The organism is Arcanobacterium sp. (ex Cirak et al. 2026) (assembly GCF_053585065.1).
The window spans coordinates 1-115,343 of record NZ_JBQJCE010000003.1 but is presented as its reverse complement, the minus strand read 5'-3'; the positions used below and the strand labels follow the sequence as shown (position 1 = coordinate 115,343).

Below are 115,343 nucleotides of genomic sequence, written 5' to 3'. Positions count from 1 at the left end.
TCCAGCAAGGTCGACAAATGTCCATTTCTCCTGACGACGAAGTGAGTGAAGAATCTTCTCGACAATTGGGCTACTGATTTCACGCCATCGCTGGGCAGAGTTCACTCCAGCGATGATCCGAGTGCCGCACGCATCAGTTTCAGTCAGTAACTGTCCGGCTGCCACGAGATCGCGGCCCTTTTCCACATTTCGTGAAAAAGCAACAAGTGCGGAAGACTCTTCTACTCCACAAATCTGCGCCAACGACGGCGCGACAAGATCGAGATCAATTGCCACCCCCTTACTGATTCTGGCAAGTTCACGCGTGAGCGTTGATCGTCCGTGAGAACCGGGCGGACCCCATACGGCGACGATACATCCGTTCCCCATGTCAAGAGGAGATCTCTCTTCACGCTTTTTCTGTCCCATTGATTCGATCCAGCCAACCGCTTCTGACGGCGAAATGAGATGCTCAGAGAGATTACGTAGCTCATGTGCTGGTGCTTTTCCGCCTATCAGGGATACTGTCAAGCCCAAGGACTCAAGATCACGAATTGCTGTGAGTGTCAGTGATTCAAGATCTCCTTCGATTAGAGCAGCTGAACCAATGCCAGCCTGAGCGGCTGCCAGCATTTCAGTCATGTCACCACAGCGTCTGACCACATAATGATCTGTACGTCGTTCTGCGAGCGCGTACAAAATGTTCTCTTCGAATGTTGGTGAGCACAGTAAGACCCCCATCACTGTCCTCCTGGAAGTGTAAGCATAAGAGATTCACCACGACCAAGAGCATCCATCACTGTTGCTTCCTCGCCTGCAAAGAACCGCAGCTGCACACTCTGATTTTCATGCAAGGTTCGTTCACTAGAGAGGTTAACGATTTGGGCTTTTCCTATTCGTCGTGACTTCACTTCGGTGCCTGACGCCGTCTTCGATGGAAGAGCCCAAATGTACGCTTGCGTTCCTGGACGTGCCGACTGAGCCGGAGTATGGATAAGAGGAACTTCAATGTCAACGTATGGTTCACCATTTCCCGAGGTCACATCCGTAGTTGAGAGAATTTCGCCCACAGCGAGCGAATGAGTTGCAATGAGATCGCTCGACATCTTCGATGCAGGCAAGCGCCCTTGAGCCTCAGATAGTGGCAACTCCACGACTGTGAACGAATCAGAGATAGGCGACCCTTGCGCAACAGGCTTGTTTATTTCTAGAACAGGTTGTAGATTTTCATCGCTCAGCAAAAATGCGCCTAGCATTCCACCGATGAGGATGAGTACAATTCCAATGAAAAGACGGGGATCGCCGAGAATAAGTCTCATTTGTTTTGATGTCATATCAAAAGCCTCCCAAAGATCCCCTTTTTTACAGTCAAGTTATCCACAGGTTGTGAGTGCGGGTAGCAAAGCAAAAATAAACTGAAGGTGAGAACAGATGGCAAAGTTTCTAACGATTTCAGACGTTGCAGATTATCTCAATGTCTCGGCTGGTCAGGTACGCACCCTGATCAAGAACGGAGAAATCCCGGCAATTCAAGTCGGTGGCCGTGGCCAATGGCGTATCGAAGAAGCGAAACTTGAAGAGTACATCAAGCGCGGTTACGAAGCGACAGCTAAGAAGATTGGCACAGACTTCGAGGTCTGACCGAAATACTCACAGTGAGGGGAACACAGCGTGCTGTGTTCCCCTCACTGTCTTGTCACACCTGAGGGATTTCGACATACAACAATGCCCGCATTGCCACCACGTACCTCCGTCGATCCTCATTTTCCCAGCTCACAGAGTCTCGCAATACACTCACCCAGTCCGCGCCGACGTCGGCGAGCTCACCACCAATATCCACACCGTCACCCACCACACGAACTCTTACGCCACACGAACGCCTCAGTTTCGCAGGAAGATGCATCTCCAAACGCGGACGAATACCTCCTGCACGCAACCCTCGATCGAACGACCGAATCGACCACACTGGGACAAGATATCGAGCCATTTCACCACACAATTCAACCCAATCCACACCAACATCCACCGGCATTCCTTTAATGAGAGTGTCACCTACTCTCAGCTCGATCTCATCACGCGCTCCAATAATGAGATCGAGAAGCGAAACACTACCTACTTCCGCTTCTCGCATCTCCTCACGTTCACGCATCTCACCCTCAAGACGCTCAGAATCAATTCGACTCCTAATATCACCTAATAATCTCTCAAGATCCATATTTTCCATACTATCGACCCATTTACTGATTTTGAGACTACTTATTGATATCGATATTTTTTCATACAAATATTCATATGCGGGGTATATGCCGCCCCAAAGAAGGTATTACCCATTTTAAATACATATAACTCATCAAACAACACTAAACATAAACTAAGGGGTTGCCAGATGTATGAGATGGCCCTATGTAAATTGTCGAGAGCACTATCTCCCTTGGGAGAGCCACTACCATCCTCTACTACTTTGAACTATTGGTTGATATCGCTCTCGGTTGCGCTTCTTTTCGTCTATACCCTCTGGCACCTTACTGCCTGGACGCTGTATTTTGTCGCCCATCGGAGTCGCAATACTTCTCTCATGCTTCGCCTTTTGACAATTGCCCCACGACGTATTGCCCGCAAAGCGGCCATTGCTCTCGCTTTGCCAGCATTCGCCCTCTCATCACCAGCAACTGCTGCCAGCATCGATCTTTCCTGGGGTGGCGAAATCCCCTCGACGAGTACGTCACAGCTCGCCGACGGCGCTCACACAGACCAATCCGTCGTCGCCACTGAGACCCCGCCTCATCTGCCATATATGCAGCCCCCGCCAGAAACACCACGCAACGTCGCACCACAACCAGACATGCCACCCCTTGCGAACGCCGACGACACAGCAAAAACTCCACTCACACGCATGTGGAACTCACCAAACATCCAGGCAATGCCACAGGGACGAGCTATTGCGCGAACGACGCGGGTGAGGGTACGACACGGAGACTCTCTTTGGTCGATCGCACATGCAATATCTCCTACACATACTGGAGAACTCGTTGAGCGTATATGGAACGAAAATAAACCCATCATCGGCCACGATCCAAATCTCATTTACCCAGGCCAAATTCTACAGATCCCGGAGGTCTACGATGTCCGCACAAGCTAATGTCACGCCCCAACCTCGTCGCGAACATCCTGCGATCCACACAAAGCGCCACGTCGACCACCTCCGTTTCGCTTCTATTCCCGAACGCAACCCTTATGACTCACTCGCTGAGTGGCGCGATCACCAGGTTGAGTTAACAAAACCGTTACCCGAAAACTTTCCGGCTCCCAAAATCGCTGTTGCACAAATGATCGGTCAGTGCGTGGAAGTATTGCTTGGGCATCGTCCCATTCGACAAGTCCAAAATTGGATGACACCAGAAGTGTTCCACTCGCTTTCTCGCCATGCCGGACTCATGAAGAGAGCCGGGGCGACACCGACACGTTGCCTTCCACCACGTGTGCGCAGAATTGTCCTCACACAGCCTCAACCACGAACTGCAGAATGCTCCGTGGCGCTCTTCGACGGAATGCGCATTCGCGCAGCAAGTGCTCGGATCGAAGTCCGGCGAGGCCACTGGCATCTCGTTGACCTCGAAATCTACTAAATAAGAAGAAGGAAGAGGGGCGGTCACTGTATCGACAGTGACCGCCCCTGCTGCTTCTCATCTTTCTACGCTGAATATTTCATGGAGACTCAGCGGCTAAGATCAATGCTTACGACGTGCCCGACGTTCTTGTCGGTTCAGTCCATCGTTACTCGCCAAATGTTGGCCAGACTCATTCCTGCGCTGAACATTTCCTGATTCATCGCTCGAGGAATACGTCATCTGAGCTTGAGTTGTTGGACGCTTAATCCCGAGAACTTTTTCGGTGTCGATATTGTGTTGCGGCTGTTCTTGCGCTACAGGCTCTGCTCCCGTTGCAAGAGCTTCACGTGCAGCACGCTCGCTTGGGAGCTCAAAGTTAAACAAGTAGCCAACCGTTTCAGAGCGGATCGCATCGTTCATCTGCTGGAAGAGCTGGTATCCCTCTTCCTTGTATTCAACGAGCGGATCACGCTGAGCCATCGCGCGAAGCCCAATACCTTCCTTCAAGTAATCCATTTCGTAGAGGTGCTCACGCCACTTACGATCGAGCACAGTGAGAAGAACTTGGCGTTCAATATTGCGCATATTATCGCCACCGAGCTCTTCTTCGCGTTCTTCGTAGATCGCGTGAACATCATCGGACACTTCGCTGAGAATCGCCTCTCGGGTGAGCAAGCGTGCACCACCGACCTCCTCAACGAGTTCCTCGGGTGAGAATGACGGCTTGTAGACGCTACGAAGATCGGTCCACAGTGCATCAAGATCCCAGTCTTCAGCTGAACCGAGAGTACCAGCAGTCACCACATCACTGACCGTGAAATCAATGAAAGACTGGATCTGATCTTCGACATCCTCGCCGTTCAAAATCGCACGGCGCTCTTCGTAGACAACTGCGCGCTGCTCACTCATCACATCGTCATACTTGAGAACGTTCTTACGAATCTCTGCATTTCGTGATTCGAGTTGTGACTGCGCACGCTCAATAGCGTTGGAGAGAATCTTAAATTCGAGGGCTTCATCCTCCGGCCCCTTTTGGAACATCGCCGTTGCTCGGTTATTACCAAACAGGCGCAACAGATCATCCTCAAGAGAAAGGTAGAATCGCGATTCACCCGGATCACCTTGACGCCCTGCACGTCCACGGAGCTGATTATCGATACGACGGGATTCATGGCGTTCAGAGCCAAGCACGTACAAGCCACCGAGCTTCTTCACTTCCTCATGCTCCGCCTTGACTGCTTCCTTAGCCTTCGCAAGCATATCTGGCCAGGCAGCCTCGTACGCTTCGGCATCCTCGTCAGTCGAAAGCCCCGCTTGTGCCATCATCGCCTGCGCAATATGCTCAGCGTTTCCACCGAGCATAATGTCGGTTCCACGACCAGCCATATTCGTCGCAACAGTAACCGCACCTTTGCGCCCGGCCATCGCCACAACTTCCGCTTCAGACTCGTGATGCTTGGCGTTGAGCACGGTGTGAGGAATACGAGCCTTCTTCAGAAGCGACGAGAGCTGTTCGGAGTGTTCCACTGATGCCGTACCGACAAGCACAGGCTGCCCGATAGCGTAGCGTTCCTTGATGTCCTCTACAATCGCCTTATACTTGCCTGCCACCGTCGGGTACACAAGATCCGTCTTGTCCTGGCGAATCATGGGACGATTAGTTGGAATCGGGACGACGCCGATGTTGTAGGTGCTCGCAAACTCCTCCGCTTCGGTTTCCGCAGTTCCCGTCATTCCCGCGAGCTTGTCATAGAGTCGGAAGTAGTTCTGAAGGGTAATCGTCGCCAGAGTCTGATTCTCTGCCTTAATTTCGACATTTTCCTTCGCCTCAATAGCCTGGTGCATACCTTCGTTGTAACGACGACCTGGTAGTACTCGGCCGGTGTGCTCATCAACAATCATTACCTCGCCGTTTGTGACGATGTAATCCTTGTCCTTGTGGAACAGCTCCTTGGCCTTAATCGCATTATTCAGATAACCGATCAGCGGAGTATTCACTGACTCGTAAAGATTGTCGATGCCAAGCATGTCCTCGACTTTGTCGATCCCCGGCTCAAGAACGCCCACCGTACGCTTCTTCTCATCGACTTCGTAATCAGTGTCCTTGCGCATCTGTAAAACAGCGCGAGAGAAGGTCTGGTACCACTTATTCGCGTCGCCTTCAGCTGGGCCAGAAATAATGAGCGGGGTACGCGCCTCGTCAATAAGGATCGAGTCCACTTCATCGACGATGGCAAAAAAGTGACCTCGCTGAACCAAGTTGTCGACGTCGAGCGCCATGTTGTCACGAAGGTAATCGAAACCGAATTCGTTATTGGTCCCGTACGTGATATCCGCCGCGTACTGAGTGCGACGTTGATCCGGCGTTAGCCCCGAAGTGATGGTGCCTGTCGTAAGACCCAAGAAGCGGTAAACGCGTCCCATGAGTTCAGCCTGATATGACGCAAGATAATCGTTCACGGTCACCACGTGCACACCCTTCCCGGGAAGGGCATTGAGATAAGCAGCCAAGGTAGCAACGAGCGTCTTACCTTCACCTGTCTTCATCTCCGAGATGTTACCCATGTGAAGGTTGGCTGCACCCATCACCTGCACGTCATAGTGGCGCTGACCAAGAGTGCGCTTGGACGCCTCACGCACAACGGCAAATGCTTCAGGAAGCAGGTCATCAAGAGTTTCGCCCGCTTCCAGACGCTCCCTGAAATGAGCGGTTTGCTCTTTCAGCTCAGCGTCGGTCATGTCCTCAAAAGAGCTCTCAAGCTCATTGACCTGCTTTGCAATACTCTGAAGCTTCTTGAGCGTGCGACCTTCGCCTGCGCGGAGGATCTTATTGATCAACTTACGCACTATCTCTCCTGACAATTTGTGAGAATATACCGCAAATTATTTTAGCGTTTTGACACGCGCGTGGGACAGGGTTGGACGCATGTCACGTTCGCTGAGCGCCGATATTCCCTCCCGACGCTGTTACCCATCGTTGCGTTGCGGCACCAACTTTTCGTTGTGGCGAACAGACATACAGGCGCAAGTAGCTATGCTACTTGCGCCTGTTTATTGAGTTCAAAATGAGGACATTTTTTATGCCATTCGATCAACCATTGCGTAGGCAAAAGCCACCAAGGCATCTTTGACGTCACCCTCGGGAACACTCTTCAGTTCGGCGAGTGCATCTGAAGTCCACTGATGTGCCAGCTGGCGCGTTTGCTCAACGACATCATGGCGACGCAACAGTGCAACGACATTCTCCAGCCGATCACCCTCATCAAGATGACCTTCGGCCAACATTGCCAGAATTTCCTCGCCCTCACGGTCAATAGTCCCCTCAGTAGCCATACGTTCGAGAAGCAAGGTCGGCATAGTCGGCACGCCTTCAAGCAAATCAGTTCCTGGAGTCTTACCTGTCACATCAGAATCAGACATGAGGTCAATGACGTCATCAGCGATCTGGAATGCCACACCCACACGCTCACCGTATTGAGCCACTGCTTCAGCAAGTTCCTCACTTCCACCTGCAGAAAGCACGCCATACCGCGCAGATGCCGCGATCAAAGAGCCCGTTTTTCCAGCGAGAACCTGAATGTGATGAGCCTGAGGATCCTCACCCTCCTGAGGTCCTACGGTCTCATGGAGTTGGCCAATGCACAGACGCTCGAAAGTACGAGCATGGAGCAACACCGCTTTCGGGCCCAGCCCAGCAACAATCGCAGATGCGCGAGCAAAGAGCATGTCTCCTGCCATAATCGCGGAGGAGTTTCCATAGACATACTGTGCCGATGGAACCCCCCGACGGAGAGGAGCATCATCCATAACGTCGTCGTGATAAAGCGACGCCAGATGAGTCAATTCCACGACCACTGCAGAGTCGATGACAGCCTGCGCTTGCGGATTCGGCCCCAACTGTGCAGTGAGCACGGTCAGTGCCGGACGAAGGCGCTTGCCACCAGCAGATGCCAAATGCGATGTGGCCGAGTCAGCCACAAGATCACCGACACGCACGGCGTCGCGCAACGCATCTTCAACCTCTTCCATACGAGCGCCAAGGCGCGCCGCCAGAGGATGATCCGAGGAGAACAGGCTGTCAATCAAGCTCATAGGATAAAGGATCCTTGCATGAAGTCGAGGAATGGAGCGGGCAGGACACCCAGCGCAATCGTAGCAATAAGTGCAACAACAATTGCAACCATCGACGTACCCTCAGAGGTGACCACTACTGTCGAATCACCGTCTGGTTCTTCGAAGAACATCAACGCAACGAGTCGGAAGTAGAAGAAAGCAGTCGCCGCAGAAGCAAGAACTGCAATGACCACGAGAATCACTCCACCTGCATGGATACCTGCACGGAACGCTTCAAACTTTCCGATGAATCCGCCGGTGAACGGAATACCGGCGAAGGACAGAAGGAAGACCAACATCGACGCGGCCAAGAATGGGCTGCGCTTGCCCAAGCCTCGCCATGAGTCCATATGCGTCGCTTCACCGACGATATTCCCTGCAGAATCCTTCGAGCGCACCAAAGTGACGACACCAAAGGCGCCGATCGTGGCGAACCCGTATGTCAACAGATAGTAGAAGATCGCAGCAATCGCCGTCGCAGTCGGACGGAATGCTTCGATATCTGACGATATCGTCGGAAGGGCAGCCACCCCCAGCAGTGCGATCAGGATGAAACCTGCGTGCGCAATCGATGAGTAAGCGAGCAGACGCTTAATATCTTTCTGAACCAGACCCATGACTGTGCCAACAACGATCGTGGCAATGATGACAATCCACATGAACGGAGTCAACGCGTCACGCGCCGGAGCCGAAAGAAACATCATCACACGCATCAACGCCGCGAAAGCCGCAGCCTTGGTTCCTGCAGCCATGAATGCAGTGATCGGAGTCGGCGCGCCCTGGTAGACGTCAGGCACCCACTGGTGGAACGGAGCAGCGCCGATCTTGAACAAGAGTCCCAAAATCACCATGACCACGCCGATCACCGTAAAGCTCGTACTTCCCAAAACCATTGGGTTTGCACTATTACCTGCTACTGCAGCTACTTCAAAAAATGACACACGTCCCGTACCGCCGTAAATGAACGCTGCACCCATGAGGAAAACGGCCGACGAGAAGGCACCCAAAAGGAAGTACTTCATCGCCGCTTCTTGAGAGAGAAGTCGACGACGACGCGCTGTTGCCGATAGCACATAGAGCGGCAAGGACAGCAACTCAAGTGCAATAAATAATGTCAGCAAATCAAATGATGCAGTAAATGCCATCATGCCACCGGTGGCAAAGAGGGCAAGCGGGAAAATTTCAGTCTGTACCCGGCCAGCTGCCGTCGATTCGCGTTCCTCTCGTGAGCCCGGGCGGGTTGCTGACGATGCAGCAAAAGAGCCGTCCCCGACGTGGGTGCGATCAGCGATCACTAAAAACGCAATCAGCGCCACTACGAGCAAAACGATAAATGAGACGAGCGAGACACCATCTTCAACTAGACCAATTCCGGTGTTTGGCACGCCGGTGGCCTGTTCGGAGATTGTTTGGGTTCCTGGCGCGCCAGACAAGACTGAGTAAGGAGTGATCTTGCGACCTTGGGCAATGAACTCAGTCCATCGCCATGCACTTGCTAGTAGAGCGCCGGCAAGGGCCAAAATCGCAATTGTCAGTTGAATCGGACGTCTATAGTCACGTGGGCAGAAAGCCTCGATGAGAGTGGAGAGCACTGCCGCGCCCAGCACAATCAGCAACGGCGTCATCGACGCCCAGAGGATCGTTGCGTTCACTTGTTACTCCCTTCGAGAACGACATTCTCAGTGGTTGACACCTGAGCCATGACCGACACAGCATCAGCTGCTGGGGTGGAGACGAGGTCGATAACCGGCGCTGGGTAGAATCCAAGCCACAGCATCGCAGCGAGAATGAGACCCATCGCAGTCTTTTCGGTTGCTCTCATGTCCTCAACGTCCACTTGCGGCTTCGGACCAGTAAATACTCGCTGATACGGCCACAAAATATAGACAGAGGCAATCACGACGGCCGGAACAGCAGCAAGTGCAGCCCACTTGACGGTTTGGAACGTGCCCATCAACGTCATGTATTCCGGAATGAACCCCGAGAGGCCAGGAAGCGCAATCGTTGCCAAACCGCTGATGAGGAATGTTCCAGCAATCAACGGCGTGACACGTTGCCACCCGCCATAACTGGAGATCAGGTAGGAATCCCCACGGCGTGCGAGGAAACCCACCACCACAAACATCCCAGCTGTCGAAATTCCGTGAGCGACCATGTAGACCATCGCACCAGTCATTGCCAGGGTTGATCCAGAGAAAATTGCCATCACCATGAAACCAAAGTGCGACACTGAGGTGTAGGCAACCAGGCGCAAAAGGTTATCAGCCTTTACCGCCATCAGCGCACCCCAGAAAATCGAAATCAGCGCGAGCACAATGATCGTCACCGCAAGGCCAAGAGCGGCACGCGGAAAGAGAGGCACGCAGATCACGATCATGCCATAGGTTCCCAGCTTGTCGAGCACCGAGACCAAGAGCGTCGAGGTTCCCGGCGTCGCTTCAGCAGCCGTATCAGGAAGCCACGTGTGGAATGGCCACATCGGCGCCTTGATTGCGAATGCGATGAAGAACGAGCCGAACAGCCACATTTGAGCTGTTTCAGAAGCGTTGAGCCCCTGCGCCAGAGTTGAGTAGAGGTAGGCCTGGCTGCCACCTGGCCCGTACGCGTACACCCCGATGACTCCGGCGAGCATAATCAAGCCCCCAACCAGGGAATACACGAGGAACTTCATCGCCGCATGATTGCGATTCTCGCCGCCGTATCGCCCGATGAGGAAGTACATCGGGATGACGAGTGCTTCGAAAAGCACGTAGAAAACGAAGAGATCCTGGACTGCAAAAAGTCCAATCATGACCGCTTCAAGGGCAAGCACCCACGCGAAGAAACCGTAAGACTCCTCCGCATCAGCCGTGTCATATTCCGCAAGGATGACGACGGGGACGAGGAAGGTCGCGAGGAAAATCATGACTGCCTGAAGGCCGTTAATCCCTACCGTCCAGGTGACACCAATTTGAGGAATCCAGCGGTAGGACTCGTACAAGGAAATGTGATCCGTGTGGTAGCCAGTGGCGAAGGCAACGGCGAAGAGCACGAAAACAAGCACAGAGACTGCCAGGGCATAGTGGCGCGCCACCTGGCGAAGCGGGCGCACGAGCCACAGCATTACAGCGGCGACTGCCACTAACGCAATCAAAAATGTCAGCCAAGGGAAGGCTGCGTTGGAAATCATGTTCTTTCCTCCTACTTTCCTAGGCCAACGCTGACAACTACGATGAGCGCGAGAAGCACACCTGCAGTCATCAGACTTGCGTAGCTCCGAGCGAAACCGTTTTGGAGCTTACCGACGATATGGCCTGCACCGAACGATCCCTTTGCAATACCACGCACGACGCCGTCGACGAACTCGTGGTCAGCGACAGCAGTACCGGTTGCCACGACCATTGACGGTTTCATGACAAGATTTTCGTTGATCGCATCTTGGTAGAGATCAGCGCGCGCAGCGCGAACCAGCGCATTGGCTTCCGGCGCAATAGCGGGAACCTCAGATGCAATGTACATCTTCCACGCAATGCCCACTCCGACGGCAACGACAACGAGGGTCATGACAGTAATCACGATCGGCGCAATCACAGGTTCATGATGAGGAGTTTCCCCGATTGACGGAGAAAGCCACGAAATAAAGCCAACAGCGTTGAGGACACCTCCGAGGGCGAGCGAGCCAAGGGCAAGAATGACCATCGGAACCCACATCAATGGACCTGGATCGTGCGGATGCTGTGCCTGCTCCCCATGTTCACTCCATCGTGCCTGCCCAAAGAAAATCATGAAGACCAAACGCGACATGTAGAAAGCAGTCAGGCCAGCGATAGCAACGGTCATAAACCCGAAAATCCACGGGCGCACGCCCTCGCCGACAAAGGCTGCTTCGATGATCTTATCTTTGGAGAAGAATCCGGACAAGAACGGGAAACCGATAATTGCCAGATAACCACACATGAATGTCACGGCTGTGATCTTCATACGCGAATACAAGCCTCCGAATCCACGCATGTTGACGTCATCGTTCATCGCATGCATCACAGCACCAGCCCCGAGGAACATATTGGCCTTGAAGGCACCATGGGTCACAAGGTGGAAGATCGCGAAGGCCGCGCCGACCGGCCCGAGTCCAGCAGCAAGCATCATGTAGCCGATCTGGCTCATCGTCGATGCCGCAAGAACTTTCTTCATATCGTCCTTTGCAGCACCAACCACAGCGCCGAAGACAAGGGTGATCAGACCGATAATCGCCACTGCAAGGGAAGCAGTCGGAGCAGCGAGATAGATCGCACCCGAGCGAACCATGAGATAAACACCCGCCGTCACCATTGTCGCTGCGTGGATCAGTGCTGACACCGGCGTCGGACCTGCCATTGCGTCACCCAACCAAGCCTGCAACGGGAACTGCGCCGACTTACCACACGCTGCGAGCAACAGGAACAGTCCGATGAAAGTCATCCACCCCGTCGCCGCCTTCGAGGCGCCCGCCTCAACTGCAGAGAAGTTGACTGAGCCGAACACAGACACCATCGCCATCATTGCGATAAGCATTCCGAGATCGCCTACACGATTCATCACAAATGCCTTCTTACCGGCTGTCGCATATTCGGGAACGACGTTCCAGAAGGAGATGAGCAGGTATGATGCCAGGCCAACGCCTTCCCATCCGAGGAACAGCGTGAGATACGAATTCCCCAGGACGAGCATGAGCATCGATGCCACAAACAAATTGAGGTAGGCGAAGAAACGACGACGATCGACGTCGTGCGCCATATACTCCACCGAGTAGATGTGAATGAGGGTGCCGACGAAGGTCACCAACATCACGAAAGTGGCAGAGAGCGGATCGAAGCGCGTGGCCAAATCGACGTGGAGTTCGGTGCCGGACAACCATGAGTAGAGCACAGATTCGGTCACTCTGGACGAAGCGTCCACGCTAAGGAGACCGATCGTCGCAATTAGACCGATCACGAAGGATGCGGTCGAGGCGGCGATTGCGAGCCAATGCCCCCATCGGTCCGCTTTACGCCCGAGGACAAGAAGCAGGAGCGCTACAGCAAGCGGAATGGCAACCGCGAGCCACACATTCGCCGCCATTCCAGTAGCTGGCACTGGAGCGACGGGCATCATGTACAAATTCATCTATTCACACCTGCTTTCAGTGTTTCAGGAGGTTCACGCCATCAAGCGAGGCGGACCTACGGGTTCGGAAGATGGACACCACGATCGCTAACCCGACCACGACTTCTGCAGCAGCAACGACCATCACGAAGAAGGAAAAAACCTGCCCCTGGAGATCGCCCCACATGCGTGAGAAAGTGACAAGCGCGAGATTCGCAGAATTCAGCATGATTTCTACCCCGAGGAGCGCGATCACACCATTGCGACGGGTGAGAACAGTTGCTGCGCCGAGTGTAAAGAGCACTACAGCCAGCGCCACGTACCATAGAAGGTCCATTACTTTACCTCTCCCTTGTCGGTGTGCGTTTCAGTGACCTGATGTTCTTCGACGACGTCGGAGGCCTCAGGCGCTTGCGCTTCTTGTGTCTTTCCCGGCGTGAGTTCGTGTCGCTTTGCTGCCGTCTCATAATCAGGGGCAGCAATACCAGGCATACCCGGAACAGAGGCACGTGTGATAGCACCGTATGTGGAAGGCCCGTGCAGACCAGGACCGTGAGAGATGATATCGACCGCACCCGGCGATACCTCGGGCAACGACCGCCCTTGTCCACGAATAGCCAAGACACGGTTGATCGAACCTTCAGCAGGCTTCCCACCGTATGTCAGCGATGGATTCGTTGACGAGTTTGACTCTGCGAAGACACCGGCATTTGGAAGATGCCCCGGGTGGACACCTTTTTCGGTGAAGTCGAGCATCTTTTGCGTCGCAAGTTCACTTTGAGTCAGACGCGAATGAACCTTGTCGCGATGGGTCAGCGTCATCGCACCCAGCGCTGCGACAATCAGAAGACAGCCGGTGATTTCGAGCGTGAGAACAAAATTATTGAAGATCACGTGTGATACACCGACGGGGTTTCCGTTCGCATTTGCCGCTTCAAGACCGATGGGGAAGATATCTTGTTTCACACCAGCTGGCGCTTTATCGAAACCGGTGCCAATAAATCCGAAGACCACTGCGATCAAGATCGCTGCGATCCCCAGACCACCAAGAAGCGCGACCGGCTTTTGAGCCTTGAGCGTTTCATGCCCAGAGTCTGCTGAGTCAACTCCGACCAGCATCAGAACGAACAAGAACATCATCAAAATTGCGCCAGTGTAGACAACCACTTGAGCGACCCCCATGAAAGGGGCCTCCAGCATGGTGTACAACACTGCAAGACATACCATCACGAAAATCACCGAAATCGTGGTGTAGACCGCTTTGCGAGCAATCAACAGGCCGTACGCCGCGGCAACAATCATCAGCGCCGCAATGATAAAGAATCCCACAGCCTCCGCCGTCGAGAGTGAAATTGCAGCTTGTATCATCGTTTGTTCACCTCCACAACCTGTGCCGTCTCAAGGGACGGATCATCTGGGCGATGCTCGCGCACCCAATCCACCTGGTTCTGAGTTGGCCCGGTGATATTGCCCTTGTAGTAATCAGCGTCAGTTGTGCCCTCGACCATCGGATGCGGCGGTTGCAACATCCCTTGTGCCAGCGGAACGAGGAGGTTTTCCTTCTCGTAGATCATCGACTCGCGTGTCTGACCAGCGATCTCAAATTCATTCGACATCGTCAAAGCGCGCGTTGGACATGCCTGGATGCAGTATGCACAGAAGATGCATCGCAGGTAGTTGACTTGGTAGACACGTCCATAACGTTCTCCCGGTGAATATTGAGCATCTGGAGTGTTCGCGTCAGCCTCAACCAGGATCGCATCGGCCGGACACGCCCATGCGCACAGCTCACAGCCGATGCACTTCTCCAATCCGTCAGCATAACGGTTGAGCTTATGCAAACCGTGGTAGCGAGGACGGATATGAGCCTCGTTCTTTTTCTTCCCCGTATTGGGCAAGTACTGCTCGGTCACAACTGGACGGAACAACGTCGAAAACGTTACGCCAAATCCGGCCACGGGCGACAGCATACGGCCGACCGGACCCTTCTTGTGAGGACTGTATTGCTCAGGATCGGGCTGATTGAAACGCTGCGGATTTTCGTTGGTATTTTCAGACATTTTCGGCCTCCTCAAGTGTGCGAGTAACGCGTGCTGGCTGACGTCCTGCGCGCGGGGACGGCGGCAGTTGTTGTCCTGGCAACGGCGGAACCGGATAGCCATTTTCAAAACCAGTGAACTCTTCCTCAGCACGCGCAGCTTCGATTTCATCTTGAGTCGGTGCCACACGATCATCGCCGAAAGCCACGATCAACATGATCAGGGAATAACCGATCGCCAAAATCACCATGACAGCACGCAGATTGATCGGGTAGGCCATGTTGATTCCCACCGCGATCATCACCAGCGCCAGCCATCCGAGTGCAAATGGGATCAGACCCTTCCAGCCAAGCTTCATGAATTGGTCATAACGGAAACGGAGCAATGTGCCACGTACCCAAATGAAGATACACATGAAAGTCCATGTTTTGAGTAGGAATGTCACTACCGGGAACCATCCAACGTTCGGATCTCCGCCCCACAAGCTGAAGACTGCTTTGGTCACCGGATCAGCGTGCCAGCCACCAAAGAACAATGTGGTGGCGAGCATCGACAGGTTGAACATGTTGATGTACTCGGACAAGTAGTACCATCCGAACTTCATCGACGAGTATTCAGTATGTGGACCAGCAACAATCTCACCTTCAGCTTCGGGAAGATCGAATGGGAGTCGGTTAGCTTCACCAAACATCGTCACTAAGAAAATCAAGAATGCCGGCATCAATAAGATGACGTTCCACAACGATCCCTGCGCGTTGACAATTCCGGAAGTGGACATCGTATTCGCTGTGAGGAATACCGTGACAAGTGACAGTCCCTGAGCAAGCTCATAAGAAATCATTTGCGTTGCGCTACGCACCGAGCCATAGAGCGGAAGAGTGGACTTTGCTGACCAACCACCGAAAACTAATCCATATTCACCAAGCGCCGCAACCGCCAGCACAAACAACATTGCCACAGGCGAATCAGCAAGCTGAACCGGAGTGTGATGGCCGAAGAGTGAAACTTCTGGGCCGAAGGGGATCACAGCAATCACTGTGAAAGCGGCCAGAGCTGAAATCGCTGGTGCAACGAAGTACACTGCACGGTCAGCTCCACGCAGATTGAAATCTTCCTTCACCAGAAGCTTAAGGGCGTCGGGAAACGACTGAAAAAGTCCAAATGGACCGACAACGTTTGGCCCGACTCGATTCTGCATACGAGCGAGGAGCCTGCGCTCGACCCACAACGCGAAGATCACTGTCAGAATCAAAAAGACCACGGCTACAACAGCCTTGATCACCCAGATCCACCAGGTATCTTGCGAGAAGTCAGCGGCAACCCCACCCACTGTCAAGAAGTGGTTCACTTTGTGGCCTCCTTGGAAATGGTGACGACGTCGCCCGCCTGAGCGCCGATGAGCGCAATCTGCGAGAGAGAAGAATTCTGCGGAACCCACACGACGCCGTCGGGCATGGCAACCACCTGAAGATCCAGAGTGATTGAACCAGCAGGTCCCGTAATGGTCAGTGACTTCTCAGCGCCAGCGCCACGGGCAGTAGCGGGCGACACCAAAGCCACAGACTTTCGAGCTGTTGCTGCCAGGTGCGGCTCGTTGCTCTGAAGAGCTCCGAGATCGAGCATCTGTTTCCACGAGGCAAGCACTGCCTGTCCAGGAGCGATAATCGGCGCAGGAGCAGCCGACGTCGACGGTACCTGAGCACGCGCGCCGTCCCATGTCCGCAGCTGGGCGTATTCATTCACTGCAGCTTCAAGGGTGTCCAACCCAAGCTCAGCGCCCATTTGGCTAGCCAAATCATTGAGAACAGCACGGTCTGGCAGATGCACCGAGGTCAGCGCCTGTCCGAAAGGTCGCAAACGCCCTTCCCAGTTCACGAAGGTTCCACCCTTTTCTGCGGGAGGAGCCACTGGCAAAGCCACATCAGCGAGAGCAAGAGTGTCTGTATCACGCACTTCGAGCTGGACAGTGAAGACATGATCGAGCGCCTCTTGAGCGCCCGCAGGCAAGTCTGCAAGTTCAACGCCTCCCAGAACCACAGCACCAAGTTCACCACGGCGTGCGGCATCGAGGATTTCACCAGTCGAGCGACCGATGTTTTCCGGAAGCGAGTCCACACCCCACACTGATGCGACGTCCACACGCGCTGCTGGGTCTGAGACAAGCCGGCCTCCCGGCAGGAGATTCGGCATCGCGCCAGCGTCAAGAGCACCTCGGTCACCTGCACGACGTGGGATCCACGCGAGACGTGCACCGGTGCGCTGAGCCAGTGCCACTACTGCTGAAAGCGCACCGCGAGTCGCACAGGTTCGCTCGCCAACCAAAATAACAGAACCCGGCTGAGAGAGATCAGCAAATGTTTCACCGAAAATTCCCTCACCGGCGTCGGCAATTGCACTAAGAACTTCGGCTTCAGTGCCCGGAACAGCAGGAATGAAACGCGCGTTCATCTTTGACGTTCCGAGTGACTTGTATGCCGAAATCACAGAAACGGAGGTCGTCTTGGCAAGCACTCCCTTACGTAGACGCAAGAAAACCGAGCCGATTTCATCTTCCGCTTCGAGACCGACAGTCAGGACATGAGAGGCGTGCTCAATATCCGAATAGGTCACACCAAGGCCGGTGCCTGCAACGATAGAAGCGAGAAACTCGTTCTCTTCCATTGAACCCGCACGAGTGCGGAAATCAATGTCATTCGTGCCGAGGACGACGCGTGCAAACTTTGCATACGCATATGCGTCTTCCAAGGTGACACGGCCACCGACAATAACACCAACACCCTTATCCTGAGCGGACGTCAACCCCTTAGCGGCCTCGTCGATCGCTTCAAACCAGGAAACTGGTTCAGAAACACCCTTTAAGCGAGGGTAGGCAAGACGGTCAGAGGCCTGCTGCCATCGGAAAGCAAAACGATCTTTGTCAGTGATCCATTCCTCGTTGACCTCCATGTCTTCGCCAGCCATACGGCGAACAACCTCACCACGTCGGTAATCCACGCGGATTGCGGAGCCAGAAGCATCATGTTCGGTGACACCGGGGACGGACACCAAGTCGAAAGGACGCGCGCGGAAACGGTATGCGGCTGATGTCAGTGCGCCGACTGGGCAAATTTGAATCACGTTACCCGAGAAGTAGGACGCGAATGAACGACCATCCGCAGCAGTTTGCATTGGCACCATCGGACCAGCGGCAAAGCCTTCAGCAAGGCCACTTTCACCACCCGGTCCGGAGAAGTCATTGTTGACTACCGGTGCATGAGTCCCATCAACATCGTCGAAACCGAGCACGGCTCCATCAAAGCCACCTACCTGAGAGCCAGGAAGTGAGTGCACAGCGTATCCTGGGGTACCCCCACCACGGCCTTGAAGGGTGATGAAGGCATCGCCGGTAATCTGGTTCGAGAAACGTGTACAGCGTTGGCACAAAATGCATCGGTCACGATCAAGCAAGATTTGCGCGGACACTGAAATCGGCTTCGGATATGTGCGCTTAATATCCACAAATCGCGATGTTGTGCGTCCGTCAGTCATCGCCTGATTCTGAAGCGGACACTCGCCACCTTTGTCACACACCGGACAATCCATCGGGTGGTTAATGAGTAGAAACTCCATCACACCCTTCTGTGCTTTCTTCGCAACCTCAGAGGTTGCGCCCGTAAAGATCTCCATCCCCGGAGAAACAGTCACAGCACACGATGGTTGTGGCTTTGGCATCTTCCGGACGTTTCCTTCACGATCTGGAGCCGCAACTTCAACGAGGCACTGACGACACGCAGCAGCCGGAGACAGAAGCGGGTGATCGCAGAAACGCGGAATATGGACGCCAACTTTTTCCGCTGCGCGAATGATCAGCGTGCCCTTCGGAACCGATACTTCCTTGCCGTCAACATGGACGGTCACAAGCTCGACCGGAGTATTTTTTTCACTCATTTGACACCTACTTCGCCAAATACAACAGACTTCTCAGGCGGGTACAGCTGCGAGGCAGCTTTCTTCGTTCCAAGGACAAATTCGTCACGGAACAGGCTGATGGCACTCTTGATAGGAGTTGCCGCAGCATCGCCGAGCGCACAGAATGAACGCCCCGCAATATTCGAAGCAATTTCATCGATCAGATCGATATCAGATTCCTTTGCAGTCCCTGCCTCGAAACGATGCATGATCTGGCGCATCCAGAATGTGCCCTCTCGGCACGGGGTGCATTTGCCACATGATTCGTGCTGGTAAAAATCAGCCCAACGCGACACAACTCGAACCACTGACACCGTTTCGTCAAAAACCTGGATCGCGCGAGTTGCAAGCATCGAACCGCCCTCGGCAACTTCCTCATACCCCAACGGAATATCGAGATGATCAGGAGTAAAGAGAGGTGCCGATGAGCCACCAATGGCGTAGAACTTCAGTTCGTGCCCTTCGCGAATTCCTCCGGCAAGTTCGAGAAGTTGGCGCATAGTGATACCGAAAGGAGCCTCATATTGGCCTGGACGCTTCACGTGACCCGACAGAGAGAAAATCCCATGCCCACGAGAGTTCTTCGTATTGGCGCCCATCGCCTGGAACCACTCAGTACCATTGACCAAAATTCCTGGAACCGACGAAATTGATTCCACGTTGTTGATCACCGTTGGACGAGCGTAAAGACCCTCAGCAGCAGGGAACGGCGGCTTGAGACGAGGCTGACCGCGGTAACCTTCAAGCGAATCGAGAAGTGCCGTTTCTTCTCCGCAGATGTAAGCGCCGGCACCAGCATGAACCGTGATGTCGAGGTCGTAATCTCCGTTTGGCCCGCGCCCGGTTCCCAAGATTCCTGCTTCACGTGCCTCACGCACTGCTGCCATCAGACGACGGTAAACGTGAACGACTTCGCCACGCAAGTAGATAAATCCACGATTGCCACCGATGGCGAGCAAACAAATCGCCATTCCCTCAATGAGGAGGTGGGGGTTGGCCATCAGGTGAGGGATATCTTTGCAGGTACCCGGCTCAGATTCGTCTGCATTGACCACGAGGTAACGCGGACCGCCGTCGGCAGGTGGGAGGAACGACCACTTCAGGCCGGTCGGGAAGCCTGCACCACCACGGCCACGCAAGCCAGATTCTTTAATGAGATTGGTGATGGCACCGGGTTCGGATGCCATCTGCCACGCCTTTTCCAGACCTTTGTACCCGCCGTTTGCACGGTACGTGTCCAAAGTCCATGAGCGCTCCTTGTCCCACATATCTGTCAGGACCGGCGAGAGCGTACCTGGTGCACTGTAGTGAGTCACTGTGCTTCTCCTTCCGGTTGTGGTGCGCTCCATCCGCGTTCGCGAGCGATTTCGAGACCAGCGAGCGACGCCGCCCCAGCCGACGGGCCTTCATCGACATGGCCGTCTTCGAAACCTGCGAGCACATGCTCGATTTCCTTGAAGGTGTGGACTTTTTCAGGCCCACGGGTGGGGTGAATATCGCGACCAGCACGGATGTCGTCAACGATTTCTTTCGCCGACGTCGGTGTCTGGTTATCGAAAAACTCCCAGTTGACCATAATCACTGGCGCATAGTCACATCCGGCATTGCATTCGAGCTGTTCGAGAGTGATCTTTCCGTCCGCTGTAGTCTCGTCATGTCCGACGCCAACGTAATTGGTCAGCTCTTCCCAGATTGCGTCACCGCCCATGACAGCACACAACGCATTGGTACAAACACCAACGTTGTACTCGCCGTTGGGGTGGCGGCGGTATTGTGAGTAGAAGGTGGCGACAGCGGAAACTTCTGCCTTTGTGAGCCCAAGAAGTTCCGCAACAAATGCGATACCTCGTGGAGAGCAAAAACCATCCTCAGACTGAACTAGGTGTAGCAGCGGCATGATGGCGCTACGTGACTGCGGGTAACGCGCAATCACTTCTGCGCCTTCACGGCGCAAGCGCTCCTCTACTTCAGGGGTGTACGGGATAGCCATCAGCGATCAACTCCTCCCATCACAGGGTCGATAGCCGCGAGAGCCATGATGGTGTCCGCAAGGAACGATCCCTCAGACATCAAGGCGAGCGACTGTAGGTTGTTGTAACTTGGGTCACGGAAGTGGGCACGATAGGGGCGAGTTCCACCGTCGGAAACGACGTGGACGCCAAGGATTCCCTTTGCGTGTTCCACCAGCTGGTAAGCCTGGCCTGCGGGAACACGGAAACCTTCGGTCACGAGTTTGAAATGGTGGATCAAGGACTCCATCGATTGGGTCATGATCTCCTCAACATGCTCAGCAGAGGAACCTTGACCGTCCGATCCAATGGATAAACGTGCTGGCCAAGCAATCTTCTTGTCAGCAATCATCACGGGTTCACCTTCGGTGCGATCAAGCTCATCGAGGACCTGATAGCAGATGCGAATAGATTGAAGTGCTTCTTCAAAACGAATCTGTGCACGTGTGTAGGCATCGGCCTTGTCGCGAACAGGAACATCGAACTCGTACTTTTCGTAACCGCAGTATGGTTGCGTTTTACGAAGATCCGCTGGCAAACCGGCAGCGCGAAGTGAGGGGCCTGTCATCGACAGCGCCATCATGGATGACAACGGCGAGACAGCAACGTCTTCATGACGGATCTTAAAGATCGGGTTGTCGAGAGTGAGATCCATCATCTCTGAAATCGTCAGACGAACCTTGGGCAGAAGCTCACGAATGTAATCGGTTCCACCTGCTGGCAGATCCTCGAGAACTCCGCCTGGGCGAATGAATTCATTGTTCATGCGCAGACCGGTGATGTCCTCCATGATGCGCAGAATATCTTCACGCGCACGGAAGGCAAGGGTCAGCATCGTCGTCGCACCAAGTTCGTTTCCTGCTGAGCCGACGGCCACAATATGGGAAGAAATGCGCGTCAATTCCATCAAAAGCACGCGAATTGCGCTGGCACGCTGAGGAATCTGGTCAGTGATACCGAGCAACTTCTCCACTGCCAGACAGTAGGCAACTTCCTGGAAGGTTGGCGCCACATAATCCATTCGGGTGCAGTAGGCAACGCCCTGAGTCCAGGTGCGGTACTCCATGTTCTTCTCGATACCGGTATGAAGGAATCCAGTAGAGGCCTTCACTTCGCGAACGTATTCGCCGTCGAGTTCGAATTGCAGACGCAACACGCCGTGGGTCGCTGGATGGACGGGGCCGAGATTGACAACAATGTGTTCCTCACCAATTTCCTCGGCTTCACGAGCAATGTCTGCCCAATCACCGCCCACAGATTCGTACGAACCATATCCGGCGACTTCTACTTCATCAATTGCGCCCATTGCGCGAGGCTGATCTGCCATCAGTTGTACTCCCTCCTAGTATCCGGCGGCGGAACGACTGCGCCCTTGTATTCAACGGGAATACCCCCGAGCGGGTAGTCCTTACGCTGGGGGTGACCGATCCAATCGTCAGGCATCGCTGAACGGACGAGCGCTGGATGTCCGTCGAACACAATTCCCATGAGATCGAATGCCTCACGCTCAGACCAATCGTCACCCGGATAAACCGACACGAGCGAGGGCATATGCGGATCATCGTCGGGAGCGGTCACTTCTAAGGCAATCATGCGGTTATGCGTGAACGACAAGAGCGGGAAGTATCCGTGGAGCTCGCGCCCCTTATCTTGTGGGTAGTGAACTGCAGAAACACCGAGCGTCATCTCAAAACGTAAATCTTGATCGTCGCGGCAATAACGAGCGACAGTCAGCAGATTGTCACGCGGCACGAAAATCACGAGTTGACCGTTTTGTGTCGACACCTTTTCGATGAGTTGTTCAGGAGTGAAACCGTCAGCCGCACCGAGCTCGAGGATAATGTCGACGACATCGTCAAACCACCCTCCGTACGGACGTGTCGCTGGGGGTGCGACGACGGCGATTTCACGTTGCGTGGAAAATCCCGTCGTATCGCCGCTGTCTTTCACACCCCACATGCCGGATCGCCGGGCGATCACTTCGGGGCCGACTGCACTTGTCGGCGCAATTTCGTTATTGCTCACCTCAAAAGTCCCTTCTTATCCTCAAGGGGCATTGCCTTCAGGGCAGCTTCTTCAGCTGCACGGGCCACACGCTTACGATGTTCGCCAATCGGTGCGCCTTCGATCACCCCGTTGCGCAATTCAAAAATCGCATTGATGAGCATCTCCGGGCGTGGAGGGCAACCCGGCAAATAGACATCAACTGGAACGATATGGTCAATTCCTTGAACCACGGAGTAGTTGTTGAACATGCCACCCGTCGATGCACAGACGCCCATGGAAATCACCCATTTCGGTTCCATGAGTTGGTCATAGGTATTACGCACAACAGGAGCCATCTTTTGGGAGACTCGACCGGAGACAATCATCAGGTCTGCCTGGCGAGGCGATGCTCGGAATACTTCCATTCCAATTCGTGAAGCGTCAAAACGGACTGCTCCGAATGCCATCATTTCGATTGCGCAACACGCCAGTCCCATTGTGACTGGCCAAATGGAGCGAGCCTTTGCCCACCCCAGCACGCTTTCAACGGCTCCGAGTGCCTTGCCTGGATCCGTGTCCATGTTTACTTCACTCATCATTACTCCCATTCAAGTCCGCCGCGACGCCACTCATACAAGAACGGCACGGTGATCAGGGCGACGAAAACGCCGATTGCGATGAGGCCGCCAAGTCCAAGAGCTTCATGGTTGACAGCCCACGGGTAGAGGAACACAACCTCGATATCGAACACAATGAATGTCATCGCCGTCAGAAAATACTTCACCGGGAAGCGTCCAGCACTACCCGCATTCGGGGTAGCTTCCAAACCACATTCGTAGTTCGATACCTTCACACGGTTGTAGCGCTTCGGGCCGAGAATTGCACTCATCACCAGACCACCGGCGGCAATTGCGAGCGCCGCCGCGATCATAATGAGGATCGGAATGTTTCCAGACATTGGACCTCCACCTTTTCTTTAAACGTTCCGAGCCCTGAGTGTTGCGCTCAGAGCTATCACTGACACTGTATAACTTGTTGGCGACATTTTTCGACTAAAATGTCTCACGCTCGTGGCACCACCTTCGTTGCCGCAGTGATCACGCGATCCATCCAGTCACCACCACGCCGGTCATAGGCGTCCGATAAGAGCTTCATCACCAGCTTCATCAAAGTTTTTCTTGGCAGGCCATATTTCACACACGCACGCATAATCGCCGGCTTCTCAATGAGCCACGCAAACATGCGTCCAAGCGTGTAGTAGCCACCGAGCTCGTTTCGCATTGTCTCGACGTAGCCCGCCATCACAGCGTCGCGCTCACGGTTATTGGTGCGCACAAGCGCCTGCGTGAGATAATCCGCCACAACACGACCCGCAGCAAGCGCATACGCGATACCTTCACCGTTGAAAGGGGACACCATCCCACCGGCATCGCCAACGAGAGCAAGGCCGTCGGCATACAAAGGCTGACGATTAAACGCCATCGGAAGGGCGGCACTCTTGATCTTGCCGACCCGATTATCTTCGGTAAGTTCCCATTCGACAGGAGTGTTTTCGAGCCAGGTTTTGAAGACTTTGCGGTAATCGATACCTGTCGGCGCTGCTGTTGATGACAAAGACCCCAGTCCGACGTTGACTAGCCCCTCACCGACCGGAAAAATCCACGCGTACCCCGGAAGCTGCTCAGATTGGCCTGGCTTACCTGCCCATAACTCCAGCTGCGATTCCATGAATGTGGTAGTAGCGAGAGGGGAGCGGAAGTAGGCGCGCACAGCGACACCCATTGGACGCTTCGGATCTTTTTCACGTCCGACGGAGGTCGCTAAGCGAGCTGAGACACCACCAGCATCGACAACAAAATCTGCGCGAATTTCACATTCTTCCTTCGCACCGGCACTCTCGCGAGCAGTCACCCCAACGACGCGCCCCTGACCATCACGAATTGCACCAGTGACGGTGACCCCTTCAAGGAGGCGCGCACCAGATGCTTGAGCATGGCGAATTAGTTCTTCATCGAGCACCTCACGGCGTCGACCCGAACCGTAATTCGGTTGAGATGCAAGTGTCGGCCAGGGGACTTCCACAAAGTTTCCGGCGCCAGCACCCCGAATTCCGTAGTTTCTCACCCAACCATCGTCTTCACGCATCGAGATCCCCATGCGCACAAGCTCAACAACAGTTCGCGGGGTAAGCCCGTCACCACAGGTCTTATCGCGCGGGAACGTTGCCTTTTCAACGACGAGAACATCGATTCCGTTTTTGGCGAGATAGTGCGCGGTTGATGCACCGCCTGGGCCGCCACCAACAACGACAACTCTGGCTTGCTCAATCCGCACAGATCACCCCTCCCCGACCACCGTTGGCCTTTTCATTAATTATTCCAAACTAGTCTATCCACGTTATTCAAGGGAAAAGTAATTAATACCGACCGAATTACGAAAGAGTTTTGTTCCATATATATCGGCTCACAGAACAGTACTCGCACGCTCCGAAACGAAAAGTGTGGGCGAAGGTCATGTCCTTCGCCCACACTTTTCGTTCTTACTTCCAGGCCCGATGCAATGCCACGATTCCGCCAGAAAGATTCTTAAATTCAACATCATGCCAGCCTGCACGCTGGATCCACTTCGCAAAGCCACGCTGAGCAGGCCACTGACGAATGGACTCAACAAGATAGTCGTACGCAGGCGGATCAGAGGAGAACCTCGCCGCCAACGGCATCACCGAGGAGAGGAAGAAACTGTAGAGCTGACGAAATACAGCATTCGACGGCGACGAAAACTCCGCTACAACCAACCGACCGCCAGGCTTGACCACGCGATACATTTCTTCCAATGCCCGATGCGGATCGTTGACATTGCGAATACCATACGAAATTGTCACCGCATCGAAGGTGTTGTCATCGAAAGGCAGATTCATCGCATCACCTTGGACAAACTCTAGATGCGGATAGCGACGCTTTCCTTCCTCAATCATCCCGGCAGAGAAGTCGAGCGCCACAACATCGGCACCCTCCTTGGCATACTGCGCTGCGGACGTGCCCGTACCAGCGGCAAGATCGAGAATCTTTTCACCCGGCTTCGGCGCAATCGCTGCTGTTGTGGTGCGTCGCCAGCTAAAAACCTGGCCACCAGTCAACACGGTATTCATGAGGTCATACTTCGCAGCGACGTCGTCGAACATGCTCGATACGTCACCCGGCTTCTTATCCAATGTGGCTCGCTTCATACAAAGCATTTAACCACCTGCGCGAGTAGGATTCTTGTCCATGTTGACGATGCCACAGCTACGAGCACAGACCACCCGTCTCCCCCACTTGCCCGATTTGGAGACTCTCATCCCCGACGTCGGGGCACATGTTTGGTTGCAAGGCGACGACGGACTTGTGGGAGCCGGAATCGCAGCTCGACTCGACCTAGAGCCGCGAGGAGGTGAACATCTAGATAACTCGCGCCGATTTGCTCAAGCCTCACAATGGTGGAAACTGTTGAGTGACAAGGCCGAGATTCGCGATGACGTGGCTGCACCAGGCACTGGGTTGGTCTCATTCGGATCGTTTTCTTTTGACGCTTCTTCACCTGCGGGATCAGTGTTGCTCGTTCCCCAGGTTCTCGTGGGCCGACGCGGAGATGACGCGTGGGTAACGATCACCGGCGTCGTCGGGGTTGATGTTTTCGACACGCTTGACGATTCAGCAAAAGCTCTCCTCGATCACGCATTGAAGGGGACATCTCTCCCACTCAAGGCGATGCCACCTATCACCATCGACGACACGTCCGGTGGTCAATTTGTCGACAACGTTCGCCACACGCTGTCCGCTATCGCACACGGACAGGCAGAAAAAGTTGTGATTGCACGGTCCCTCGACATCACTGCAGAAGAAGATCTTCCACAGCGCACGCTGGCCACTCACCTCCACCAGTCCTACCCGCAGTGCTGGACATTCAATGTTGACGGATTAATCGGCGCAACCCCGGAGATGCTGGCACAAACAAGCGCACAGGGAATCACCGTGCGCGTGCTAGCAGGAACAGGATCTCCCGACGCACACGATCTTATGACTGAGAAAAATCGTGGTGAACACGCTCTCGCAGCCGCGAGCGCGCGCAGCACCCTCGAAAAGCTCGGTTCCGTGACCGCCAGCGAACCCTTTGCACTCAAACTCGCGAATGTTTCACATATCGCTACCGACTTGATTGCTACCCCATCTTTTGATGCCACAGCATTGCATATCGCTGGAGCGCTCCACCCCACCGCAGCACTGGGTGGCACGCCGCGTGGCGCAGCGATGGACATGATCGCTGAACTCGAACCCAGCCCGCGTGATCGTTACGGCGCACCGGTCGGCTGGATGGACTCCACCGGTGAAGGGCAATGGGCCGTGGCTATTCGTTGCTTGCGTATGCTCACCCCAGCACGTGCACGAGCTTGGGCGGGAGCCGGGATCGTCGAAGGATCAGATCCCGACAGCGAATATGCAGAAACCCGCGCTAAGTTCGCCCCGATTCTCTCGGCGTTACATGCTGGTTCTCACAACGAGTAACAGTTAAGACAAAAGTGGCTGTTCCTTCAGGGGGGACAGCCACTTTGCGGTTTACTTTGTGTCTGGACGTGTCACCAAGGTGGCGTCCACGTCAAGCAGTTTGCCGTCACGGTCGAATGTCACGGTGACGACGTCGCCACTCTTATACTGACGGACATATCCTGTCAGCGAGGTACCGCCAGAAACGTTATGCCCATCAATCTTGGTGATGACGTCACCCGGGCGGATGCCTGCCTTCGCTGCAGGGGTCCCCGGGGTGACTGACTGAACCTGAGCTCCGATTCGCGCCTGCCCATTGAACTGGGCAACGCCGTCGGAAATTGTCACACCGAAAAAGGCATGTTCTGCCACACCGTTCTTAATGAGCTGATCGGCAACGTTTTTTGCCAGATTCACAGGAATTGCAAATCCCAAGCCGATCGATCCTGCTTGCTGTCCGCGCGATTGTCCGATCGAGGCAATCGAAGAGGCAATGCCCACAACGCGTCCTTCAGAGTCAAAAACCGGGCCACCGGAATTACCAGGGTTCACCGCAGCATCAATCTGGATCGCGTTGGTCACCACCGGAGACACCTGACGCTGCGAGAACGGATCAGCATTTTCACCTTGAGTTGTCACCGGACGATCGAGAGCCGAAACGATACCGGTGGTCATGGTCGCTTCTAGACCGAGAGGATTACCAATCGCGGCCACAGGTTCTCCCACGACAACCTTCGATGAGTCCCCCATCTGGGCGAAAGCTAAATCCTTTGGCGCATCGACAAGCTGAATCACTGCCAGATCCGTTGCCGGGTCAGTTCCCACGAGCTTTGCCTTGAAAACGCGGCCATCAGCAAGTGAAACGACAAGTTCCTTCGCTCCTGAAATCACATGGTTATTGGTGATGATGTGAGCATCGCTGTCGATAATGACACCCGAGCCAGACGAAGACCCTTCTTGGGAAGAATTCGTAATCGCCACAACTGACGGGCTCACAGCCTGATGAACAGCTTGCCAATTAGGAGCATGTTGAGCGGCTTGCTTAACGACAGGGGTGCCACCAGAAGCCGAATGTGATGACATCGCAGCCGGACGCGCATTGCCAATCTGCGCGTAGATCGCACCGTAGCCGATTCCTCCACCAACGAGTGCGGCAATTGTTGAGACGGCAATGAGCGCACCCCAACCCGGGCGCGACTTCTTGGATTTCTGCGTGGGAGCAGGTACGAAACTACTGGGGGCAGCGGCATGTTCGGCAGTGCCAGCACTCGGCACCGACGTCGAGGCACCCTGCGGTTCGTTGAGCATCGGCTGGTCAGCCTGGGTCGGACGTTCACTTTGCATCGGCTGGTCATCGTGTACGGGGTACACATTGTCAACCGCCTGATCGCGGGGAACGGACTGGTCATTATTGACAGCCGGGGCATTCTGTCCATTCTGGGCATTTTGAGAGGAGATGGGCTCAGTCGGATGAACCAACTCAGGCAATGGTTGCGTAGGCTGAGGGTGTGTCAGCTCGTTCTCCCGGATAATATTTGGCCTCTGTACCTGGGGCTCGTCCCCTTGTGGAGCGCTTCCTTGCTCAAATTCGTTATTCATGTGCACCTCATTCTTTTCACATTACTCTGTGCAACCAACGCCCAACTGCGAGGATTTATTGCACCAACACACTAAAGATTTCACTGTGAACTCGTCTCAAAATGGGATTTAGCTGGAGGTTTTCTGGATAGATTACGCCCAGCGTGAACGCTCACTTATTGGCGAACCACCCCGATAGCTGCCTCAATGTCACGTTGAAGAGCACGGCGACTCGCTTTAATCTCAGCACCAGGCATAACACCTAAATCAACATAGACAATCCGCACTCCACGGGGATTCCCCTCAAGCACCTCATGCAGCTGTGCCATGCTCTCAACGTTCACATACTTCACCCCCACCGCCTGTGCGTAAGCATGAACATCAAGCTCTTTTTCTGTCGCAAAAACACGCGAGTACAGCGATTGCGCAGCTTGCCCATGTTCAAGCGTCGCAAAAATTGACCCGCCATGGTCATCGATCACCACCACATCAAGATTCACTGATTCTTGCCCCGCAGTGTGAACTAGTGCCCCCAGATCGTGAATGAAGGTCAGATCCCCCACCACCACACGCATACAGCCTCGAACCATCGCCATTCCAATCGCAGTGGAGATCGTTCCGTCAATTCCTGCCAAGCCACGGCTTGCCATAAAGGAATGGCCGCCTCCCACAGGCGCAAAGAGATTCACTTCGCGAATAATCGACGATGCACCCAACAGCGTCGGCACGCGCGGATCAAGTGAGCGCGCAATATTGGCAAAAGATAATTCCTCGCCCGCATGAGCATTCACAATATTCTGAGCCGTACGAGCCATCGCCTTCCACTTCGCAAGCCAACGCATATCCCACGTCGCCGCGCCAAGAGCCTCAGCAAGCGAAACAACGCGAGCCACACCAGCGACGTCGGTATAGATCGGCACATCGTCGGCTACCACAATATCGATGTCATCCCTGGCCAGGAGGGATGACACTTCTCGTGTCAATGTCGGGTGACCGATGACGACGACGCGCTCAATCTCCTTAGCCAACTCGCTTCGCAAAAGTATCGGATGGCACGCTATCGCTGACCCACAGCCCCACAGCGGGCTAGACGGCTCAGCGAACACAGGAACGCCGGCAAGGTCGCTCGCATCCACACGCACATGTGTAGGCGCTGCAATTACCACGGTTTTCGCATCCCCGAGCAGGGGCATCTCAGGCCGACAATCCTGCGCCACCGTCTGCCACGAATCTGAGGGAACGAGCGGTGGTTCAAATCCGACGTTGAGCTGAACAGGACCAGGACCGGCAGCTTCGAGCGCCACGCCGCTGGCAATTCTCACCGCACGTGTCACGATTCCACGCACCGAGTTATCTTTCATTCCAGATGGAAGATCAAACTGTGCGCGCACCGAGCCACGCAGCACTGCGAGTTGATCCGTCGTTTGCGAGGCACCAACCCCGCGCATCGAATGTGGCCGATCCGCCGTTAACGCGATCAGCGCAGCTCCAGCCCTGTGGGCTTCTTCCAGTGCCGGGTGGAGATTCGCGACGGCAGTACCCGACGTCGTCACAACAGCTGCCGGTTTGCCTGTAAGAGCATTACCGAGAGCGACGAAAGCACCCACACGCTCATCGGTTTCCACATGTAACGAAATCACACCGGCACGCTCGGCGTCGTACAACGCATAGGCAAGGGGCGCCGAACGCGAACCGGGACATAAAACGAACATCGATACACCCGCGCGCACCAAAGCGGAAATCACAGTGCGAGCCGCACGCTCAGATGTCATCTTTTCTTCTTTCTCCACGTCTGCCTATCTTATCGATCTAGATCATCACTGAGCGAGTAGCGAAGGTAACGACACTAGCTCGTAAGTATCGTCGGGGGAAATTTCGTCCGTCGCTTGAAGATGTGCCCAGATGAGTGTCAAGCGTATTGCCCAGCGCGCGGTGAGAGCCGCGTCAGCGCCGACGTCGGAGCGCAAGGTCACCGTTCGCGGAACGTTGAGGAAACCGTCACTCGCCACGAGAGAATCTGTTACCGTGTCGGCATTGAAGAGCGAGAGCGTTCCCAAACCGCAGGCGTAGTCAAGCTGTGGGAGGGACGCAGCGAAGCTCAGTCCCGCCGCAAGTCCCACCGACGTCTCGAGTGCGCTGCTCACCACTGTGGGAATACCGAGTTGCTGGGCTATTTCCAGCGCACGCCATACACCACCCAAGGGCTGGTTCTTGATAACGGCGATATCTGCAGCGCCTTCACGGACAACGTTGAGAGGATCCGCCGCAAGCCGGATGGATTCATCTGCCGCGATTGGAATATTCACTCTGCGCCGAAGCTCGGCAAGCTCGGACGTGGTGGCGCAGGGTTGTTCAGCGTACTGCACACCTCCTGCGGCCCGATCCAAATCAGGCAGACGCTGCGCGGCTTCATCCACACTCCATTTGCCGTTGACATCCACGCGGATCGCCGCGTCGGGGAGAGCAGCATGAACTGCTTCGATCCGTGCCACATCGTCGGCGTGAGTTTGTCCCGCCTGGGCAATTTTTACTTTCGCGGTATGCGCCCCACTTCGCCCGGCGATACGAGCTGCCTCTTCCGGGTGGACTGCGGGGATGGTGACGTTGATCGGGATACGTGTACGCACAGGTTCGGGATAGCCGCGTTTGAGCGCTTCAAGACCAGCGAGTACCCACCGAGACGACGTTTCAACACTGTAATCCCAAAACGGACTCACTTCAGCTACGTCTACTCGCTCGCCGTCGACCGAGAGTGGTCCGGTCGGATCGACGTCGTCCCTCAGCGCGATCAACCCCGAACGCTGGGTGATGTTGCGAAATTGATGGGTCAGAGGAATCGAATATGGGTAAAAACGCACGTGCATGTTCTCCATCGTACGACGCCCGGCCGCGGGGCCACGAAGGAAAGACGTTTGCGCTGGATAAGGAGGCACCCCAATGAGCCCAGCTCCAACTATGACAAAACATTGAAGCAAGAAAGGTAGACCCTAAAGTGAGATGAACCTCAAAAGTCACAACAAAGGAGTTGTGATGTTATCGAAACTTGTGTCAGCAGAATGCTCCACTTTCCGCATTTCCCCTTACCTCGCTTGCACACAACTAAACGAGCAAATCGATAGCCCAGCCAAGGTCTAAAGAAGAGAACTGGGATAATGAATCCAACATTGCCATATTCCCCAGATATTTTGTTTTCAGTTACGGCACTGGTGCTTCTTGCCGCGCTTATTGCACTGGTTGTGACAGTCATTGTTATCTGTTGGAAAATACTTCGTAAACTCTCAGAACCTCACGATGTCAAGGGGGAGACTTCCAGCTACTAGATCGCTGACAACATTTTAATCCCATGGGCTCATTGCACTTCCCACCGTCTCTGCAAACGAAGGAAACTGATTCAATGAGCCGATAGGCACCCCTGATAGACAAAGACATCCGGCACCCCGAACCCACACGTACGACACCATCTCAATAAAGATTTCCCATCCCACACAGTTCATTCGTCACGCACTGACGTCGCGCCAGTCTGATCGACGTCGCCCCCCCCTCAACGCGGGGAATTTGTGCGTGCTTCACAACAGAAAACAATTACGTAAGGAATGCTTTGCATAAATGCGATTTCTTAGGGTAACCTAACTCACGGATCTTTTGTTTGAAAAGACCGTAACGAAAGGAACGAGATGCCGAAAAAAACCGCGGCACTACTGGCCACACTGGCTCTGTCTATTGGCTCGCTAGCGGCTACATCAACAGTCGCATCAGCAGATGTTTTACCCCATACTACCGCTAGTCTAAGCAAGCTTCCTGCAACGGAATCAGCACCACGAACCGCAGCGCATCTTGACGGGACAGTCGCTTCAAGGATGACTGGGTGCACCCCGGAAAAACCAGAAGACACCCGAACATCCAATGTCAAACTAACAGTGACAAAGCCTGATGTAATCGACGTCACAAAGCCCGCGACATTCACGGTTCACGGCACTGGCTACCGACCAGAGACTGAAGGACCGGCTGGATCTGGAGTCTATATTCTCGTTGATTCCACTAATGTTTGGCGCATCAATAAGTGCCTGACACTCAAGGGTCAGGGAGGCCTTTTTGCACAGTGGATCCCTGCCTACAATATTCATGATGGCGAATTTACTTACACTTTTACCGTGCCAGCGGATACCTTCAAAAAAGGCCACTCCTACTCAATCGGAGCAATCGCAGCCCACGCAGCCGCACTGAGCACCCGTTATTTTGACCGTGGAATTGAAATCACTATTCCAGGCAACCCCGACGAAGACGTCAGGCCAGTGCAATCAGTGAGCACAAGCATCACAGGCAAAGATGCCACGGTATCCTGGAAATTCGATGGCGACTATTCAGGTTATGAATGGCGAGCAATGGTCACATGCGTTGACAAGTGCGCATCGGTTCGCACAACTCGGGCAATTGACATGGCGAGATCAACAGATCGGAGCTACCGCTTCGACGACATGGACAATGGCATCTACGAGCCTTCTGTGTTCGCACGTAAAGAGGTCAAAGGAAAGTATGTTGAATCTGAGCCCGTCCTGGGCAAACGTTTTGCAATCGGAGTAGAATTACCTGCCGATCCCGTTGACACTCCTCCAGCGAAGCCCGCTCAACACCACCTATCTTGGCCAGTCACAAGCACATATGCTAAGTATCTTGCTATGCCATTCGTGGGGGCAAAAGTAATATCGTCCGATGGCGCATTATCGACCTTTACCACCAAAGACAAGGAAAAAGGGGCATTCGTTTTCCCTTATGATGCGAAAAACACGATCGACACTGCAAAGATGCACAAGCTCTCTTTCAACGGCTCGAATCGAGTAACAGGTCACAAGGGCGTCCTGGATACCGCAATTTCCAATCCCTCTTTAGTCAAGAGCGCTGACGGCACTTGGGCATTCAAAGCTGATATCACCGCTAAGTCACGTGACGGTAAGCTTGTGAACGTTAAGAATGGAACCATCCTTACCGGCGGAACCCCCAAGGTGACGGTCAAGGACGACATTGCAACTATCGTTTTCTCGGGCTTCACTTTCGCTAAGGATGGTGCCGAAGCATTTGGATACAACCACGGAAAGGAAGCTTCCGATATCACAGTCACTGTCCCAGCATCGATCAAGAAGTTCGTGGCTCCATCCGGTAAACAGCCAAAAGCCCAAGGGAAGAAGACACCTCTACCCACTCCACATCCAACACATACAAGTGCTCCACAGAAATCTCAGCCAAAAAGCCAATCTGCTGAAAAGTGCCACGTTGATCCGACCAAGACTCGAATTACCCGTGGAACTCTGAGCTGGGGTTTGCGTAGCAGCTTCACAAACTATGTTCAGGGTTCGATTGCCAAGGGATCGATTTCCCCCAAGAACGCCACCTTCGCAAATCGTCAGTTCATGTTCTCAGCTTCGGGCGGTTCTTTCGACACAACCAAGCAGTCTGGAACCATCCACTACACCGGCTCGGTTCACTTCGGTGGACACGACGGCAAGCTCAACATGACGATCTCGAACCCATCTCTGGTGATCTCGGGTAAGTCGGCAACCCTCTACATGAATGTCTCCAGCTCATCGATGGATGGCAAGGTCACGAATTATGGCCGCGTCGCTTTTGCAAACGTGAAGCTGTCCACACTTTCTGTTTCAAACGGTTCGCTGAACTTTGGCAGCTCATCCGTATCGTTGACCGCATCCGGTGCGAAAGCATTCGCTGGCTTCTACAGCGCTGGCGAGCACCTCGATAACATGTCCGGCGGAGCAAAGCTCGTTGCAAATTCTCAGTGCACAGCAAACGGCAAGCTCAAGATCTATGATGAGTTTGGTAACGTTTCGAGCATCCAAAATGCAGGTGACAATGGGCGTCTCTCGCACACCGGCGCTTCGGTGCTCCCCCAAACGGCATTTGCCTTGATGACGGTTCTTGTGGGTTGTGCCCTCATGGTCCGCCGTCAGCGCGCAGCCTAATGATGATGCAGGTGTGAGGTGTACACCTCACACCTGCATCATTTCGTTTTTCCAATAATAATCCAGTGAATTGAGCACTATGCACCGTTTGCGTTTCTCTTCCCTTGCTTTGACTGCCCTGCTTTTCGCTGGCTGCTCAGCGGGCGCTCCCCCAACTCACGAATCGGCCTCGCCGACGTCGTCAACAAAAGTCACCTCAAGTACGCAGTTACCTGACCCACGTTCACTCAGTGGGGTGAGTGAGGTTGTCGACATTCCGCAGCCTCGACCAATCGACGGAAATTTCTCGCAAAAACTTCCCGTCACTGTCAAGGATCACGAAGGGAATTCAGTGACGGTTTCTGACACCTCACGAATTTTGGCGCTTGATATTAACGGCACACTCTCGCGAACGATCATTTCCTTAGGGCTTGGAAAATCGATTGTTGGACGCTCAATCTCCTCCACAGAGTCCTCCCTCGCTCAGCTTCCTGTAGTCACCGAGAATGGCCACCAGCTCAACGCTGAAGCCATCCTCGCTCTGCGTCCGAGCGTTGTACTCGCGGATCGTAGTGTCGGCCCGCCAGAAGTACTTGATCAGATTCGTGCCGCCGGTATTCCGCTTGTACTTGTCTCGTCGGATCGCGAAATCAAAACGACACCAGAGTTCATTTCTCACGTTGCCCATGCACTCGGTGTCGACGACGCCGGACAAGCTCTGGCAAAACGAACCCTTAAAGAGATCGATTCAGCACGCCAACAGATTGCGCAGTGGGCACCGCGTGATCCACTCAAAGTCGCTTTCTTATACGTGCGCGGAAATGCAGGAGTTTTCTTCCTCCTGGGAAGCGAAGACGGAGCCACAGAGCTCATTGAAGGCGTTGGCGCACACGATGTCACCAAAGCTGCTGGCATGAAGTCCGTAACTCCCGCGAGTGCCGAGGCTCTGATTTCGGTCAATCCCGAAGTTATTTTTGTGATGCACGACGGACTTGAGTCCACTGGCGGACTCAAAGGACTCATGGCACGTGCAGGAGTTGCACAAACACAGGCCGGGCAGAAACAACGTGTCATTTCTATTCCGGATGGGATCTCATTGTCATTCGGCCCCCAAACCGGCGATATTCTTCTCGCTGTTGCCCGAGCACTATACGGAGTGCCCACTCCATGACTCATTCCCACCGACGTCGTCGAGTGACGTTCACATACGCTACGCTCATCACTTTTCTTACCTGCGCCGTCATTATTTCTGCGTCAACGGGTCAATTCGCAATCGCGCCCATGGACGTTCTGCGATCCCTCGGTGTCACACTCTCCCTCAGTGAGCCACCTTCCGATCCACTCGCGCTGACCACACTATGGACGATCCGTTTCCCCCGAATCGCACTCGGCGTCCTTGTGGGAGCAGCGTTGGCTGTTGCGGGAACAATCATGCAAGCAGTGTTTTCTAATCCACTGGCAGAACCATCCGTAATCGGAGTCTCCTCGGGTGCCGCTGTCGGCGCATCCGCCGCCATTGTGTTTTTCCCGTCAGCCCTAGCCGGTTTCGCAGTTCCGCTCAGTGCTTTTGCATGTGGTCTGATCGCCTCATTCGTGGTGTACACACTTGCCCGCTCGAACGGACGAGCAAACGTCCTCAACCTCGTGTTGACCGGGATCGCGGTGACGGCAGTGTGTACTGCACTGACCTCGATTGCCACCTACATCGCTCCCACAACAGCGCGCGATCAGATCGTTTTTTGGCAGATGGGATCCTTATCTGGCGCCACTTGGAAGCAGGTATGCGTCGTCGGGATCATCGTCGTCATTGGAGCGGTGGTCAGCTTCTTCATCGCAGGACAACTCGATACCCTCGCTTTAGGCGAGAGCGCCGCCGGACACCTCGGAATCCACGTTCAGCGACTGCGGATCATCGCGATCGTCGTTGCAGCACTTTTGACTGCTGCCGCCGTTTCGTACGCGGGTGTGATCGCTTTCGTCGGATTAGTTGTCCCCCATATTTTGCGCCTTGTCCTCGGCCCACTGAATCGCTATCTTGTACCAGCTGTGTTCCTCGGTGGTGCTGTGCTGATCACGGTGTCGGATTTGGTTGCCCGTAACCTTATTCCCTTCGCCGATCTTCCTATCGGTATCTTTACGTCACTTTTGGGTGGACCGACGTTCTTTGTCCTGTTGCGTTCGCGTATGCGCCGAGGAGGCATGGCATGAAAGCTGTGAGTGCGCGCAACGTCACTTTTTCGTACGGTGAGCATTCTGTACTCAACGGTGTCAATCTTGATGTGAACGACGGCGAAGTCGTTGGTCTTTTAGGCCCAAACGGGAGCGGAAAATCAACTCTCGTCGGAGTGTTAGCTGGAGACCTTGAGGCCGAGGGAACCGTCCTCATCCATGAACGTCCCATACGACACTACTCCCGGCGCAAACTCGCTCAGACACGTTCCGTGATGGAGCAGTCCGGATCTTTCCCCTTCGATTATCTGTGCTCAGATATCGTAGCGATGGGGAGAATTTGTTGGGCCACTGAGCCAGAACACGATGAACGCATTATCAAACGCTCGATGAATCAAGCGCAGGTCGGCCAATTCGCTGACCGTGTGATCACGCATCTATCTGGCGGGCAGCGTTCTCGGGTGACGTTCGCACGCGTTCTCGCTCAAGATTCACATGTTGTTTTCCTTGATGAACCGACAGCAGCTCTCGACATCGCCCACCAGGAACGCACCTTGCATATGTGCAACGAACTTGCACAAAAGGGGCACGCTGTCGTCGCCGTCATGCACGATATTCAAGTCGCCGCCTCACATTGCGACCGCATCGCATTGATGAGCAACGGAAAGATCGTCGCCTATGGAACTCCGCATGAAGTCCTCACACCGTCGTTGCTTTCTGAGGTCTATGGCTGGCCCATCGAGGTGTTTAATATCAATGGCCGGATCGTGGTCATCCCAGCAGACAAGAGGTAACGTGAACAACACCAGGTTTGACACAGCTCGAGTTTTTTCTCCACAAGGGCGGCGCGACACACTCCTCGTCGGATTTTTCCGCCTTGTCAGTGGCGCTGCTACTGGCGCATTCCTCGTCGAGGTTGCCCGTCACTTCGACGATCCGCAGGGGAGCTGGCTCGGCGCAGGGATCTGTGCAACGATCGCCGTCGTCACAGTGGCGTGTGAAATCTTTTACGGAGGGTACGCAGCACGGCGTGAAGAAAAACGTCTTCGACACCGTGTTTTACACCAACTGTATTCAACGCTCGCGACCTCACATACCCAACCAGCAGCGGTAGTACAACTCCTGACAGATAATATCGAGCGCGCCACGGAGTATCGCCTCACCTACCTCGGATCGACGATTGCTGCGCTGACCTTACCTTTCGTTGTGCTCGGGTATGTCGCCATTTCCTACGATTGGCTCATTGGCATCGCGATCATGGCGCTTGTTCCCCTTATCCCGATTCTGGTAATGGGATTCATGCGCCTGTTGAGGAAAACATCAGCAAACTCTCGCCGCGAACGCGCCCGCCTTTCAGGAGCGTATCTCGATGCGATTCGCAATCTCGTCCTCATTCGCTTACTCGGTGCTGGCCCTCGTATCGAAGAACAGTTACGTGTGCAGGGCGAAGCCAATCGACGCGCAATCATGAAAATACTCGCCGGGAATCAGATCGTCATCATTGTGCTCGACGGGCTGTTTTCCCTGTTCCTCGTGTGTTTCACGACAACTCTCGCTGTTGTTCGGTTCGACGCCGGCGCACTCACAATGAGCCAAGCAATCGCCGTGGTGATGCTTGCGACGCTGCTGGTCGAACCTCTCGTCCAAGTTGCGGGATTTTTCTACGTCGGGATGGGCGGCATTGCTTCGACGCGCGCGTTGAAGAAATATTTGAGCGATTCCGGTTCCTGTGCACATACTCCCGACGAAGCCCCTCTCGCCCCTGTCGAGAGCGTCAGTGACATTTCTCTGAGAAACGTCAGTTTTCACTATGACCGTGGCCCGGTTTTAGAGTCGGTCAATCTTCATATTCCTGCGGGACAACGGGTGGCAATTGTCGGCCCTTCGGGTGCTGGGAAGTCCACACTGTTGAAGTTATTGCGTGGAGCACTGATGCCACAGTCAGGCAGTATCCACATCGGAGGACTCGACACCGGGCGGTCACCCGCGCAACACGTCCGCAACATCAGTGCCGTCGTCACCCAGCAAACGTGGCTTTTCACGGGGACTATCGCCGATAACTTACGAATCGCCCAGCCCGATGCCACACTTGAGGACATGTGGGAAGCACTGGAACGTGCTCACGTGCGAAGCGAAATCGAGGCGATGCCACGCGGTCTAGACAGTGAGGTTGGTGAACGAGGAACTCTGATTTCAGGCGGCCAGGCTCAACGCATTTCTCTGGCACGAGCGCTACTGAGCAAGCGCGCAATTCTCCTCCTTGACGAACCGACATCACAGGTGGACTTGCAGTCAGAAGCAGAGATCACCATGGCACTGCGCGAATTAGAACGGGATCTCACCATCGTGGCCGTTACTCACCGACGAGCGCTCGTTGACCTCGCGGATGTGGTCTACGACGTCCGCGATGCCACACTACGCCAGATCACTGCGAAGGATTTTGACCAGGAGGCTAACCGATGAGCACAAGTGATTTCCAGCGCGCACCGTCTGACGCAACAGCTAGGGCTGACCAAATTCCGCAACCATCCATCAGGCAACTTGTCTCCTGGCTGACCTCCATTACTCGTCCAGTTCACGCGCCGCTGTATATGGCAACTGCGTTACGCATTATCAACCTCAGTCTTGATATCGCACTCTTCGCACTCGCCTCCGGTGGATTAGTCAGCGTTCTGCAATCCCATACAGATATCACAACACTTATTTTCTGGCTCATTCTCATCTCAGTGTGTAAGGCGAGCGCCTATTATGGCGAGCAATTTCTGGGACATTTCGTGGCTTTCCGTGCGCTTGAGCTACTGCGTACAATGGCGTTTTCACGACTGTGGCCACTTGCTCCTGGCGTTGTGTTTCGATCACGCAGTGGAGATCTCCTGACCTCGATAACCAGAGATGTCGACCGTATTGAAGTGGTCTACGCGCACACATTTGCTCCCGTCGTATCAGCGCTCATTGTGCCAATGGGGGCAGTGATTTTCACGGCGACATTCTGGGGAGCAACAATAGCCGCAGTTCCCGCATTCTGCGTTATTCTCGCACTTTGTGTCGTGCCGTTCTTGGGCCTGAGTTCAGCTTTTGAAGCGACGCGCCAGACTCTCTCCCTACGTCGCGACCTGACCTCTCACATTACTGATTCTGTTTTTGGCGCTGAAGAAGTCGTCGGATACGGCCGACAGCGAGATCGGTTCACGCAACAAGCAGCTATCGAAGACGCAATTACCTCCTCCTCAGCCCGCGCTCGCCGTGGAAATGCTATGCGCCGAGCAGGCAATCTTGTCCTGACGCTCATCAGTGTCATCGCTGTAGTGAGCGTTGGATTGTCACAATCTTTACCACTTCCCGTTGTCGCTGGGCTCGCTGGCGGTGCATTGCGTCTCTTTGAAGGTCCGCGCGGAGTCGAAGATGCTGCTGGATATCTCGATCATTCTCTGGCAGCTGCTCGGCGCTTGTGGGACATTTGCCACCAAGCACCGCTTGTCGACGACGGTGTGCAGGTATTACCCGACGGCGCGCTCGACGTCGATTTCGATTCCGTTTCTTATCGTTATCCCGAAGCCTACAGTGACGTTCTCCATAACGTGTCCTTGCATGTTCGCGCAGGGGAACATGTGGTTGTGATGGGAAAGTCTGGCTCAGGCAAGACAACTCTTACCAATCTGCTGATGCGTTTCGACGATCCCACATCCGGGCAGATCACGGTTGGTGGTATTGCCCTCCCAGATCTTCAATGCGATTCACTGAGAAGCACGGTCGTCGCTGTGAGCCAACGCAATGATCTCCTCGATGCCTCAATTCTCGACAATCTTCTGCTCGGAGCTCCACACGCTTCGGAGAATGAGATATGGCAAGCGCTTGAGTTTGCTGCGATCGCTGAGGAAATTCGCGCGATGCCTGACCAGCTTCATACGGCTGTGGGTCCAGCCGGGGCATTTCTCTCAGGAGGACAAGCACAGCGGATCTGCCTTGCGCGTGCAGTATTAATGCAGCCGCGTGTACTCATCCTTGACGAGTTCACCGCCCAATTGAATCCTGCCCTCGAACAGACCATTCGACGCCGACTCGCTGATCTCGATGCCACTATTATCGAAATTTCTCATCGCCAAGGGGCTATCGACAATGCCGATCGTGTCATCGTGTGTGACCGAGGTGTCATCCGTCAAGGCGGCCTCCATTAAGCCCAGAACCGTGTGATGTCATGGACTCATTGCATCACCTGTCGCTCTGTGTACAGAAGAAAATGGCACAATGAACCCATGAGTGAACTTCCCGCAAAAGTATCTGACCTCTTTGACCCGCGCGTGTGGCGAAGCGTTGATGGCTTCCCTGATGCGGATATCACCTACCATCGCGGCGTCGAGCGCGAGTTTGGCAACGACGGCGAAATTCTCTCCGAACGCGATCTGCCGGTGGTGCGTATCGCGTTCAACCGCCCTGAGGTTCGCAACGCTTTCCGCCCCGAAACAGTTGATCAGCTTTACCGTGCAATCGATCATGCGCGTCTGACCGGTCAAGTTGGCGCAGTCATCCTTACCGGCAACGGCCCGTCCCCAAAAGACGGCGGCTGGGCCTTCTGCTCCGGTGGCGACCAACGTATTCGCGGACGTGACGGCTACCGCTACAACGACGGAGGCGACGACGTCGTCGCAAATAAAGCAACGCGGGACTCGATCGATCCTGCTCGCGCTGGGCGCCTGCACATCCTCGAAGTCCAGCGCCTGATGCGCAATTCCGGCATGGTGATTATTGGGGCGATCTCAGGTTGGGCTGCCGGCGGTGGCCACTCACTGAATGTCTTGTGTGATCTGTCAATCGCCTCGATCGAGCACGCCCGCTTTATGCAGGTTGACGCGAACGTGGGTTCCTTTGATGCTGGTTACGGTTCAGCGCTTCTCGCGCGCCAGATCGGTGACAAGCGAGCTCGCGAAATTTTCTTCCTCGCACGCGAATACTCTGCCGCAGACGCGCAGCGTTGGGGCGTGGTCAACGAAGCAGTGCCCCATGAGCACCTGGAAGAAAAGGCTCTCGAGTACGCCGCCATTATCCGCACCAAGTCACCGCAAGCCATTCGAATGCTCAAGTTTGCTTTTAACCTTGCCGACGACGGCCTGGCAGGTCAACAGGTATTTGCTGGTGAAACAACGCGTTTAGCCTATATGACTGACGAGGCACAAGAAGGCCGCGATGCTTTCTTGGAACATCGCGCACCCAACTGGTCTGACTTCCCCTACTACGCCTGATGAGCGCCGTAATGGGCACCGAACTCCATGAGATTATTCATGCACAACCACAGGTGATCCACGGTGGGCGAGGGCCGAGCGCCCTCGCCCACCTGATGGCCACATTTCAGCCAGAATTTCATTCATGGCAAAAAGGCAAACCTGTGCGGCCATTGTTTCTTGTCGAACCTGGTACAGATCTGCATCAAGCAGCTGACGAAGCTGCCACTTTAGGAATTCCTGACGGCACGGCATTGCTCATGCGCACATCGGGATCAACCACCGGCACAGGGAAAATTGTGGCGATTCGTTTCGAGCAGTTGTACGCGAGCGCGACAGCCACCCACCAGGCACTTCGAGGCGAGGGCGTGTGGTTAGCTGATCTGCCATATCACCACATTGCAGGTTTCCAGACAGCATTCCGCTCACTCCTTGCAGGCGACGTTCCCCAGGCAGTGCCACTGCACGATGCCATAGCCACAACGAAAATCGTCGCTGACGCAGCTGAACGTGGTCCAGTCTATCTTTCCGTTGTTCCTACCCAGCTTCGGTCAATCCTGGCATCACCTGAACTCATTGACACGCTCTCTGCGGTACTTTTGCTCACAGGTGGAGCAGCCACCGCTCCTTCTCTCCTAGATCAGGCTCGCGCTGCAGGGCTGACGATTGCCACGTCATACGGTATGACCGAGACATGCGGAGGGTGCGTCTACGACGGCTACCCGATTGGCGACACCAAAATTTCTTATGACCCTACGGGGCGCATTTCTCTTTCTGGTTCGATGGTGACCAGCGGATATCTCGGTAACGTGGATCCCGAGGCTTTTTCAACCGATGCTACTGGCCGCCGGACTCATCACACGAAAGATGTTGGTCGCATTGGCTCTGCTGGTCAATGCGAAATTATCGGACGCATCGACGATGCCATCACCACAGGCGGCTTAACAGTGATGCCACAGCTGATTGAAGAGGCGATCGCCGCTGAATACGGAGCCGATTCAGTCGTTGTCGGCATTCCGAGCGAGCGTTGGGGCCGCAGTGTAGTCGCTGTCGTCGATTCCCCTTTCCCCCTTGAGCAGCACACGGTGCGTTCGCGCCTGAAAGAGCGCCTTGGTGTGGGGTGGGCTCCTGCGCGCGTCTACGACATCACATCTTTTGGCGGCACATGGCCACTCACAGCGTCGGGTAAAATTGACCGACGTGAGCTCACACGTCGACTCACAGAATGGGAGAATACACATGGCATCCACGAATGACTGGCTCGAGGGAGCACGTGTACGCACTCTGCCCGCCTCGATCGCTCCGGTAATCCTCGCCACCGGCATTACTCTCGGTGAAGGCTCGTTTTCGTGGGTGCGCACACTCCTTGCGGCCTTTGTCGCTCTTTTCCTCCAAATCGGGGTGAATTTCGCCAATGACTATTCCGATGGCATCCGTGGCACTGACGCGCAACGCACTGGCCCCACACGTCTGACTGGTTCTGGATTAGTCACACCGACAACCGTGAAATTGACGGCTTTCGGTTTCTTCGCGTTGGCGGCTGTGTCTGGTCTTGCACTCGTGGCAATCAGCGGACATTGGTGGCTGCTTGCCATCGGCGTTGCAGCAATCGTTGCCGCGTGGTTCTACACTGGCGGCACACACCCCTACGGCTATGCCGGATTGGGCGAAGTCTTCGTCATGGTGTTCTTTGGATGGGTCGCCACTGTCGGAACTGTCTACACGCAATCTCATGTGGCCTACTGGTATACGTGGGTTGCCGGTACAGGAATTGGTTTTATCGCGTGTGCTCTTTTGATGGTCAATAATCTTCGTGATATCCCAACCGACGCAGTATCGGGGAAGAAAACTCTCGCTGTGCGTCTCGGTGAGAACGCTGCACGCTGGGCCTTCATTTTTCTCTTGCTCGGAGCACTCCTTGCAGCAGCTGCCCTGGTCTCGGTGGGAGGGGTCTACTTGCTGGCCTGCCTTATTGTGTTACTGATCGGATACATCATTGTGATTAAGCCCGTACAGCTGGGCGCTCAGGGAGCCTCCTTGATCCCTGTATTGCGAAACACTGGCCTGTTTGAGCTTGTCTACGCTGTTCTTATTGCTGTATCGATTGCCCTGGCACAGCGATAAAACTCCTTCTCACTCAAGTCTACGGCACCGGGAACCCCGGTGCCGTAGACTATTTTTATGCTTGGCCTGGTACCGACTGCGGCGTCGTGTGTGGCTGCGCTTCCCCACCGACACCGATTGTCCACTCGATAATAGGTTCCGACGTCGGGGCGGAAGAACCCCCTGCAGGTTCAATGGTGACAAAGACTTTCGCTCCTGGCTCCGGCATCAATTTCACGAATGAAAATGAGCCATCTTTACCGGGGGCATACATACCTCCGCTAGTGATTTTTCCGTCCATCTCCACCCACACCTGCAGACTTTGACCACGTGGAGCGCGTAGTTCCGCGGGGAATGTCACCGCTGCCATATCCATGCTTTGTGACCACGTCAACGTCACTTTATGACCATCATCCATCGTGGTCATGACACGTTCAACGTCTTGAGCTTCGTTGAGTGCAGCATAGTGGCTCACGCTCTGCATCGAATCCATCACGCTCCACCGTCCCGCACCGACGCCGACGACAACGAGCGCCAGCGCCGCCGCAGCGTTCATCGCAACTCGGCTCCACCGACGTCGGCGCAGAATATCAACGACATCAGCTTCATGACGGTCATCATCCGGTGTCGACTGGGCATTGTCCGCACCGATGAGAGCCATCAGATTCTCACGCACATGAGCTGGCGGCTCAATGGGAGCCAAAGATGCTCCGAGTGCTCCAAGAACCTCCGCTTCGGGGGTACCAAATTCGGGGTTATCATGAGCGCTATCAAAACGATCGTCGTTCATCGCTCGCCCTCCAAAATTCTCTTCATTTTTGCCAGACCATCACGGATCCGAGTTTTGACCGTTCCGAGAGGAACCTGTTGCAAACCAGCAATCTGCGCGTGAGTGAGACCAGTCAGAAACGCCAGCTCAACTGTTGATTTATGTGGCTCACCGATCTGTATCAGTGCCTGACGCACGTCATGAGCGACGATACGTGCTTCAACCTCTGCCACTGTTTCGTCGAATTCACGTTCGATCGGCACCGTATTGTCGCGCTCGCGTGCCGCCTGGGCTGAACGTACTCGATCAATTGCGCGACGTCGAGCCAATGTCACGAGGAACGCGCGGGCGCTCCCTTTGGTTGCGTCAAATGTGTGGGCACGTTGCCATACTTCCAAGAACACTTCCTGGAGGACTTCTTCGCTTTGCGCACGATCAACCACAATCGACACAATGAGCGTCAACAGCCTGCCTGACCACGTGTCATAGACACGTGCGAATGCATCGCGATCGCCTTGGGCCACCCGAGCAAGCGCCACGGAATCAATATCGGTTATCACCGGGTAATCGTAACCTGCATCGCGCCGCATCACCATATGCCCATCGTTGTCACTTTGGTGCCTGCCTCCCGACGCCGGTAGTACCGGCGTCGGGAGAAAAGCCAGTGATGTTCTCACTCGGCTCACCCAAAGGTGAAAGAGTACAGTGCCACACCAGGATCGACACTGAGGGTGAGGACACCTTCAGTACCATCTGTCTCTTCGATCAGGGTGATCATATTCGGGACGTCAGGAACATTGACTTCCCCTTTTTTGTTGCCCATCTGCCACCGGATCTTTCCTGATCCCGACGCGACAAGGTTCGCTTGCTTGCCAAACCAGTTGAGTTTGAGCTGTGCGCCTGGCCCGCTTGGGGTAATCGACTGATCGTCGACCTTCCACCCGCCACCGATAGCGAATCGGTTCAGCGGAATATCCGCGGGCAGAGTCGCACGGTGCTCCCCGAGAGTAATCGGCTCGCCCACTGCATATTGGGCACGCTGTGCACCCAGATATGTTTCAGGGCTACGTGGACTCGACGTGGCCTGGTCATCAGAGGAAAAAACTGCAGCTGGCAGCTCCACTTTCGGGTTTGCTTCCTTTAAGAGCTGACGAACAAGTTTCTCAGTGTTTGCTTCTCCGCCTTCGCCATACTTAATCGCACGCACTTGTCCTGTCGAATCAGCCAAGTAATGTGCAGGCCAGTAATGGTTGTCGAAATTAGTCCAGGTGGTGAGGTTCGAATCGACAGCTACCGGGTAGGTGATGCCCAAATCCTTTACGGCTGCGCGGACATTGCGCACTTCTTTCTCGAAGGCATACTCGGGTGAGTGGACGCCGATGACTTCAAGGCCAGCATTTTTGTATGTTTCATAGAGCTTTTCCACACCAGGGATCGAACGCTGACAGTTAATGCACGAATACGCCCAGAAGTCGATGAGGCTGACCTTACCTTTGACTGATACAGGTTTCTCTTGAGCAGTATTGAGCCATGCCACAGGCGAAATCTGTGCGAGCGGGCCACAGTTGCCCAATTCAGTTGCACCATCAGCACACGCGCCCTCGTTTGAGCCGTGGAGGAGTGATTCAGTTTTCTCTTGCGCCGAGGCAGTCCAATCGGGCAGAGCGCGTTGCAGATAGGCAGGGAGATTAAAGACCATTCCGATCGAGAGCGCGATAAGCGCGATGCCAGCGCCGATACGAATTCCACGCTGTCGAGACCGGAAAGCACTGATTCGTTCAGCCAGATGTCGACCGGCAAGAGCAAAGAACAGAAGAGGAATCGCTGTGCCGATGGAGAACGACAATGCTAGGAGTGCAGTGTCAGCACCGATCATGCCGGTTGAGCCAGCAACAGCGATTGCCGCCAAGACCGGGCCGGCACACGGCACATATGCAGCGCCCAACACCAGGCCCAAGACAAAACCGTTCGACGATTTCGTTTCACGGCGACCAAAACGTTCAAATGGCTTCTCAAGTAACTCCATAAAGCGCGGGAAAAGCATCGCGACACCCAGCGTCGCCAGCATAATGATTCCCGCCCAGCGGATTGTGTCTTGTGGAAGACGTAAGAGGTTGAGCAGAGTCGATCCGAGCAAAGTGAAGAAGGTGAAGCTCAGAACGAGTCCGCCAACGACAAAGTAGGGACGCCAGCGCGACACCTTCGCCACCGACGTCGGGCTGCTGTTCGGCGCACTGTTGGCACGTGCGCCTGCCGAGCTGCTTCCAGGGGTGCCGATGAGGTTGCCCGATGTGCTGTTACCGATAAGGTTGCCACCACCGACTCCAATGAGGTTCGATGTTGAAGCGCCAGATTCGCCGCGTGCAGACTGCGCGCCTCCGGAGAGGAAGATGACGGGCAAGACAGGGAGGATACACGGCGAAATACCGGTAATGAAGCCTCCTAATAAGCCAATGAGGATGGTGACCATAGTGAGATCCTTTCAAGATGTTTCAAAAGACATTCGGATCTGTTGACATGTTGGATTGGATTTACCCAACCATTCTTCAGTGGCGTGGTTCACACCATCACACCCAATCCATTCGACGTCGGGTGCCGAATACTTACTGAATGCTCGCGCACCAGGCGCAGCACAGTAGACAAAGGAACACACATGAATATCCGTAAGATCTCCGCTCTGACCATGATCGCTCTTGCTTCCGTCGCCGGTCTTTCCGCGTGCAATTCCGGTTCGGAAAAGATGACTGATGACAAAATGACCCATGCACCCTCGACCGACAAGATGATGGATGACAAGGACAAGATGTCCGACGGGAAGATGACCGACGGCAAAGACAAAATGACCGACGGCAAGGACAAGATGTCCGACGGGAAGATGACCGACGACAAAATGACCGACGGCAAAGACAAAATGACCGACGGCAAGTGAGCAAAACCGGGTTCGATCCCTCCCAGAGGGTATCGAACCCGGTTTTCAGTTAGGCTAAGTGAGTGGCTCGAATCATTCTTATTCTGGTGATCATTGCGCTTCACATCTACACTCTCATCGACGTGATTCGCTCTTCCGATATGCCTGCACGCCGCATTTCCCGGCCCGTGTGGATACTTCTCGTTCTGGTGCCCATCCTCGGTCCACTTGTGTGGCTCGGTCTAAAGTACCAGCACGTTGTGACAAGGGATTCCTTCCAACGTTCAGGAGGATCTACTTTCGGCCCACAGATCAAAAAGAACCGCGACGTCTCCGCACCGCTTGCGCCCGACGACGATCCCGAGTTTCTCGCACGCCTCGATGCGCAAAACCGCCGCAAGGCCTGGGAAGAGCGTCAGCGTCAAGAAAAAGACGATAAAGGCAATAAAGAAAAGCACCACCCTTTCGACGATGAGAACCCCGGTGGACTGTACGGCCACAAGTAAGAACCCCTACAACGTCGGGCGGGAAACTATCGCCCGTGAATTGCTGCCTCACTCGAACCGGGAGTCATATCAGAAGCTTGGCGCATTAAATCAGCGACAGGCTCAGCATAGGTCACCGATACCAGCTGATGATCAATAAAGTTCAGTGACGTCACTGAGGCAAGCGAACACTGACGCTTACGCGGATCGTGGAGCATTGGGTACCCTTCCACAAAGGAACGCATGGTCCAGATCGGCAACTGGTGACTGACAAGTACCGCTTCGCCCCCTCGCGCCACCTCCAGCGCATGAGCAACGGCACGTGACATTCTCTCGATTACCTCGGTATACGGTTCTCCCCATGACGGTTTTGCCGGGTTGACATACCAGGGCCAGTACTTGGGAGAAAGAAGAACAAGGCGATTTTTATTGATCGCAAGCCCTTCAAACTTGTTATCAGCTTCAATGAGTCGAGGGTCGCATTCAATATCCAGACCGAAGACTTCAGCTGTGGGGGTTCCAGTTTCAATCGCCCGTTCAAGAGGTGAGGTCATCACCGTGCGAACATCGCGCGCCTCAAACCAGCGGCCAAGCCCCTGCGCCATCTGATGGCCGAGGTCAGTGAGATGAAAACCACCACGACGTCCGTAGAGAATCCCCGTGGGATTATCCACTTCGCCGTGGCGGACAAGATGCACGGTAGTCATGTCCATGCAAACAGACTACTAGAGCTGAGAGAAATCAGCCTCATCAAGAAGCTTTGCAGAGCGATCTCCATGCGCGAGGAATTCCTCACGCGTGAGCTTACTGAGCAGATGCTTGCGTACTGAATTGACATGTTTTGGAGCCGACTCTTCCAACTTAGCAAAGCCGTTATCCGTTAAAGTACACATGATTCCGCGGCGGTCATCCACACAGGGTTCGCGCAGGACGTAGCCAGCCTGCTCAAGACGCGAGACAGTGTGTGTTAGACGCGAACGCGAGTGTACAAGATTCTTCGCCAGTTGCGACATACGAGCTTTGTGATTAGGAGATTCTGAGAGGCGCACAAGCACCTCATACTCGTTAAATGTGATGCCGTTTTCCTCAAACATATCTCGGTTGATTCGCTCGATTGCATAAGCCGTACCGCGCAGGAAGTGACGCCAAGCAATTTGTTCTTGTTCATCAAGCCATTCAACTTCATGCTTGTTTTGTGCCATTGGCCCTCCTTGAAAATCTTCTCGGGGCGAAGACTGTGTGCAACCACTTCACCCTTAATTGTTGAATATTATACAACATAATCAAGGGAAAGTAAATCCCATCAAACCACTAATATTGCACGAAGTACCTTACCAGCGCCACCACTGAAGACAGAAAAAGCAGGAGCCTTTCGGCTCCTGCTTGAGATGTCACTTCTTGTTACGACGCTGATGGCGAGTCTTACGGAGAAGCTTGCGGTGCTTCTTCTTCGACATACGCTTGCGACGCTTCTTAATAACGGAACCCACCGGTTACCTCCGAACGTACTAGCTGATGCTGAACTTAATGAATACTACCCTACAATATCAAGCGCCGGAAACTTCACGGCGTTCAACAGGCGATGCTACGCCAATCAAGCGTTCAAGCGCGGACCGCGGCACGCGATACGAGTTCCCTACGCGGACAGCAGGAAGCTCTCCCGAATGCACCATGCGGTACACGGTCATCCGAGAGACTCGTGTCAACTCAGCAACCTCAGCAACCGTAAAAAACTGCGGCGCCGACGATGGAAGTTGTGCCATGAAACCATTTCCTTTTGCGTACGACCGTATGGCCTGACGTTGTGTGAGAAGCATTGACGCGCCGATACACTATCTGACGCGCTACATCATCCTCAAGAATACCCGATAACCTCACTAGTCGCACACATCTCACGAAATTGTCCCGCGCGATACGATAGGCACGCACACACACCCACAGAAGGGAAAATGGATGAGGGTCAGCGCTCCTGGAACTACCGAGCCAACGATCCGTGATCGCATTGATGCCTTTGCGCAACGTTCGCCTGCACGACTAGCAATGATTGTCTTCGCCCTCATCATTGTGTTTTTCGCGTCCCTTCTTCTCTTACCTTTTGCGTCCGAAATATCAGGAAGCGCTGGTGTGATGGAAGCACTGTGGACAGCAACCTCTGCAGTATGCGTGACAGGACTGACCGTCGTCGATACGGCAACGTATTGGTCGGGATTTGGCCGTGTGGTTATTGCGATCGCGATGCAAGTTGGCGGTTTAGGTGTGATGACATTGGCATCGATCCTAGGCTTGGCTGTTTCGCGTCACATCGGTCTCACCCAGCGTATGCTCACCGCAACAGAGACTAAATCTCGCCTCGGTGAAGTTGGCTCACTCCTTCACGCAGTACTCGTTACTTCTCTCCTTGGTGAGGGAATTTTGTTCCTCGTCTTTATCCCCTCTCTCATCAGCCGTGGTCTATCGGCGCTCGAAGCCATCGGCCACGCCCTCTTCTTATCTGTCTCAGTCTTCAACAATGGTGGATTCGTCATTTGGCCACAAGGGATGGAGGCATTCGCCGGCGACTGGTTCGTGTGCTTGCCATGTATTTTGGGAACATTCGTTGGCGCGATTGGTTTCCCCGTGATGCTCAATATCGCTTCGCGTCGCACCAGCATTCGATCTTGGTCACTACACACCAAGATCACGGTGGTGACATATTTTCTCATCTGGATTATTGGTGTCCTCCTGTTTGCTCTGCTCGAATGGGCAAATACAAAAACTATCGGCGATCTTCCCACACATTCCAAAGTGTTGACATCGATGTTCGAGGCTACGATGCCTCGCTCAACTGGCCTCTCCGTCATCGACACCTCACAGATGAACGAGTCGACATGGTTCATGTTCGACATCATGATGTTTATTGGCGGTGGCTCAGCATCAACATCTGGCGGTATCAAAGTCTCGACTTTCGCCGTCTTGCTTCTGGCGATTCTCGCCGAAGCCCGAGGCGACCGTGACACGGAAGCCTTCGGCAAACGCATCCCTCCCGACGTCGTCCGACTGGGTATTTCTGCAACCTTCCTCGGTGCCTTTATGGTTGGCACGGTGACCTTGCTTCTGCTTCATCTGACTGATATTCCACTCGATAAAGTTCTTTTTGAAGTGATCTCAGCATTTGCCACGTGTGGGCTCTCTACTGGCGTCACAGCAGATCTTCCGACCTCAGCAAAAACTATTTTGATCGTCATGATGTACTTGGGACGTGTGGGAACAATGACTTTTGCGGCTGCGCTCGCACTACGCAACCGACGTCGTGTTCTGCGGCTCCCAGTGGAACGCCCAATCATCGGCTAACCCGTTATGATCGAAGCAACGAAAGGGAAACTATGGCCAAGAAAAACGAAGCTGCGCTCGTCATCGGTTTGGGACGATTTGGTACCGCTATCGCGATCACACTCGATAAGCTCGGCAAGGAAGTGCTCGCTGTCGAAGCAAACGACGAGCTGGCACAAAAATGGTCACATCGCTTCGGCGTGGTTGAGGCTGATGCTCGCAATGCTGAAGCACTTCGCCAAATCGGTGCCGACGACTTCGACGTCGCCGTCGTCGGCGTAGGAACGTCACTCGAAGCATCCGTGCTGATCACAGCGAATCTCGTGGATATCGGCGTGAAAGAAATCTGGGCAAAGGCAACCTCGCGTGAACACGGCACAATTTTGCGCCGTATTGGAGCGCACCATGTCGTCTACCCTGAGTACGACGCTGGACAACGAGTGGCACATATGTTGTCAGGGAAGATGCTCGACTACATCGAAATGGAAGACCAGTTCACAATTGTCAAGATGTATCCACCCAAGGAGTTGGTTGGGTTTACCGTGGCACAAAGCCGTGTTCGCGAGCGCTACGGAGTAACGATCATCGGTGTGAAATCACCTGGCCAGCCATTCGAGTACACCACACCCGAAACGAAAATTGGTGTCGGTGACACACTCATTGTCTCCGGGGAGCCAGGACTTTTGGAAGAGTTCGCTGGTCGCTGAGCGCTACATCGTATGGTACGCCGACGTCGGCGGGGTTTTTACGTGAGCTCGCGCCGTGGACGGTGGGGAATTTTTTCTGTCAACCACGCAGTGATCGTCAATTTTTGTCATAGGTGAGTTTTAAGGTGGGGGCATGGCAAAAACAAAAGTTTCATTCGTCTGTAGCGAGTGTGGATGGGAGACCAACAAGTGGGTTGGTCGGTGTGCTAACTGTGGTGCGTGGGGCACAATTGAAGAATTCACCCACGCACCAGTCCTAGGAAAAGCACGCTCACTGACCCCTCATACCCCCGCGCAGCCCATCACAGAAGTCTCGGCACAGGCGTCGGTCAAAGTGCCCACTGGCATCGGAGAACTTGATCGTGTCCTCGGCGGAGGAATTGTGCCCGGAGTGGTAATTTTGATGGCCGGCGAACCAGGGGTCGGAAAATCTACCCTGCTTCTTGATGTTGCAGCTCGCGCAGCTGATGAAGCCGCTAAACGCCATGACGCACCTGTTCTTTATATCACCGGCGAGGAATCTGCCTCTCAAGTTCGTTCACGTGCCGAGCGTATCGGTGCGCTCACATCCCATCTCCTTCTCACAGCCCAAGCGGATCTTTCTCGTGTGCTTGGCCATATCAACGATTCCACCCCTTCACTTCTCATTGTGGATTCTGTACAGACAATTGCAGATCCAGATGTGGAGGGCGCTGCCGGTGGGGTCGCGCAAGTTCGTGCTGTGACATCCGCCCTTGTCGGAGTTGCAAAGTCCATGGGGATCCCGATGATGCTCGTTGGCCACGTAACAAAAGAGGGCTCAATTGCAGGTCCACGTGTCCTTGAACATCTTGTCGACGTCGTGTGCCAGTTCGAAGGCGATCGTCATTCTCGGTTACGCATGATTCGCGCAGTGAAGAATCGCTACGGGCCAACTGATGAAGTGGGCTGTTTCGAGCTGATTGATTCTGGCATCCGCGAACTTCCAGATCCTTCTGGTCTTTTCCTTTCGGCGCGTAACCTCACGGTTCCGGGAACCTGCGTCACGATGACTCTTGAAGGGCGCCGTCCAATGCCAGTAGAAGTTCAAGCACTCTGCGTCCCCGCTGCTGGTCCGCCTCGGCGTACCACGTCAGGTGTCGAATATTCTCGGGTGTCCATGATGCTTGCTGTTCTGCAGTCTCGGCTAGGTATCGCATTCGAAAAACAGGATATTTTCGTCTCAACTGTTGGTGGTGCTCAAGCAAGCGAGCCCAGTGTGGATATAGCTATTGCACTCGCTTTAGCCTCAGCTGCATCTGATCTTCCGCTTGCGCCCGGCGTGGTTGCGATTGGAGAGGTATCACTGACAGGAGAATTGCGGCCTGTCATCGGCTTGCAACAGCGTCTGAATGAAGCTGCCCGGCTTGGTTTTCGCATTGCACTCGTTCCACATACCGCGGATCTCGTCATTCCACCAGAAGGAATGGAGATCCGTACAATCTCTGACGTTCGCCAAGGAATGCAATCGGTTCTCCCTCTCGGAGGGAATCTCTCATAGAGAGTGCGGCCGACTAACCGTCCGTTGACTTTTGCCCTGCAGGTGGAGCGGATCCCTCTGTGGGCTGAGTTATCTGATCGCCAGATGAAGCACCAGTCGACTTGTGTCCAGACGATGTTTGTCCGCCTGTGTCCCCACTGCGCGAATAACCAGAGATGAGAGCGAAAGTCTGCCCTTTCTCAGAAATCGGTTTGTCCCCGATGAATGCCTGGGCAACATACGTGCCTGGTTGAGCCACAGCCGTCCCCGCACAATCACTTCCACTGGCCACACCATTCCAGGTGATCGAAACTTTGGTGCTCATCCCGGCGTCGAGTAGAAGTCGCTTCTTGTCGACACCAACTTTGCACGCACGTGAATCAAAGACAGTGTGGCCACCGGATGTGACCACGACATGCACGTTATCTCGTCCTGCTTCCATAACACACGGACGTTTTTTATCTGGATTTTTCAACCCAAGCGAAAATTTCACTTGTCCACCGGCGATCGTCCCCGACTGCGAAAAAGATGTCGTTAACGTGTCAGTTGAACACGCTACCGGCGTGAATGCTGCAGCTGGATCTGTAACTTGGGTCTGTGAAGAAATTTTATTCGTCATGACTTTCACGCCGAATACCACCACAACGATCAACACAATGACACTGGCAATCGCGAGCACCAAGCGAGGGTTTATTTCTCGGCCAACGCTTCCTCGTTGTACTGCTACACGTGACGAGCGCTTTCCTGCGACACGACGAGAGACGCCGGCGCGATTCGTCGAAACATTTCTGGGGCGTCCGCGATCCAGACGCGCTGTGCGGCGTCCGCGATCGATCCCGCTGGTTGAGCGGAGCTCACGCTCACGGCGTTCAGCAGACCGGCCTGTTCCTCTCAGCGGTTGTGATTCACCTGCACGTAGACGAGAGGAACGCGACGACGGGGTAGATCGCCGACGCTCATTGCGCCCAGTACCGCCATTGACACGACCGTTTTGTCCGCGGTCATTCGCTCCGCCCCGAGGGCGCCTGTTATTGTCTGCCACAAAAATACCGTAACGGCTGAACGGGACAAAACCCACCTCCCACGCCGATATATAGCAGGAGACGGCCACCCATTTGTGTTGCTGCTTTCACCGTCAGACACTTCTCTCCCCTCGCACAAGACACAGCACACTGGCACAATGGGCGCGTGAATAAGCGCTACCCCATTCTCATGACATGGTTCGAGGCTCACAGACGTGATCTGCCGTGGCGACGAACGCGTGACCCATGGGCGATTCTTGTCTGTGAAGTGATGAGCCACCAGACCCCACTGTCACGTGTCGAACCGATATGGAATGCATGGATGCATCGCTGGCCCACTCCTGAAGCGTTGGCAGAAGCATCTTCTGCTGAGATCCTCGTGGCATGGGATCGACTAGGCTACCCCTCACGCGCACTTCGGCTCGCTCAATGCGCAAAAGTCGTGACAGAGAAATTTGGCGGACAGATCCCCCGCTCCCGCGCTGCGCTTCTTTCTCTCCCGGGCGTCGGCCCCTACACCGCCGACGCAGTTATTGCCTTTGCCTTTCATGAACGTTCCGTAGTGCTCGACACGAATATCCGCCGAGTGCTTGCACGCTGGGATGGTGCCGCTCTGCCACCACCTACCCAGACAAAGGCCGAAATTTCACGAGCTGACGCCGCTGTTCCCGACGATCCTGACCACGCCTGGCAATGGAATATGGCGATTATGGAATTCGGCGAACTCCTGTGCACAGCCCGCAAACCAGCATGTCAACAGTGCCCCTTGTCCGCAACCTGCGCATGGTTCGTCGCTGGCAGGCCTGCGGATGAACACGCACACAAACGCAAAACTCAAGCATGGAAAGGAACAAATCGTCAAGCGCGCGGAGCAATCATGGCGATTTTGCGCCAATCTCCCAACGGCGTCGACGCCGCCGAACTTGAACACGCCAGCGGAATCGAACCGACGCGCTACACAGTGGCACTCAAAGGCCTCATCAGTGACTCTCTTGTGGAACGTCATGGATCGAATGTGCGTCTGCCCCAGTGACTGAGCATCGAGCAAGAAAACGCGCCGCACAGTCTGGGGAACAAATTCACGATAAGCTCAGGTGATGGACACCAATGCACGCAGACTGAGCTATCTCACATACGCTGGGATTGCTCTGGCATCTTTCTCTGTTATTCCACTGACAATCGGCCTTTTGTTCCTCACAACTTCCGTGCATCACACTCCGGTGGTGGTCATGGACGCCGCGGGCATGATCCCTATACTCGCGGTTGCAACACAGGCAATCGTTCGCTCACTACGCGGCACTGAGTGGCACAGTGAATGGCAGAGTTTCGCATTAAACACCAAGCGCGCTGCTGCCGGTTCAGCGATTATTGTCCTGTGTACCTACCTCTTTTACAGTGCAACGGTAGGCTTCCTCCCCCTCATCATGCCTACTCTCGTTGCACTCGAAGGCCCCATCGTGCTCGTGATCGCCTGGCGCGCAGCGTCGCGATTCTGCCGATCGGTGAACTGACAAAACAACGTCACGGATACACACCACATCGCTTTTCACACCTTCCTGCAGGGGAATCAGCTTCACCTCCTCGATCACCTTCGTTTCACAGATAGGTAAACTGCAACCATGAAGTTCGATCAAATCACTCCACCTGTCGCGTACCACGGTGAAGGCCCAGCGTGGGATCGTAGCTGGGGAGGTTTGCGTTGGGTCGATATGCTCGCCGGCGACATCCTCACCCTTCTTCCTAGCGGAGAGGTACATCGGCTGAAAACTGGCTCCAAAATTGCCGCTTTTGTTCGTCCGCGCGTCAGTGGTGGTTTCGTTGTCGGCCTTGAACGAGGTCTAGGCATCGCCGATGACCCCTTCGGAGAGATTCGCCCCATGCCAGGAGCCGAGGAAGTGTGGACAGATCCAGATATCCGCATGAACGAGGGCAACACCGACCCGTGGGGGAATCTCTACTTCGGCACAATGTCATATTCACGTCGCCCTGGCGTCGGCAATGTCTACAAAATCGGCTCCGAGGGCCGGGCGCACGTTGCCATTGCCGGCACGACAACGTCGAACGGGTTAGCTTTCGTCGGTAAGACCCGCGCCTACTTCAACGATACTTCCTTGCGCCAAACCGATATCTTCGACGTCGTTGAGGGACGGCTCACGAATCGGCGCGCCTTTCACGATGCGACTGGCACGTCACCGGATGGCCTCACCACCGATGCCGATGGGAACATTTGGGTTGCGCTGAATCGGGTGGGTAAAGTACGCCTATACTCCCCGAGTGCAGAGATTCTCGGCGAGTGGAAACTTCCGGTGCGACTTGTCACATCTGTCGCGCTTGGCGGCGAAGATGGACGTGACTTGTTCGTGACAACGTCGCGGGAAAACCTTGACGATCCTGAAAAATCCGCAGGTGCAATCTTCCATGCACGGGTCGACGTGCCCGGCCCCACGCTCACCCCATTTGCCCGCTAAGCGGTATTCTTAGGGCTATGTCCACTCCCCTTTCAAACGACGGTCTTTTTGACCTCCCTGAAGGCACCCGCCACGAACCGCGTGCGAAAGTCATTTTGGTTTCAGGCCCTTCAGGTTCTGGAAAGACTCGCTTCACGGATCGATCCGGCCTACCCTCCATTCACCTGGACGATTTTTACTTCAACGGCGACATGCCCGGGCTTCCACGCAGGCACGGCATGGTGGACTGGGACTCAATCAATACTTGGGATCGTGAGGGAGCGGTATCTGCGCTTGTCGAGTTGTGTACCGTCGGCGAAACAACCGTACCGATCTACGACATCCCCACATCGAAACGCCTGAGTGAGCGCCGGCTCGAACTCGAAGGACGCCGCGTGGTGCTGGCCGAAGGCCTGTTCGCTGCAGATATTATCGACGATCTGTGCAAAGAGGGGATCCTGGCTGATGCCCTGTGCATTTCCCGCCCACGTCTGCAGACGTTCTGGTTTCGCCTCATGCGAGATCTCGACGAAGCTCGTAAACCATTCGTGAATCTTATCCGACGTGGTGTGGCACACTTCTTCCACGAGCCGATTATGTACCGTGAACTCACTGCTAAGGGTGCGCGCAAAGTGTCGTATACCGAGGCTCAAGAAGTTCTCACTCAGCTCCTCGCTTCTCAGCGTTGGGACTAGTTTGGCGATGTTGTTGTGCCCCTGAAGGTCAAACCTTCAGGGGCACACCAACATCGGTATCTCTGACAGGAAGATTAGGCCTGACCAGAATCGATCATATTATTGACGCGTTCCACTTTCGCCTGAATCATGTTCGTGTGACCAGGACGAATATCTGCCTTCATCACAAGCGAGATACGCGGGGTCATTTCTGACATGGCATCAACACACTTTTTGACAACGGCCATTACCTCGTCCCATTCCCCCTCAATTGTGGTGAACATCGAGGTCGTTTCCTCTGGGAGGCCTGATTCACGCACAATTTTCACTGCGCGTGAGACAGCCTTGGAAACTGAACCATCCGGCTGATCCGTGGTCTGAGGGGCAATCGAGAATGCAAGAAGCATCGGTTTCTCCTTTGGTGGAACTTGGGATATCGGTGACAAAATTGACTTTGCCAACACTGGAAATCTTCTACCGGCGTCGGCAGATACACGAGTGGCGAGGAAACAATTTCCTCGCCACAGGCGCAGTTACTTAGTGGGCTTGACGAACGGGAACAGGATCGTTTCACGAATTCCCAGCCCTGTGAGCACCATGAGCAGGCGATCAATGCCCATACCCATACCACCCGATGGCGGGAAACCTGCCTCCATCGCTTCAAGGAAGTCTTCGTCGAGCTGCATAGCCTCAGGATCACCGTTGGCAGCTTCGAGAGACTGCTGAGTCAGGCGCTCGCGCTGGATCACCGGATCGGCAAGCTCTGTATATGCGGTGGCGATTTCCATGCCACGAATGTACAGATCCCACTTCTCCGTCAGACCTGGACGGGAACGATGGTTACGAGTCAGCGGTGAAGTATCCTCCGGGAAATCGAAGACGAAAGTCGGTTCCCAGATGTGATCGCCAATGAGCTCCTCGAAGATATCTTCAACGATTTTGCCGTTCACAGCGTATTCTTTGACAGAAATCTCGTGCTCGGCAGCGATCTTGAGCAAACGTTCACGCGGTGTATCCACTGTGATCTCTTCACCGAGCTTTTCCGACACTGAACCGTACAGATCGATGCGCTTCCACTCACCACCGAGGTCGTATTCGGTGCCGTCAGCCAAAGTGACCACATGTGATCCGAAAGCCGCCATTGCCGCATTTTGAATCAACTCGCGAGTCAGATCGGCCATCGTCTCGTAGGTTGCGTACGCTTCGTAGGCCTCGAGAGCTGAAAACTCTGGCGAGTGCGACGAGTCAGCGCCTTCATTTCGGAAATTCTTCCCGATTTCGAAGACGCGATCGACACCGCCAACCACAGCCTTCTTCAGATGAAGCTCCGTGGCAATACGCAGGTAAAGATCTTCATCATAAGCGTTAATGTGGGTCGTGAACGGACGTGCTGCCGCACCGCCATGAAGAGCCTGAAGAGTAGGCGTTTCAATCTCAATGTATTCGTGAGAATCGAAAGTTGAACGCAACGACTTCATAACATTCGAACGAACACGCACCATGTCGCGTGCGGACTGGCGGGTAATAAGATCAAGATGGCGTGAGCGGATACGAGTTTCCTCATTCAAAGTGGCCTCTGTGCCATCTTCAGCTGTGAAAGTCTTGGGTAGCGGGCGAATAGCCTTCGACGCCATCGTCCATTCGTGCGCGAACACAGAAAGTTCGCCACGCTTGGAAGCACCAATGTGGCCCTTGACCCACAGGTGATCGCCAAGATCCAGATCGACCTTGAGCGCGTCAAGGGATTCCTTGCCAACGTTTGCCAAAGAGAAAATCACCTGGACACGCGTTCCATCTCCAGCCTGGAGCTGAGCGAACGCAATCTTGCCTGATGGGCGGAACAGCATTACTCGGCCAGCCGTTGCCACCATCTGGTCTTCGCGTTCCTCCCCCGGCTCGATTCCGTCAAACTGCGCGCGGATCTCCGGGATACGGTGTGTAATTTCAAGCTCAGCCGCGTAGGGCTGGCGCCCCTCAGCGAGCAGACGCTCGCGCTTCGACATGCGAACCGCTACCTGCTCCGGGGTGTCATCATGCATCACGTTTTCAGTCACGCACCTAGCCTACCCCAGCATCGCACTTCGCCGTTATTTTGCGTCAGTCTCTGGCTAATCTCACTCCTCAAATACCCCTTCTGGTTAATCTCACGCCCAAACAGAATCGTTCATACTCACACCAATCGTATTTTGGCACCCCTCATATCGCTCCTTAGCCTTATATGACGTCAAAATGCGATATGAGGGGTGCCAAAATACCAGCGGGTGAAGTATCAACCCTGAATTAAACAAAGCGAACTGCTTAGGGGCGTGCAGAGATTCAGGAAACGGACCGAAGGTAAGCTTCGCCATCAAAAGTATTGCGGCTGGCAAGATCGCGTGCGTTCTCACTCATTTCACCCACGTTTCCCTTGGCAAAGTGATCGATCACCATCGCAATTGCACCATCACCCGTCACGTTCGTTGCTGTGCCAAAGGAATCGAGCGCGATATATGACGCAATCATTAAGCCCACTGACGCATCATCGAAACCAAGCATTGTTCCCAAAATTCCGACTGACGCCATGATTGCGCCACCCGGAACACCAGGTGCAGCCACCATAATGATGCCGAGCATGAAGATGAAGCCCACCACCTGCGCAGCACTCACCGGCAAAGCGTGAAGCGTGATGATCGCCATTGCGAAAGCAGTAATCTTGGACATTGATCCCGCCAGATGGATCGTTGCACAGAGCGGCACCACAAATGATGCCACGGGTGTCGAGACACCGTTTTTGAGGGTTTGTCGCAGCGTGACAGGAATCGTTGCCGCAGATGAGGAGGTTCCCAAAGCAGTGAAGTAGGCCGGCATCATCTTTGCGAGGGCTCGCAGCGGATTCTTCCTCGCCAGGGCACCCGCGATGGAATACTGCGTGCCAAGGATGATGATTTCAAGGATCAACACGAAGACCACAATCTTGATCAGAGTAGCGATGATCTTCGCGATCTCGCCAACCTGAGTGAGATTGAGGAAAATGCCGAAAATATGGAGCGGAAGAAGTGGAACAATCACCTGAGAAATCAACCCGGTGATAATTTCGCGGAATTCAACAAAGCCCTTGCGGATCACTCCACGCGGAGCCAAAGAGAGGCCGATTCCGATGACGAAGGACAATACCAGCGCTGTCATGACTCCAAAAACCGGCGGAACTGAGAGGTCCTTAATATATCCTGTTAGTGCAGCGGCTGAAGGATTATGAACATCGACAGTGTTCCCAGCGCGGAGAATATGCGGATACACCGCTCGTGCCGCAAAGAACGTCAGGAAGCCAGCGAAGAGCGAAGATGCATATGCAATCGCTGCAGTTACGCCTAACCATTTGCCTGCACCTTTACCAAGGTCGGCGATTGCGGGAACGATGAGACCAACAATGATCAGCGGTACAGCGAATCCAAGGAATTGAGAGAAAAGATCGTTAAATGTGACGAAGACCCGCGTCAGCGATGTCGGGAAAAACTGTCCACAAATAATGCCCGCCACAATGGCGCCGATAACCCAGGGCAAAACGCCCGCGCGTTTGAACGCTGACATGCCTCGTCCTTTCTCTTGGAAATGCGTGTTATCGGAGAGGATAGGCATCTCCACGGATGAATTTCTTGATCGCCCGGATAGTGATACAGGTGGCATCTTTCCCTCCTGAACACCGCCCTCATCGTGCGTTTGAGAAGCACTCACTGATACACGTAAGAAAAGCCCCCAATTTCGGCGAATGATTGTCTTTGCAAATGTTTATTCAGTCAGTGACGCTTCCCTTCAGTCACTACAAAACAAATCATATGAAAGGCACTCATAATGTGAAAGATGAGTTCTTCCATTCTCACCTTTTCAATCTTTTTATCATTAATCATATCCGGCACCACCCCCGCCAATGCGTAAGAAACAATAACGGAGGAAAATTCCTCATCGACAAAATCTGGTGATCAAGCGAAGAAATTTTGACTTAATGCTGGAACAACGATCATGGACATTGTCGGAATTCGCGCCTGCTACGACCTTTATAGCGCAAGTTAAATCATCGTCGATTGGAATCTTGGTGAATTTATTAAACAACCCATTAATAGGAACGATTCTTACAGGCGTTGGCGCTCTGTTCTTCCTCACTTTTGCTATCGGAGGGCTCCCCAGCATAACCTCCCACAAACCAACGAAGAACCGGCGAAGAAAACAGCGACCGAACATTAGCCGTGAGGTCAAATGGTTTTTCTTCATTGGTTTCTTGCTGACGCTCGCAACAATCGCAGGCATTCTGGAAATCATTTTCGGGTAGTAAGTAGACCCCTGCAACCTCAATAAGTCGAGGTTAAACAAACATCTGTGTGACAGCACCAATACAGGGGTGGGCTGAATGTTTGAAGTGCTCCCTGAAAGTTGGACTCGATAATTGAGTTCCTTCTTTCAGGGAGCACTTCATTTTCCAACATTCAGCCCACCCCGCGGCACAGTTCATAGCGATATCAATTAGATGCCGGAAGATTTCAAACCTTGGTCATTCGGCGGAACCTTTCCGGGGTTCTGTCCAACTTCGACGATGTGATTGTGCTGGTCAACGAACACCACTGCTGGAGTATTAGTTCGAGCACGTTCCTCATCCACCCACTGATAGGCCATGAGAATCACAATGTCACCTGCGCTGGCATGATGTGCAGCAGCGCCGTTAAGAATCACTTCACCCTTGCCGCGCTCACCCGGAATTGTGTAGGTGGAAAGACGTGCACCGTTGGTGACGTTGGCAATATCCACACATTCACCTGGCAAAATATTCGCTGCGTCGAGCAGATCTGCATCCACGGTCACTGACCCGACATAGTGCAAATCTGCTCCGGTCACTGTTGCACGATGGATCTTTCCCGAAATCATCTTGCGCATGTTAAGCAATCGACACCTCCATGTTATCGATTAGTCGGGTGGGTCCCACATAGGCGGCAATAGCAAGAAGCCCTTCCCCATGTGCGTTGTTATCAAGTTCAGTAAATGTTTGAGGGTCGACTAAAACGAAGTAATCCAAGCGCACATTGGCCCCGTGAATTGACTCACGTGCAACACGAAGCACTTCGCCAGCTGAAGCACCCTCCTCGGCAGCATTCCGTCCAACTGTCAGTGCGCGCGACAAAGCAAGTGCGTCACAACGCTCGCTTTCAGAGAGGTACGTATTGCGAGAACTCATAGCAAGCCCTGATTCTTCCCGTTTAATCGGCACTGCACGGATCTCAAGATTCATGTCCAAATCCGCCACCATCGTACGAATCAGTGCAAGCTGCTGTGCATCCTTTTGCCCAAAGTATGCCAGTTGTGGACGCACCAAGTTCATGACTTTGTGAACCACCTGGAGCACACCAGCGAAGTGGGTCGGGCGCGTCTTGCCCTCCAAAACCGTCGCCACAGGCCCCGGATTGATTCGCACAAGTGGTTCACGCGGATACATCTCTTCGACTTCTGGCGCAAAGACCAGCTCCACCCCCAGTGGCTCAAGAAGCGCGACGTCGGCTTCCAAGGTGCGCGGGTATGCTTCGTAATCCTCACCTGGCCCGAACTGCAAGGGGTTGACGAAAATTGATACGACCGTATGGTCGGTTTCGGCTTTCGCTTGCGCAACAAGCGACACGTGTCCCTCGTGCAAAGCCCCCATCGTCATCACGAGCGAGCGCGTACCTTCGAGTTTCGCCAGTTCGCTTTTCAGTTCGGCCTTCGTTTTGACGACCTTCATGATTCCTCCACAATGTTGATCATTTCTTCGGCTTGGCTTTCGCTAATCACTCCGCGAGAAAGCGCACGGCCCACAGTGGCGCGGGCAAGAGCCCTGTACGTTTGAGCGACGTCGGCCAGCTGAGACATATCATTAGCAAGCTCGTCGAGTTTATCGAGATGCCCGCGAACCGTGATAGCATCGCCGCGCACTACGGGACCGGTTTGGAGAGTTTCACCTGACGAAAGTGCACCCTCCAAGGCAGCTTGAGTCAACGGACGTAAATATGCCCCTGGGTCGTCTATCCCAATTTCTGCCAGTACACGTTCAGCCTGCGCGACGACGGTGACGAGGTGATTAGCACCGTGGGCAAGCGCCGCGTGATACAACGGCCGATCGACGTCAGCGATGACGACACCTTCACCACCCATTTCAGCGACCAACGCAAGACCGATCGGCTGAAGCATCGGAGCGGCTGAGACCGAAAAAGGACATCCTTGAAGGCGAGCAACGTCGAGGGATGTTCCAGTAAAAGTCATCGCGGGATGAACGGCGAGTGTTAATGCGCCTGCGTCAGCAGCACCAGCGAGAATATCTGCCCCATAACGTCCAGCAGTGTGCATGACGATCTGTCCTGGTTGCCATGCGTCAAGTTTCGTCAGCCCCTTGATCAGAGGAATAAGTTCACGATCAGGAACCGCGAGTACTACCAACTGTGAGCGCTCAATGATTGTCTGTACATCAAGCGCCGGCACGCTTGGAAGCATATTTTCGAGTCGATCCAGCGATTCTTCCGAAGTGGCATATGCGCCGATGATTGAGTGTCCAGCTGCGCGTAAGGCGCTACCGATAGCTGCACCGACTTTGCCGGCTGAGACGATTCCAACGTCCAAACTCGTGGTATTCACGCTTAATAGTTTAGCGCCGCGTCACTGTGAGATTCTTCGAGCGTGAGACAGCCCACCGGTAAGGTGCTCAGTGGAGTTTCTGGGCGCCCAGTGTCACTTCCGATAGTTCAATTGCGAAGAGCGCCTGCAAATATGCCACGCATCAAGGATGACCGTATCAAACGGAAAATCCTGGATTGACGTATCTCCCACTGCCGACGCCTGGCACAACTGAAGTGTTGTAGCTCCGCAGTGTCGTGACAAAAGCCCGCGTCGGACGTGAACAGCTTGGATATGTGACAGCGGAACAATGACAACACGGCGTCACAAGAATCCTTCCTTGACGACGATACGTGAATTCCTCACCTAGCGAGTTCATAATCCGATTCGAGTTTTCCATTCATCGATCGTCTCCGAAACTTTCACGGTGCGCGCTTGAGCACCGAGTTCCTCGATCTCGCTCATCGATGATTGAAGCATCGGCAATGGATAATTCTTCACTACGGTCATCGAGGTGATTGCCACAAGATTCAGATCCAGCGAAGCCAGACCACGGCGGCGCTGAAGCGGCCCTTGAGTGATGGCAATAGACTGCCACCGGTCAGCTGGGATAAGGGTAAATGCGCGTCCGATGCGCTTCTTACGGATCGCGATCACTGACGGCGTTGCAATAAACCCACGGAATTTCCACTGAACAGGATCAAAGAGGCGAGCACGTTGAGTGGTTCTCTTGAGCATCGTGTCAGGTGTACCTGTCAGTTCAGCGAAAAGTGCAGCATCATCGTCAGATCCGAGTTGAGGACGCAAAATCCACATCAAACGTTCGAGATCCGTAATTTTTCCGACCGGCATGACTGGTACGCCGGAAAGCAGATTTTCTTTGGTATCATCGGTGGTTCGCCCAGCGACGGTCACATCGATCGTCCACCAGCCAAGAGCACGCGCCAACCATGACTGCGACACAGAAATAGCGTGGATCCGCTCGGGAGGAAGGGTAATCGTCCGGATTGATGTCAATCCACTGCGAACACGAAGCCCATGCTCAGAGATGTAGACCTTTGTATCCCATTGAGTAAAGGCTGGTTTAATCACCGCATAGAACACACCCAAAGCAGTCAGGATGAGCCCAAAACTCACTCCCTCAGTCACCACAGTTATCCACACAGTAAAGACAAGATATGCAAGGGCTAAGATTCCTGTCCCACTCACGAGGCGCACAATGAGCAGGTACCACGGATTGAGCTCGTAGATGAGTCTGTCATTAACCAGATCGTCAGGATCGAAAACCGGGATAGCGGGCGTGGCAATGAGATCTTCCTGCGAAGCGGACACAAGCTCCTGTGAATCTGCCGACTCATCACCGCCAGTCTCATAATCACCGCCAGTAGTGGTGTCAGACGGATGCACGCCCTCTTCTCCAATCACATGGGCATGAGATGTGATCTGCACCCCGGAACGTTTACGCGCAAGTCCGTTAAGGAGTTCATGACGCAGAGCGCCACAATCCGCCATTGTCAACAGCCCCAACCTCAATTGGCGGTCCCCCACTGCCGCAGAATCAACAACAACCGTGCCAAAACCAAAAATTCGACCAAAAAGCGATTGGTCAATCTCGACACTCTGAATACGTTCCCACAACATATGCTGACGTGTTTTGACCAGGACGCCACTGCGGTAGTGGACACCGTTTTCCACCAGTGCGAAACTCTGTTTCTTCCAAATGATCCATCCCGCGACAACCGCGAGAGTCGATAGTGCAAGAACTCCACCGACAAAGAGCACCACGTAGAACCAGATATCCGCCGACGGATGAATACTTTTCAGTCCCTCCGTCGGCCATTCTTTGACGATGTTGTAAAAGATCACCGCTACGAACGCCCACAGCGCAGTGCCCTTCGTCAACGGGGTGACCTTGTGGAAAAATCTCCAGGCCTCTTCAGGAATTTCTTCGCACTCGTTTTGGCTCTGACCCATCACAAGCCCTCCGCCATCGCATTGCCCAGTTGAGTCAACTTGAGACGCAAACGATCGGCTTCCTCTTTGCTGACACCGTGAATCGTAGCATTGGTGGTTGCGGACGCGGTGATGAGTTCGAGACTCGAAAGTCCGTAGTGTCCCAAAATCGGACCAGCCGAAACATCAACCTGTTGCATACGCCCGAACGGCACCACCACAACACGTTTGAACATCACACCACGGCGAACCAGAAGCTCAGTGTCCCCTTCTGCATATCCAAATGCGCCCACTTGCCGACGCATAATCCATGCACACCACGCTGTGACAACACATGCGGCGACAACAACTCCCCAACCAATCCACATGGCGATCGTTCCCCAGAAAAATGACGCTATGACAGCATAAGTCAGTGATGGAGCGAGGAGACACAAAGCAAGAATAAGAATGTAAATATTCACCACTTTGGCATATCGCGGATCCACTGGAGTGAATTGGACGGAAGTCAGTTCATTTCTCATGCCCTTAAGCCTACAAGAGACCTATGACAAAAACCGCGTTCACTTCTCTCCTTCACGCCGGCATCGCACCTCGCGGAGGAGTGGAATCGTCATCAGTATCGTTGATGCGACACCAACTTTCAGCGATGAGTCCACATACCGAAAGAATAATGGCACTGAGTGCACATACCAGCGCGCCCCACATTGCACTTTCCAATGACGCCGTTGGGCCAGTTCGCGCGTAGGCTGCACCGATCCCCGCTGCGATACCGCCTGCAATAGCTCCACCCCGCGAACACGCAAGAGCATACACATAAGCACGCGCAGCAGAGAGCGGATCCACAGCAATTTTTTGGTGTTGGTACTGCCGCACTGGCCAGGCCAACGCCAAAGAAATCACGCCAAGGCCAACAGGGACAATTCCTGCCAATGCCGAGATATCAACAGGAGCTCCCCCATGAGAAATCCACATGTCAACGCAGATAAACACAGTCAGAAACGCGATTGCCATCACCGTCAGCAGAGTTCGGATCGACGTCGGCTGGAGTTTCCCATCTTTGCCACGCATCACCGGCTCCAGGCACCCTCAAGACGCTCGATCCCAGCCTGCGGGAGCTTACCGAGAAGACCCTGGATCGGCTCACCTGACAATCGAGCATCAGGCTCGATTTGTGCCCACGGTTCCAGGACAAAGCGGCGATCTTTCGCGCGAGGATGTGGGATCGCGATGGTCGGCGAATCCGAAGCAACGCCTTCCATATCCACAATATCGAGATCGAGAGTACGTGACCCCCAACGCTCGCCACGGACTCGTCCGAGCTGGTCTTCGATCCACTGCAGATTTTCCAACAGTGGCACGGCACCATCGGTCGTGGAAATGATCATGACAGCATTATAGTAATCAGCCTGCGGACGCTGCCCCGGCGCAAGGACAGGAGCGGTGCGGTAAATATCCGAAACTTCCTCAACTTCGTAAACTTCTTCGATTGCAGCGCGTGCTGCACGCAGAGTATCGAGTGAATCACCGACGTTCGATCCCAACGCGATCACAACACGACGTGGGAACGTCACGTTGCGCATCAGCGGGCTTTGGCGATAGATTTCAACGCCGACGTCGCTGAAGGTCCGTTCCAGAGGTGCGCCTGGCTTGTGAACCACCACGCGTACATCAATTGGCCCTAGTGCAAGTACGGCGTCAGCAATACGTGCCGCAAGGGTCTCGATCAGATCGACGTGCGGGCCTTCGACAACTTCGGCGACGGCGTCGGCAACATCTGCATAGGAGATTGTGTCGTACACAGAATCTGTTCGTGCTGCGAGAGACGTATCGGTCGACATCGTGACGTCCACAATGAAAGTCTGTGGATCAGCGTGTTCAAAATCGAGGACGCCGTGCGTCCCCACCAGGGTTAAGCCACTGAGGTGAATCGAATCCAGGTTCATCGTTCCCACTTTCGCAATTGTTGATGAACTGCTACGGCGCTTACCGTGGCAGCAACGTTATGTACGCGTACACCCCACGCCCCATTCTCCCATGCAATCCCCGAGATCACAGCGGTAGAAATATCACGATCACGAGCGATATGTTCACCAGTCATCGTGGCAGCAAGGAACCGCTTACGCGACGCACCGAGAAGCACCGGGTAGCCGAGCTCGTCAATTTCTTTCCAACGAGACAAAACCTCCCAATCCTGCTCACCAACTTTGGCAAAACCAAGTCCAGGATCGAGAATAATATTGTGGTCATCGATTCCAGCGGCCTTAGCCAGCGCGAGCTGTTGGGAGAGTTCACTTTTGACAATCGTGACAAGATCGCCGTCATAAACGGCCAAAGAATTCATCGACTGTCCATTACCTCGTCCATGCTGGAGAATATAGGGAACGCCAAGGGATGCAACCGTCGAAAACATGGTCGGATCTGCCTGTCCCCCAGTGACGTCGTTGACGATGTGTGCGCCAGCCTCAATCGCTTTCGCTGCTGTTGCCGCATGATATGTATCCACAGAGAGGGTCACATCTTGTGCGAGTTCGCGCACGACATCCGCGATACGCGCCCATTCTTCATCGGGCGTGAGCATCATGGCTCCAGGTCGAGTCGACTCGCCCCCGATGTCAAGAATTGTGGCTCCTTGAGCAATAAGTTCACGTCCATGAGCGATCGCCGCGTCAGGTGAGGCCCATTGCCCCCCATCGGAAAACGAATCCGGTGTGACGTTCACAATTCCCATAATTTCCATGTTTTACCTCGATTGAATCAGGCTCATGGCCTCGGCACGGGCAGCACTATCTCGGAGCCATCCGCGCACTGCGCTGGTGGTGGTCTTGGAACCGGGTTTTTTCACGCCGCGCATTGTCATGCACATGTGTTCAGCTTCGATCACAACAATCACGCCGCGCGCAGTGAGTCGCTTCACGAGAGCGTCAGCCACCTGCGTCGTGAGACGCTCTTGGACTTGAGGTCGGCGAGCGTAACCTTCGACAAGGCGCGCGAGCTTGCTCAACCCCGTCACTCGTCCACTTTCTCCAGGGATGTAACCCACATGAGCCACACCGAAGAAAGGAAGCAAATGATGCTCACACATCGAATAAAACGGAATGTCCTTGACCAAGATGAGCTCTTGATGACCAATATCGAAGACAGTATCAAGAACCTCAGACGGATCAGTGCCTAGTCCCGCAAAAATTTCAGCGTAAGCACGCCCCAGACGAGCCGGTGTATCAGCCAGTCCATTGCGATCCGGATCCTCACCGATCGCAACCAGGAGGTCACGTACCGCTTTTTCAACGCCGTCGGCATCATACCTATCGCTCATCGCCGGCCTCCGGCTCGGCAACAGGACCGACCGTGCCGTCCACAGGACCAATTCCCTTCACAGGCTGATTCTGCGTGTCATCTGCCGACGCCGGAGCAGGGACTTCAACTGGCGGAAGGTCTGAAACCGGGCGCGTCTGCGCTGATAACCACTGTTCACGAGGAGGAGCCTTGACAATATCAGCGAAGATCTCCTTCAGCTCTGCTTCAAGAACCGTTTCCTTTTCCAGAAGACGTTCGGCAAGGCGATCAAGCACATGACGATTGTTCATGATCACTTCCCACGCCTCTTGTGACGCTGTTTCGAGAAGCTGACGTACTTCATCGTCAATAACAGCAGCAGTCGAATCAGAGTAATCGCGTGACGATCCTCCACCCATACGCGTCATTGGATCCGATTCGTCAGCAGTGAAACGAACAGCACCAACGCGTGAGCTCATGCCATATTCTGCCACCATCTTGCGAGCGATCGACGTGGCCTTCTGAATGTCATTCGAAGCGCCGGTTGACGGATCATGGAAGACGATTTCCTCAGCCAAACGGCCGCCCATCGCGTACACCATTTGGTCAAGCAGCTCGTTACGCGACACGGAGTACTTATCTTCGGCTGGCATCACCATGGTGTAGCCCAGTGCCCGACCACGGGGAAGGATCGTCACCTTCGTTACCGGATCGGTATGGTTCAATGCGGCAGCAGCGACTGCGTGTCCGCCCTCGTGGTAAGCAGTCATGCGCTTATCCTGTGGGCTCATGACACGAGTACGACGTTGAGGACCAGCAACGACGCGATCGATTGCCTCATCGATATCATCCTCTGTGATCCTCTCATGCCCTCGACGAGCTGCCAACAACGCCGCTTCGTTGAGCACATTTGCCAGATCAGCGCCAGAGAAACCAGGAGTGCGACGAGCAACCGCATCCAAGGTGACGTCATCGGCGATTGGCTTACCCTTAGCATGAACCTTGAGAATTTCGAGACGACCACCAAGATCAGGAGCATCCACCGCAATCTGACGGTCAAATCGTCCTGGCCGCAAGAGTGCAGGGTCGAGGACATCGGGACGGTTAGTCGCTGCAATAACAATCACGGACGTGCGATCGTCAAAACCGTCCATCTCAACCAAGAGTTGGTTCAGTGTCTGTTCACGTTCATCATTTCCGCCGCCGATACCAGCACCGCGGTTTCGTCCAACGGCATCAATTTCGTCAACGAAAATAATTGCGGGAGCCTGCTTCTTCGCCTTGGAGAACAAATCACGCACACGCGAAGCTCCCACACCGACAAACATTTCGACAAACTCAGAGGCAGAAATATGGAAGAAAGGAACGCCAGCCTCTCCGGCAACAGCCTTTGCAAGTAGCGTCTTTCCCGTTCCCGGAGGACCGTAAAGCAAGACACCCCGAGGAATCTTGGCACCCATCTTGCGGAATTTACCCGGCGTTGCGAGGAATTCCTTGATTTCAGCGAGTTCCTCAACAGCTTCGTCTTCTCCCGCAACATCAGCAAAGGTGATCTCCGGGAGATCCGATTCAACACCTTCGCCCTTGATCTTCCCAAATTGCCCCATCCCCTGCTGCATCTTGGGGAAGAGCCAGAAGAACAGTACCACGATCACCAACATAGGGAACATGAGGGAAATGAGCCCGCCAAGGAACGACTGCACGGGCACCGTGGCATCATAACCATGAGAGCTCTTGGCCTTTTCGATCAGACCCGAGACCTTTTCCGCTTGGGGATCGATATATTGGAACTGGATTTTCTTGGTCGCACTCCCCTTATCTCCTTCAAGAGAAACAGGGACAACTTCCTTATTAAGCAGCACCTGAACAACCTGAGATCCATCGGTCACCTGGATGTTCTTAATATCGCCCTTTTCCAAAACTTCGATACCTTGCGAAGTTTTGACCGAGGTATACCCGCCAGGATTGAGGAAATACACAAGCGATCCAGCAATCAACGCAATCAGGACAATACCGCCCCAAATCGTTCGCCGTTGCTTTCGACGCTGCTCTTCTTCCTGCTCTTTCGTCAGTTCGGGAGCATCATCATCACCAGACTTGTCATGATGACTGAAAATCGAGTGCTTCGGACGCTTTGATGACTGGTTGTATTTGCGATTTGACCTGCGAATTTCCTCGCGATCAGGCAATGATTTCTCCACCTGTTCGTTGTCCTGGCGCCCGGTGCCCTGGGGCTGATTCTCGCTCAATTTTTCCTCCGTGATTATGGAAATAACCCCTCCATTTTACTTCACAGAACGACAACACATCGACGCGCTACTTTGTCAGCGTAACTACTGGGGAAAACGTGATCTTTCCACGGATTTTTTTCGCCTGCGCTCCCGGAAGTTCCACAACTTTTCCACCTGCCGGATGTGTCACAAGGTCATCGAGTGCGTCAATGTGCACGTACCTCAACTCCCCCGGACGAGCTCCCGCCTCAAACGCAGCCAAGCGCAATGCACGAGTGCGCACTGCACGTGGCTGACGTGCAAGCATCTTGGCGTCGACGACGCCCTCACCGCAGCTCACCTCGTCAAGCGCCCGGCGTCCGAGCGCATCAAGCACCTCGACGTCGTCGGCCAAAAGCCTCGCTGTCCGTGCCAATGCTCCCACGACGTCGCCGGAAAGTTGCCCAAGTGCGGGGAGAATTTCGTGACGGATCCGGGCGCGAGTAAGCGGTTCGCCCGCTGCGGTGCGCCAGGGGCCATCGAGAGCATTGCTTGGGTCAGTAACGGTGGGCCAGCCAAGAGCACCAACCGCAGCCTCAAGCTCTTCCTTGCGCAAGTGAAGAAAGGGGCGGTAAAGAGCGACATCGTGAGCACCAGGAACGTGAGCCACTGCTCGCATCCCCGCAAGCGAGTTGGCACCAGAGCCACGAGTGAGTCCGAGTAGAACCGTCTCCGCCTGGTCACACGCATGGTGTCCAACAAAAACGGCAGGCTGTTGCGGGCACACCTCACGAGCCGCATCTGCGAGCGCAGCGTAGCGAGCTTCACGGGCAGCGCCCTCAGGCCCTCCAAGTGAGGGAAGATCAACGCGTACGCATCGAGCCTCGAAACCTTCGTGGCACAAAAATTGCGTGACTTCGCGAGCTTCTTGTGCACTTTCCTCGCGTACCCCGTGGTCGACGACGAGCGCGAGAATACGTTGACCTGTGCGTGTCGCCGCCCACGCTGCCCCTGCCATCAATGCCATTGAGTCGGCTCCACCCGACACTCCGATAACGACATGTTCACCGGCGTCGGGAAGTGAACGCAAGAGGGCGTGACGAACTGCGCTGAGTTCTGGAGCAGGAAAACTCATACTCGAGCCATCCACAGTTGCGGCGATTCAAGTTCAGCAGTGAGAGGGAGATGAAGGGGATTTTGCCAGATTTTGTTTAACCTCTGCATTCCCCCCTCGGCGACCACAGCTTCGACGAAGTTTTTCCCCTGGTCATACTGAACAATTTTGTGGGCGAGTCCCACCCAACCACTCAACACCGTTTCCAGTGTGCCCCTCATTTTCCGGTGAGTCTGAAGAACTTTAGCCAGTGGACGCCGAGATGGGATTAATGAAGAGGGCACAGAATTCATCACAAATTGTGCGTGCCCTCCAAGCAAGGACAACACAGCACCCAGTTCATCTCGCGCCCCAGATTTATCTGCCAGCGTTTGGCGAAGACGCGAAATAATCACGTCCTTCAGCCACGGTGCAGCGGCGAATTGGATGGCGTGTGTCATTTCGTGAACACTGACCCACAGCGCCAGATCACGTCGATCCAAATCAAACACCTCACGCAGGTGATAAATATTTGGGGCAACAAGGGTCAATCGTGGTTCAGGAGCAAAGGGGTCGAACTGTCCCAGCACGCGGCGAGCCGCCAATGCGAGCATTGGAGTTAACGCCAGGTCTCCCACTGGATGATTGACACTTTTTAACATTGCCTGTGCACCCTCTCGTGCGCGGCTCACCCAGCCCAAGCGAGAAACGACGTCGAGACGCACACCCTCGATGTCACAATGCTCAAGACCTGATATTTCTCGCGCAATTTCGGTAGCCCTCTTGGCCTGCTGACGCAAGTCAGCCACAAGTGCACGTGCCGATGCGTCGCTTGCAGATGGGCCGGAGCCAGCAACCACCGAAGCGAGAGCGTGATGAAGCCAAGAAACCATCATAACTCCAGATTACCGCGCCTCACAATCACAACGCGTACAAATCAGCGAGGAAAGAATCAATCACCGAGCGCATTCCCGGCGAAGCTCCTTCCTTGATGTTGTCAATGAGTACCGAGAACACAAGCGGTTGCCCTTTTGCCGTTTGCATATAGCCGGAAAGAGAATTGGCAGTGATTAAAGTCCCCGTTTTAGCCCGGACAATACCGGCCAAATCCGTTCCAATCATGCGCTTCCTCAATGTTCCATCGAGCGCAGAAATTGGTAGCCCTGAGCCAATTGATGAGGCAGAGGGGCGATCCCAGACTTTTAAGAGAATTTGCGATTGAAGCCGGGCTGTGAGCCGATCCGTGGTTGATAACCCTGAACTCGAAGAAAATACTGCACCTGTCACATCACACCCAAGCTCGCGCAAGTATTCTTTCGCCGCCGTCGCCGCCCCTTCGAAGGTCGCTGGTTGTCCTTTTTCTTTGGCGACAAGCCTGCCTAATGCTTCAGCGATCGTATTATCCGACTGCTTGAGCATCAGTTCCACTAGGTCACGCACTGGAGCAGATTCAACGCTCGCAAGGACACGCGCATTCGAAGGAGCGGTGGCTCGCTGAGGCTCGCCTCCCTCAATCCCTGCCTTGGCGAGGGCACGAGCAAATACTTGTGCCGCACGAAGATCAGGATGAGGAGCGTATTTGCCGTTCACTCGCCCCTCATCAATTGCGATCGGTTGCAATTCCATCACATAGACATGATCACCTTCGTCAAGATCATGGTGATAGGGCGCACCTTCGAAGAGCGAGGAGTCGACGGCAATATTGACTTTGCGTGTTCCGCTCTTTTTCAGTTCAACCGCTGTGTTGCGTGCAAGTTGCTCGATTGATGCCCGTCCTTCAGTAGCATACGCATCACCTGCCCCCTCGCTCAGAAGGGTGTCTCCCCCGCCAACGAGGTAGACCGTGTTTCCAGCTAACGCGGTTGTGGTGGACAATGTGCGCTGCGGGCCGAGAACGTTCAGCGCCGTCAACGCCGTCACAAGTTTCATGTTCGATGCCGGAGTAGTGGGCTGTGTGGGGTGATACTCAGCGATCGTCTGTCCAGTAAGTGGGTCTGCAACAGCAATCGAGGCATTCCCCGAGAATCGCTCATGTTGAACGAATTTCTCAATCGCTTTTTCGACCTTCGCAGACGAAGGCGGCGCCTGAACAAAGTGCGAGTCGATCGACATCGGAGGCGGAGCTGAAGGTGTCGGGTAGGGCGCTGCCGGGATTTGTGCAGGAGCGACAGTGAGGATCCCCGGAACCACATCCCAGGCATCCGCCATCGCATACCCGCCCAGCACAAGTGCACAAACTGAAATAAGAACGCGTGATTTCACCTCTCCATAGTGTCACACCTCGCCGCAGAAGGAGCGAGGGAGGGCACAATGTTGTCACATACGGGACGCAGGACCTAAATGCGCGTTACAATTTCGGTAAAGAAATACTTATCGAGCAAAGGAACGCCATGGAGTTCGACGTCACGATTGAGATCCCCAAGGGGAACCGAAACAAGTACGAGGTGGATCACAAAACCGGCCGAATCCGCCTAGATCGTATGCTCTTTACGTCCACTCGTTACCCTGATGACTACGGATTCATCGATGGGACGCTTGGCGAAGACGGCGATCCACTTGACGCTCTGGTTCTGTTGGAAGAGCCCACATTCCCTGGTTGCGTGATTCGGTGTCGTGCGCTGGGCATGTTCCGCATGAGCGATGAAGCGGGCGGCGACGACAAGGTTTTATGCGTACCGACCGGCGATCAGCGTGCATCGTGGCGTACGGAGATTGACGACGTTTCCGAGTTCCACCGTCTGGAAGTTCAGCACTTCTTTGAGGTTTACAAGGATCTTGAGCCAGGTAAGTCGGTTGAAGGCGCCCACTGGGTTGGACGCGCTGAGGCCGAAGCAGAGATTGAGCGTTCATTCAAGCGAGCCGAAGAAACTGGATACTACGATCAGCACTGAGCGCACACAGTATTTTAAAGGGCGGGCAACCATACAAGTTGCCCGCCCTTTAAAATACTTCAGGCCTCAGGAGTCAGAGAAAAATGAGGAGACCCTGCTGTGCGAGCAGGGCCTCCATGAGGAAAACAGAGTCTCCATGAGGAAAATACGAAATTACCCAATGCGCAGGTACACGGGGTTGCCCCACACTGCACGCTCTTGAGTTCCCATTGATGGGTTCCATGCGGCGATATGCATACCGTTTCCGGTATAGAGTCCAACATGTCCCGGCCACCACAACACGTCACCGGGACGAGCCTGAGAGGCAGGAACCTGGCGATAATCTCCCCAGAATTGGTTCACATACGAACCTGTACGACGCGGGGTAGTGATACCGAATTTCTGGTAGACATACCAAATGAATCCTACGCAGTCCCAACCGGTGTTTGGTGAAGTACCAGCCCAAACATATGGCACGCCTTCAAACTGACGCGCGTAGGAAACAACAGACGATCCGCTGGTTGAACGCGAATCGGAGTTCGCCGATTTTTGTGCATTGTGGCGTGCTGCTGCTTTTGCTTGCGCCTGACGTTGCATGTGCTCACGGGCGGCTTTTTCCGCTGCAGCGCGCTCGGCAGCACGCTTCTGTGCCGCTTCCCGCTCAGCCTTATCGCGTGCTTGTGCTGCGGCTTTTTCTGCCGCAGCACGCTCGGCAGCTGCTCGCTGTGCTTCGGCACGCTCGCGAGCCTCGTCAGCTAAACGCTCACGCTCAGCTTTTTCAGCCTCAGCGCGTTGCGCTTTCTCTGCAGTCGCCCGAGCAAAAGCTGCCGCCTGCGCAGCCTCCTTCTCCTTCACAGCCTTCGTAGCTGCGTCGGCGTCGACTGCTGCCTGCGCGGCCGCCTGAGCGCTCGCCCGAGCAGACTTTGCTGCTGCCTTAGTGGCAGCCGCCTCAACCGCGGCTTCCTCGCGAGCTTGATCAGCTACACCCTTAGCGCTCTCTTCGTTCTCAAGGCGAGCTTGCTCAATAATTTCGGCGGCTGCCGCCTTAGATCGTGCCACGCGCTCTGCTTCGAGATCGTCGAGTCGCTTCGCTTCGAGGTCGGCCGTGGTACCTTTCTGTGCGGCAAGGACACCAGCCAGCTGACCACGTCGGGCTGAAGCTGTTGCAAGCTGAGCGGTGACGGCATCCGACGCAGCCTGTGCAGCATCCGCTGTCGATCCAACCCGCTGCGCAACGGCGGTCGCAGCCTGCGCTGCAGCGTCGGCTTTCTTCTGAAGCGTCGTCGCAATATCGAGAAGAGCCTGGAATTCCTGAACCGTGGAGTCAACATGGGAGGCAAGTGTGCCGAAAGCACGTTGCTTCACCTGGGCTTGAGCTAAAGAATCGGCTCCCATGAAATAGAAGGAAGACTGAATTCCCGCAGCAGAATTTTGATACATCACCTTCGAGACGTTGCCGAGCTCGTTACGAGCGCGTTCGACGTCCGCTTTCGCTGCGTTGGCCTTTTCTTGAGTGTCCATCGCACTATTGACAGCCGCATTCATTTCACCTTCGGCACGCACAGCTTGAGCTTGTGCATTTGCAGCGGCTTCTTCGAGCTGCGACGACTGCGCAGAAAGCTGTGCAAGTTCATTCTCCACATTCGATAGCTCGCTCTGTGTTTGTGCCTGTGCAGAATGTGCTTCTCTGACTTCATCGTCAGTTGTGGGATCAGCGCTCGCCAACTGAACACCACCAGCGGCTACTGCGAAGGCAGTCAACGATAGTAACCCATATTTCACTGTTCGTTTCACGTGAAATTTCCTCCATCCGCCGACGGTTGACGGCGTGTGCACTTGCCCCGGCGAACCGGATCGCATATCTGAACCAAAATCGAGAATATAACAATTCTTTATAAAAGGAAACAGCTCTCTCAAAATTCCCACAAAACACATTTGTCACATAAAAGCTGTTTGATCTTCTTTTGTTTCGTTCAATGACTCAAAATGTGGAAAATGTGGTGTCATCTTTGTTCCCTCGCCAGTACAGTAGGGATATGCGAACGTGGGAAAACGACATGATCAACGGATACGTGCACACCACCCTCCCCCTCCACGACGACGATTACGGGCCTGTAGTAGCAACTCTCACGCGGCCATCGTCGCCGGTGGCACATCCCCGTTTCGTTGTGCTCGCAATCCATGGTTGGAACGATTACTTCTACCAACTTCCCCATTCCGAGGCAGTGATGGATGCCAACGGCGCCTTCTACGCACTTGACTTGCGCCGCTATGGCCGGTCATGGCGCGAGGGACAGACCTGGGGATATATCGAAAATCTCTCTTCCTACGACGAAGAAATACACGCTGCACTCGACGTCATTCATGAGGAGGTCGGCACCGATATCCCGTTTATCCTTTACGGGCATTCAACTGGCGGGCTGACCGCATCGCTGTGGGCTTCACGGCACCCTGACGCGCTTGACGGTCTGATCCTCAACTCCCCCTGGCTCGAATACCAGGGGTGGAGCAGCACCCGAGTGGCTGGTCGACCGCTCATCGAAGCCATCTACAAGATGGCACCCTCAACCTACATCCCCGTTCCCGACGCCGGGGTGTATTCCTCTACTCTCACGCGATGGAATCCCGATCCACGCTATCGGCACACGCCGTCATTCCCAATTTATGTGGGGTGGCTGCGCGCAATCGCGGAGGGTCACAAACAAGTCGCGCTGGGACTGGGCATCGAGTGTCCAACCTTAGTTCTGACGTCTGCAAAGTCTGCAATTTCTTCCCCAACCCCCGATCAGGCGACACAGTGCGATGTGGTGCTCGACGTTGAACAGATTTGGAAACGTGTGGCCGGCCTTGGATCACACGTCACGTTGGTGAAACTTCAGGGTGCCATCCATGACGTCCTTCTTTCCGACGACGCTGCACGTACACGAGCCATTTCAGAAATCAGAACGTGGGTGGATGCCTACATCACGCAGTAGCCATGTGAAGGACAATCTGATGTGAAGGAGGGGACAAACGACCGTTTATCCCCTCCTTCACATCACAAAAAGTCTGCTAACCGCTGACCTGAATCGAGTTGCCACACAAGCCACGCATTGCGGTATTTCCCAGCTCCAACAGCGTCGGCAGCTTCTTGAGCTGTCGCGTATTCGGTGCCGTCCTCGCCACGCAGGAAGCCCGACTCAGTCAGTGTCATCTGAACATCGATTCCGCGACGCCGCGAGTACCAACGAACCGTTGTTGGAGCATTGACTTGAGCCGCGATTCGGATCAGGGTCTCATGCCCATTTTGCTCGCTGGGAACGGATGCCTTTTCTTGCGAACGATGAGGGTGACTCCATCCGTGAGGGTGTTCGTATGCAGCACGAGCGACAGCTGCCTCAGCTTCACGCGCAGATGCACCTTCGTCAAAGATCTGGTGTTCGTTTGCCTCCGGCGCAGCATCATCCCAGAGGCGTTGTTCTGGACGACGTGCAGCCCGACGAGCTTCCTCATACATTAAAGCTTCAAGTTGAGGGCCTGCTGGGGTCTCCTCAATATGCCCCAAATGATCGTCACCCATTACCGAATCTGTATTACCTTTACCAGCATGAGCGGACAAGACTGTGTCCGCATCCGGCTTATTGACTTCGAGAGGCTGAAGAGCTTCAAAACCGCCCTCAGAAAGTTCAGCCAACATGATGGCGGTATCGGTCCGCACACTTGAAGCATCGTCCGAGGTGTACTCGGCCATTTCTTGAGGATCCATATGAGGAACAGACTTCGTAGTCTCTTTCTCCATTGCCACCAAGACGGGATTTTCTTCTTCGGACACAGGTTTCTCCTTCACAGGAGGGGTGTACCTCGGAGGCCGCGGAACATCAGCAGAATTCCAGCCAGTAATATGCCATGGATTTTCCTCCGATTCTTGTGGAGCGGCAGCTTCGACTTCCACAACTGTTCGCGCCGTGGTAAGAATTCCGGGAATTTCGCGAACGATCTTTGCTAGTTCAACCAGTACACCGTTTGCGCCATCGTGAAGAACAATCCGGTTCGCTTCAACACCTTGACCGCCGAGAGCAACTAATGGAGCGAGAACATCCTGCGCAATTTCGCTAGCAAAGAGGAACAAGCGTGGGCCACCGCGCGTCACCGGAGTAGTGGTGTCGATAAAATTCTGGAACTCGCTGGTGAAGTTATGTTCGCCTCCAAAGAGAGCCGCCAGGCGTGCGCGGCTCAAATCAGCGTGGCGACCTGCACGTGCCAGAGAGGAAAGAAGACCGGCGGCATCTAAAAATTTATGAACTTCGATAGTCACAACTTGACCCGAAGGATCCAGAGCAATCAACGATTCTTGGGAACCACCACGGACATCGGAACTGACCCAGCCCACTTCAAACAGGGGGTGATCAAGAAGGGCCACTGCCTCAGTCGATACTGCAGCAAGAAGTTGAGCGGTTTGTTCTGCACTCAGTTGCGGATGCGACGGAGCTGCCACTAGCCGTCCATTCTCAAGTGCAAATACAGCCACCGTGCCACCCTTTCATTGCGCTAGCACTTACTAGCATTACCCGTACCCATTGCCAACAATAGCGCTATTTAGTGCCACTTTCGAGCCACCATATGTGCAAATTTTCCCACCGTGAGCGTACACCGCCCACACCTGCGGAAAAGTCCAACTGGAGTCGTTCTTCACTATGCAAAAGTGCGCCGACGCTGGCAACAGTGGACACGTCGTTTTGGAGGGGTTCATTTCACGCGTCTTCCTGTGCGCTGATCTTGCACGCAGAGACATGGTGCGCGCCTCGAAAACAAGCATTTTTGACCGCACAGAATCACGGTTTCCATCACAGTTGCTGACCGCATTGGCACGATCACCTTAGGGTGCGCCCGGTTCTCAATTTTCTCAAGGTGTCGTTATATGAGGTGTCGTTATATGAGGTGTCGTTATATGACTGGGCGGCGGGAAACCCCGCCGCCCAGTTTCGGTTCATCACTGACAAAATATCAGCTCAGTCCAGGATCACGCAGTCGCGTAACCTTCGCCCTGATTATCAGCGATCTCCGACTCGTTATGAACCTCTGCGCGTGCGGCCTCAAGGCGAGCAATCGGTACACGGAATGGAGAGCATGACACGTAGGAGATACCTGCCGCCTGGAAGAAGTGGATCGACATCGGATCACCACCGTGCTCCCCACAAACACCCATCTTCATCCCCGGCTTCGTTGACCGTCCACGTTCAACACCCATCTGAACCATCGCGCCAACGCCCTTCTGATCAATGGTCTCAAAGGGTGAAATGCCGAAGATTCCCTCGTCGAAGTACTCTTTGAAGAAGGCACCTTCGACATCGTCACGAGAGAATCCCCATGTGGTTTGAGTCAGGTCATTCGTTCCGAAGGAGAAGAAATCCGACTCTGCAGCGATACGATCGGCCGTGACCGCCGCACGCGGAAGTTCAATCATGTTGCCGATCGGGATGTTGAGTTCGACGCCTTGCTCTTGCGCAACCTGACGTACCACTGCCTCCGAGCGATCCCGCACGATCTGCATTTCACGCACTGAGCCGATGAGAGGAACCATCACCTCAGAACGAGGGTCCTTCCCTTCCTTAATGAGCGCAGCGGTTGCCTCAGCAACTGCGCGAACTTGCATCTCGAACAGGCCGTGCATCTTCAGTCCGAGGCGCACGCCACGCAGCCCCAACATCGGGTTCTGCTCGTGATTTGTCTCAATTGCCGCCATCATCTGGCGTTCACTGTCAGTCACCTCTTCACCCCGAGCTGTCTTGACAGCAAGTTTGACCTTCGCTTCCGTCAGGTCTTGGAGGAACTCGTGCAGCGGCGGATCAATCAGGCGGACAGTCACGGGTAGGCCATTCATTGCCAGGAAGATCCCCTTGAAGTCCTCCCGCTGGAGCGGGAGAAGCTCATTGAAGACAGCCTCGCGCTCTTCTTGGTTCTTTGCCAAAACCAGGCGTTCGATAAGGACGCGTCGATCTCCCAAGAACATATGTTCAGTGCGGGTCAGGCCAATTCCGGTAGCACCGAAATCGCGAGCGCGTTGAGCATCTTCAGGAGTATCGGCATTCGCACGAACCTTCATCGTGGCCGTCTTATCAGCATGTGTCAGAATATGGTGGACAGCAGTGACCAGTTCTTTCGTATCCTGATCTTCCGACGCCGCCAAACCAGCATCCAGTCCGTGGGCGATGTATGTGGTTACCGGAGAATCTGATACCGGCACTGCCCCTTGGAAAATCTCACCGGTAGTACCGTCGATCGAAATGACATCACCAACCTTGAGTTCGAGACCCGAGGACTTGATAGTCAATGTCCCTTCTGTCTCGTTCACCAGGAGATCTTCAGCGCCGACCACTGCAGTTCGCCCCATGCCACGTGCCACAACAGCTGCGTGTGAGGTCTTACCACCGCGGGCTGTCAGGACGCCCGAAGACACAACCATACCCTGCAGATCGTCGGGGTTTGTTTCGCGACGAACGAGGATGACGGATGCGCCAGCTTCCGTCCTTTCGACGGCGGTAGCGTTATCCATCACGATCTCGCCCACTGCGGCACCTGGCGACGCAGGCATACCTGTCGAGACCGGCGTCGGCGCCGCCGAGCGGTCAAACTGCGGGAAGAGCAACGACGTTAACTGAGCGCCAGTGACTCGGGTTAAAGCTTCATCACGGGTGATGAGTTTCTCGCTCACCAGCTGATCAGCAATACGGAAAGCGGCTCCTGCCGTGCGCTTGCCGACGCGAGTTTGGAGCATCCACAGCTTGCCGCGCTCAACAGTGAACTCGATATCGCACAGGTCGCGATAGTGAGTTTCGAGGGTCTTCATGATCGAGATGAGCTTGTCATATGCTGCACGATCGATCTTTGCCAGATCCGCAAGTGAGAGCGTGTTACGAATACCGGCAACCACGTCTTCACCCTGAGCATTTTCGAGGTAGTCACCGTATGTTCCCGATTGACCCGTCGATGGGTCACGGGTGAAAGCCACGCCAGTTCCCGAGCCATCACCCATATTCCCAAATACCATGGTTTGAACGTTCACAGCAGTACCGAGATCGTGAGGGATGTGCTCACGACGGCGGTAGATCTGCGCACGTTCCGTGTTCCAGGATCGGAACACTGCCTCAATGGCGAGATCAAGCTGCTTGCGCGGCTTTTGCGGGAAGTCTTCGCCAGTGGCATTGCGGAAGATCTCCTTGTACTGAGCCACAAGTTCTTTCAGATCCTCGGTAGTCATATCGAGATCGCCACTGTATCCCTTACGCTCTTGCAAACCGTGAAGCGCATTTGAGAAGAGATCGCCATCGACGTCCATGACGGTCTTACCGAACATCTGAATCAAGCGGCGGTAGGAATCCCACGCGAAACGCTCATTGCCTGACTGCTGAGCCAGACCCACCACAGAGTCATCATTGAGGCCGATGTTCAGCACTGTTTCCATCATTCCCGGCATGGAGAACTTCGCCCCAGAACGCACTGAGACAAGGAGCGGATTTTCACTATCACCAAGGTCCTTGTGCATCGCCTGCTCGACATCACGAATCGCCTTCGTCACTTCAACGCTGAGCGAATCTGGCACCTCGCCGTCGGTGAGATAGGTGCGGCACGCCTGCGTCGTAATCGTGAATCCAGGAGGCACTGGCATCCCCAGCTTAGTCATCTCAGCAAGGTTGGCGCCCTTACCGCCGAGGAGATCCTTCATGTCCTTGTCGCCTTCGGCGAACGCGTATACGTACTTCGTCATATGATTCCCTCCGTTGGGAGCGGCCCTGCTACGCTCGGGGCCACATCGACTTCAAAGATTCGTCGTTGAATCCACGCCCAAGTCTAACACTTGTGACGCACCCCACGCACCCGACGTCGGGGCTTGAGTCCCAGACAGTCACGAAGCAACAACCCACGAGCTTTCGCACTGGGTGGCAGCCAGAGGAATCTCACCGCAACAATCTCCGATAGGATCGAGTGATGAGCTTCCTCCTTGCAATTATCTATGCCACTTTCATCTCACTCGGACTCCCCGATCAAGTTTTTGGCTCAGGATGGCCGGTCATCGGGCCAGCGCTGGGGGCAAACAGCGAATCAGCAGGCGTCGTTTCGATGATGGCCACTTTCGGCACCATCATCTCGGCAATGACCAGTTCGCGATTACTCAGACGATTTGGAACGTTTCAAGTTTCGGCAGTGTCGATCGCTCTCACTGCCTTTTCGCTCTTGGGATACGCTGTAGCCCCGAATTTTCTTTGGATACTCGCGCTCACTATCCCCCTGGGCCTGGGTGGAGGTGCGATCGACTCAGCGATGAATTCCTTCGCCGCCCTTCATTTTTCTTCGTCACATATGAATTTTCTTCACGCGTGCTGGGGCATCGGGGCATCGGCCGGACCACTCATCATGGGTTTCTTCTTGAACATCGGAGCCTGGCGCGGAGCATACGTGGTTCTGTCACTGATCCAGCTCGCCTTGCTCGGGCTTTTCGTCCTGTCGCGGCGAGTCTGGGAATCAGCGCCGTCGGCTCCGACGCAGGCAGACCACGAAGAGGAAAGCGAAACGTCACTATCAGAGCACCGACGACGCGGCCCGCTCGTCCCAGCGCTCCTCGCATTTTTTGTGTACTCGGCTGTCGAAGTCGGGGCAGGTTTATGGGGCGCCAGCTACCTCGTTCGCCGCTTTGCAACAGATCCGAGTGTTGCCGCAGCCTGGATTGGAGCCATGTTCATCGCACTGACCATTGGACGCGTGGGGGCTGGCATCAGTACGAAATGGATCTCGAATCGTACCCTGATGAGAGTGGGCTTTCTCGTAGCAACTTGCGGAGCAGTAGCGATGCTCGGCAGATCTGAACTTGGTGCTGCACTCGGTTTGGTGCTGATTGGTCTGGGATATGCGCCGATTTATCCCACGATGGCGAAAGAAACGTCAACACGCTTCGGTGCGATTCAGACTCCTCGAGTGATGGGTCTGCAGATTGCTGCTGCATATATCGGCCAAACCTTCATCCCTCCGTTGATTGGAGTGGCGCTTGTACGAATTTCTCCACTCGCACTTCCATTGGCCATTCTTGCGGGGATCGTGATTGCTAGTGGAGCCACCGAGGTCATCAACCGTCAGCAGAATCATTGCGCAGGACGTTAACTTTGTGGCAGTCCCAGCATGATGAGCAGTGAGATCAGGTCATCATGACTGCGAACCACTCCTGCACGCACATTCACGAGAGCAACCGCGATCGCCATCATTGCCAGGATCACAAGTGCTACTGCGCCGATATCCCATACGAGCAGGCGTATGAGACGTGAAGATATGGCTGAGTTCTCCCGTGTTCTTCTCCACAGCCACGCACGAGCAACGAATGCGGCGCACGCAAGAGCGATAATAATTCCAAGCCCGGTATACACCTTCCCCATCCCTGCGGGGGCAGATGCCGATGTCATGAGCCGCGGGACGTGGCGGACATCGGTGCGTATCTTTCCAGCCTGCACCTTTCCCAGCCATGTCAGAGATGAACCAAGATAGTGTTTCCACTGTGCCCAGCTGTGCTTTCCTCCAGGAACATACTCAGTCGTCACCACTCCCGCATGTCCACGCACTGAGTCGAGATTGTGAATCAACTTTCGCGCTCCAGCGTCGAGGCTCGCATCACCGGCGACAGCGTAAAGGTTGAGCGTCGGCGCCCATTTGAGCATGTGAGAGATCGTAAATTTTGACTGCACTTTCGCGCTTGTTCGCAAGAGTCCGCCCATTTCAGGCGCGTCAGAACCAGAGAGAGAAATCGCGTTTTCGAAGGTATCACGCGCCATGACGGCCAGCACTGGCGCCGTATATCCACCAGCAGAGATACCGGAAAGCGTCCACATCTTCGCGTCATGACTGACAGGGAAGTTTGCTGCGATCATTCCCGGAATATCGCGAGCCGCCCATGTGCCAACTTTCGGGCGCCCCGGCAGATCCACTCCGTCAGGCTGGAGAGTATCAACCCACAGCAACGGAATCACAAACACGCTCGGACGGAGCTTGCCAGAGCGGATCGCTGCGTCCATCTGACGAGCCAAGCCAAGAGCCTGCGGAATCGCAGCAATTTTTCCAGGGTAGCCGTGAAGAAATTCCACCACGCCCAGGTCCTTGCTGCCCTGCCAACCCTCGGGAGCCCAGATAATGACATCGTTGCGGATCTTCGACTGCGGCCCAGTAAAAGTCGTCTGATAGTAATGTCCAGGTACACCCTTCCCTTCGGGATGGAACTCGGTGAGTGTGACTTGATAGCGCGCATCACCTTTCCCCTCCCAGACAGCCTTCTCACGGGGAGGTATCTGGGCAACGGCTTTGACACCCTCACTTTCAGATTTTCCGAAAGCCAGATGGGCTACGGCAGGCCATGTTTTCGCAAACTGAGACACTCGATTCATCTGGATTCCCATTGCTCCCAGTCCCACCACAGCAGCAAGGACGGCAGCGACAACCGCCCGCCCGATGCGTCCGCGACGGAGGAAACGCGTCGCAATAACAAACGCGAGAACCCCCAACGTCACAAAAAGGACGAGGAGGAAAAATGATCGAGGACTCAAGTTCATGGATTAATACTGAACCCTGCGCAGGTAATTTCGCCTCCTGCTCACGTCGGATTGTGTTCCCACCGTCGTCACCATTTCCACCCGAGTTGGCGCATAAACGTCACGATATTGTTGATATGGCGCAGATTTGCAAACTTTCTGTCAACAATGGCCACAGCCGCGACACAGGCACTCACTGTGGTAAGACCCACACCCATAGCCCGGGCGAGTTTTTTACCGACGTCGGTACCACGCAGTGATGTCACGGGTACCACAACGCCATCGCCACCGCCTGACGTTTTTATCGTCGCAACTCCAGCCACTGCCGCAAGCCCGATCCCCACGTACACTCCCGCAAGAGCGAAACTCGGACGGCCGTGGGCATCAAGAAGATCCGGAGGAACGTTGAGAGAAACTGGCCGAGCTCCTGCCAAAACCTCACCAAACCATGAAATACATTGGGGAAATATGTCGCCCCAGCTTGCCCACGAATGCGACGCATACGGGTCATGAAGAACAACAGTGGAACCTGTGCGTTTGTTGGACAGAGCGAGTTTCGCCAGACCACCTACTGCCTGTCCCCCAAAATATTCGTTGCCTGCCGCATATGCCCACACGTTAAGCTCCGGCCGCTTTGCTACCAATGATGTTAGTGAGAATCGCTGGGCAAGCTCACCGCCCGCCCGTGCAATCCCTCCAAGTTCTGCCCGATCAGCTCCGGAGAAACTCATGATGCTTGCGAAAGTATCGCCAAGGAGTGCTCCCAGCACTGGGCCGCTGAATCCTCCAGCGCTCATACCGCCAATCGCCCAACTCTTCGCATCAGTGCTGACGGGAAAGTTCGCCACAAGCATGGCAGGGATATCGCGGCCAACCCAGGTGGCAACTTTCGGACGTCCCGGAAGATCGAAGGTATCAGGTTCATGAGAGTCGACTGCGACATGGGCGATCACGACCATCGTCGGAGGCAGCTCGCCGGCATTAATCGCACGCGTCAGCACGGCGTCAAGATGAAGTTGGTTCGGCATCAGACCAGGCGCTCCCGGAAAAGAGGGAAGGAGCTCAATCACGGCCAATTCTTTTTCCTCGCGCCACGTACGGGGTGCCCACATAAGGATCGGCAAAGATATTCCCGACGCCGGGCCGGTCCAGTTCACGCGGTAAAAGTATCCACTGGCCTGGCCAGCACCAGGCGCAGAGATTTCCTCCAACCGTACGCGGTATCGGGAATCATCTTTCCCCTGCCAGACGTCAGGCTTCGGTGGCAGGGGAAGCGGATACGGCTCAGGCGAAGGAGTAAACATCGCCCGCAAAACATCACGCCACGCCTGCACGTGATCAGTCACCCGGTTGTGTTGGATTCCGACCATGCCCGCCAGTGCGGCGCCAGCGGAGAAGGAACCCACCACTGCTCGCCCTGGGGACGTTGTACGTAACGCACATACTGCGCTGCTGGCCGAGATGAGGCCAAGAAGTCTGAGCGTCGATTTTCCTTCTGGCCCGAACATCGTCATCTCTTCACCCTTTCACCCTTTCACCACGAACACTCGAAGCGATTTACCTCACAGCATGATTTTTTATTGAAATATCAATATTTATCCACATGACACGCACTGACAATAGAATTTAGCGAATTGTCTACTTGCTTTTTAGTTCAATATTCAATATTGTCTTTCTCAGTGGATCCACCCGGATCTCCGACCGCAAGGGACATCACCTTCGGTTCGTCATCCACAAAGTTTTTAAAGGATCAAAATGGCAGATTTCACTGAGCTCAACGGCACCTGGACCATCGACGCAGCACACTCGCGCCTCGGCTTCACAGCACGCCACGCAATGATTTCGAAGGTTCGCGGCGAATTTTCTGACAAGGAAGGCACCATCACCATCGACGGCGCCCACCCCGACAACTCGTCAGTGAAGGTCGTTGCAAAAACCGCTTCTTTCACCACCGAGAACGAAATGCGCGACAAGCATGTCCGTTCAAATGACTTCCTCGGCGTTGATGACTACCCGGAGATGTCCTTCGAATCCACCAAGGTCAAGGTAGAAGAAGGCACCGTCACGGTAACCGGCAACCTCACCATCAAGGCCACCACAAAGGAAGTTGAAGTCGAACTCGACTGGGCCGGCCCAGTCAAGGATCCCATGGGCTTCGAGCGCATCGGCTTCGAAGGTTCCTTAGTGATCAACCGCCAAGATTACGGCGTGTCGTTCTCCGCGCCAATGGAGACCGGCGGCATCCTCGTCGCTGATAAGATCACCGTCAACCTTGATATCGAGGCTACTCGCGCCTGATTGGGCGATCTCCTGACTCAAAAGTGAAGTGTGGGTTCTTTAAAACCCACACTTCACTTTTTACCCGTCGTAGGGAAGACCAAGCTGCACAAGCAGCCCAAGAATATCTTCTTCGCTACGCAGCCACTGCCCCCACAAATTCAGTGCGAGGACAGCCCACACAAACACCGTGAGGGTCATGAACACTACAGCCACGACATCCCAGACCATCAGGCGAGCAACAATCGCACCGAATCTGCGCGCCGACGTCGGCGATGGGCTTCCCCCTGAACGAGGGTATGCATTGGCGGAACGCTGTACAATGCTCCGACGTCGCCAAAACCATACTCGCCACACAAAATACGCTAGAGCCAAAACACTCACTATGCTCGTAACACTCACAATGCCATGCATGTTCTTTTCGACGTCAGCAGATGCGGCTGCAGGTGATTCTTTCACCGATGCATCAATAGTAGATTCGGCCTGGTGCCGTTGAACATTTCCGATCCACTCAACCATGCCTGCGAATGCATGTTTCCACGTCACCCAGCCATGTCCGCGTCCTGTATCACGCACAAGAGTCGTAACTCCTGGCCGCTTGCCAAGGTGTGAGAGTTGGGCAAGGAGCTTATTTGACTTCGGTTCATTTCCACCTGAGTAGGCGTAGACGTTCATCTTCGGGGCTTTAGGCAAAAGACTCGTGAGAGACACGCGAGCCACTTGCGACGGCTCTACCTTCGCAAGTGGGCCATATTCTGGAGTATTTGTCCCTGAAAGGCTGACCGCGGAGCCGAAAGTATCGCGCGCCAATACCGCAAGGGCCGGAGCTGTGTAGCCACCTTCAGATACTCCAGCAAGCGTCCACATTTCTTTCTTCCGCGAAACAGGGAAAGTATGAGCAATCATTGCCGGCACATCACGCGCTGCCCACGTACCAACCTTCGGCTCGCCCGGAACATCGAGCGCTCGCGTCTCAGCGCCGTCGGGACGCAGATACGGCAAGACAATCACACTGGGATGGATCTTGTTGCGAGACATCAGTTCGCTCATTTGGTGATCGAATTTCATCGCAGCTGGCACCCCTTTGATCCCACCAGGATAGCCATGAAGCATTTCAATCACACCAAGGTTTTCCATTGTGCGCCAACCTTTTGGAGCCCACACAATAATCTCCATTGTGAGTTGTGATTGAGGGCCTTTCCATGTGGTGGTGAAGTAGTCACCTTTCGTATTGGCTCCTTCAGGATGGAATTGCTTCAGACGAGCCTGATATGCCGGGTTGGGTGCTTTTCCCCACCCCTTGGCGAGCTTTGGCTCAATCCATCCCTCCCCCGTATCCGAGATAACACCTTCCGCGCTTTCCTCTTTCTTTGTGAGCGGCGGAGTAGTCGGTCCGACGAGGGGCTTGGGCCAGATCGTGGCATACACACCACCCCACGTCAGTGGCCCTTGTGTGACACGGTTCTTTTGGATCGCAGCCGAGCTGAGTAATAAGACAACGGAGAGTATCATCGACGCGATTGCACGGAAAGGATGATCCCTTCGCAACAGTCGCACGGCATAAACGATGAAAACGATGCCGAAAATCAACGACAGCGCGAGTAACATCGCTGAACGAGGAGAAAAATTCATGTGCCCATTGTCCGCCCTGGATCCCCTCATTCAACTCATATCGAGCCGAATATTCGGTCACAGTTTCCTAACAATGAAGCGATAACTCAAAAATCATCAACATTTGTCGATATCTTTCCCCGTAGACCACCCATAAAGTTGAAGTGTCACCTCGACATCGTCACTTTATCGAGGACAAATGAGCACACTCACCACACGCTTGATTATCGCCAGCTTGTCAGTATCCATCGGGCTGTCGACCGTAGGAACCGCACAGGCTGCCCCGCTACCGAATATCGCAACTCCGAGTAACCACTACTCTGATTAACAACATTGACGCCTCGGACGATGTTTCCGATGCTGAGCGAGCACTGTATCTCGATCAGATTGCCGCCGATTTTGAAGAAAATGGATGGAACGAAGCGTATTGACAACTCGCTAACGAAGGAACTGCAGATATCAATAATTCGTTAGGGTGCTTCGGCAAAATCAACATCTACCAGGCGACTGGCATAAGATCTTTCACGAATTGTGTCGTCGACGGCGTGGCTAGGGCTTACGGAGTTGATATTCTCAAGAGAGCTTTTCACACATAGGTTGTCAATGCACTTAAGTCGCGTCAATGGAAAGTTGCGTCCTCTCTCATTCACTGAAATCTTCAAAGGGTCGTTGGCAAAAAGGCAGCCTCATTGATTATTCAGAAAATTGCTCACGCTGCACTCCCAGGTGGATTGGCCGGATCAATTGCTTGGAATGCAGCAAAATGTGGCTGGAAAGAGATCTGGTAGATTCAATAAAAGGTTTTCCGCTCAGGACATTGGAAAAACATGGCAAAGAATACTCGCAAAGAACCCTTAACTTTTCCGAGCAGCGGTATTTTCAGTACTTTTGTTACTTATATTGCCTCTGCCTTGAACACTATGGTTCACCGGCACGGAATGGATACTCAACGGCTCACAGGATATCCCTCTTGAGTTTTTCTGGTGGTTCTTAGGGCAGCTCATCTTCTTTTCTGGATGGGTCGCGGTTATTCAGTGGAAAGAAAACCACGATCACTAATACAAGCAAAATTTAAACATTGGGCTGGGGGCGATGCTAGGCCTACCACCAGCCCAATGACAGTTACCTGACTTGAAAATAGGGAACTTCAAAAATGAAATCCAATCACATTGTTGTTGCCATGCTATTTTTCTCTTTTCTTGTGCCGATTCAACCAGAACAGAACTTGCTGCCCTCTCCACACCCTCATTCTCAGATTTCGCTTGCAAAAGATAATGGAAGAACCCAACAATATCGGGGAATACTCTGGTGCTGGCATCAGCATCGTTGTGTCAACATTAGTCGCAACTTTCGCCGGAGCCACGATTCACCAACTACACTGCCATCAGCAGATATTGGAGCATCGTCTTGACGTGAGTAAACGCGAAGCAGCGCATTCCTCATCGCACTTGCTGAGCTTGAGTCTCAAACGCCACGCAGAGTCCGCCCGATGATCATGACACTCGAAGCAGATGTTTCTCAAATCCTTGCAGCAACAGACTGTGTCAGCCGTGGACAGTTCACTTCAAAAACAGCAAGATCCGGAGCATTTGGCTGATCCAGTGGGCGAAACCGATGACGAATAGTTTTCACCGAGCATGAAGGAGTGGCGGGAAGAGAAATCTCTTCCCGCCACTCCTTCATGGGGCATCGATCAGGCCAAAGCTGGTCCGGAGTCTGAATGCGGTTCGCCGTCCATTGACGGGGCGGCGTCCTCAACCTCGGAAGAGCCCGGAACTGTCGAAACAGGCTGAGCCAGTCCATCAATCTCAGCTGCACCTGACGATGGCTGAGCTCCTGACGGAAGCTGATAGTCCGAGTCATATCCGGTGAAAGTAAAGGACATAGGGATATTGTCCTCATCCACATCCACCAGGATCGTATCGCCCTTCTTGAACTCCCCATACAGAAGCTTCTCGGAAAGAACATCCTCGATGTCGCGCTGGATCGCGCGACGCAACGGACGCGCACCCAGAACTGGATCGTATCCGCGATCAGCGAGCAGGTGCTTGGCCTTGTCGGTCAGCGCAATCGACATCCCTTGATCCGCTAGACGGTTGTCCAGCTTGCCGATCATGAGATCCACGATTTGCAGGATTTCCTTCTTCTCCAGCTGCGGGAAGACGATTGTGTCATCTACACGGTTCAAGAACTCCGGACGGAAGTGGTTCTTGAGCTCCTCATGCACACGAACTTTCATGCGCTCGTAAGTTCCGCGAGTATCCTCGTCGAACTGGAAGCCAGTAGCCACACCACGAGCAATCTCTTTCGCACCAAGGTTGGTAGTCATGATGATGATCGTGTTCTTGAAGTCAACTACGCGTCCCTGAGAATCGGTCAGTCGGCCTTCTTCAAGAATCTGAAGCAACGAGTTGAACAGATCGGCGTGAGCCTTTTCAATTTCGTCGAAGAGGACAACGGAGAAAGGCTTACGGCGCACCTTCTCAGTAAGCTGGCCGCCCTCGTCGTAGCCGACGTATCCCGGAGGGGCACCGAAGAGGCGTGACACCGTGTGCTTCTCCTGATACTCCGACATGTCGAGAGTGATCAGGGATTCCTCATCACCGAAAAGGAACTCAGCGAGTGCCTTGGCAAGCTCGGTTTTTCCAACACCGGTTGGGCCAGCGAAGATGAACGAGCCACCTGGACGGTTCGGATCTTTCAAGCCCGAACGCGTACGACGGATCGCTTGCGAGACTGCCTTGATGGCATCGTCCTGACCAATCACGCGCTTGTGAAGTTCTTCTTCCATGCGCAAGAGCTTGGCCGATTCTGCTTCGGTGAGCTTGAAGACTGGGATTCCAGTGGTCATGGACAGAACTTCGGCGATGACGTCCTCATCCACAACGGACACAGAATCGAGATCCCCTTCCTTCCACGCCTTTTCACGCTCTTGGCGCGTTTCAGTGAGCTTTTGCTCAGTATCGCGAAGCGCTGCGGCCTTCTCGAAATCCTGCCCGTTGATGGCAGCTTCCTTCTCTGCCTTCGTCGCCGCAATCTTTTCGTCGAGTTCACGCAGCTCTGGCGGCGCTGTCATCTTCTGGATCGCCAGGCGGGCACCAGCCTCATCGATCAAATCGATTGCCTTATCCGGCAAGAAACGATCATTGATGTAGCGGTCAGCCATAGTGGCAGCAGCTTCAAGAGCCTCGTCAGTGATGGTGACATGGTGGAAAGCCTCGTAACGATCGCGCAAGCCTTCGAGAATAGCAATCGTTTCTTTCACACTCGGCTGCTCAACCTGGATTGGCTGGAAACGACGCTCAAGTGCAGCATCCTTTTCGATGTACTTGCGGTACTCATCAAGTGTGGTTGCGCCGATAATCTGCAGTTCGCCACGAGCCATCGCTGGCTTGAGGAGTGATGCGGCATCGAGTGCGCCTTCAGCAGCACCAGCGCCGACGAGTGTATGGATTTCGTCAATAAACAGGACGATATCGCCACGGTTGTTGATTTCTTTGAGGATCTTCTTCAACCTCTCCTCAAAGTCACCACGGTAACGTGACCCCGCCACAAGCGATCCCATATCCAATGAATACAGTTGCTTGTCCTTGAGAGTTTCGGGAACGTCACCGGAGGCAATAGCCTGAGCCAATCCTTCGACAACGGCAGTCTTACCAACGCCTGGCTCACCGATCAGCACTGGATTATTCTTGGTACGGCGTGAGAGAACTTGCATCACGCGCTGAGTTTCATTGTGGCGGCCAATCACAGGGTCAAGCTTGTGCTCACGTGCCATGACGGTGAGGTTGCGCCCAAACTGATCGAGAATCGTTGAACCAGCTTTTGTCCCCTCACGGCCACCGCCAGCGCCGACGCCGACTGCTTCTTTGCCTTGGAAACCGGAAAGCAACTGAGTTACTTGCTGGCGTACCTTTGGCAGATCAGCGCCAAGTTTCACTAGAACCTGTGCAGCAACGCCGTCCTGTTCTCTGCAAAGTCCAAGCAAGATGTGCTCGGTTCCAATGTATGAATGGCCGAGCTGAAGTCCCTCACGCATAGCGTACTCGAGAACCTTTTTGGCGCGTGGCGTGAAGGGGATGTGTCCGCTCGGTTGTTCCTGACCCTCGCCAATAATCTCGACAACCTCAGTGCGCACATCATCGAACGTCACATTCAACGATTCCAGTGCCTTCGCAGCAACGCCTTCGCCTTCTTTAATGAGGCCCAGCAGGATATGCTCCGTGCCCAGGTAGTTGTGCTTGAGGCCACGAGCTTCCTCCTGCGCCAAGACGATGACTCGCCTTGCGCGGTCGGTAAAGCGTTCAAACATGTCACTCCTCTTTTCCTAGCTCCAGCATGTGGAGCCTTTTCAACTACCTAATTAAACTGTATTGCACACCAAACCTTCCAACCGTTTCGCCACTGGCGTGAGTGCAGGCGATAAAAGCTGAGCACATATCACTCAACTTTGCGTATAAGCTCGGTGAACACAGTCACCTCGCATTTGGGTCTGTGCGTTCAGCTACACCTCGACGAGAATAGTGAACGGGCCGTCGTTGACGAGTTCCACATCCATCATTGCTCCAAATTTTCCAGTGTAGACGTCGATTCCGTAGCCGCGCACTGCTTCCACCACACGATCAAAAATCGGTTCCGCTACCGCCCCAGGCGCCGCATGAGACCAGCCCGGCTTCGTTCCTTTGCGCACATCGGCATAGAGAGTGAACTGAGAAACCAACAATACCGGCGCACCAGATTCTTGCGCACTCACACGTTTCGCAGGATCGTCAGTCTCGTCTCCACGCAACACTTTGAGCTGGGCGATCTTGCGCGCAGTTTTATCGATCTGTTCCTGTCCGTCCTGCGGCGACACCCCGATTAACACCATCAATCCGGCGTCGATATCGCCAGTGATATCGCCAATATTGGGCTCGTCGTCGCGATAGACGGTGACTTTGGCGCGCTTGACGCGCTGGATTACTGTCCTCATTTTTCCTCCTCAGTTGGCCGACGCCGGTGAGTCAGAGTTCGGGCGCTGATCCTAACGCCAACGCCCCATACGCTGACGCTCAGGTCCGATGTAGTACACGATCCCCACCGCCATCACCAGCGTAATCAAACCACCCATCGGAAGTCGATACATAAAGTCAGCGACGATGAGAACCAGTGATACACCCATCCAAACCAACCAAAAGTTTTTCGGTTGAGAAGCAGCCCACCACCGATCTGCTGGGCGCAATGCCGCGTCAAGAAGCGAAAAGGCGGCACCGATAAACAAAAGAACGGGAATGAAATGAGCTAAAATCAACGAAAGCCAGTACGTCACTTGCGCCCCCGTAACTCAGCCCCTGGACGCGATGCTGGCGACACCGAGCTCTTCCCCTCAGGAGAGACGATAACCTCCTGCGATGCCGTGTATGCGCCTACTGACAAAAGCTCGTCCACTGGCGTCGATCGCTTGAGCAACGCCAGTGCAACTGGTCCTTCGTCGACATCACGAACAACAGAGGTCAGCACACCAACTTTGCGACCGCGGCCACTGACGACTTCTGTTCCCGGTTCGGGCAGGTCTGTTTGCGGCCCTTCAAGATAGAGGTACGTCAAGCGGCGCGGAGGGCGCCCAAGATTGACGATCTTCGCTACTGTCTCTTGCCCACGGTAGCATCCTTTATTGAGATGGATCGCTGTGCGCAACCAGTCAAGTTCGTGAGGCAACACGCGCTCAATACTCCCCTCGGCACCCATTCGAGGACGCCGATCCACTACGCGATTCGCCTCCCAGGCGAGTAATCCTGCTGGGGTGAGACCTGCTTGCCCGAAGGCTGAACGAACTTCGTCATCATCCGCCCTAGGGACGACAACGAGCGTCCGATACGAATCAGCAGCTGGGTGGATAGTATCTGAAATCCCGTAGTCTGCACCGCCGACAGCAGTGCGCGGCCATGGATCTTCCCACACAAGCAACGCCTTTTCTGCCACAGCAGCTGGTAGCGACGACGCCGGCGCCCCTGTACCGAAAATCGTGACGTCGTTGCGTTCAACCACGTCTACACGCAACATAAAACGCATCGAATTGAGAAATGCCGCAAGCGATTCACCCCGATCACCATCAGTGATGAGCCAGACCTCATCCTCAGTAAGTTGCACACTCGCGGCTTCTTGGACATGCCCGTTGGGATCGAGGATCAACATTTCGGACGCTTCACCGACAGCGAGCATCGAAAAATCACGAGTGGACAGATTCGTCAACCAAGTCAGACGATCTGCACCTGACACCGTCAGGATATCGAGGTGCCCCAGATCGGTATACGCGCGTCCCGCACGCAATTGACGCTGTTCAGCGAATGGGGAACCGTAGTGAGCAGGAACTCCTGTTAGTTCGTCGATTACAGCGCTCACTGATCATCCTCATCTTGGGGGCGCTCGTCGTCGCCCAGAAGGACGACGTCGGTGGCATTCGTATGCGACAAACGTCCAGCGAGGTAGGGACGAAGTTCGGACCCGAATGCTTCCATGTCGTAGGCGTAGAAGAGATCGGAAGCAACATTGCCAGCCATCAGTTTGGCAGAGGTAAACTCCGCTCCCGACGCACTTCGAGCAACAGCGTCGGTGACCATCTGAAGGCGGGGGCCGTTAATGAGACCGACCCACAATTGTGTGTTACCCGCGGGGGAAGCCACCATTGCTTCAACTGCACTCGACCCGTCGGCACGCTTCTCAACGTTCGGATTCACACGAAGATACCCGGTGGTCACCGACCACAAGCGTTCCTTCGTCAACTTGGCATATGTGGTAGTTCCGCTTTCTTCCTTATCAACGATTTCAGCAGGCTCAGCCGCAAGCCAGATTCGAGATTCATAACGCAGGTACGGGCCACCGTCAGTATTTTCGATCGTCACCTCGTGGACGTATGCCGCAGCGTCAATGTTGTCGTATTCCAGGATACCGCCGCCAACCCAGCGATCCACCATCCAGGCGAAGGGGTAGGTTTCCGGTGCAAGAGTGGGGTGAAGATTAAACATGTCTCAAGGCTAGAACACAATGAGCGCAATCGCGAAGGTAACCACGCCAAGCGTTGAATGTGGGATAAACGCGCGCGCCGCTCCGGCGAGGTTCCGGCTGGAGATCTCCAGAGCATCCGTTGCACGCCACGTGAGGAAATAGGCCGCGCCGACAGCGAAACCGAGCACAGCACCTGCAAGCATCGGAACATTTGTCAACCATGCCATTGCTGTTGCCACGGTGACGCCGTTAAGAAAACCGAGGAGCGGAGAGTAAATAGAGTCGAAAGCGTGCATCAACGACACCACGGCAATCGTCACGGCCACTGTGGTGATAAGATCCTCCCCCATTTGTCCTGCAGCGACACGAATCCACATCGCAGCCGATATCAACGTCACAACGCCAAGGAGGAGGCCAGAAATTTGCTCGACGCGTTTTCCACCAAGATCCTTCCGTGCCATTTCCGTCACGAAGACACCCATGAGTCCGGCAGCGCAGACCACGGCAAATGAGCGAATGTCACCGAAGAGTCCTGCACCGATTGCAGCCACGAGCGTAAGGGCAAGAAGCGGATATGCTGCGGGTTTGTTTGGCAAGCCGACGAGGTACGGCCACCCTGCCACCAACGGCAAGGCAATAACAAGTACACCGATCGCCATAATAGAGCTACTCGTGACGCCTGCGACAGCTAGCGCTGCCGCTCCGAGCACACCTAATACGCCACGCGTGTAGCCCGGATGCATCTCGATCAACGATTTCTTCTCTGTTTCACTCACATCGTTATTCTTCCACGGTTCACGCTTCATCGCTGATGGTGAAGTGATCCTGGCGGGGTAGCGCGTGAGGAAATCGATGAGTAGGATGGAGGCACGGCATCGGGCTGTGAATGCCCCGGGCTCCAATAATTGCCACTTCGAGTGGCCTTCGCGCCGACAGGCGCACTCTGGCTCGATGCCCTTTTCAGAAGAATGTGTGGCGCAAACGATCGTTTGCGCCACACATTCTTCTGTTTTGCTTTACATCACCCAAAGCGACCCGAAACATAGTCCTCGGTCTGCTGGTTGTCCGGATTGGAGAAGATCTTCTCCGTATCTGCATACTCGATGAGATGACCAGGTGTGCCGGTACCTGCAATGTTGAAGAATCCGGTCTTCTCGGAAACGCGTGCGGCCTGCTGCATATTGTGCGTAACGATCACGATCGTGTAATCCTCGCGGAGCTCTTGCATGAGGTCTTCGATTGCCAGCGTCGAGATCGGGTCGAGAGCCGAACACGGTTCATCCATAAGGAGGACTTCGGGTTTCACAGCGATTGCACGAGCAATGCACAGACGTTGCTGCTGACCACCCGAAAGCGACGAACCAGGGCGATCCAGGCGATCCTTGACCTCTTCCCATAGGTTCGCTCCCTGCAGCGATTCCTCAACGATAGCCTCGGCGTCAGACTTTGACAGCTTCTTGTTGTTCAAGCGCACGCCCGCCAACACGTTTTCTGCAATCGACATTGTTGGGAACGGGTTCGGACGCTGAAATACCATTCCCACGTGGCTACGGACGGCCACAGGATCCACACGTGGAGCATAAATATCCTCACCGTCGATCAGCACTTCGCCTTCCACGCGTGCACCCGGAATCACCTCGTGCATACGGTTCAATGAGCGCAAAAATGTTGACTTTCCGCATCCCGAAGGCCCGATTAGTGCCGTGATTGATCGCGCCGTGATGTCAATATTGACATCCTCTACTGCAAGGTGGGTGCCATAATAAATATTGAGTCCGCGAGCTTGAATACCTTCCACGGGTTGTCCTTTCCTTTGTTGCACTGACACCCGAGGCCGGGGAGGCAGTGCCGAAATTCTTTATCACACGACGTCAGTGAGAGCCGAGGTCGGCTGGGCGTATTCCACGTCGCCTTGTTATTCGCCAGCGGGACGGAATTTCTTCGCGATCCAGCGAGCCGCCATATTCAGGAGCAATACCAGCAAAATCAACACCAGAGCACCTGCCCAGGCCGTTGCTTGATTCCCCTTCTTGTACTCGTAGTAGACATACACAGGCAATGTCAGCATTTGACCAGTGAACAGGTTGGTCGAATAGTGATCGGTAGTTCCGGCAGTGATCATCAGCGGGGCTGATTCTCCGATAACGCGAGCAACCGCAATCACCACGCCCGAAATGATGCCAGAGGCTGAGGTGCGAAGGACAACTTTGTTAATAGTGCGCGCCTTGGTCACACCCAGAGCGTAGGATGCCTCACGCAACGAGTGAGGAACGAGACGCAGGTGCTCTTCCGTATTGCGGATGACGATCGGTGTCATGAGGACCACGAGCGCAACCGATCCCGCCAAACCGCTTTTGAACTGCGGCTCACCGAAGATGTAATAATTCGCCAGCGGGATCATCGCTGCCGCGAACAAACCGGCAACAATTGAGGGGATGCCCGTCATAACATCGACGAGGAAGGTCACCGTTTTTGCGAACGGCCCTCGACCATATTCGACCAGGTACACCGCGGTCAGAACACCAAGGGGAACGGCGATAAGCGCTGTCACCCCAGTGATCAGGAGAGTCCCAACGATAGCATGACCGGCTCCTGTCACCATGCCCGGGATCGAAGAACCGAACGTTGTGGCAGTGAAAAAGCCAACTTCGCTCATTCGCGACCAACCGTTAGCTACCACGGTGTAGAGCAAGGACACAAGAGGAATCACCGCGAGAACGAAAGTTGCAACCACGGCCGAAGCTGCCACCCGGTCAGTACCATACCGGCGTCCTTCCACAGCAAAAGCCGCCACGATTGTGAGGGCGATAAAAATGAGGAGTGCCCATATACCCGCCGCGATCCAATCGGCGTGCGGAGCGAGGATTACTTCGACGATCACACCGATCGCAATCGCGACTACTGCCGCAACGTATGGGAAGGATGTCGGCAATTGCTTCTGATCTGTGACAAATGAGGAACGTTCACCAAGAATCGGTTGTGTTATCATGCGTTAGCTCCTGAGAATTCAGAGTAGCGGGCAACGATTGCGCGTGCCACAAAGTTCACGCCAAAAGTAACGACAAAGAGCACTAGGCCAGTGGCGACAAGAAAATCGGCGGCGAGTCCAGATGCCTCAGGAAAACGCAGAGCGATCTGGGAGGCAATCGTCGAATGTTGCCCTGGTTTGAGGAGATTGAAATTTATCTGTAAACCAGGCGAAAGCACCATGAGCAATGCCATCGTCTCCCCCAGCGCACGCCCCAAGCCGAGCATTGTGGCCGAGACGATTCCGCTCCGACCGTGTGGGAGAACCACCATACGGATCATTTCCCAACGTGTGGCACCCAAACCGATGGCAGCTTCTTCTTGGAGCCGCGGTGTTTTGAGAAATACTTCGCGTGTAAGTGACGTCACGATCGGCAAGATCATGATCGCCAGAATGATCCCGCCCATCAGAATGTTGCGCGCGGGAGGAGTAAATGCTGCCGAATCAGGTTGAATGGGCCACCACGCGAAATTTTCGGCCATGTAGCGCAGACCTGGCAGACCACCGCTCCACACTGTATGCCCATTGACGATCTTTTGAGTTCCGGCAAGGAACTCAAAAAGTGGAGTCAGGACAGTGGAAATAGTGTGGAAGATTCCGCGCATCAGCGGTTCTAGGCTCCACATGCCCCACAGACCGAAAACAACGGAAGGAATCGCTGCAAGGAGATCAATGACGTAGCCAGCAATCGATCCCACGCGCTTGGGAGCGTAATGCGAGATAAAAAGTGCGATCCCGACAGCAAAGGGGACGGCAATGACTAGTGCGATCACTGAGGCCAGGACAGTGCCAAAGAGCGCTGCCGCTGTGAATCCCCAAAATCCCATACCGCGCGCGAATGAGACGTCATTTCCGATCGTCGCTGAATCTGCGAGGAACGCGTTCTGGCTCGACATTCCCAAGAAGATCGCCACCCCTGCGAGAAGCAGAAGCATTGTTGCTGCAGCCGCCGTCGCCACCCACTTGTAGGCTGTGTCAGTTGTGGACGGCTTGCCCACCAGTATCATTTTCTTCGCCGACGCGGCTGGCCTGTCCAGATTTTCACTCACATTTTCTCCTTACGGGGCACACCGATCAGATGTGCTCCGAACTTGTCACTTGCCGATCAGATCGATAGCTGCGTTCACTTTTTCGCGCAGTTTGTCTGAGATCGGCGCGTTGCCACCGTCAGCCTTGGCCGCGATTTCTTGCCCTTCTTTCGAGGCCATGTACTCGAAATAGGACTTGACGTTTGCTGTGTCGGAAGCATTGGGATAGCTAGTACATGCCACGAGGTAAGAGACCAATACGATCGGATACGCGCCCGCAACTGACCCGTCACGTTTGAGATCGAAGGTGACACGACGATCTGTTGCGTCGGAGGTCATCGGGGAGTCGTCAACAATTTTTGCGGCAGCTTCGGGGGTGTACTTGAGATATTCGCCTGCCACTTTGACCCTGACGGTCCCCAGCTGACCCACTTGCGAGGCATCCGCATATGTCACTGCGCCTGGGGTGGACTTGGTCAGCTCAATCACGCCAGACGTTTGCTCTGCCGACTGTGTGCCTTTGATTGGCCAAACATCCGATGGCTTTGCCGTCCACTCATTTTTTGCCGCCTGGGCAAGGTACTGCTGGAAGTTCTTTGTGGTTCCTGAGTCATCTGCGCGGTTAACCGGGATCACGGGAAGATCAGGAAGTGTGATTCCGTCGTTCTGGAAGGCGATCATCGGATCGTTCCACTTGGTGACCTTGCCCGAGAAGATCTTTGCAATCGTGGCGGCATCGAGGTTCAAGTGCGTGATACCCGGCAGATTGAAAGCGATCGCGATGGGAGAAATATAGAGAGGAAGCTCAAGCGGATCGGAGGAACAACGCTCAGTCGCTTTCTTCACTTCATCTTCTTTCAGCAGGGAATCAGTTCCCGCAAAAGCAACCTGGCCAGCAATGAACTGCTGGCGTCCTGTTCCTGATCCGGTGGAATCGTAATTCACACGAGTCCCGGTGTTTTTTGTGAAGTGGTCACGCCACGCTTGCTGAGCATTGACCTGCGATGATGCACCAGAGCCGTTCACTGTGCCCTTCGTCATGCCTTCCATAGCGCCAACGGAAGCACTGTCCTGTGATTTTGAAAGTGAGCCGACCGACGGAGCTCCACACGCAGTCAGAAGAGTTGCCAGAGCAATCACACTAACCGATGCGCGAGCTTTGCCTGAAAGATTCATGATTCCTTCATTCCCGAGGCGAACCTCAAATGTGCGAGGGCGGATCCCCCGCTCTGAGACTTAGCCTAAAAAATCCAAGGAAACACGGACGGTGCGGTTAAGTAAACAGTTGGTGAACAATAAACTCAAGCTGATGGCCGCAGACGTTCAAGAGCGACGACATTTCGTCCAATTTTCTGCTGTACCTGCGCCTGATTCGTGGAGCCGAGCGGATGTGGTGGGTTGAGCTCATGCACGAAATTTTCACTGGTTGCCGACGCCGATGCCGACGCCGACGCCGATGCCGACGCCGACGCCGACGCATGGCGTGTTACGTGAGCAATGATCATTTCACCTGTTTTGAGCCATGGATCTTTTTTCGGAATCTGCGAAAAAACCTTCGCCCGAGTGTAGTCCTGAAGCACCTCCATCACCGCAGGCAGTGTTGGCCGGTGTAACGAAATCACCGCAGGTAAGTCAGACTGCTCAAAACGGTTCCGCATCCACGCAGTAAATCGTTGTGGATCAGCAACAAATGCTGATTCAGTCAGCTCGTCAACCACTCGAACCACGCTACCGATTGCTCGTGCGTACGGAGCGACAGTGTCGACACAGCGAATCCACGGTGACGAGATAATTTCTTGAATTCCGTATGCTCCAAGCGTCATTACAAGATGACGCGCACGTGCAGAACCGGCTTTCGTCAGTGGCCGGTTGTGTTCAGTAGCATGAGGATTTTGTGCCGCCCACGAGGAGCGCGATTTTGCACGCGCATGGCGAATAAGCACAATCGGTATCGTCTCAAGTGTCCCAGCGCTATGAGCCCTGATGAGTTTGTTCAGGATCTTGCGGTCATCATCCCGAGTCAGTTTCTTTTCTGCCTCTGAGGCAGCTAGCCATCGACGATCGTCAATCTCTCCCTTATTCGCTACCCATCCACGCGGGCGGACATCACGAATCGGTGATTGCGGTGGAGCGACAGTGGCTGTCCAATATCGGACTTCTTTATGGCGTCCGTCAGGCAAATCGTCGTATTGCCGGCCGAGGGGCTGACCAAGAATGGGAACAATCCCGGCTTCTTCAGTGACCTCTCGCACTGCACACTCAACTAAAGATTCACCGGTTTTCACTTTCCCTTTTGGAAATGACCAATCGTTCCACTTGGGGCGGTGGATTAAGAGAACTTGGAGAATTCCGTGACGAACTCTCCATACCACAGCCCCAGCCGCATGAACATCGATCGATGCGCTCACTTCGCTTTCACCCGATCGCGAGCGCGGCGCATCAATATCTCCTGAATATCTTTAAGGCGATTTCCCTCGGAATCGTGGGCAACATGGTGCCATCCATCACCATCGAGACGCCACGAAGCGGTTTCGTCAGAACATGCAGTTCTGACGAGATCGATGAGGAATTCGATTTGTTCAGGTTCGACGATTTTGATGAGCGCTTCGATACGACGATCAAGGTTGCGATGCATCAGATCAGCAGAACCGATCAGAACATCCGAATCACCGTCATTGCAGAATGCATAGACCCGTGAGTGTTCAAGGAAACGCCCAAGGATGGAGACAACCTTGATGTTCTCCGAGAGCCCTGGAATTCCGGCACGCAGAGCACAGATGCCACGAACCTGAATCTGGATATTCACTCCATGCTGGGAAGCACGGTAGAGCGCATCGATGATGGTCTCGTCTACAAGAGAGTTGGCTTTGAGAAGGATCCAGGCGTCTTTTCCTTCTTTCTTGTTCTCCATCTCGCGTTCGATTCGTTCAACGAGCCCTGTACGGATCCCCGTTGGCGCCACGAGGAGCCTGTGGAATTTAACCTTTGGCGCATATCCCGACAGTTGATTGAACAAACGGGTGAGATCTTGTCCCACATCTGGATCACATGTCAGGAGGCCAAAATCTTCGTATCCGCGGGCAGTCTTGGGGTTGTAATTGCCTGTCCCAACATGACAGTACCGACGCAAGCCATCAGGTTCTTGGCGTACGACCAACGAAAGTTTCGCGTGAGTCTTCAATCCAACAATGCCATAGACCACGTGAACCCCAGCCTGCTCAAGTTTACGAGCCCATTCAATATTGGCTTGTTCATCGAAGCGCGCTTTGATCTCCACGACTGCAAGGACTTGTTTTCCGGCATTTGCCGCCTTAATCAAAGCATCAACAATCGGGGAGTTACCGGATGTGCGGTAGAGGGTTTGTTTGATTGCAAGAACCTTCGGATCTGCAGCGGCTTGTTCAAGGAAACGTTGTACAGAAGTGGAGAAGGAATCGTAGGGGTGGTGTAAAAGGACTTCCTGACGATTCATCGCACGGAACACATCCGGTGGAGCTGATGTTTCGCGTTCAGCAAGCCCTGCGGCAGTCACAGCAACGAACTTTCGGTACTTCAATGTCGGACGATCCAGATCGTGGATAGAGTTCAATCCCGTCAGATCCAGCGGTGTGGGGAGCCGGAAGACATCTTCTTCTCGGACCCCCATCTCACGCATCAACAAGGTCAACACGTGCTCGGACATATCTTTAGCCACTTCAAGGCGAACCGCAGCACCGAATCTGCGGCGTAAAAGCTCCTTCTCAAGCGCCATCAGAAGGTTTTCGGCGTCGTCTTCTTCCACTTCGAGGTCTTCATTACGAGTGACTCGGAATGTGGCAAACTCCAACACTTCCATGCCGGGAAAGAGCGTATTGAGATGAGCGCCAATCACTTCTTCCAGCGGCACGTAATAGGTACGACCATGTTCATCTGTTGGCACGTCTTCTGGATCATAGGGGCGCCCCTCTGAGTCCACCGCGATGAATCGCGGAAGCAGGGCAGGTACTTTTACCCGAGCGAAAAACTCTTTTGAGCTCTTCGGATTACGCACGATCACAGCGAGATTCAGCGAGAGGCCAGAAATATACGGGAAGGGATGCGCTGGATCCACTGCTAGGGGCGTCAGTACAGGGAAAATCCGACGTCGATAGAATTTACGCATACGATCCTTGGATGACTCTTCAAGCTCATCCCAGTGTTGGATAACGATGCCATTTTCAGCGAGTTTCGGTGCAATATCTTTACGGAAAACTTTCGCATGGCGAGCCATGAGTTCCTTGGCTCGCAGGTTAATGCTATCGAGCACCCTGCGAGGACTAAGACCCGAAGCGCTCGGCGTGGCCATTCCCATAGCAATGCGCCGCTTCAAACCAGCCACACGCACCATGAAGAATTCATCCAGATTCGAAGCGAAAATTGCTAAAAACCAGGCTCGTTCTAGGAGCGGAAGATCCTGATCTTCCGCTTGTTGGAGGACACGCTCATTGAATGCGAGCCAGCTCAGCTCACGATCAGCGAAACGCCCCTGAGGAAGATCAGATTCTTCGTTCTCCATCAATCTTTCAGACGCCTGTGCCAAGGTTTCGGTAGTCACCGCTGATCCGAGGACTGCTTTCTTCTGTTTATCGACCTGCTGCGGATCAGCACCCGCGCGCCAAAACTGGGTTGCGTCTTTCACTTCAAAAGTTGGTTCGTTTTCCGCCATCATTTTCCCGTTCCTCAGTTCCTCGTTCGATCGGCCACATGGAGCCGACCCTTGTGGAATTAGTGCAATTCACCTTTTCGATAAGACTGAGCGGCGTGGAGAAACTCTCGTGATGTCGTGGTCATCGCCGTCGTTCTTAATGTCACTTCAGTAGCGAGCGGGTGGGCATCATTCGTAATCCATGTTGGCTCGACTTCTCCCAAAACTGACGTCAGATGCGCAGAATCAGCAAGCACTTTCCCAAAGTCTCCTAAATATGCGCCCTTGAATACTTCCGCCCACTGTGCACGCACCTGCTGCGGATCCACTTTTGTCTCCCGTGACGTTGCTTTAGCAGCTGCCGCCAGACGATCACCTACCACCTGAGGATAACGGCGAATCCATTCACTCAGAAGAAAACCGCGCCACAGGATACCCGGCAACGAATCATCGGGAGAGCGAACCCACGATTCTGCGACAACGTCGATTCCTTCAGTTGCCACCATGCTCAAAATTCGGTTTTTCACTTCGGGGTCATCTTCACGAAATACCCCGTCAAGTGGCACAATCGCTTGTGCCGTGGTGTGAGCAAGCTCGGAATTGTAAGCCGTATCCGATTCACCCTCGATTCGCTCAATCTGTTCTGCTTCAAGCTGCGCTGGACGCCGTGGACGAGATGACATGACTACTCCTTCGTGTTATTTCTATTGTCTCCCACACTCCCTCCTGCCGTCGATACCGAATCCCGATCCGTGGGCTGTGATGGCGCAGAGCGAAATTGTGGAAAATTTCTTTCTTTCTGACTTCACAAAAATGTCGAACACGCGCTAGAGTGTGGGGGTGGATGTTTCATCCCATGGGCCTCTAGCTCAATTGGCAGAGCAGTGGACTTTTAATCCATGGGTTGTGGGTTCGAGTCCCACGGGGCCTACAGAAAAGCGGCGATTAATCGCCGCTTTTCTTATTTTTCAATCCTGCACCTTGCCTACGCCTTGCGAAGCGTGGATTATAAGCCAGAAGCGTTGTTCCGGCCTAATCCAACTCCACCTCAGCAAAAAGCCCGAGATGATCCGAAATAGTAAACCGACGGGTGTGTGCATCTTTTGCACTCACACCAACACCAAGAAGGTGATCGATTTGTTTGGTCGGTTCCGAGGCCGGGAAAGTCAGTCCTTCTGCTAGTTGTGCAAACTGTGGCAGTGACTCCCCCATCCACCATGGACGATCTTCTTTCACTAACTCTGCAGCTTTTGTGAGTAGATGCTGACTGACGTCGTTAACAATGCCTGGATCAGTGTTGAAATCGCCAGCAAGAATCATGGCAGGAAACACACCACCTTTTGGTGTCACTGCAGTGCCCTCTTCAAATGCATCCTCCGCGTGGGCTTTATCTAATCTGGCAACACGCGCAAATCCTGCCAATGCAACCGCAAGCTGCACTCGAAGAGTAGTTGTTGATGCCTCAAGATGGGTAGAGGCAAAAATGAGCGGTTTTCCCGAATCAGAGGTTTCAAGATATGTCACACGCCGCGGCTGTTCCGGCTTGAAACGCAACCCGCCAACATACCCCTTTTGCCCGGTGCGTAGAGCCCACTGAACCTTTGGAAGCTCAAGGTCGTGTACACGAGTAATCGGTTTACGCGAAAGGATTGCAATTCCAGTACCGAATGTTGTGCGGGAAAAGTGGTGATACATCTGGAGTTCGTCGGCAAGGATCTTCGCTTGGTCAACAAAATTCGAACGAATATTCAAACGATCAGCTTCCTGTAACGAGAGCAGATCAAGTTCTTCTTCTTTCAGCTCCTGTGCTAATGCAACGAGAGCCTTCGATGAAGGACGCCATCCATCCGCGGTTGTGCCATATTGAAGATTGAATGTGCCGATTCTCACGATCAGCCCTCCGCCCCAGAAACAGAGCCGTCATCCGCAACGAATGTCAAACACGCCGAATTCATACAGTAGCGCAGACCAGTGGGAGTCTGGGGAGCATCGGGGAACACGTGCCCGAGATGCGATCCACACGAAGCACAACGCACTTCTGTTCGAGGCCGCCCAGGCAATGATGTGTCCTCAATGTACTCGACAGCATCTTTCTCATCCGGATCAAAGAATGAAGGCCACCCACAGAACGAATCGAACTTGGTCTCAGACGTGAATAGCTCTGATCCACAGGCTTTGCACAGGTACATTCCCGAACGGTTCTCATTCAAAAGAGCGCCTGTGCCAGGCATTTCGGTCCCGGCAGTGCGCAAAATATTGTATTCGAGAGGGGTGAGCTGGGCTTTCCACTCTTCCTCAGTGCGTGCTTTGGGATACTTCTTCTCAGTCATTTTCGCCTCCTTGAGCCGCCTGCGATTCGCTAGCGGTGTCGCCAGATTCTACCGCGGTTGTGTTCCCTTTCGCCGCGATTTTAATGTCATCAACCTTGCGATTGCGTTCTTCATAGGCTTCTTCACCTGGGCCTGCATATGTTTCTGCTCGTTGTTCGTTCTCAGGAGAACCCGAGAAAAGGGAGGCTTCGTGGCCGGGTTTCACATTCGCGGTCGTAGTCAATGGCGTGGTCAGAGGAGTTTCGTGAGTTTCTTGGGTAGCAGATTGGCTCAGCCGCTGCGCAATAGACGTACGCTTAAACTTCCCGGAGCTGGCGAACTCTCGTGCCGCTTTCGCCATCGACTTTCCGCGGTTCGTTATCTTTCCCGACGGCGTTCCTGCGGAAGCCGTTGCGGTTGCAGAGGGTGTTGCACGTTGAGCCGACTTTCCATCGATATCGTCAGGAGTCGACGCCAACTCTGCTTTCTGCGCAAGGATTTTCATCTCAGTAGCGGTGAGCACTCGTGTGGACTGAACATCTTGTTTTTCCAGTTCGAAGGTGGAGGGGTAAGTCGGTGTACGCATCGCAGTCTGCGACTCGTGCGCTTGTTGCTTTGCTCTCTTTTCCTCCGCCAGGCGCGCTTCAACGAGAGCGGTTGTTGCCTCACGTGCCTCTTCAATGGAGACACTCTCATGGCGATATTCTCGCTGATGGGGGATCGATTGGCGCGCTTCTTTTTGAATCCATAAAACAATTTGTTCGCGTAGGTAATTCTTCAAATCGACCAGCGTGGAGGAATCCTTTGCGGAGATCACCGCACGAACGACAAGGTTTGTCCCATTGGCGTCACTAACTTGAAAAACGCCGAGGCGACCGTCCCAAAGATCGGAATTGGCTAACAATCGCTCCACCTCCAGACGCATCGCCTGAACAGGAACCGCCCAGTCCACTTGCCAAGTCACATCGCCGTACATTTCGGGTGCACGCCTAGTCCAGTTTTGGAACGGTTGTGAGACAAGACGCTGGGAAGGAACGATAATTCTCCGTCCGTCCCAAATCGCAAGAACCACGTAGGTCAAAGTAATTTCTTCAACCGTTGTGTAATTGCCTTCGAAATCAACAATGTCACCAACACGGATCGAATCAGAGAAGGCTAACTGCAACCCGGCAAAAACATTACTCAGTGTGCCTTGCGCGGCGATACCAGCGACCACAGATAACACGCCCGCTGAGGCTAATAAGGATGCTCCCGCAGCCCGAGCGCCAGGGAATGTTAAGAGCACTGCAGCGAAGCCAATTAACCAGATCGCAACTAAAATCACCCGATGCAGGATCTGTGTTTGTGTTTCAATCCGGGCGGCCTTTGAACTCGACAGTTCATTGACGCGTGCATAAATGGAAGTGACCACGCCTTTCGCAATCGAGGCGACAAGATACGTGCCAGCGATAATGGCCGCGATAAGGAACGTTTGGCTTGCATACGCGAACCAATAGGGTTCGACATCCTGTGCGGTGTTTGCGGCAGCAAAATTAAAACCGAACCACGCTCCAATCACGATCAGCAACAAGTCGATTGGGCGCGCAACTGCATGGATGATCGGCTTCAGGTGCTTGCGGCGAGTAACCATCGCCGTCAGAACCGCGATAGAAACTAGGCCAACGATCAGACCAGCAACCGCACCAACCCCGACCCCAATGACTATCTGCATGACATCAAAAGACGCTTCGACTACTTCATGAGCTTTTTCCTCCAATGACGACGGCGACGGCGACGGAGTGGGTGACGGTGTCGGAGACTTCGCCATAACTGCTTGGGCAAACCAATGGGTGAACATGTCTTAAGCCTACCGAGAAGGTATGACAGTTTTTGCCCACCACTGGAGATTCCCAGCATCTTCTTTCGCAAAGTGTTGAAATATCGCCATTTTGCAGAGTGTCGCACGTCACACTCTTTTGATTTTGCAAAACCCCCACAATTCGGGCTAAGCTAATACCCGTTCCACCGAGGATTCGGAACGAGCAAGTAACCAACTTGTTGGTTATCTAGGCCCCCATCGTCTAGCGGCCTAGGACCCCGCCCTTTCACGGCGGTAGCACCGGTTCGAATCCGGTTGGGGGTACTGCTTCACCAGAAGCACGCGAAAGCAAAATCTGGCCCTGTAGCGCAGTTGGTTAGCGCGCCGCCCTGTCACGGCGGAGGTCGCGGGTTCAAGTCCCGTCAGGGTCGCGGAAGAATCGCCCGGTTTCCGGGCGTTTTTTCTCACTGGCTCTGTAGCTCAGTTGGTAGAGCGTTCGACTGAAAATCGAAAGGTCACCGGATCGACGCCGGTCGGAGCCACCAAAACCCCGAGAATCATTGATTCCTCGGGGTTTTGTTTTTGCCAATAAGCTCCCGCGTCTTACATCGTCAATTCCCAGCCGCTCATCCCTCGACGCACTTGTTTCTCCAGGGCGTCCATGAATGCTGGCGCATCATTCGCCACGGGGATATAGGTAAAGCCGGTGGCCGCCCCGCCCGCATTGACAAATTCGCCACGATTCAAAATATTGATTTCCTGAAGTGTCTCAAGACAATCTGTAGCAAAACCTGGGCATACCACGTCAAGGCTCCTCACACCAGCAGCCCCAAGCTCACGCACAGTATCAATAGTGGCCGGGCCTACCCACTTCGCCGGGCCAAAGACTGATTGATACGTTGTCAGAACACCGCGGCCATATTCCGATTCGAGACCGAGCCGGCGAACCACAGCCTTCGCCGTCGCCTCACACTCTCGAACATACGGATCGCCACTATCCACCATCGCTTGCGGCAAGGAATGAAAGCTCAAAATCAAACGCTCACCCTGCGCAAAATCTGGCCGAGCACCCCGCTTTTCCCAGACATTCTCAATCGCACTTGCGACAGCCTCAATGTAAAGCATATCGGTAGGAAAAGAACGTACCATCCGAAACTCCAGCTGATCGCGATTCTCTAGTGACCACCGAGACACTTCGTCCATCACACTCGCCACCGTCGTCGCCGAATACTGTGCATACATCGGCATCACCAACACGCGTCGGTAGCCACGCCGCTGCAGGTCAGTGAGCATCTGTCGAACGGTGGGTGCCGAATACCTCATCGCGAGGAAGACATCGGCGTCTGCCCCCAAGCGCCGGTCAAGATCGGCACGCTGAGCCTGACTCCAATGCATCAATGGTGACCCCACAACCCCCTCACCTGCTTTTTCTCCCCAAATCTGAGCGTACAAAGAAGCCGCATGACGCGGTCGGACACGCAAAATAATCCCTTCTAAGATTGGCCTCCATAACGCAGGGTGCATCTCAATCACGCGTCGATCCGTCAGAAATGCGCGAAGGAATCGGCGCACATCTGCAGGCGCTAACGAATCCGGTGTCCCAAGATTGACCAACAGCACTGCCGGCTTCATTGCCGCAGCATATAGGGTCGCGAATGTATTGACCATGAAGCTACTTTACTGAACGCCAGATGGATTCTCTAATACGCTGCGTGATCACGCATACCTCTTTATATACTGGCTGTGACCTTCCACCCGCGAACAGTCCGCGAACAGTCTGCGAACAATTTTCACTCCTCCGATCGAAAGTCTGCGATGTCCTCCACGCATTTACAGCGCCTCCTTGACGGTAATGCTCGGTTTGTCTCGAATACCCCGCATACGCCTGCAATCAACCTCCGTCAGTCCCTCGTGGCCGAACAACACCCATTCGCAGCAGTTATGGCGTGTGCGGATTCGCGTGTCGCACCGGAGATCATTTTCGATCAGCCACTGGGAGCCATCTTCACCGTTCGCACTGCCGGACATGTTCTCGACTCAACAGTTATCGCGTCGCTTGCATACGCTGTCGACCATCTCGGTGTAGAAATCGTGGTGGTTGTCGGCCACGAAAGTTGCGGCGCGGTTCAAACAGCACTCCAGGCACCCACGTCGGGATGCCTGTCAGAGGCAATTGTGCCGGTCTTGCGCACGCTCGATGCTCCTGCTCCCACTCCAGCCGACGTCGAACGAGCTCATGCGCGTGCCACCGCAGATACTCTTCGCACCCAGCTCAATGTGCCGACGGTAGCGTTGCGCTACCAGCTGGCGTCAGGAAAAGTCGAAGAACTCTAGGAAAGATCTCCCAGATTTCACATTCGAGCACGCCGTAAACTAGCGTCATGAACGTGATATGGGATATGGGCGGCACGCTCATTGATACGTATTCTCCGGTCAATGCGTTATTTGCGGCGAAAATTGCCGACGCCGGTGGTGAGATTTCGCCTGCAGGCGTGGCAATGTTGACCCGGCGTTCGATCTCCTCAGCGATTCAGACACTTGCACAACGTTTCCCCATTTCAGAGGGCGAATTACACGCAGCATACGATTTTCTCAAAGATTCCTGGCAAGACACTCCTGCCCCATTAATTCCCAAAGCACGGCGAGCCTTGGAAGCAATTGTGGACGACGGCGGAATGAATGTTATCGTCACTCATCGCGATCGCCCATCAGCCACAACACTGCTTGAACAACACGATCTGTCGCATCTCATCTCCGATATGATTTGCGCCCCCGATGGATTCCCACGCAAACCTGATCCGACAATGTTCCTTGAGATGCTTGATCGCAGTAGTCTCAAGCCATCGCGCACACTCGCTGTCGGCGATCGAGAAATCGATGTGGCAGCAGCACACGCTGCGGGTTTGCGCGCAGCACGCTTGGCGCCTGACGGTATTCGCACTCAGACAAAAGCTGATTGGACAGTCCACAACCTTCTTGAGGTTCCATACTTGCGGTAGGTAGTGCCTACGGTGCTGTCACCGTCAGCGAAAAGAAACAGGCGGCCGAGATTTTTCTCGGCCGCCTCGTCACATCGCTTTTGACAGTGGGAACTTTACTTGAGCACCGCAACTGCTGAATCGTAATCCGGTTCCTCGGTTAACTCCGCAACTTGTTCGGTATACGCCACCGTGCCCGTCTCGTCGATAACGACGACGGCGCGCGAAAGTAGTCCCGCAAACGCACCCTCGCTCAGAGTCACGCCGTAATCCTCCCCAAAAGTTGAGCGGAACGCCGATGCTGGCAGAACGTCGTCAAGCCCTTCAGCAACGCAGAAACGCGACGCAGCGAAAGGTAAATCCATCGAGACGCACAGCACCACTGTATTGTCTAGGGAAGAGACACGAGAGTTAAAGTGCCGAACTGATGCTGCGCACGTTGGAGTATCCAGAGACGGGAAAATATTCACAACAACACGCTTACCCGCGAAGTCTCCCAGTTTGAGTTCGGCTAAATCCTGACCAACGAGTACAAAATCAGGAGCCGACGTCCCAACGTCGGGTAGTGAACCAACAGTTACCGCGGACTTGCCGCCAATGGTGATCTCAGACATGCGTCCATCCTATGCGCGGCAGTGTCGCAGTCGGCAGACGTGAACGCCGAGAGCGAATTCCCTGTACTCACGCGCGCAAAGGGCAAGTGTCTTATACCATAGAAAGGTAGTAGTGGCGCCGAGTGGGTGCCGCATTAAGGAGCCAAACGTGACATTAGAGAACAATCCGAAGCAGGGGCCATCAATCGGCGAACTGGTCGCAAAGATCACCGCACAGTTCTCAGCGCTCGTGCGCGACGAACTGAAATACGCCACAGTTCAGCTCCAGGCAAAGGTCACGAAACTTGGCATCGGTGGCGCATTACTAGCCGTTGTCGGTGTGCTCGCTTTCTACCTGCTCACCCTTTTGTTGGGTGCAGCGGTCGCCGGTTTTGCACATGTCATGCCAGTGTGGGCTGCTTTCCTCACAGTGGCTGGGATCCTGCTCCTCATCATGGTTATCCTAGCGCTCGTGGCGCTGGCAAAGTTTAAGTCGTCCAAGCAAAACATCGTTGATCCGAAGGCGGGTCTGACAAAAGACGTGGACGCAATAAAGAAGGGATTCACGAAGTGAGCGAAGCAGTGAACAGGGTTCAGGCGGCTGCCGATGCATCTCGTAAGTCTGCTAAGGACTACGAAGTGCATAACGATACCCCCGATAACCGCACACCCGAACAAATCGAAAAAGATATGCAACGAGTGCGCGATGAAATGACGGCGACAGTCAATGAACTGGCAGCGAAGCTTGATCCGAAGCGTCTAGGAGAAGATGCCAAAGCTGCGGCGTCTGCCAAGGTCAATACTGTCAAAGAGAAAATAACAGGGCTTTTTGTCGACGCGAAGAACGGCGATCGTCAAGCTATCGGCATCCTTGCCGCAACATCAACCGTCATTCTTGGTGTGGTAGCGCGAGCAATCTTCAAGAAATAGGTTTATCCACAGATAAGTAATTGAGCACAGTTCGGCTCCAGCGAACGTTCCACGTAGAGTTCACACGCGGAAACGAGTAAACTGAGGCCGGAAATTGATGTGAAGCATTTGGGGCACCATGCCCCTTCGAGAGTTGAGGGAGGTCGAGCCTATGGGGCGCGGCCGTCAGAGAGCCAAGCAGCGTAAAGTAGCACGCGATCTTAAGTACTTCAGCCCGGAAACCGATTACCAGGCACTCGAACGTGAACTGACTTCTCACAATGAGAAGGATGATGACGTCAGTGATTGGGAGGAGTACGATCCGGATCACTACGAGGTTCCCCCAGCAACAGATGACTGGGATGAAGACGACTGGAAGTAATTCCAGCTCGTACTGACGTAAGTGGAGGGGGGGGGCCAATTGGCGCGCCCCCCCCCTTAGGTTTTAGTGGGGGCCCCCCCATTGATTCTTGGGAAT

General features: G+C 54.3%; 106 protein-coding genes and 4 tRNA genes (1 of these 110 running past the window's edge). 37 read left to right on the top strand and 73 right to left on the bottom strand.

What is annotated here, in order from left to right:
• Both ACTOVJ_RS02865 and ACTOVJ_RS02860 read right to left on the bottom strand, forming a co-directional pair.
• Positions 1-621: the 5' portion of a CpaE/TadZ family protein gene (locus ACTOVJ_RS02865; protein WP_449501705.1), read on the bottom strand. 402 nt of this gene lie to the left of the window's left edge; 621 of the gene's 1,023 nt are visible here — the first part of the coding sequence; it begins with the start codon at positions 619-621; the stop codon falls past the left edge of the window.
• A gap of 98 nt (positions 622-719) precedes the next feature.
• Positions 720-1,313, bottom strand: coding sequence for a hypothetical protein (locus tag ACTOVJ_RS02860; RefSeq protein ID WP_449503999.1), 594 nt, complete (start codon positions 1,311-1,313; stop codon positions 720-722).
• Positions 1,314-1,410: 97 nt separating this feature from the next.
• Here ACTOVJ_RS02860 and ACTOVJ_RS02855 point away from each other — a divergent pair, with 97 nt between their 5' ends.
• The gene (locus ACTOVJ_RS02855; protein WP_449501707.1) at positions 1,411-1,620 is read left to right on the top strand and encodes a helix-turn-helix domain-containing protein; all 210 of its coding nucleotides are present in this window, start codon (positions 1,411-1,413) and stop codon (positions 1,618-1,620) included.
• A 55-nt stretch (positions 1,621-1,675) separates the two neighbouring features.
• On the opposite strand, the gene ACTOVJ_RS02850 is transcribed toward ACTOVJ_RS02855, so the two are convergent.
• Positions 1,676-2,194, bottom strand: coding sequence for a hypothetical protein (locus tag ACTOVJ_RS02850; protein WP_449504000.1), 519 nt, complete (start codon positions 2,192-2,194; stop codon positions 1,676-1,678).
• A 360-nt stretch (positions 2,195-2,554) separates the two neighbouring features.
• Between ACTOVJ_RS02850 and ACTOVJ_RS02845 the strand changes: the two genes are divergently transcribed.
• Positions 2,555-3,118 carry a LysM peptidoglycan-binding domain-containing protein gene (locus tag ACTOVJ_RS02845; protein WP_449504001.1) on the top strand — a complete coding sequence of 188 codons (564 nt, stop codon included), beginning with the start codon at positions 2,555-2,557 and terminating at the stop codon, positions 3,116-3,118.
• Positions 3,102-3,605: an Rv3235 family protein gene (locus ACTOVJ_RS02840; protein WP_449504002.1), complete on the top strand. Its 504-nt coding sequence runs from the start codon at positions 3,102-3,104 to the stop codon at positions 3,603-3,605. The genes ACTOVJ_RS02845 and ACTOVJ_RS02840 overlap by 17 nt, the downstream gene beginning before the upstream one ends.
• 102 nt (positions 3,606-3,707) lie before the next feature.
• Here the strand turns inward: ACTOVJ_RS02840 and secA are convergent, their stop codons facing one another.
• The 18 genes from secA to ACTOVJ_RS02750 form a co-directional block, all read right to left on the bottom strand.
• Entirely contained in the window at positions 3,708-6,434 is a 2,727-nt protein-coding gene (gene secA / locus ACTOVJ_RS02835) for a preprotein translocase subunit SecA (protein WP_449501710.1), read from the bottom strand.
• A 231-nt stretch (positions 6,435-6,665) separates the two neighbouring features.
• Positions 6,666-7,679: a polyprenyl synthetase family protein gene (locus ACTOVJ_RS02830; protein WP_449501711.1), complete on the bottom strand. Its 1,014-nt coding sequence runs from the start codon at positions 7,677-7,679 to the stop codon at positions 6,666-6,668.
• Positions 7,676-9,352 (bottom strand): NADH-quinone oxidoreductase subunit NuoN, encoded by a 1,677-nt coding sequence (gene nuoN / locus ACTOVJ_RS02825; protein ID WP_449504003.1) that lies wholly within the window; start codon positions 9,350-9,352, stop codon positions 7,676-7,678. The genes ACTOVJ_RS02830 and nuoN overlap by 4 nt, the downstream gene beginning before the upstream one ends.
• Positions 9,349-10,869 carry a complex I subunit 4 family protein gene (locus ACTOVJ_RS02820; RefSeq protein ID WP_449501713.1) on the bottom strand — a complete coding sequence of 507 codons (1,521 nt, stop codon included), beginning with the start codon at positions 10,867-10,869 and terminating at the stop codon, positions 9,349-9,351. The genes nuoN and ACTOVJ_RS02820 overlap by 4 nt, the downstream gene beginning before the upstream one ends.
• 11 nt (positions 10,870-10,880) lie before the next feature.
• Positions 10,881-12,821 (bottom strand): NADH-quinone oxidoreductase subunit L, encoded by a 1,941-nt coding sequence (gene nuoL, locus ACTOVJ_RS02815; RefSeq protein ID WP_449504004.1) that lies wholly within the window; start codon positions 12,819-12,821, stop codon positions 10,881-10,883.
• Positions 12,822-12,837: 16 nt separating this feature from the next.
• Positions 12,838-13,137, bottom strand: a complete 300-nt coding sequence (gene nuoK, locus ACTOVJ_RS02810; protein ID WP_449501715.1) for an NADH-quinone oxidoreductase subunit NuoK — start codon at positions 13,135-13,137, stop codon at positions 12,838-12,840.
• Positions 13,137-14,168, bottom strand: a complete 1,032-nt coding sequence (locus ACTOVJ_RS02805; protein WP_449502907.1) for an NADH-quinone oxidoreductase subunit J — start codon at positions 14,166-14,168, stop codon at positions 13,137-13,139. Before ACTOVJ_RS02805 ends, nuoK begins: the two co-directional genes overlap by 1 nt.
• A complete protein-coding gene (nuoI, locus tag ACTOVJ_RS02800) occupies positions 14,165-14,860 on the bottom strand; it encodes an NADH-quinone oxidoreductase subunit NuoI (protein WP_449501717.1) in 696 nt (231 codons plus the stop codon). The genes ACTOVJ_RS02805 and nuoI overlap by 4 nt, the downstream gene beginning before the upstream one ends.
• The gene (gene nuoH, locus ACTOVJ_RS02795; protein WP_449504005.1) at positions 14,853-16,187 is read right to left on the bottom strand and encodes an NADH-quinone oxidoreductase subunit NuoH; all 1,335 of its coding nucleotides are present in this window, start codon (positions 16,185-16,187) and stop codon (positions 14,853-14,855) included. Before nuoH ends, nuoI begins: the two co-directional genes overlap by 8 nt.
• Positions 16,184-18,766: an NADH-quinone oxidoreductase subunit G gene (locus ACTOVJ_RS02790; RefSeq protein WP_449504006.1), complete on the bottom strand. Its 2,583-nt coding sequence runs from the start codon at positions 18,764-18,766 to the stop codon at positions 16,184-16,186. Before ACTOVJ_RS02790 ends, nuoH begins: the two co-directional genes overlap by 4 nt.
• Positions 18,763-20,136, bottom strand: coding sequence for an NADH-quinone oxidoreductase subunit NuoF (gene nuoF / locus ACTOVJ_RS02785; RefSeq protein WP_449501720.1), 1,374 nt, complete (start codon positions 20,134-20,136; stop codon positions 18,763-18,765). Before nuoF ends, ACTOVJ_RS02790 begins: the two co-directional genes overlap by 4 nt.
• Positions 20,100-20,777, bottom strand: a complete 678-nt coding sequence (gene nuoE / locus ACTOVJ_RS02780; protein ID WP_449502903.1) for an NADH-quinone oxidoreductase subunit NuoE — start codon at positions 20,775-20,777, stop codon at positions 20,100-20,102. The genes nuoF and nuoE overlap by 37 nt, the downstream gene beginning before the upstream one ends.
• Positions 20,777-22,102: an NADH-quinone oxidoreductase subunit D gene (locus ACTOVJ_RS02775; protein WP_449501752.1), complete on the bottom strand. Its 1,326-nt coding sequence runs from the start codon at positions 22,100-22,102 to the stop codon at positions 20,777-20,779. Before ACTOVJ_RS02775 ends, nuoE begins: the two co-directional genes overlap by 1 nt.
• A gap of 20 nt (positions 22,103-22,122) precedes the next feature.
• On the bottom strand, positions 22,123-22,821 hold the full coding sequence (locus ACTOVJ_RS02770; protein ID WP_449502902.1) for an NADH-quinone oxidoreductase subunit C: 699 nt from the start codon (positions 22,819-22,821) through the stop codon (positions 22,123-22,125).
• A complete protein-coding gene (locus ACTOVJ_RS02765) occupies positions 22,818-23,378 on the bottom strand; it encodes an NADH-quinone oxidoreductase subunit B (RefSeq protein ID WP_449501723.1) in 561 nt (186 codons plus the stop codon). The genes ACTOVJ_RS02770 and ACTOVJ_RS02765 overlap by 4 nt, the downstream gene beginning before the upstream one ends.
• Before the next feature lie 2 nt (positions 23,379-23,380).
• The gene (locus ACTOVJ_RS02760; protein WP_449501724.1) at positions 23,381-23,740 is read right to left on the bottom strand and encodes an NADH-quinone oxidoreductase subunit A; all 360 of its coding nucleotides are present in this window, start codon (positions 23,738-23,740) and stop codon (positions 23,381-23,383) included.
• Positions 23,741-23,844: 104 nt separating this feature from the next.
• Positions 23,845-25,116, bottom strand: coding sequence for a geranylgeranyl reductase family protein (locus ACTOVJ_RS02755; protein ID WP_449504007.1), 1,272 nt, complete (start codon positions 25,114-25,116; stop codon positions 23,845-23,847).
• A gap of 205 nt (positions 25,117-25,321) precedes the next feature.
• Positions 25,322-26,008, bottom strand: coding sequence for a demethylmenaquinone methyltransferase (locus tag ACTOVJ_RS02750; RefSeq protein ID WP_449501753.1), 687 nt, complete (start codon positions 26,006-26,008; stop codon positions 25,322-25,324).
• A gap of 40 nt (positions 26,009-26,048) precedes the next feature.
• Here ACTOVJ_RS02750 and ACTOVJ_RS02745 point away from each other — a divergent pair, with 40 nt between their 5' ends.
• Positions 26,049-27,323 carry an isochorismate synthase gene (locus tag ACTOVJ_RS02745; RefSeq protein WP_449504008.1) on the top strand — a complete coding sequence of 425 codons (1,275 nt, stop codon included), beginning with the start codon at positions 26,049-26,051 and terminating at the stop codon, positions 27,321-27,323.
• A 51-nt stretch (positions 27,324-27,374) separates the two neighbouring features.
• Here the strand turns inward: ACTOVJ_RS02745 and ACTOVJ_RS02740 are convergent, their stop codons facing one another.
• From ACTOVJ_RS02740 to ACTOVJ_RS02730, 3 genes are all read right to left on the bottom strand, one after another.
• Positions 27,375-28,901: a S1C family serine protease gene (locus ACTOVJ_RS02740; RefSeq protein WP_449504009.1), complete on the bottom strand. Its 1,527-nt coding sequence runs from the start codon at positions 28,899-28,901 to the stop codon at positions 27,375-27,377.
• 155 nt (positions 28,902-29,056) lie between these two features.
• Positions 29,057-30,670, bottom strand: coding sequence for a 2-succinyl-5-enolpyruvyl-6-hydroxy-3-cyclohexene-1-carboxylic-acid synthase (menD, locus tag ACTOVJ_RS02735; protein ID WP_449504010.1), 1,614 nt, complete (start codon positions 30,668-30,670; stop codon positions 29,057-29,059).
• Positions 30,671-30,697: 27 nt separating this feature from the next.
• Positions 30,698-31,744, bottom strand: a complete 1,047-nt coding sequence (locus tag ACTOVJ_RS02730; protein WP_449504624.1) for an o-succinylbenzoate synthase — start codon at positions 31,742-31,744, stop codon at positions 30,698-30,700.
• 288 nt (positions 31,745-32,032) lie between these two features.
• On the opposite strand from ACTOVJ_RS02730, the gene ACTOVJ_RS02725 reads away from it, so the two are divergent.
• From ACTOVJ_RS02725 to ACTOVJ_RS02680, 10 genes are all read left to right on the top strand, one after another.
• Complete coding sequence (locus ACTOVJ_RS02725) at positions 32,033-32,200, top strand: hypothetical protein (protein ID WP_449504012.1); 168 nt, start codon at positions 32,033-32,035, stop codon at positions 32,198-32,200.
• Between the two features lie 354 nt (positions 32,201-32,554).
• Complete coding sequence (locus ACTOVJ_RS02720; RefSeq protein ID WP_449504013.1) at positions 32,555-34,852, top strand: HtaA domain-containing protein; 2,298 nt, start codon at positions 32,555-32,557, stop codon at positions 34,850-34,852.
• A 79-nt stretch (positions 34,853-34,931) separates the two neighbouring features.
• Positions 34,932-36,002: a heme/hemin ABC transporter substrate-binding protein gene (locus ACTOVJ_RS02715; RefSeq protein WP_449504051.1), complete on the top strand. Its 1,071-nt coding sequence runs from the start codon at positions 34,932-34,934 to the stop codon at positions 36,000-36,002.
• A complete protein-coding gene (locus ACTOVJ_RS02710; protein WP_449504014.1) occupies positions 35,999-37,039 on the top strand; it encodes a FecCD family ABC transporter permease in 1,041 nt (346 codons plus the stop codon). The genes ACTOVJ_RS02715 and ACTOVJ_RS02710 overlap by 4 nt, the downstream gene beginning before the upstream one ends.
• A complete protein-coding gene (locus ACTOVJ_RS02705; protein ID WP_449502894.1) occupies positions 37,036-37,794 on the top strand; it encodes a heme ABC transporter ATP-binding protein in 759 nt (252 codons plus the stop codon). Before ACTOVJ_RS02710 ends, ACTOVJ_RS02705 begins: the two co-directional genes overlap by 4 nt.
• A gap of 1 nt (position 37,795) precedes the next feature.
• Positions 37,796-39,463 (top strand): ABC transporter ATP-binding protein/permease, encoded by a 1,668-nt coding sequence (locus ACTOVJ_RS02700; protein WP_449504015.1) that lies wholly within the window; start codon positions 37,796-37,798, stop codon positions 39,461-39,463.
• Positions 39,460-41,175 (top strand): amino acid ABC transporter ATP-binding/permease protein, encoded by a 1,716-nt coding sequence (locus ACTOVJ_RS02695; RefSeq protein WP_449504016.1) that lies wholly within the window; start codon positions 39,460-39,462, stop codon positions 41,173-41,175. The genes ACTOVJ_RS02700 and ACTOVJ_RS02695 overlap by 4 nt, the downstream gene beginning before the upstream one ends.
• Before the next feature lie 78 nt (positions 41,176-41,253).
• A complete protein-coding gene (locus tag ACTOVJ_RS02690) occupies positions 41,254-42,237 on the top strand; it encodes a 1,4-dihydroxy-2-naphthoyl-CoA synthase (protein WP_449504017.1) in 984 nt (327 codons plus the stop codon).
• 11 nt (positions 42,238-42,248) lie between these two features.
• On the top strand, positions 42,249-43,472 hold the full coding sequence (locus tag ACTOVJ_RS02685; protein WP_449504018.1) for an AMP-binding protein: 1,224 nt from the start codon (positions 42,249-42,251) through the stop codon (positions 43,470-43,472).
• Positions 43,456-44,340, top strand: coding sequence for a 1,4-dihydroxy-2-naphthoate polyprenyltransferase (locus ACTOVJ_RS02680; protein WP_449501736.1), 885 nt, complete (start codon positions 43,456-43,458; stop codon positions 44,338-44,340). Before ACTOVJ_RS02685 ends, ACTOVJ_RS02680 begins: the two co-directional genes overlap by 17 nt.
• Positions 44,341-44,395: 55 nt before the next feature.
• Here the strand turns inward: ACTOVJ_RS02680 and ACTOVJ_RS02675 are convergent, their stop codons facing one another.
• The 3 genes from ACTOVJ_RS02675 to ACTOVJ_RS02665 all read right to left on the bottom strand — a co-directional run bounded on the left by ACTOVJ_RS02675 (position 44,396) and on the right by ACTOVJ_RS02665 (position 47,558).
• Positions 44,396-45,109, bottom strand: coding sequence for an anti-sigma factor (locus ACTOVJ_RS02675; RefSeq protein WP_449501737.1), 714 nt, complete (start codon positions 45,107-45,109; stop codon positions 44,396-44,398).
• A complete protein-coding gene (locus ACTOVJ_RS02670) occupies positions 45,106-45,678 on the bottom strand; it encodes a sigma-70 family RNA polymerase sigma factor (protein ID WP_449504052.1) in 573 nt (190 codons plus the stop codon). The genes ACTOVJ_RS02675 and ACTOVJ_RS02670 overlap by 4 nt, the downstream gene beginning before the upstream one ends.
• Before the next feature lie 92 nt (positions 45,679-45,770).
• Positions 45,771-47,558, bottom strand: coding sequence for a cytochrome c biogenesis protein CcdA (locus ACTOVJ_RS02665; protein ID WP_449501738.1), 1,788 nt, complete (start codon positions 47,556-47,558; stop codon positions 45,771-45,773).
• A 183-nt stretch (positions 47,559-47,741) separates the two neighbouring features.
• Between ACTOVJ_RS02665 and ACTOVJ_RS02660 the strand changes: the two genes are divergently transcribed.
• Both ACTOVJ_RS02660 and ACTOVJ_RS02655 read left to right on the top strand, forming a co-directional pair.
• Positions 47,742-48,017, top strand: coding sequence for a hypothetical protein (locus ACTOVJ_RS02660; RefSeq protein WP_449504623.1), 276 nt, complete (start codon positions 47,742-47,744; stop codon positions 48,015-48,017).
• A gap of 62 nt (positions 48,018-48,079) precedes the next feature.
• The gene (locus tag ACTOVJ_RS02655) at positions 48,080-48,502 is read left to right on the top strand and encodes a PLD nuclease N-terminal domain-containing protein (RefSeq protein ID WP_449504020.1); all 423 of its coding nucleotides are present in this window, start codon (positions 48,080-48,082) and stop codon (positions 48,500-48,502) included.
• 26 nt (positions 48,503-48,528) lie between these two features.
• On the opposite strand, the gene ACTOVJ_RS02650 is transcribed toward ACTOVJ_RS02655, so the two are convergent.
• The 4 genes from ACTOVJ_RS02650 to ACTOVJ_RS02635 form a co-directional block, all read right to left on the bottom strand.
• Positions 48,529-49,194, bottom strand: coding sequence for a histidine phosphatase family protein (locus tag ACTOVJ_RS02650; protein WP_449501741.1), 666 nt, complete (start codon positions 49,192-49,194; stop codon positions 48,529-48,531).
• Positions 49,195-49,206: 12 nt separating this feature from the next.
• Complete coding sequence (locus ACTOVJ_RS02645) at positions 49,207-49,683, bottom strand: MarR family winged helix-turn-helix transcriptional regulator (RefSeq protein ID WP_449504622.1); 477 nt, start codon at positions 49,681-49,683, stop codon at positions 49,207-49,209.
• Between the two features lie 189 nt (positions 49,684-49,872).
• Entirely contained in the window at positions 49,873-49,971 is a 99-nt protein-coding gene (locus ACTOVJ_RS02640; protein ID WP_005504750.1) for a 30S ribosomal protein bS22, read from the bottom strand.
• Between the two features lie 57 nt (positions 49,972-50,028).
• Positions 50,029-50,244 (bottom strand): helix-turn-helix domain-containing protein, encoded by a 216-nt coding sequence (locus ACTOVJ_RS02635; RefSeq protein ID WP_449501743.1) that lies wholly within the window; start codon positions 50,242-50,244, stop codon positions 50,029-50,031.
• Between the two features lie 190 nt (positions 50,245-50,434).
• On the opposite strand from ACTOVJ_RS02635, the gene ACTOVJ_RS02630 reads away from it, so the two are divergent.
• The 3 genes from ACTOVJ_RS02630 (at position 50,435) to radA (ending at position 54,016) form a co-directional block, all read left to right on the top strand.
• On the top strand, positions 50,435-51,811 hold the full coding sequence (locus ACTOVJ_RS02630) for a TrkH family potassium uptake protein (protein WP_449501744.1): 1,377 nt from the start codon (positions 50,435-50,437) through the stop codon (positions 51,809-51,811).
• A 32-nt stretch (positions 51,812-51,843) separates the two neighbouring features.
• Positions 51,844-52,497, top strand: a complete 654-nt coding sequence (locus ACTOVJ_RS02625; protein WP_278012536.1) for a potassium channel family protein — start codon at positions 51,844-51,846, stop codon at positions 52,495-52,497.
• 133 nt (positions 52,498-52,630) lie between these two features.
• A complete protein-coding gene (gene radA / locus ACTOVJ_RS02620; protein ID WP_449503381.1) occupies positions 52,631-54,016 on the top strand; it encodes a DNA repair protein RadA in 1,386 nt (461 codons plus the stop codon).
• Positions 54,017-54,029: 13 nt separating this feature from the next.
• On the opposite strand, the gene ACTOVJ_RS02615 is transcribed toward radA, so the two are convergent.
• Positions 54,030-55,037 (bottom strand): hypothetical protein, encoded by a 1,008-nt coding sequence (locus ACTOVJ_RS02615; protein WP_449504021.1) that lies wholly within the window; start codon positions 55,035-55,037, stop codon positions 54,030-54,032.
• Between the two features lie 146 nt (positions 55,038-55,183).
• On the opposite strand from ACTOVJ_RS02615, the gene ACTOVJ_RS02610 reads away from it, so the two are divergent.
• From ACTOVJ_RS02610 to ACTOVJ_RS02595, 4 genes are all read left to right on the top strand, one after another.
• A complete protein-coding gene (locus tag ACTOVJ_RS02610; protein ID WP_449501747.1) occupies positions 55,184-56,050 on the top strand; it encodes an HhH-GPD family protein in 867 nt (288 codons plus the stop codon).
• A 64-nt stretch (positions 56,051-56,114) separates the two neighbouring features.
• Positions 56,115-56,528, top strand: a complete 414-nt coding sequence (locus ACTOVJ_RS02605) for a hypothetical protein (protein ID WP_449504022.1) — start codon at positions 56,115-56,117, stop codon at positions 56,526-56,528.
• A 108-nt stretch (positions 56,529-56,636) separates the two neighbouring features.
• Complete coding sequence (locus tag ACTOVJ_RS02600) at positions 56,637-57,485, top strand: SMP-30/gluconolactonase/LRE family protein (protein WP_449503378.1); 849 nt, start codon at positions 56,637-56,639, stop codon at positions 57,483-57,485.
• A gap of 17 nt (positions 57,486-57,502) precedes the next feature.
• Positions 57,503-58,159 carry a uridine kinase family protein gene (locus ACTOVJ_RS02595; RefSeq protein ID WP_449504621.1) on the top strand — a complete coding sequence of 219 codons (657 nt, stop codon included), beginning with the start codon at positions 57,503-57,505 and terminating at the stop codon, positions 58,157-58,159.
• Positions 58,160-58,233: 74 nt separating this feature from the next.
• On the opposite strand, the gene ACTOVJ_RS02590 is transcribed toward ACTOVJ_RS02595, so the two are convergent.
• The 17 genes from ACTOVJ_RS02590 to dacB all read right to left on the bottom strand — a co-directional run bounded on the left by ACTOVJ_RS02590 (position 58,234) and on the right by dacB (position 75,535).
• Complete coding sequence (locus ACTOVJ_RS02590) at positions 58,234-58,545, bottom strand: MTH1187 family thiamine-binding protein (protein ID WP_449501757.1); 312 nt, start codon at positions 58,543-58,545, stop codon at positions 58,234-58,236.
• A 126-nt stretch (positions 58,546-58,671) separates the two neighbouring features.
• Positions 58,672-60,177 (bottom strand): lysine--tRNA ligase, encoded by a 1,506-nt coding sequence (gene lysS, locus ACTOVJ_RS02585; protein WP_449504053.1) that lies wholly within the window; start codon positions 60,175-60,177, stop codon positions 58,672-58,674.
• Between the two features lie 277 nt (positions 60,178-60,454).
• The gene (locus tag ACTOVJ_RS02580) at positions 60,455-61,705 is read right to left on the bottom strand and encodes a dicarboxylate/amino acid:cation symporter (protein ID WP_449504023.1); all 1,251 of its coding nucleotides are present in this window, start codon (positions 61,703-61,705) and stop codon (positions 60,455-60,457) included.
• 927 nt (positions 61,706-62,632) lie between these two features.
• Positions 62,633-63,040 (bottom strand): aspartate 1-decarboxylase, encoded by a 408-nt coding sequence (panD, locus tag ACTOVJ_RS02575; RefSeq protein WP_449504024.1) that lies wholly within the window; start codon positions 63,038-63,040, stop codon positions 62,633-62,635.
• Between the two features lies 1 nt (position 63,041).
• Complete coding sequence (gene panC / locus ACTOVJ_RS02570; RefSeq protein WP_449504025.1) at positions 63,042-63,878, bottom strand: pantoate--beta-alanine ligase; 837 nt, start codon at positions 63,876-63,878, stop codon at positions 63,042-63,044.
• Positions 63,875-64,765, bottom strand: a complete 891-nt coding sequence (locus tag ACTOVJ_RS02565) for a Rossmann-like and DUF2520 domain-containing protein (protein ID WP_449504026.1) — start codon at positions 64,763-64,765, stop codon at positions 63,875-63,877. Before ACTOVJ_RS02565 ends, panC begins: the two co-directional genes overlap by 4 nt.
• A gap of 93 nt (positions 64,766-64,858) precedes the next feature.
• The gene (locus ACTOVJ_RS02560) at positions 64,859-65,056 is read right to left on the bottom strand and encodes a hypothetical protein (RefSeq protein WP_449504054.1); all 198 of its coding nucleotides are present in this window, start codon (positions 65,054-65,056) and stop codon (positions 64,859-64,861) included.
• A gap of 63 nt (positions 65,057-65,119) precedes the next feature.
• Entirely contained in the window at positions 65,120-66,718 is a 1,599-nt protein-coding gene (locus tag ACTOVJ_RS02555; protein ID WP_449501763.1) for a PH domain-containing protein, read from the bottom strand.
• Positions 66,718-67,218: a PH domain-containing protein gene (locus ACTOVJ_RS02550; protein ID WP_449504027.1), complete on the bottom strand. Its 501-nt coding sequence runs from the start codon at positions 67,216-67,218 to the stop codon at positions 66,718-66,720. Before ACTOVJ_RS02550 ends, ACTOVJ_RS02555 begins: the two co-directional genes overlap by 1 nt.
• A 52-nt stretch (positions 67,219-67,270) precedes the next feature.
• On the bottom strand, positions 67,271-67,765 hold the full coding sequence (locus tag ACTOVJ_RS02545; protein ID WP_449503371.1) for a DUF3180 domain-containing protein: 495 nt from the start codon (positions 67,763-67,765) through the stop codon (positions 67,271-67,273).
• Positions 67,765-68,640, bottom strand: coding sequence for a 2-amino-4-hydroxy-6-hydroxymethyldihydropteridine diphosphokinase (gene folK, locus ACTOVJ_RS02540; protein ID WP_449503386.1), 876 nt, complete (start codon positions 68,638-68,640; stop codon positions 67,765-67,767). The genes ACTOVJ_RS02545 and folK overlap by 1 nt, the downstream gene beginning before the upstream one ends.
• The gene (folP, locus tag ACTOVJ_RS02535) at positions 68,637-69,434 is read right to left on the bottom strand and encodes a dihydropteroate synthase (RefSeq protein ID WP_449501766.1); all 798 of its coding nucleotides are present in this window, start codon (positions 69,432-69,434) and stop codon (positions 68,637-68,639) included. The genes folK and folP overlap by 4 nt, the downstream gene beginning before the upstream one ends.
• A 3-nt stretch (positions 69,435-69,437) precedes the next feature.
• Complete coding sequence (gene folE / locus ACTOVJ_RS02530) at positions 69,438-70,010, bottom strand: GTP cyclohydrolase I FolE (RefSeq protein WP_449501767.1); 573 nt, start codon at positions 70,008-70,010, stop codon at positions 69,438-69,440.
• Entirely contained in the window at positions 70,000-72,042 is a 2,043-nt protein-coding gene (gene ftsH / locus ACTOVJ_RS02525; RefSeq protein WP_449501863.1) for an ATP-dependent zinc metalloprotease FtsH, read from the bottom strand. The genes folE and ftsH overlap by 11 nt, the downstream gene beginning before the upstream one ends.
• 244 nt (positions 72,043-72,286) lie before the next feature.
• Entirely contained in the window at positions 72,287-73,315 is a 1,029-nt protein-coding gene (tilS, locus tag ACTOVJ_RS02520; RefSeq protein WP_449504028.1) for a tRNA lysidine(34) synthetase TilS, read from the bottom strand.
• Positions 73,312-74,169: a zinc-dependent metalloprotease gene (locus tag ACTOVJ_RS02515; RefSeq protein WP_449504029.1), complete on the bottom strand. Its 858-nt coding sequence runs from the start codon at positions 74,167-74,169 to the stop codon at positions 73,312-73,314. The genes tilS and ACTOVJ_RS02515 overlap by 4 nt, the downstream gene beginning before the upstream one ends.
• A gap of 25 nt (positions 74,170-74,194) precedes the next feature.
• A complete protein-coding gene (gene dacB / locus ACTOVJ_RS02510) occupies positions 74,195-75,535 on the bottom strand; it encodes a D-alanyl-D-alanine carboxypeptidase/D-alanyl-D-alanine endopeptidase (RefSeq protein ID WP_449504030.1) in 1,341 nt (446 codons plus the stop codon).
• A 128-nt stretch (positions 75,536-75,663) separates the two neighbouring features.
• On the opposite strand from dacB, the gene ACTOVJ_RS02505 reads away from it, so the two are divergent.
• Positions 75,664-76,164 carry an inorganic diphosphatase gene (locus ACTOVJ_RS02505; RefSeq protein WP_449501771.1) on the top strand — a complete coding sequence of 167 codons (501 nt, stop codon included), beginning with the start codon at positions 75,664-75,666 and terminating at the stop codon, positions 76,162-76,164.
• Positions 76,165-76,317: 153 nt separating this feature from the next.
• Here ACTOVJ_RS02505 and ACTOVJ_RS02500 read toward each other — a convergent pair whose 3' ends face one another.
• Positions 76,318-77,937: a C40 family peptidase gene (locus ACTOVJ_RS02500; RefSeq protein ID WP_449504031.1), complete on the bottom strand. Its 1,620-nt coding sequence runs from the start codon at positions 77,935-77,937 to the stop codon at positions 76,318-76,320.
• Between the two features lie 242 nt (positions 77,938-78,179).
• On the opposite strand from ACTOVJ_RS02500, the gene ACTOVJ_RS02495 reads away from it, so the two are divergent.
• Complete coding sequence (locus ACTOVJ_RS02495) at positions 78,180-79,118, top strand: alpha/beta hydrolase (protein WP_449501773.1); 939 nt, start codon at positions 78,180-78,182, stop codon at positions 79,116-79,118.
• Positions 79,119-79,180: 62 nt separating this feature from the next.
• On the opposite strand, the gene ACTOVJ_RS02490 is transcribed toward ACTOVJ_RS02495, so the two are convergent.
• Both ACTOVJ_RS02490 and ppdK read right to left on the bottom strand, forming a co-directional pair.
• On the bottom strand, positions 79,181-80,650 hold the full coding sequence (locus ACTOVJ_RS02490) for a hypothetical protein (RefSeq protein ID WP_449504032.1): 1,470 nt from the start codon (positions 80,648-80,650) through the stop codon (positions 79,181-79,183).
• A 492-nt stretch (positions 80,651-81,142) separates the two neighbouring features.
• Complete coding sequence (gene ppdK, locus ACTOVJ_RS02485) at positions 81,143-83,887, bottom strand: pyruvate, phosphate dikinase (RefSeq protein WP_449504034.1); 2,745 nt, start codon at positions 83,885-83,887, stop codon at positions 81,143-81,145.
• 221 nt (positions 83,888-84,108) lie between these two features.
• On the opposite strand from ppdK, the gene ACTOVJ_RS02480 reads away from it, so the two are divergent.
• Positions 84,109-85,275 carry an MFS transporter gene (locus tag ACTOVJ_RS02480; RefSeq protein ID WP_449504035.1) on the top strand — a complete coding sequence of 389 codons (1,167 nt, stop codon included), beginning with the start codon at positions 84,109-84,111 and terminating at the stop codon, positions 85,273-85,275.
• Here ACTOVJ_RS02480 and ACTOVJ_RS02475 read toward each other — a convergent pair.
• Positions 85,272-86,708, bottom strand: coding sequence for an alpha/beta hydrolase (locus ACTOVJ_RS02475; RefSeq protein WP_449504036.1), 1,437 nt, complete (start codon positions 86,706-86,708; stop codon positions 85,272-85,274). The genes ACTOVJ_RS02480 and ACTOVJ_RS02475 overlap by 4 nt on opposite strands.
• 68 nt (positions 86,709-86,776) lie before the next feature.
• Complete coding sequence (locus ACTOVJ_RS02470; protein ID WP_449504037.1) at positions 86,777-88,201, bottom strand: alpha/beta hydrolase; 1,425 nt, start codon at positions 88,199-88,201, stop codon at positions 86,777-86,779.
• A 241-nt stretch (positions 88,202-88,442) separates the two neighbouring features.
• Between ACTOVJ_RS02470 and ACTOVJ_RS02465 the strand changes: the two genes are divergently transcribed.
• A complete protein-coding gene (locus ACTOVJ_RS02465; protein ID WP_449504620.1) occupies positions 88,443-88,985 on the top strand; it encodes a YceI family protein in 543 nt (180 codons plus the stop codon).
• Between the two features lie 60 nt (positions 88,986-89,045).
• Here ACTOVJ_RS02465 and ACTOVJ_RS02460 read toward each other — a convergent pair whose 3' ends face one another.
• Entirely contained in the window at positions 89,046-90,596 is a 1,551-nt protein-coding gene (locus tag ACTOVJ_RS02460) for an alpha/beta hydrolase (RefSeq protein ID WP_449504038.1), read from the bottom strand.
• 178 nt (positions 90,597-90,774) lie between these two features.
• On the opposite strand from ACTOVJ_RS02460, the gene ACTOVJ_RS02455 reads away from it, so the two are divergent.
• A complete protein-coding gene (locus ACTOVJ_RS02455; RefSeq protein ID WP_449501781.1) occupies positions 90,775-90,903 on the top strand; it encodes a hypothetical protein in 129 nt (42 codons plus the stop codon).
• A 1,365-nt stretch (positions 90,904-92,268) separates the two neighbouring features.
• Here ACTOVJ_RS02455 and ACTOVJ_RS02450 read toward each other — a convergent pair.
• From ACTOVJ_RS02450 to ACTOVJ_RS02390, 13 genes are all read right to left on the bottom strand, one after another.
• Complete coding sequence (locus ACTOVJ_RS02450) at positions 92,269-94,887, bottom strand: ATP-dependent Clp protease ATP-binding subunit (protein WP_449501783.1); 2,619 nt, start codon at positions 94,885-94,887, stop codon at positions 92,269-92,271.
• 192 nt (positions 94,888-95,079) lie between these two features.
• On the bottom strand, positions 95,080-95,547 hold the full coding sequence (gene dtd, locus ACTOVJ_RS02445; RefSeq protein WP_449501784.1) for a D-aminoacyl-tRNA deacylase: 468 nt from the start codon (positions 95,545-95,547) through the stop codon (positions 95,080-95,082).
• Positions 95,548-95,598: 51 nt separating this feature from the next.
• On the bottom strand, positions 95,599-95,883 hold the full coding sequence (locus tag ACTOVJ_RS02440; RefSeq protein WP_449501785.1) for a hypothetical protein: 285 nt from the start codon (positions 95,881-95,883) through the stop codon (positions 95,599-95,601).
• A complete protein-coding gene (gene ygfZ / locus ACTOVJ_RS02435) occupies positions 95,880-96,956 on the bottom strand; it encodes a CAF17-like 4Fe-4S cluster assembly/insertion protein YgfZ (RefSeq protein WP_449504039.1) in 1,077 nt (358 codons plus the stop codon). The genes ACTOVJ_RS02440 and ygfZ overlap by 4 nt, the downstream gene beginning before the upstream one ends.
• On the bottom strand, positions 96,953-97,579 hold the full coding sequence (locus tag ACTOVJ_RS02430; RefSeq protein ID WP_449501787.1) for a heme-binding beta-barrel domain-containing protein: 627 nt from the start codon (positions 97,577-97,579) through the stop codon (positions 96,953-96,955). The genes ygfZ and ACTOVJ_RS02430 overlap by 4 nt, the downstream gene beginning before the upstream one ends.
• 9 nt (positions 97,580-97,588) lie before the next feature.
• On the bottom strand, positions 97,589-98,335 hold the full coding sequence (locus ACTOVJ_RS02425; protein ID WP_449501788.1) for a hypothetical protein: 747 nt from the start codon (positions 98,333-98,335) through the stop codon (positions 97,589-97,591).
• Positions 98,336-98,580: 245 nt separating this feature from the next.
• Positions 98,581-99,357 carry a phosphate ABC transporter ATP-binding protein PstB gene (pstB, locus tag ACTOVJ_RS02420; RefSeq protein WP_449501789.1) on the bottom strand — a complete coding sequence of 259 codons (777 nt, stop codon included), beginning with the start codon at positions 99,355-99,357 and terminating at the stop codon, positions 98,581-98,583.
• A gap of 117 nt (positions 99,358-99,474) precedes the next feature.
• Positions 99,475-100,548, bottom strand: a complete 1,074-nt coding sequence (pstA, locus tag ACTOVJ_RS02415; protein WP_449504040.1) for a phosphate ABC transporter permease PstA — start codon at positions 100,546-100,548, stop codon at positions 99,475-99,477.
• Positions 100,545-101,636: a phosphate ABC transporter permease subunit PstC gene (pstC, locus tag ACTOVJ_RS02410; protein ID WP_449501791.1), complete on the bottom strand. Its 1,092-nt coding sequence runs from the start codon at positions 101,634-101,636 to the stop codon at positions 100,545-100,547. Before pstC ends, pstA begins: the two co-directional genes overlap by 4 nt.
• 45 nt (positions 101,637-101,681) lie before the next feature.
• Positions 101,682-102,791 (bottom strand): phosphate ABC transporter substrate-binding protein PstS, encoded by a 1,110-nt coding sequence (gene pstS / locus ACTOVJ_RS02405; protein ID WP_449504041.1) that lies wholly within the window; start codon positions 102,789-102,791, stop codon positions 101,682-101,684.
• Positions 102,792-102,916: 125 nt separating this feature from the next.
• Positions 102,917-104,023, bottom strand: a complete 1,107-nt coding sequence (locus tag ACTOVJ_RS02400) for an NUDIX hydrolase (RefSeq protein ID WP_449504042.1) — start codon at positions 104,021-104,023, stop codon at positions 102,917-102,919.
• The gene (locus tag ACTOVJ_RS02395) at positions 104,020-106,299 is read right to left on the bottom strand and encodes an RNA degradosome polyphosphate kinase (protein WP_449504043.1); all 2,280 of its coding nucleotides are present in this window, start codon (positions 106,297-106,299) and stop codon (positions 104,020-104,022) included. The genes ACTOVJ_RS02400 and ACTOVJ_RS02395 overlap by 4 nt, the downstream gene beginning before the upstream one ends.
• Before the next feature lie 59 nt (positions 106,300-106,358).
• The gene (locus tag ACTOVJ_RS02390; protein WP_449503124.1) at positions 106,359-106,961 is read right to left on the bottom strand and encodes a hypothetical protein; all 603 of its coding nucleotides are present in this window, start codon (positions 106,959-106,961) and stop codon (positions 106,359-106,361) included.
• Positions 106,962-107,136: 175 nt separating this feature from the next.
• On the opposite strand from ACTOVJ_RS02390, the gene ACTOVJ_RS02385 reads away from it, so the two are divergent.
• Positions 107,137-107,209: transfer RNA gene (locus ACTOVJ_RS02385), tRNA-Lys, on the top strand.
• Between the two features lie 101 nt (positions 107,210-107,310).
• Here the strand turns inward: ACTOVJ_RS02385 and ACTOVJ_RS02380 are convergent.
• From ACTOVJ_RS02380 to ACTOVJ_RS02370, 3 genes are read right to left on the bottom strand one after another with little or no spacing between them, the layout of a single operon-like run.
• The gene (locus ACTOVJ_RS02380) at positions 107,311-108,168 is read right to left on the bottom strand and encodes an endonuclease/exonuclease/phosphatase family protein (RefSeq protein WP_449501795.1); all 858 of its coding nucleotides are present in this window, start codon (positions 108,166-108,168) and stop codon (positions 107,311-107,313) included.
• Between the two features lie 2 nt (positions 108,169-108,170).
• Positions 108,171-108,608: a peptide-methionine (R)-S-oxide reductase MsrB gene (gene msrB, locus ACTOVJ_RS02375; RefSeq protein WP_449501796.1), complete on the bottom strand. Its 438-nt coding sequence runs from the start codon at positions 108,606-108,608 to the stop codon at positions 108,171-108,173.
• The gene (locus tag ACTOVJ_RS02370; protein ID WP_449504044.1) at positions 108,601-110,424 is read right to left on the bottom strand and encodes a mechanosensitive ion channel family protein; all 1,824 of its coding nucleotides are present in this window, start codon (positions 110,422-110,424) and stop codon (positions 108,601-108,603) included. The genes msrB and ACTOVJ_RS02370 overlap by 8 nt, the downstream gene beginning before the upstream one ends.
• Positions 110,425-110,636: 212 nt before the next feature.
• Between ACTOVJ_RS02370 and ACTOVJ_RS02365 the strand changes: the two genes are divergently transcribed.
• The 3 genes from ACTOVJ_RS02365 to ACTOVJ_RS02355 all read left to right on the top strand — a co-directional run bounded on the left by ACTOVJ_RS02365 (position 110,637) and on the right by ACTOVJ_RS02355 (position 110,930).
• Positions 110,637-110,709: transfer RNA gene (locus ACTOVJ_RS02365), tRNA-Glu, on the top strand.
• Between the two features lie 33 nt (positions 110,710-110,742).
• A tRNA-Asp gene (locus ACTOVJ_RS02360) sits at positions 110,743-110,816 on the top strand.
• A 38-nt stretch (positions 110,817-110,854) separates the two neighbouring features.
• Positions 110,855-110,930, top strand: a tRNA-Phe gene (locus tag ACTOVJ_RS02355).
• A 58-nt stretch (positions 110,931-110,988) separates the two neighbouring features.
• Here ACTOVJ_RS02355 and hemH read toward each other — a convergent pair.
• Complete coding sequence (hemH, locus tag ACTOVJ_RS02350; protein WP_449504045.1) at positions 110,989-112,053, bottom strand: ferrochelatase; 1,065 nt, start codon at positions 112,051-112,053, stop codon at positions 110,989-110,991.
• 147 nt (positions 112,054-112,200) lie between these two features.
• On the opposite strand from hemH, the gene ACTOVJ_RS02345 reads away from it, so the two are divergent.
• Both ACTOVJ_RS02345 and ACTOVJ_RS02340 read left to right on the top strand, forming a co-directional pair.
• Positions 112,201-112,719, top strand: a complete 519-nt coding sequence (locus ACTOVJ_RS02345; RefSeq protein WP_449504046.1) for a carbonic anhydrase — start codon at positions 112,201-112,203, stop codon at positions 112,717-112,719.
• 47 nt (positions 112,720-112,766) lie between these two features.
• The gene (locus tag ACTOVJ_RS02340) at positions 112,767-113,384 is read left to right on the top strand and encodes an HAD-IA family hydrolase (RefSeq protein ID WP_449503069.1); all 618 of its coding nucleotides are present in this window, start codon (positions 112,767-112,769) and stop codon (positions 113,382-113,384) included.
• Positions 113,385-113,479: 95 nt separating this feature from the next.
• Here the strand turns inward: ACTOVJ_RS02340 and tpx are convergent, their stop codons facing one another.
• Positions 113,480-113,977, bottom strand: a complete 498-nt coding sequence (gene tpx, locus ACTOVJ_RS02335; protein ID WP_449504047.1) for a thiol peroxidase — start codon at positions 113,975-113,977, stop codon at positions 113,480-113,482.
• A 148-nt stretch (positions 113,978-114,125) separates the two neighbouring features.
• On the opposite strand from tpx, the gene ACTOVJ_RS02330 reads away from it, so the two are divergent.
• From ACTOVJ_RS02330 to ACTOVJ_RS02320, 3 genes are all read left to right on the top strand, one after another.
• Positions 114,126-114,530, top strand: a complete 405-nt coding sequence (locus tag ACTOVJ_RS02330) for a phage holin family protein (protein WP_449501802.1) — start codon at positions 114,126-114,128, stop codon at positions 114,528-114,530.
• Complete coding sequence (locus tag ACTOVJ_RS02325) at positions 114,527-114,886, top strand: DUF3618 domain-containing protein (protein WP_449504048.1); 360 nt, start codon at positions 114,527-114,529, stop codon at positions 114,884-114,886. The genes ACTOVJ_RS02330 and ACTOVJ_RS02325 overlap by 4 nt, the downstream gene beginning before the upstream one ends.
• Before the next feature lie 151 nt (positions 114,887-115,037).
• Positions 115,038-115,247 (top strand): DUF3073 domain-containing protein, encoded by a 210-nt coding sequence (locus ACTOVJ_RS02320; RefSeq protein ID WP_449501804.1) that lies wholly within the window; start codon positions 115,038-115,040, stop codon positions 115,245-115,247.
• Positions 115,248-115,343: the final 96 nt, after the last annotated feature.

What these genes read in the sequence shown, in the direction of transcription:
- ACTOVJ_RS02860 (WP_449503999.1), bottom strand. Translation starts at nt 1,313, where the DNA reads ATGACATCAAAACAAATGAGACTTATTCTCGGCGATCCCCGTCTTTTC.
- ACTOVJ_RS02855 (WP_449501707.1), top strand. Translation starts at nt 1,411, where the DNA reads ATGGCAAAGTTTCTAACGATTTCAGACGTTGCAGATTATCTCAATGTC.
- ACTOVJ_RS02850 (WP_449504000.1), bottom strand. Translation starts at nt 2,194, where the DNA reads ATGGATCTTGAGAGATTATTAGGTGATATTAGGAGTCGAATTGATTCT.
- ACTOVJ_RS02845 (WP_449504001.1), top strand. Translation starts at nt 2,555, where the DNA reads ATGCTTCGCCTTTTGACAATTGCCCCACGACGTATTGCCCGCAAAGCG.
- ACTOVJ_RS02840 (WP_449504002.1), top strand. Translation starts at nt 3,102, where the DNA reads ATGTCCGCACAAGCTAATGTCACGCCCCAACCTCGTCGCGAACATCCT.
- ACTOVJ_RS02830 (WP_449501711.1), bottom strand. Translation starts at nt 7,679, where the DNA reads ATGAGCTTGATTGACAGCCTGTTCTCCTCGGATCATCCTCTGGCGGCG.
- ACTOVJ_RS02820 (WP_449501713.1), bottom strand. Translation starts at nt 10,869, where the DNA reads ATGATTTCCAACGCAGCCTTCCCTTGGCTGACATTTTTGATTGCGTTA.
- nuoL (WP_449504004.1), bottom strand. Translation starts at nt 12,821, where the DNA reads ATGAATTTGTACATGATGCCCGTCGCTCCAGTGCCAGCTACTGGAATG.
- nuoK (WP_449501715.1), bottom strand. Translation starts at nt 13,137, where the DNA reads ATGGACCTTCTATGGTACGTGGCGCTGGCTGTAGTGCTCTTTACACTC.
- ACTOVJ_RS02805 (WP_449502907.1), bottom strand. Translation starts at nt 14,168, where the DNA reads ATGATACAAGCTGCAATTTCACTCTCGACGGCGGAGGCTGTGGGATTC.
- nuoI (WP_449501717.1), bottom strand. Translation starts at nt 14,860, where the DNA reads ATGTCTGAAAATACCAACGAAAATCCGCAGCGTTTCAATCAGCCCGAT.
- ACTOVJ_RS02790 (WP_449504006.1), bottom strand. Translation starts at nt 18,766, where the DNA reads ATGAGTGAAAAAAATACTCCGGTCGAGCTTGTGACCGTCCATGTTGAC.
- nuoF (WP_449501720.1), bottom strand. Translation starts at nt 20,136, where the DNA reads ATGGAGCGCACCACAACCGGAAGGAGAAGCACAGTGACTCACTACAGT.
- nuoE (WP_449502903.1), bottom strand. Translation starts at nt 20,777, where the DNA reads ATGGCTATCCCGTACACCCCTGAAGTAGAGGAGCGCTTGCGCCGTGAA.
- ACTOVJ_RS02775 (WP_449501752.1), bottom strand. Translation starts at nt 22,102, where the DNA reads ATGGGCGCAATTGATGAAGTAGAAGTCGCCGGATATGGTTCGTACGAA.
- ACTOVJ_RS02765 (WP_449501723.1), bottom strand. Translation starts at nt 23,378, where the DNA reads ATGAGTGAAGTAAACATGGACACGGATCCAGGCAAGGCACTCGGAGCC.
- ACTOVJ_RS02760 (WP_449501724.1), bottom strand. Translation starts at nt 23,740, where the DNA reads ATGTCTGGAAACATTCCGATCCTCATTATGATCGCGGCGGCGCTCGCA.
- ACTOVJ_RS02750 (WP_449501753.1), bottom strand. Translation starts at nt 26,008, where the DNA reads ATGAAGCGAGCCACATTGGATAAGAAGCCGGGTGACGTATCGAGCATG.
- ACTOVJ_RS02745 (WP_449504008.1), top strand. Translation starts at nt 26,049, where the DNA reads ATGTTGACGATGCCACAGCTACGAGCACAGACCACCCGTCTCCCCCAC.
- ACTOVJ_RS02740 (WP_449504009.1), bottom strand. Translation starts at nt 28,901, where the DNA reads ATGAATAACGAATTTGAGCAAGGAAGCGCTCCACAAGGGGACGAGCCC.
- ACTOVJ_RS02730 (WP_449504624.1), bottom strand. Translation starts at nt 31,744, where the DNA reads ATGCACGTGCGTTTTTACCCATATTCGATTCCTCTGACCCATCAATTT.
- ACTOVJ_RS02725 (WP_449504012.1), top strand. Translation starts at nt 32,033, where the DNA reads ATGAATCCAACATTGCCATATTCCCCAGATATTTTGTTTTCAGTTACG.
- ACTOVJ_RS02720 (WP_449504013.1), top strand. Translation starts at nt 32,555, where the DNA reads ATGCCGAAAAAAACCGCGGCACTACTGGCCACACTGGCTCTGTCTATT.
- ACTOVJ_RS02715 (WP_449504051.1), top strand. Translation starts at nt 34,932, where the DNA reads ATGCACCGTTTGCGTTTCTCTTCCCTTGCTTTGACTGCCCTGCTTTTC.
- ACTOVJ_RS02710 (WP_449504014.1), top strand. Translation starts at nt 35,999, where the DNA reads ATGACTCATTCCCACCGACGTCGTCGAGTGACGTTCACATACGCTACG.
- ACTOVJ_RS02705 (WP_449502894.1), top strand. Translation starts at nt 37,036, where the DNA reads ATGAAAGCTGTGAGTGCGCGCAACGTCACTTTTTCGTACGGTGAGCAT.
- ACTOVJ_RS02695 (WP_449504016.1), top strand. Translation starts at nt 39,460, where the DNA reads ATGAGCACAAGTGATTTCCAGCGCGCACCGTCTGACGCAACAGCTAGG.
- ACTOVJ_RS02690 (WP_449504017.1), top strand. Translation starts at nt 41,254, where the DNA reads ATGAGTGAACTTCCCGCAAAAGTATCTGACCTCTTTGACCCGCGCGTG.
- ACTOVJ_RS02685 (WP_449504018.1), top strand. Translation starts at nt 42,249, where the DNA reads ATGGGCACCGAACTCCATGAGATTATTCATGCACAACCACAGGTGATC.
- ACTOVJ_RS02680 (WP_449501736.1), top strand. Translation starts at nt 43,456, where the DNA reads ATGGCATCCACGAATGACTGGCTCGAGGGAGCACGTGTACGCACTCTG.
- ACTOVJ_RS02675 (WP_449501737.1), bottom strand. Translation starts at nt 45,109, where the DNA reads ATGAACGACGATCGTTTTGATAGCGCTCATGATAACCCCGAATTTGGT.
- ACTOVJ_RS02670 (WP_449504052.1), bottom strand. Translation starts at nt 45,678, where the DNA reads ATGCGGCGCGATGCAGGTTACGATTACCCGGTGATAACCGATATTGAT.
- ACTOVJ_RS02665 (WP_449501738.1), bottom strand. Translation starts at nt 47,558, where the DNA reads ATGGTCACCATCCTCATTGGCTTATTAGGAGGCTTCATTACCGGTATT.
- ACTOVJ_RS02660 (WP_449504623.1), top strand. Translation starts at nt 47,742, where the DNA reads ATGAATATCCGTAAGATCTCCGCTCTGACCATGATCGCTCTTGCTTCC.
- ACTOVJ_RS02650 (WP_449501741.1), bottom strand. Translation starts at nt 49,194, where the DNA reads ATGGACATGACTACCGTGCATCTTGTCCGCCACGGCGAAGTGGATAAT.
- ACTOVJ_RS02645 (WP_449504622.1), bottom strand. Translation starts at nt 49,683, where the DNA reads ATGGCACAAAACAAGCATGAAGTTGAATGGCTTGATGAACAAGAACAA.
- ACTOVJ_RS02635 (WP_449501743.1), bottom strand. Translation starts at nt 50,244, where the DNA reads ATGGCACAACTTCCATCGTCGGCGCCGCAGTTTTTTACGGTTGCTGAG.
- ACTOVJ_RS02630 (WP_449501744.1), top strand. Translation starts at nt 50,435, where the DNA reads ATGAGGGTCAGCGCTCCTGGAACTACCGAGCCAACGATCCGTGATCGC.
- ACTOVJ_RS02625 (WP_278012536.1), top strand. Translation starts at nt 51,844, where the DNA reads ATGGCCAAGAAAAACGAAGCTGCGCTCGTCATCGGTTTGGGACGATTT.
- radA (WP_449503381.1), top strand. Translation starts at nt 52,631, where the DNA reads ATGGCAAAAACAAAAGTTTCATTCGTCTGTAGCGAGTGTGGATGGGAG.
- ACTOVJ_RS02605 (WP_449504022.1), top strand. Translation starts at nt 56,115, where the DNA reads ATGGACACCAATGCACGCAGACTGAGCTATCTCACATACGCTGGGATT.
- ACTOVJ_RS02600 (WP_449503378.1), top strand. Translation starts at nt 56,637, where the DNA reads ATGAAGTTCGATCAAATCACTCCACCTGTCGCGTACCACGGTGAAGGC.
- ACTOVJ_RS02595 (WP_449504621.1), top strand. Translation starts at nt 57,503, where the DNA reads ATGTCCACTCCCCTTTCAAACGACGGTCTTTTTGACCTCCCTGAAGGC.
- ACTOVJ_RS02590 (WP_449501757.1), bottom strand. Translation starts at nt 58,545, where the DNA reads ATGCTTCTTGCATTCTCGATTGCCCCTCAGACCACGGATCAGCCGGAT.
- lysS (WP_449504053.1), bottom strand. Translation starts at nt 60,177, where the DNA reads ATGCATGATGACACCCCGGAGCAGGTAGCGGTTCGCATGTCGAAGCGC.
- ACTOVJ_RS02580 (WP_449504023.1), bottom strand. Translation starts at nt 61,705, where the DNA reads ATGTCAGCGTTCAAACGCGCGGGCGTTTTGCCCTGGGTTATCGGCGCC.
- panD (WP_449504024.1), bottom strand. Translation starts at nt 63,040, where the DNA reads ATGCGCAAGATGATTTCGGGAAAGATCCATCGTGCAACAGTGACCGGA.
- panC (WP_449504025.1), bottom strand. Translation starts at nt 63,878, where the DNA reads ATGAAGGTCGTCAAAACGAAGGCCGAACTGAAAAGCGAACTGGCGAAA.
- ACTOVJ_RS02555 (WP_449501763.1), bottom strand. Translation starts at nt 66,718, where the DNA reads ATGGGTCAGAGCCAAAACGAGTGCGAAGAAATTCCTGAAGAGGCCTGG.
- ACTOVJ_RS02550 (WP_449504027.1), bottom strand. Translation starts at nt 67,218, where the DNA reads ATGAGAAATGAACTGACTTCCGTCCAATTCACTCCAGTGGATCCGCGA.
- ACTOVJ_RS02545 (WP_449503371.1), bottom strand. Translation starts at nt 67,765, where the DNA reads ATGCGTGGCAAAGATGGGAAACTCCAGCCGACGTCGATCCGAACTCTG.
- folK (WP_449503386.1), bottom strand. Translation starts at nt 68,640, where the DNA reads ATGAACCTGGATTCGATTCACCTCAGTGGCTTAACCCTGGTGGGGACG.
- folP (WP_449501766.1), bottom strand. Translation starts at nt 69,434, where the DNA reads ATGGAAATTATGGGAATTGTGAACGTCACACCGGATTCGTTTTCCGAT.
- folE (WP_449501767.1), bottom strand. Translation starts at nt 70,010, where the DNA reads ATGAGCGATAGGTATGATGCCGACGGCGTTGAAAAAGCGGTACGTGAC.
- tilS (WP_449504028.1), bottom strand. Translation starts at nt 73,315, where the DNA reads ATGAGTTTTCCTGCTCCAGAACTCAGCGCAGTTCGTCACGCCCTCTTG.
- ACTOVJ_RS02515 (WP_449504029.1), bottom strand. Translation starts at nt 74,169, where the DNA reads ATGATGGTTTCTTGGCTTCATCACGCTCTCGCTTCGGTGGTTGCTGGC.
- ACTOVJ_RS02505 (WP_449501771.1), top strand. Translation starts at nt 75,664, where the DNA reads ATGGAGTTCGACGTCACGATTGAGATCCCCAAGGGGAACCGAAACAAG.
- ACTOVJ_RS02495 (WP_449501773.1), top strand. Translation starts at nt 78,180, where the DNA reads ATGCGAACGTGGGAAAACGACATGATCAACGGATACGTGCACACCACC.
- ppdK (WP_449504034.1), bottom strand. Translation starts at nt 83,887, where the DNA reads ATGACGAAGTACGTATACGCGTTCGCCGAAGGCGACAAGGACATGAAG.
- ACTOVJ_RS02480 (WP_449504035.1), top strand. Translation starts at nt 84,109, where the DNA reads ATGAGCTTCCTCCTTGCAATTATCTATGCCACTTTCATCTCACTCGGA.
- ACTOVJ_RS02475 (WP_449504036.1), bottom strand. Translation starts at nt 86,708, where the DNA reads ATGAACTTGAGTCCTCGATCATTTTTCCTCCTCGTCCTTTTTGTGACG.
- ACTOVJ_RS02470 (WP_449504037.1), bottom strand. Translation starts at nt 88,201, where the DNA reads ATGACGATGTTCGGGCCAGAAGGAAAATCGACGCTCAGACTTCTTGGC.
- ACTOVJ_RS02465 (WP_449504620.1), top strand. Translation starts at nt 88,443, where the DNA reads ATGGCAGATTTCACTGAGCTCAACGGCACCTGGACCATCGACGCAGCA.
- ACTOVJ_RS02460 (WP_449504038.1), bottom strand. Translation starts at nt 90,596, where the DNA reads ATGAATTTTTCTCCTCGTTCAGCGATGTTACTCGCGCTGTCGTTGATT.
- ACTOVJ_RS02455 (WP_449501781.1), top strand. Translation starts at nt 90,775, where the DNA reads ATGAGCACACTCACCACACGCTTGATTATCGCCAGCTTGTCAGTATCC.
- ACTOVJ_RS02450 (WP_449501783.1), bottom strand. Translation starts at nt 94,887, where the DNA reads ATGTTTGAACGCTTTACCGACCGCGCAAGGCGAGTCATCGTCTTGGCG.
- dtd (WP_449501784.1), bottom strand. Translation starts at nt 95,547, where the DNA reads ATGAGGACAGTAATCCAGCGCGTCAAGCGCGCCAAAGTCACCGTCTAT.
- ACTOVJ_RS02430 (WP_449501787.1), bottom strand. Translation starts at nt 97,579, where the DNA reads ATGTTTAATCTTCACCCCACTCTTGCACCGGAAACCTACCCCTTCGCC.
- pstA (WP_449504040.1), bottom strand. Translation starts at nt 100,548, where the DNA reads ATGATAACACAACCGATTCTTGGTGAACGTTCCTCATTTGTCACAGAT.
- pstS (WP_449504041.1), bottom strand. Translation starts at nt 102,791, where the DNA reads ATGAATCTTTCAGGCAAAGCTCGCGCATCGGTTAGTGTGATTGCTCTG.
- ACTOVJ_RS02395 (WP_449504043.1), bottom strand. Translation starts at nt 106,299, where the DNA reads ATGGCGGAAAACGAACCAACTTTTGAAGTGAAAGACGCAACCCAGTTT.
- ACTOVJ_RS02390 (WP_449503124.1), bottom strand. Translation starts at nt 106,961, where the DNA reads ATGTCATCTCGTCCACGGCGTCCAGCGCAGCTTGAAGCAGAACAGATT.
- msrB (WP_449501796.1), bottom strand. Translation starts at nt 108,608, where the DNA reads ATGACTGAGAAGAAGTATCCCAAAGCACGCACTGAGGAAGAGTGGAAA.
- ACTOVJ_RS02370 (WP_449504044.1), bottom strand. Translation starts at nt 110,424, where the DNA reads ATGTTCACCCATTGGTTTGCCCAAGCAGTTATGGCGAAGTCTCCGACA.
- hemH (WP_449504045.1), bottom strand. Translation starts at nt 112,053, where the DNA reads ATGGTCAATACATTCGCGACCCTATATGCTGCGGCAATGAAGCCGGCA.
- ACTOVJ_RS02345 (WP_449504046.1), top strand. Translation starts at nt 112,201, where the DNA reads ATGTCCTCCACGCATTTACAGCGCCTCCTTGACGGTAATGCTCGGTTT.
- ACTOVJ_RS02340 (WP_449503069.1), top strand. Translation starts at nt 112,767, where the DNA reads ATGAACGTGATATGGGATATGGGCGGCACGCTCATTGATACGTATTCT.
- tpx (WP_449504047.1), bottom strand. Translation starts at nt 113,977, where the DNA reads ATGTCTGAGATCACCATTGGCGGCAAGTCCGCGGTAACTGTTGGTTCA.
- ACTOVJ_RS02320 (WP_449501804.1), top strand. Translation starts at nt 115,038, where the DNA reads ATGGGGCGCGGCCGTCAGAGAGCCAAGCAGCGTAAAGTAGCACGCGAT.